Genomic DNA, 115,343 nt, shown 5'->3' with positions numbered 1-115,343 from the left:
TGGCCGGGTCGCGGTAGACGCGGAAGGACAGCGTGCCGTCCTCCAGCGCCGGGCCCTTCGGGGCGAAGTCGAGGACCACCGCCTCGGCCTCGGCCTGCATGCCGGACTTGAGCTTGATGGGGAAAACCTTGGCGAGCATGGACGGGCTCCTTCAGAGACGGTGGTTGCCGGTGCTCCGCCAGGATGCTGCGGACGCGGTCCGGGCTCCGGCCGGATCCGGACGCCGCCGGGTGTCCGGATGTGGCCGGAAGCCGTCGCGGGACCCGGATAGAGAGGGGGAGGTGGACACTCTTCCTGTCGGTCTGGGCGTCGCCCAGCCTGACCTGTTCGCCGACGACCAGCCGGCCGTCGACGCGCGATTCGCCACGGCGCACCGCATCGCCCTCGACGAGACATCGTGGGTCGAGCACGTCCCCGGCTGGACGCGGCCGGCGCTCGGGTGAGTGTGAACTTCTCGGGCCGGTTTCAGGCGACGCGGGAGCAGACGCGTAGCTGAGCCGCCGCCGGCCTTCAGGCGGCCGCGGAAGGTTGCTCGGCGTCGCGCGGCTGCCCGGGCAGGGTCCGCGCGTGCGCGATCAGGTGCTGAGCCGCCAGCGCGCGCCATGGGCGCCAGGCGTCGGCGGCTTTCCGGATGTCGGTCAGCGCCGGGTCGAGCTTGTTCAGGGCCCTGCGAACCAGCGGATCCCCGTCCGGGAACGCATCCCTTTCTCCGAGCCGCATCGCCAGATGCCGCGCCGCCGTGCGATCGAAGCCCGGCACCGCCTCCACCGCCGCTGCCAGGTCCTCCAGCGCCATGCTGCCGTCGAGCCGGATCTGTCCCGACGCCACCGCCTGCGCGAAGGGACCTTCCACCTCGAGGCCGGCCTCGGCCAGCACCTCGGGGGACGGGAACGCATGGCTGAGGCCGTGCGGCAGCCCCGGCACCTCGACGCCGTGCTCCTTCACCAACCGCGCCAGCTGTTCGGTGGTCTCCTCGCGTCCGCAGCGGACGCGGATCGCCGCCCGCACCCCGACCTCGAACGGTGCCCACGCGCCGGCCACGCGCAATCCCGGCCGGGCCCGCAGCAGCGGTGACAGCAGCAGATCCGAGCCGAGGTGGGGGAGGGCCTCCGGGTCGGCGTCGAGCCCGAGCGCGTGGCGGATCCGCTCGACGACGTGGATCAGCCCTTCCCAATACGGCAGGTGCGCCACGAGCAGCAGGTGGTCGTCCCCGCCGGGCCGCACTTCCAGCACGCCGGGGTCGCCGTCCAGCATGATGACGCGTCGATAGCAGCGCTCTGCGATGTCGACGGACTCCACGCCCGGGACGCGCCGCGCGTCGAGCGACGCCAGCATCGCGTCCCAGTCGTAGGGCGGTGTGAAACCCAGCCGGATGGCCAGGCCGCCGTCGGTGACCAGGCGATCCGCACGCCGCCGGCGTCCGCGCAGGCCGTTCGGCGTGTCGCGGAACGTCTCCCGCATCGCCCGGTTGAACTGCCGCAGACTGCCGAAGCCGGAGGCGAACGCGACGTCGGCCACCGCCAGGTCGGTGTCGTCGAGCAACCGCCGCGCGAAGTGTGTCCGCCGAGACCGCGCCAGCTGGTCGGGCGTCAGCCCGAGGTGCTCCAGGAACATGCGGCGCAGATGGCGGCCCGACCACCCCAGGCGCGCCGCCAACGCCGCCTCGGTCCCCCCGTCGTCGAGCGCGCCGTCGATGATCAGCCGCACGGCCCGGCAGACCAGCTCCGGCGCGTCCCACGGCACCGAACCCACCATCCGATACGGACGGCAGCGCAGACACGCCCGGAACCCCGCCGCCTCCGCCGAAGCGGCCAGATCGAAGGTGCGGACGTTGTCGGCCAGCGGCCGCGCGCCGCACCCGGGACGGCAGTACACGCCGGTGGTGACCACAGCCGAGTAGACGGTCATAACCCACGTATAGCTCACGCCACCGACGGTGGCCGGCCGGATTCGGACACGAGCGCGGCACGCCGCGGTCCGGGGCTCCCACCGTACGGACCGCGGCGTGCCGCGCCGAAGCCGGCCGCGTGTCACGCAGCCCGCGGTGCGAAGTAGTGCTCCTGCTCCAGATCCGCGACCAGCCCCGCGTGCTCCGGCTCCCACCCCAGCAGCTTCCGCGTCGCCTCGGACGACGTCGGGTTGTCCAGCTGCACCAGTCCGGCGAGGAATCCGAAGTGCCCGGCCGCCTCCTCGGCGCCGATCGACGCCGTCGGCACCCCGAGCCGGCGCCCGATCGTCTCCGCGATGACGCGGAACGGCACACCCTCGTCCTCGACCGCGTGCAGCCGCGTGCCGCCGGGCGCCGACTCCAGCGCCAGCCGGTACAGCCGCGCCGCGTCCCGGGTGTGCACCGCCGGCCAGCGGTTGGCGCCGTCGCCGACGTAGGCGGCGACCCCCTTCTGGCGGGCGATACCGATCATGACCGGGCCGAAGCCGTGGTGGTCCAGGTCGCTGTGCACGAGCGGCGCCAGCCGGATCACCGCCGTACGCACCCCGTCGGCGGCCATCGCCACCAACGCGTTCTCGGTGTCGGCGCGCGACCCGCCCGGCAGCGTGTCGTGCTCGAAGCCGAGCACGCCGTTCGCGCGCAGGGCCAGCAACAGGGTGCCGGCGGTGCCGATCAGCGGCTTGCCGGTCCCGGCCAGCCGCTCGCCGATGGCGCGCACGGTCCGCAGGTCGGCCGCGGCCGCCGCGGCCATGTCGGTGAACGAGTGGTCGTAGGCGAGGTGGATGACGCCGTCGGAGGCGGCGACCGCGTCCAGGAACGAGTCGGGGTCGGCGGCGTCGCCGCGGTGCACCTCGGCACCCCGCGCGGTCACCGCCGCGGCCGCCGCGTCGCTGCGTGCCAGGCCCACCACCTGGTGGCCGGCCGCGAGCAGCTCGGGGATGACGGCGGAACCGATGTGACCGGACGCGCCGGTGACGAAAACGCGCATGGCAGGGCCTCCTCAGCCGATGATGTCAGTCGCTGACATCATGGAGGCTAGCACTGATGTCAGTCACTGTCATAACCTAAGATGGGAGCCATGAGCCGCTGGCCGTCGAATCCCCGGGGACGCCTCGAACAAGCCGCGATGGACCTGTTCGTGGAGCGGGGGTACGACCAGACCACCGTCGCCGACATCGCCATGCGCGCCGGCCTCACCGAGCGCACGTTCTTCCGTCACTTCGCCGACAAGCGCGAAGTGCTCTTCTACGGCGGGCCGGTGCTCCAGGACCGCATGGTCGGCGCGGTGGAAGCCGCTCCGCCGGAAGCGGCGCCGCTCACCGCCGTCGCGGCGGGGGTGACCGCCGTGGCGCCGATGTTCGCCGGCCGCCACGCCGCGGCCCGGCTCCGTCAGAGCATCATCGACTCCCACCCCGAACTTCAGGAGCGCGAGGTCGCCAAGCTGGCCCACCTCGCCGAGGCCCTGGCCGACGCCCTGCGCGCCCGCGGCGTGCCGGATCCGGCCGCACGTCTGGCCGCGGACTCCGGCATCGCGGTCTTCCGGGCGGCGTTCGCGCAGTGGGTGACCAGCCCGGCCGGCGATATGCGGCCGAGGATCGACGAGTGCTTCGACGAGTTCGTGAAGATCGCGGAAGCGGTCCGCTGAGCCGCCTGAGGGCCTGAGCCGCTAGAAGGTCTCGGGCGACGGCCTCACCGACGCCACGGGCCCAGTGCCGCGTTCGTCGCCTGCCGGATCAGGGCACGTCGGGCGGCGGCGTCGCCGGCGTCCGCACCCTCGTCCATCAGGGCTGTGACAGCGCCGGACACGGCACCGGTGAAGGCGCCGGCGAGAGCCGCGGCCGTGACGCGGTCCAGCTGGTCGGGGAACGCGGCGCTCAGAGCCCGCGCGATCTCCTGTTGCGCGTCCATCTGGATCTGCAGTGCCTTGCCGCGTAACGGAGATCGCAGGCGACCGGCTGAGCTCCGCAGGTAGCCGCCGCGCTGAGTGTGGTCGCCGGGCGCACCATCCCGCACCACCGCGTGCCCCTCCAGGCGCTGTGGGAGCACGCGCCGGAGGCGGCGAAGGTCTTCACCTGGGTCGACGCGCACTACTACGAAGGCGGCGTCACCCCGGGGCTGCTGGACTTCGAGGCCTGGCTCGCGCGCGACGGCCGGGCACGGTTGGTGGAGCAGCTCTGGCCCACCCGCCCCTCGGCGCTCTACGCGGTCTACTCGGTCTACGAGGCCTACGCGGTCTACTCGGTGTGGTCGCCGAGCGGTCCCAGTACCGCCTCGCCGATGTCCCCGAGCACCCTGATCTGCTCCGGCGTCATCCGATCGATGAACAGCCGCCGCACCGAGGCCACATGCCGCGGTGCGGCCTCCTCCAGGGCGAGGCGCCCGGCGGGCGTCAGCACGATGTCCGAGCCGCGCGCGTCGCCGTCGACGTCCTCGCGCCGGACCAGACCGCGGTCCTGCATACGCGTGATGTGGTGGGACAGCCGGCTGCGCGACCACAGCATGCGGTCGGCGAGCTCGCCGAGCCGGCGGCGCCCGGACTCGGACAGGTTGGACAGCACGTCGTAGTCCGGCTCGGACAGGCCGCTGTCCTGGGCCAGCTCGCGGTTCACCGCCGCGCTCAGCACCAGCCGCAGCCGCCGGTAGGCGAGCCAGGCCCGCATCTCCTCGGCGGTCAGCCAGCGCGGGTCGGGGACGGGATCGGCAGGGGCGTCCGCGGTCATGCCGCCAGCATAGCGCTTTTGTTGACGTATCACCGATCGCGGCGTACGGTCTTTGTTGACACGTCACCGACCTCCGGTGGCGGCGGCGCTCCCCGAGGAGGAACGGCGATGCACCCCTTCGTCCGCCGCATAGCGCAGCTCTACGTGGGACTTGTGCTGTTCGGCTTCAGCACCGCCCTGATGGTCCGCTCCCGGCTCGGCCTCGCCGGGTGGGACGTGCTGCACCAGGGCCTCGCGGACCGCACCGGCCTGTCGATCGGCCACGTGGTGATCGCGGTCGGCGCGCTGGTGCTGCTGGCCTGGATCCCGCTCCGGCAGCGGCCCGGCTGGGGGACCGTCAGCAACGTCGTCGTCGTCGGCTTCGCCGCCGACGCCGCGCTCGCGGCGCTGCCGAGCCCGGGCGCCGTGGTGCCCCGCTCGGCGCTGCTGGCCGCCGGCATCCTGCTCAACGGGATCGCCACCGGCCTCTATGTCGGCGCGGGACTCGGCCCCGGCCCCCGCGACGGCCTGATGACCGGGTTCGCCGCGCGCACCGGCGGCTCCCTGCGCCGCGTCAGGATCGTCATCGAGGCCGCCGTCCTGCTGGCCGGCTGGCTGCTCGGCGGCTCGGTCGGCGTCGGCACCGTCGCCTACGCCGTCGCGATCGGCCCGCTCGCCCAAGCCTTCATCACGCGGTTCGCCGTGCGGGTCCCCGCTGAGGCGGCCCGTTCCGGACAAGCTGCCGAGAGTCCCGAGAGGACCGACCCATGCCCCGCCTTCTGATCATCACCAGCACGACGCGTCCCGGCCGCGCCGGTACCGACATCGCCGCCTGGGCCCGGGACCTGGCGCACGCCCACGGCGCCTTCGACGTCGAAGTCGCCGACCTGGCCGAGATCGACCTGCCCTTCCTGGACGAGCCCGAGCACGCGGGCTCCGGTGTCTACGCCCACGATCACACCCGCGCCTGGAGCGCGATCGTCGACCGCGCGGACGCCTTCCTGATCCTCACCGCCGAATACAACCGCGGCATCACCGCACCGCTGAAGAACGCCATGGACTACCTCTACCGCGAGTGGAACGACAAGCCGGTCGGCTTCCTCGCCTACGGCATGTCCTCCTCGGGGCTGCGCGCAGCGGAGATGGCCTCGCAGATCGCGGTGGCCCTCGCCATGGTCCCGGTCGGCGTCGTCCCCCTGTCGCTGCGCCAGCTCCGGGACACCGGACTCGCGCCGCACCACGAAGACAGCCTGCGTGAACTGCTCGACGGCTTGGCGCGCTACAGCGGCGTGCTGGCCGCGTTGCGGGCCGACTCACAGCCGTTGGAGCAGGTGGCGTAGTGGGCCGCCGTCAGGACTGAGACTCGGCGGTGCCGTACCCGGGACCGGACTGATTCCACCCGGGCGCCACCGCCAGCGGGACCTCGGAGCCCTCCGGCGGATTCCCGTAGTGGTTCCAGATCTGGTTCAGCTCATGCTGGTAGTACAACGACTGCAGGCCGGCGACGAACATCAGGATCAGCCCGATCCATCCGTTGCAACTGCCCGGCAGCCCCGCGGCGCGCTGCATCTCGGCGATGCGGACTCCGGTGCGGTAGACCGAGACGAACGGCGGGATGATGATGATCCATCCGACCAGCACGGCGAGCAGCGAGACGCCGGGCCGGACGTCGATCCGCCGGTCGAAGTCCCGCGCCTCCCGGTTGATCTTGTAGTACCAGACGAACCAGTAGATCCCGAGGGTGATCAGCGGCCACACGAACCAGACCAGGAAGATGTTGCGGTGTTTGCCGACGCGACCGTTCACCAGGGCTCCAGATGCAGATGAGGGTTGGTGCGCTGCACTCGTGCCCGCCGGACCCGCCGCCGAAGCCGGCACTGGTCCGCACGGGTCACCGGAGCGGACCGGCGCTATCCGCGCGACTCGTAGCGCTTGTCCCGGATCTGGATCTGGGCCGGCTTGCCCTCGGCGGTGCTCCGGCGGTCGACGTCGAACAGTCCGGTCGCGGCCACCAGGTTGCTGAGCTTGGCGTAGCCGTAGGTCCGCGAGTCGAAGTCCGGCTGCTGGTTCGTCAGGATGTGGCCCACGCCGGACAGCACGGCCCAGCCGTCCTCGTCGCTGGCCGCCTCCACTGCGTTGCGCAGCAGGCTGACGAGCTTCGCGTCGCCCCGCAGCCGCGCCTCCGCGGTGGTGGCGGTCGGCTTCGCCGCGGTGGTCGGGACGGCCTCGTCGGCGGCCACGAGGTTCTCGATGTAGATGAACTTGTCGCACGCCACGACGAACGGCTTCGGCGTCTTGCGCTCCCCGAAGCCGTACACGATCAGTCCCGACTCGCGGATCCGCGCGGCCAGGCGCGTGAAGTCGCTGTCGGAGGACACGATGCAGAACCCGTCGAACCTGCCCGAGTACAGCAGATCCATGGCGTCGATGACCATCGCGGCGTCGGTCGCGTTCTTGCCGGAGGTGTAGGCGAACTGCTGGATCGGCTGGATGCTCAGCGCGAGCAGGTGCTCCTTCCAGCCCTTGAGGCCGGTCCCGGTCCAGTCCCCGTAGGCGCGCTTGACGTGCGCCGTGCCGTACTTGGCGACCTCGGCGAGCAACGTCTCCACCTTGCTCGGCTGGGCGTTGTCGGCATCGATCAGCACCGCCAGCTTGAGCGGGTTCTCCGCGACCACGAGCCGCTCCCTTCGACGTGGTCCACGGTAGCGGCTGCTGGGGAGCCTGCCCGCTCCCGGTGCGGGAGGGCCGCGTGTGTCGTCTCAGCGGCGCGCACAGCATCCGGTTACTACGCCGATCAGGTGATGCGACCGCTCAGCGGCCGGCCGTCACCTTTCCCCGCGGTGCCCGTCCACCAGGGCCGGGGCGTGCTCGTGCCACGCGTGCAGGCCGGCGATCGACGCGTGCCTGGCCTGTTCCAGCCGGGCCGCCGCGAGGGCGGTGGGGGAGATGTCGTGCTGCTTGGTCCACGTCCTCAGGCTGCGGGCCACGGCCACAGCCGTCAGCGCCATGCCGACGGCGGCGACCATCATGCCGGCGCCGGCCAGGGCGGCGCCGGCCCGGAGCATGCGGGTGGTGGAGGGCGATTCTTCTGCGAACGTGTCCATCTTTCCACCATGCGTCCGCGTGCCCCGATCGGCATGTCCACGCGCCCGCTACTGTCGCGGCTCCCACCGGAAGAAGGCCCGTGCGGCCAGGACGCCGACGACCGTCCACCCCAGGGTCGCCGGCAGCAGGAGTGGCAGCGTCGAGAGGCCGCCGCCGTCCCAGGCCGTTTCGACCAGCTCGGCCAGGGCGCCGCCGGGGAGGGTGCGTTTGACCGCGATCAGATGGTCCGTGCCGGTCGCCTGAAACCAGACGGCCGCCGCCGTGGCGACGAGGAAGATCGGCGCCGTCGTGTACTGCGCGTGTTCCGGTGACGCGGAGAGGCCCGCGGTCGCGAGCGCCAGGCCGGCGAACATGGCTTGCGCGATGACGATCGCGGCGACCAGGAGCAGGGGGTTCGAAGGGACGTCGGCATACGCCAGGACGCCGAGCACGATGGCGAGCTGAACGAGGTTCACGCCGACCGGCGGGGCGACGAGCCCCGCGATGATCGCGCGGTCGGAGACCGCCCCACCGCGCATCCGCTTGAGGTAAAGGGTCTGGCGGCGGGAGGCCAGGGTCGTCGTCACCGTCACATAGGTGCCCATCGCGACCATCAGGATGATCTGGACGCCGGCCACGGCGCCGCCGCGTTCATGGGCGCCCCTGCTGAAACAGAGGAAGACACCGAAGGACATGGGGAACAGGAGCGCGGCGCCCGCGACGGTGCGGTTGCGGACGAGCATCCTGAGTTCGGCGGCGGCGATGGCGTTCATGCCGTGGTCCTCTCGGCCCCGAGCGAGGCGAAGACGTCGTCGAGCCCGGAGGGGCTGACGCTGAACCGGATCAGCTCGTGGCCGTTCGCGGCGGCCCAGGTCATCAGCGTGGCCACGTCCCGCTGTGGGGTGCGTGTCCGGATCACCACGAGGCCGTTCTCCGTGCCGGTCACCGCGACCGGGATGGCGTCCACGGCGCCCGGCGGCACGAAGCGCACCGTCGTGACGCCGTCGGCGGTCAGATCGGCGACCGTGCCCTCGCGGCGCAGCGTCCCTTCGTGCATCAGGCCGATGCGGTCGGCGCCCTTCTCGGCTTCCTCGAGATAGTGGGTGGTCAGCAGGAACGTGGTCCCGGCGGCCTTGAGTTCGGCGACGATCGCCCACAGGGCGGCACGGGACGTCGGGTCGAGCCCGGTGGTCGGCTCGTCGAGGAAGATCAGCTCCGGCGTCCCCCAGATCGCCATCGCGAAGTCGACGCGCCGCTTCTCTCCGCCGGACAGCTGCGCGACGCGGGTTCCGCTCTTCGGGGCCAGGCCGACCCGCTCCAGCACGCTGTCGACGTCATCCCGGCGCCCCGAGATCGCGCCGGCCAACGCGACACTCTCCCGGACGCTGAGCTCGGCGGCCAGCCCGGAGTCCTGCAGCATGATCCCCACACGGGGGCGGATGCGGCGCCGGTCCGCCGGATCTCCGCTCAGCACCCGTACCCGGCCGGACGTCGGAACCCGATGCCCCTCCAGCACCTCCAGCGTGGTCGTCTTCCCGGCGCCGTTGGTGCCCAGCAAGGCGTACGTCTCGCCGCGGCGGACGGTGAGCCCCACATCGCGGACGGCTGCGTGCCCGCCTTCGGTGGAACGGCGCTTCCGCCGATAAGTGAAGCCCACGTTCCAGGCCTCGATGACCGCGTCTTCCGTTGTTTCCCTCATGAACCCACGATCCCGAGCGGCCGCGGAACCGCCATAGTGCCGCGTTCCCACGACCTCGCGTGACATTTGTCAGCCCGAGACGTGACCGCTCGGCCGGTCCGCGCGGTGCCCGGCCCGCCTAGGCTGGCGCCATGACGCCGGACATCCCGCAGGACTGGTCGGCCACCGACCTCACCGTGCCCGCCCTGGCCCGGATGCGTCGCTACACCACCTGGACCCTCGTCGGCGTCGTGGCCGCCTACGTGTGCCTGATCGGCGCCTCGCAGCCGAAGCCGTCGGCGTTCCCGGCCACGGCGTCGCTGATCGCCGGAGCCCTGGTCTGCTGGCAGTGCGCGCACTGGGAAGAGGGCGCGCGGCCCGCCGTCGCCGGTTCGGCGCTCGTCGCCTCCTACGCGGTGGCGTGGGCGATCGCGATCACCCATCGCAATCCGATGGAGGGCATCGCGTTCTGTCTGTCCGCGGCACTGGTGACGAGCGTGCCGCCGTTGGCCCGGTGGCGATGGAGCGTTCTCGCGATGGCGCTGGCGGTCCTGCCGGTGGCCGTCCTCGGCGACGCGAAGGCGGTGGTGGGTGTGGCGGCCATGATGGCCGCCGCCATCGGCCTGTTCCGCGGCAACCGCTTCGGGTTCGGGCTCTATCTGGAGATCGACCAAGCCCGGCGGGCCACGGCGGACCTCGCCGTCATGCGGGAGCGGTACCGGTTCGCGACCGACCTCCACGACATTCAAGGCCAAGCGCTGCACGTCAGCCGCTTGAAACTGCAACTCGCCGACAAACTGCTCGACAAGGACCCCGCCCTTGCCCGGGCCCACGTGCGTGAGGCCGAGCAACTCATCACCGAGACGATCGCCGAGACCAGACGCCTGGCCTACGGGGAACGCGGCGTCACCCTCGCCGGAGAGCTGGCGAACTCGGAGTCGCTGGTGCGGGCCGCCGGCATCGAGCTGGACGTCAAGGGGCGGGCCCCGGTCGGGCACCCGCTCGACGACTTGTTCGCGCTCGTGGTGCGTGAGGCCACCACCAACCTGCTCCGGCACGCGCACGCCGAACACGTCCTCGTCGAGTGGGGACCCGATTCCGTGCGGATCGTGAACGACGGGGTGCGGGACGGCATGCAGGGGCTCAGCGGGCTGGCGCGGCTCGGGGAACGCTTCGCGGCCCGCGGTGGGATCCTCAAGACATCGTGCGCCGACGGGACCTTCGTGACGTCGGCCGGTGTCGCGCCGTGATCCGCGTCCTGATCGCCGACGACGAGACCCTGCTCCGGAGCGCGATCGCCAGCCTGCTGGACATGGGGGAGTCGCTCGAAGTCGTGGCCCAGGCCCGCGATGGGGCCGAAGCCGTGGAGCTCGCCGCCGGCCACGACCCGGACGTCGTGCTGCTGGACCTCGAGATGCCGCGGCTCGACGGCATCGAGGCCGCCCGGCGCATCCTCGCGCGGCGGCCCGAGCAGGCCGTCGTCCTGCTCACCCGGCACGGCCGCCCGGGTGTCCTGCGGGCGGCGCTGGCCGCCGGGGTCCGCGGCTTTCTGCCCAAGTCCGTCGATCCCGGCGAACTGGAGCGCGTCATCGTCCACGTGCACGGCGGCCGCCGCTGGATCGACGCCGACATCTCCGCCGCGGCGATGATGGACGACTGCCCGCTCACCGACCGGGAGCTCGACGTGCTCCGCCTCACGACGGACGGCTTCAGCGTCCGGGAGATCAGCGACCACCTGTACCTCGCCTCGGGCACCGTCCGCAACTATCTGTCCTCGGCGATGCAGAAGACCGGCGGGAGGTCACGCCACCTCGCCGCGCGCATCGCGAACGAGCGCGGCTGGCTGTAGGACTGAATCGGTTTTCTGAGACGCTTTGCGTGGCCGCGCCGACCGGACTTAAGGTCGACAGGTATCTCGAAAAGGGCATCCACTCCGCCGGGGGCAAGGGGCCAGGAGTACCTGTGAGAGACCTTTGTGAACACTGTGATCATCGAGCCCGCGGACGCGGATCTCATCCGTCTCGGGCCCGGTGATGTGCTGAGCTTCGGGCGGGGCGCGCCCGGGGCTCCGGTCGGCCTGGAACTCGCCGGAGCCGGCGTCTCGCGGCGAGCCGGAGAAGTCGTCGCCGTGGACGACCACTGGCGCATCTCCAACTACAGCGGGACGACCACCTACGTCGTCGAGAACCTCGAAGGCGCGGGCGAGCACGTCAAAGTGGCGCCCGGACGGATCGGCGCGCCGATCCCGTTCGAGATCTCGCGGGTCGTGCTGCCGGTCGCCGACGGCTTCGTCGGATTCACCGTCTACGCGCCTCAGCATTCGTACGTGGAACCGGCCGGCGACGGGGAGTCGGGGGACCGGACGGTGGTGCCGTTCGCCCTCGACCCGGGGGCGAAGTACTTCCTGGTGCTGCTCGCCTTGTGCGAGCCGAGGCTGCGGGACGCCTCGGCGGTCGCGATCCCGAACGCCGGCGAGGTCGTGGCCCGGCTGCGACCGCTGCCGTCGTGCGCGGACCTGACCCGATCCGCGGTGAACTACCACATCGACTATCTGGCCACCGCCAAGCTCCGGCTCCGGCAGCGGGAGGGCACGGACGACGCGGCCCGGATGGACTGGAAGCGCGAGGCGCTCGTCTCCCTGGCGCTGCGCTACGACCTGGTGCGGGACGAGCACCTGCGGATGCTGCCCTCGCGAAGGGCGGCGGAATGAGCACCGGTGGGGCCCGCCCGGTGGACGTGCCCCCGGGCTACGTCGTCGGCCGGTGGCGCGTGACCGGCTATCTCGGTTCCGGCAGTTGGGGCAGTGTCTATTCCGGCGAGCCTGTCGCGGAAACGGAGCTGCCGGACGGCGAACCGGGACAGGTCGCCCTCAAGTTCCTGCCGCCGTCGGTCGGCACGCCCGGTCGTCGCGCACTGCTGGCGGGGGTCGTCGAGCGTGAACGGCGGTTCAGCGCGAGCGCCGACCACCCCGCGCTCATCCGGACCATCGCCGTGGAGACCGCGGTCGGCGGCGCCGCCGACGGGGCGACCGTACTGGTGATGGAGCGGGCCGTCGGCAACGTCAGACAGCTCCTGGACGGCCGCCCGGTTCCCGGTGCCGAGCGCATGCTGGCAGAGGTCTGTTCAGCGCTCGCCCACATGCACGGAGCGGGCTGGATCCACGGCGACGTGAAGCCGGGCAACGTCCTGCTGCTGGCCGACGGCGGCGCGCGCCTGGCCGACTTCGGCGTCACGACCGAGCTCGACGGCACCCACGGCTACGTGCCGCGTCTGGGGTCCTCCGACCATCTGCCGCCGGAATGGTGGTCCGAGCAGGTCGGCGTGGAGGGCGTCATGCTGCGCCCCACGGCTGACGTCTGGGCCTTCGGCGTTCTGGCTCACCAGATGCTCACCGGCGGACGGCATCCCTTCGCGGGCGCGACGCCACACGCCCGCGCCATGAACGCGCAGAGCTACGGGCACAGCGGCGAGGGCTTGCTCATCGACGAGGGCATCGCAGAGCCCTGGCGAGACGTGATCAGGGACTGTCTGGCCCCGGACCACGCGAGCCGGGCGGCGTTCCCCGCACGGGTCGTCGCCGACCGCATCGACGGGTTGCTGGCGGATCCCGGGGGTCTTCCGCGCGTTCGTCGGTGCGTCCGGCCGGTGCCGGCAGCCTTGGTCGCGGTGGTCACGGTGGTCACGGTGGCTGCGATCGCGGCCACGTCGTTCGCGCTGTGGCCGGGCTCATCGGATGAAACGCCCGCCTCACCGTCATCGGCGAGGGCCGGCTCCGGGACCGCGCGCGGTGAGCTCCGTCCTGGCGCGGCGGTGCCCGCGCAGTACCGCGATGCGATCCGGACGGCGGCGCACGCATGCCCGGCGCCCGAAGTCACTCCGGCACTGATCGCCGGCGTCCTGAAGGAGGAGAGCGGGTTCGATCCGGACTTCGCCGATCCCGCCACCGAGTCCTACGGCATCGCCGGCTGGACTCCGCAGGTGTTCCACGCTGTGGCGCCGCCGAGCGCCGACTACATGAACCCCACGGACGCCATCATGGCCGCTGGCGACTACCTGTGCGGGTTGGACGAGGAGTTCGCCAAGGAGCACCTGCCGGGGGATCTCGCGGCGCTCACCGTGGCGGGCTACGACACCAGCACGGCCGCTGTGGCGGCCGCGCGCGGCGTTCCGGCGAAGGCGGCGGCGTTCACCGACTCAGTTCTCGAGGATGCCTCGGAGTACGGCGTCTGAGGGGACGGTCCTCGTCCGCCGACGAGGACCGTCCCCACCCCCTCATCGCGTCAGCTGGAGTGCGGCGGTGCCGTGCATTCGTTGATGCCGTCCAGCCAGGCCGGGCCCTTGATGTAGATGTTGCTGACCCAGCCGTTGTAGTCCGGCAGGTACGACCAGCCGTCGTTGGTGTAGCCCTGGTCGGTCACCGGGGATCCGTGCCACTGGCACTTGATCGTGACCACCGTCGGCGCCGCGATGGTGGTCACCACGGCGGCGGCGGTCGTCGTGTCCGCCCGGACGTTGACGTTCGTCGCCCAGATCTGCCGCTGGTTCCCGTCGTTGTTCTGGCCGCCGGTCTGGCCGCCGTCGCACGCCGGCACGTCGGTCAGCCAGGGCTCGCCCTTGACGTAGATGTTGCTGATCCAGCCGTTGTAGTCGGGCAGGTGCGACCAGCCGTCGTTGGTGTAGCCCTCGGCGGTCACCGACTGGCCGTGCACCTGGCAGTCGATGCGGACGGCGGTCGGCCCGGCCAGCCGGCCGGCCTGGTCCGACGTCGACGACGGCGCGGTGTGCAGGTTCACATCGGTGCCCCACGTCATGTGGTTGCCGCCGCCGCCCGCCACGCCGCCGTCACAGGTCGGCACGCCGGCCAGCCAGGCGTCGCCCTTCATGTAGATGTTGGAGACGTAGCCGCCGTAGTCCGGGATGTAGGACCAGGCGTCGTTGGTGACGCCCTCGGCGGTCACCGACTCGGCGTGCTCCTGGCACTGGACGGTGACCGCGGTCGGTGTGGAGATCGTGGCCACGACCGGTGCGGACACCGAGGCCAGCGAGTGCACCCGGACGTCCGTGCCCCACGTCGACTGCGATCCTCCCGATGGTTGAGTGCCGTCGCAGGCCGGGATGTTCGGAAGCCAGCCGGGTCCCTTCACGTAGATGTTGGAGACCCAGCTCCCGCCGAGGTCCGGCAGGTGGGACCAGACGTCGTTGGTGTAGCCCTCGGCCGTCACCGACTCGGCGTGCTCCTGGCAGTCGATCCGGATCCCGGTCGGACCCGGCAGCGTTGTGTAGACCGGAGCGGACACCGAAGGCGAGGTGTGCGTCCTGACCCCGGTGCCCCACGTGGAGTTCGGCCCGCCGCCGCCTCCGGCGCCGCTGACCCGGATCGCACCGGCGTAGTCGGCGTGGTCGGACAGGTTGGAGACCCGGATGTACTCGCCGGACTGCCGGGCCTCGGCGATGACGCCCTGCCCGAGATACAGGGCCGTGTGGTGGACGTAGGTCGCGCTGCCGAAGAAGAGGACGTCACCGGGACGCAGTGCGCCGATGCCCTGCGCCGGCGTGATCCGCACGTTCCACGGCGCCTTGAAGTTCCCGTCCGCGGTCGTGTCGCCGATGATGTCGTAACCGGCGGCGACGTAGTAGACGTACCGGATGAAGCCGGAGCAGTCGAAGCCGAGGTGCTGCGGGTCGTTGGCGCTGCGCACCGGGTCCGACTTGTCCACCGAGCCGTAGGTGGCCCGCGGCGGGGAGACGCTGTGGCCGCCGCCCCAGGTGTACCAGGTGGGCCTGGCGATGACGCCGCAGGCGGCCTGGATCGCGGCGGCGCCGAGCGGGTCGGTCTCGCCCTTCTGGTCGCAGGTCAGCGCGCCGACACCGCCGGTGCCGGTCTGCGAGACGTGGTGCTGCACCGCCGTGTTCACCGCGGCCGAGGTGATCTCGGACGCCGGGGCGTTCTCGTCGTTGGCCGTGCCGTACTGCGTGTGCTGCGGCAGGCTGTCGCCGAACTGCTTGAGCCAGTCCGAGCCGACGGCGCCGGGGCGGTTGCACACGTGGTCGTCGGTGCGGCAGACGTCGAAGTAGCGGCCGCCGCCGATGAACCCGGCGAAGACGCCCGGCACCGGACGGCGCTCGAACAGCCCGCCGTCCGCGACGGACGCCGAAGCCGGACGCAGGTTCGCGTCCAGGGTGCGCATCTGGCCGTCCTGGGCCATCCCCGCCTGGCCGTTGTCCCGCGACGGATCGGCGATGTCCACGATCGCGCCGACCTCGGACTCGACGGACTGCAGCCCGGGTTCGGAGAGCGCGTTCTTGACGGCTTCCGCGCCCTGCGAGTAACCGACGAGGATGACGGTCGTGGTGCCGCCGCAGTTGTCGGAGTACCAGCGGACCTCCCGGACGATCTCGTCCCGGCCCCGGTTCATGGAGTCCATGTAACCGGTGAAGGTCGGCGGCCAGAGGTCCGGCGCCGCCGGATAGTCCACGTTGCGGATGTCGACGGTCGCGTCCGGCAGGACGTTGCTGTCGCCGTCCAGGTTCGCACCGCCGTAGCCGTGCTGGGACAGCGCCTTCTTGAGACCCCAGATGTAGTTGTTGTTGACGCCGACGTCGCCCCAGCGGTGCTGGCTGTCCGAGGATTCGTTGGTGCCGTAAGCCGACAGAATCACGAACGGGTGGCACGACATCGCCGGCTGCGGCGCCGGCGTGTGCGCCTGAGCGGCTGCCGGCGTCAGCCCGGCCGCCAGCAGTCCTCCGACCGCCAGCCACCGGGTCAGCCCTCTGATCCGATTCACGTCCTATGTCCTCCTTGAGCGTTACCCGGCTGGAACGCTACGGCGGAGGGTCGGGACATCGGTACCTGAGAGGTCTCAGGGTCCTCCTTTCAGCCTAACCGCCGGATCGACGACCGCCCTGGTCACGACGCCAGCGCGTCGGCGGCGTGCCGTAGCGGTTCTTGAACGCGCGGCTGAAGGCCGCCTCCGACGCGTAGCCGACGCTCTCCGCGATCTGCGCGACCGGAAGAAGACCGTCGCGCAGCAGGCGGGTGGCCGCGTCGAGGCGGACGTGCGCGAGGTAGGTGGCCGGCGGCTTCCCGACACGCTCGACGAACCGCGCGGCGAAGGCCGATCGGGACAGGCGGGACTCCCGGGCCAGTTCCTCGACCGTCCAGTCGCGGCCCGGATCCCGGTGGATGGCGCTCAAGGCCAGGCCGATCTGCGGGTCGAACCCGCCGGCCAGCCAGTTCGGTTCGGCGTCCGCGCCGGCCGCCCAGGCGCGCATGATCTGGATGAAGATCAGGTCGAGGATGCGGGCCACCATCACCGCGGAGCCCTGGGAAGGCGACCGCATCTCCAGCACGGCCATCCTGCGGGCGATCTCGAGCCCTTCCAGGGCCGAGCCGCCGCCGCTGCGCAGGATGATCACGGCCGGGAGGCCCCCGAGCAGATGACTCGCCCGCGGGTCGCCGATCGTGAACGTCCCGCAGAGCCAGCGTGCCGGTTCGGTCCCGCCCACGTCGCGGACGCAGTGCGGATCGCCGCGGGGGAGCAGGACGAAATCGCCGCGGCCGACGCGCTCGATGTGGGGGTCGCCGTCGATCCGCAGCGCGATGTCACCCGCTTCGACGATGTGCAGGCAGCCCACGTCCTTGAAGTCGACCGCGGCCCCCGGTGGCGGTGCGTACGCGACGATCCGGTCCCCGTTCAGCCGGACGCTCCGCAGCAACTCCGAAAGCAGGTCGTGCGACTCGCCCTCGGGCGGCGGCCGGAGCGATTCATCCGGCACCGCTGGACGATCGGCAAGATTCTCCGGCGGAGCGGTCATGGTCGCTGCCCATCCCTCTGCATACGATCGACGAACAGTGAGCCAGGCCAGGTCACAGGCGGATTTCCGCCGCTGCGGTCCAGCTGCTCGAAACCATCCGGGTCCTGATCCGCTCACGTGTGCCCACCGAGACTAACCAACCAGGAGGTCGTCCATGGCCGAGCAAGGCAACCCCACCAAGATCAGCTTCGTCTACTCCAACCCGGCCGACCCGGAGGCGTTCGAAGCGGCCTACCCCGAGCAGCTCGACCTCGCGCGCAAGCTGCCCGGCCTGATCCGCCTCCAGTCCTCGAAGGTCTGGCCCAAGGAGGACGGCTCCCCGACTCCGGCATACCGCCTGCTGGACCTGTACTTCGCCGACTACGCGGCGGCCAGCGCCGCCGCGGCGGAGGCGGGTCCGCTCGTCGGCGCCACGAAGCAGCACGCCACCGGCGGCGTGGTGATCGCGTTCGCGGAGATCCTCGAGGACGCCTAGCCGGACACGGCAAGGCTGCCGCCGTCGTTCCCAGGCCGAGGAGACATCGGCCTGGGAAGCCGACCCGACCTGAGCAAGTAGCCTGGCTCACTGGAGTCACGGCCCTACGGTGGATCACCGTGATCGTCGCCCGGTCCCGCCTGGGCCATCGACCGGCGGGCGACAGTCGCACCGCTGGTCAGGGCACGGCGCCACGGGACGACGCCCTCGATCTCGATCTCCAGCGAGAAGCTGAGGAAGGTACGGATCAGCACGATGATTCCGAGCACGCCCACCCCTTCGAGGGTGGGCGTGACGGCCACCGTCCTGAGAAGGTCCGCGGCGACCAGGATTTCCAAGCTCAGCAGCAGCGCACCGCCGAAGAAGCCCCGCAGGAGGCGATACGCCCGGCCGCCGTCCGAGGTGCGCCGCCACGTCACGGCGGCGAGTACCAGGCCCGCCACGAGCCCCACGGCGAGGACGGCCGCTCCGGCGAGCTCGAAGCCCTGGGCGAGGTGTTCCATGAACTCGGTGAAGGTCATGGCACGTCCGGCGCCAGGTCATCGTGCATGCGTCCATCGTCGGCGGGCGGTGTGCCGCCTGCAACCGGGACTCCGACCGGCGGGGTGCCCGCTGTCGCCGCCTCAGCGCTCTCCTTGAAGGGCCTCGCTCACGGCGCCGCGACTCCACGCCGCGGCCTCACGGCGCCACGGCCTCACGGCGATGGCAGCGGCACGGCCTGCGGGACCTCGATCTCGCGGCGTTGCGGCGGGGTCACGGTGCGGACGGGGTCCGGGAGGGGCTGTTCGGCCCAGATGATCTTGCCGTGCGACGTGTAGCGGGTGCCCCAGCGCTCGGTGAGCTGGGCGACCAGGAACAGCCCGCGGCCGCCCTCGTCGGTGCTCGCAGCGTACGTCAGGTGCGGCGAGGTGTTGCTGCCGTCGGAGACCTCCATGATCAGGCTGCGGTCGCGCAGCAGCCGGACCCGCACCGGCTCCGAGCCGTAGCGGATCGCGTTGGTGGCCAGCTCGCTCAGGACGAGCTCGGTGGCGAAGGACAGCTCGCCCAGGCCCCACTCGTCCAGCGTCGCCGCGCTCCACGCCCGGACGTCGGCGACGGCGGCCGGGTCGGCGGGCACGTCGCGCTCGGCCACCCGGTCGGGGCCGAGCACCCTGGTCCGGGCGATCAGCAGCGCCACGTCGTCCTGCGGGCGCTCCGGCAGCAGCGCGTCCAGCACGGCCCGGCAGTTCTCCTCCGGCTCCCGGTCGCCCTGCGCCAGCGCCGCGCGCAGCAGCTCCATGCCGACGTCGAAGTCCCGGGTGCGCTCCTCGATCAGGCCGTCGGTGTAGAGCACGATCTGGGTGCCCTCGGCCAGTTCGAACTCGGCCGTCTCGTAGGGCATCCCGCTCGCGCCGAGCGGCGGTCCGGTCGGCAGGTCCGGGAAGGAGACCTTGCCTCCGGGCTCGACCAGCGCGGGCGGAGGGTGGCCGGCGGTCGCGACGGTGCACAGCCGGGTGGTCGGGTCATAGATCGCGTACAGGCAGGTGGCGCCCGTGACGCCGAACCCGGTCCCGCTCTCGGCCTCCTCCTGGTCGATCCGGTTGACCAGCTCGTCGAGGTAGCCGAGCAGCTCGTCGGGCGGCACGTCGAGGGCGGAGAAGTTGTGGACGGCGGTGCGCAGCCGGCCCATGGTGGCCGCGGCGTGCAGCCCGTGGCCAACCACGTCGCCCACGACCAGGGCGACCCGGCTGCCGGGCAGCGGGATCACGTCGAACCAGTCGCCGCTCACGCCGGACTGCGCGGGCAGGTAGCGGTGCGCGACCTCCAGGGCGTTCTGGTCGGGCAGGGCGCGCGGCAGCAGGCTGCGCTGCAGGGTCACGGCCATGGCGTGTTCGCGGGTGTACCGGCGGGCGTTGTCGATGCTCACGGCGGCCCGCGCGACCAGCTCCTCGGCCAGCGAGCGGTCGTCGTCGTCGAACGGCGCGGGCTTGCGCGACCGCCAGAAGTTGACGACGCCCAGGATGATGCCGCGGGCGTCGAGCGGGGTGGTGATCAGGCTGTGGAAGCCGTGGTCCATGATCCGCCGGGTCCGCTCCGGATCCTGCGCCTGCCAGCCGTACGCGGTCTCCAGGTCGGGCACGACCTGCGAACGGCCGCTGTCGAAGCCGCGGGCCATCGGCGAGGACGGGATGAAGGCGGTCAGCTTGCCGACCGGGTAGAACGGGTGCTCCTCGCGGATGCCGTGGACGGCGGTGCGCCGCAGGTTGACGGCGCCGCCGGTGGGCTCGTCGCCCTGCAGCACCGGGTCGGCCAGGTCGACGGTGACGAAGTCCGCGAAGCCCGGCACCGCGATCCGGGCCAGCTCCTGGGCGGTGCGCTCGACGTCGAGCGTGGTCCCGATGCCGACGCCGGCCTCGTACAGCAGGGCCAGGCGCTGGCCGGCCACCTCGGCCTTGCCGGAGAGGGCGAGCAGCTCCGTGGAGTCCCGGATGGTCGCGACCGTGCCCATGTCGGGGCCGTGCGGGTCGGTCGGCCGCTGGTTGACCGCGACGAGCCGGCTGCCGACGTGCAGCAGCTCGTCGGTGACCGCCTGCCCCGACAGCAGCAGGCCGGTGGTCTCGGGGGTGAGCCCCTCGATGTCGCCCAGGTACCGGCCCTCGGCCTGCGCGGGCAGGCCCAGCAGGTTGCGCGCCTCGTCGTTGGCCAGCAGCAGCCGCCCGTCCTCCCCGACGATGACCACGCCCTCGCGGACCGCGTGCAGGACGGCGTTGTGGTGCTCGTACATCCGGGCCAGCTCACCCGGGTCCATGCCCCGGGTCTGGCGCTTCACCCGGCGGGCGATCAGCGCGGTGCCCACGGTGGCGACCGTGACGGCGGCGGCACCCGTGCCGAGGATCAGCGGCAGCTGCCGGTTGCCGGCGGCGGTGACGTTCTTGACCTTCAGCCCGGCCGACACCAGGGCGGGGATCGACCCGTCCGGCGCGGTCACCGGGACGGTCGCCTGGACCTCGTGCCCCAGCGGGCCGTGCACGCTCTCGGTGTAGACCTGCCCGTGCAGCGACGGGCCGATGGTGCCGACGAACCGCTGCCCGATCTTGCTCGGGATCGGATGCGTGTAGCGGATCCCCTGGTCGTTCATGACGACGATGAAGTCGACACCGGCCACCTGGCGGGTCGCCTCGGTGATCGGCTGCAGGATCGCTGAGGGATCGGGCGACTTGAGCGCGGCGAGCAGTCCGGGGGAATGCGCGAAGGACTGGGCGACGGCGATCGACCTGTTCTTCGCCTCGGAGTCGCTGCTCCGCCTGGACTCCACGACCTGCGCCAGGATCGCCCCGAACACGAGCAGCACCACGACCACGAGTTCCAGAGCGAATACCTGAGTAGCCACGCTCCGTCGGTTTCTCACGACGAGTGGCTTTCTGGATGCGGTCCGCGCCCGGTCGACATGCTCGACCATGTTGTTATTTCTATCACTATGCCTGGATTATTCCATCAGTTCGCCCTCGTTGTCTCGCCCCTCGGAACAACAGCCCAGGTCGACGAGTCACCGGTGGAGCAGCACAGGCGCCGCGCCGATGCCCTGCTCAGCGGGGCCGCCGAGCAGTTTTCCCGGAGGCGTGGGGCGCGGTCGCAGGAGCCCCGGCGGTTCAAGGATCCGGCCGAGCTCTCGTCCGGGCCGCCGAGGAAGCGAGCCGGGGTCGTGTGGCTCCCGACGTCCAAGCCGCCGTCCGCGACGGCGCACAGCATGGCGGCGTCGCCATAGCCGCTGCCGGACGAGCAGGTGGCGCATTCCGACGGGCTGGCGGGCAGGAGGATCCGCCCGACCCGGTCGAGGCATTTCGTCGCACATTCGCGCCATCGCGGAGAAGTCGCGGCGATAGCGTGTCCGGGCAAGCTGGCGCCGTGGTCATCGACATTGCGTTGTTGGGAACCGTCAAGATCGCTGTGAGAAGTGGCGAGGGAGCCACGGACGTGGCTCTTTCCTACTTGGAGCGAAGCCTGCTAGCGGCCTTGGCCTGTGCGCCGGGAACCGTCGTCTCCACGGAGCGCCTGGCCGACATGCTCTGGGACGGTCCGCCGCCGTCGGGCGCGCGGACCCGGGTGCATGGGCTTGTCTCCTCGGTGCGCAAGCGGGTCGCAGCCGCGGGTGGTGACGCGCTTGTGCTCGCCACCGATCCTTCGGGCTATGTCCTGTGCGTCGAGCCGGAGCGCGTCGACGCGGAGTGTTTCCGGGCCCTGATGCTGCAAGCCTCGGATGCCGTCGAGCGGGGCGAACGCGACTCCGCCACAGAGTGCTGGCAGCGGGCACTGGGTCTGTGGCGGGGGCCGGCCTTCGACGGCTTGCGGCCGCATGCGTTCCAGATCGAGGCGCTGGCCCTGGAAGAGATGCGGATGACCGCGTGGGAGAACTGCTTCGACGCCGATCTGCGGTCGGGACGCTATGAGCGGGTGATCCCCGAGCTGACGAGACAGCGGGCGCGGCATCCGGGGCGCGAGCGGCTGGTCGCGCAGCTGATGATCGCGCTGCACGCGACCGATCGCCATGCCGAGGCGTTGGGGACCTACCGGGCCTTGCGACAGCACCTACGCGACGAGTACGGGATGAGTCCGGGCGTGCGGGTCAGCAAGATCCACGAGCTTCTGCTCCGCGGGCCGTCCGAGATGGGGGAACTGCTGGCGACTCTTCCGGGCTGCCACGCTCTCACCGGATGATCCGCGTTCGGAGGCTCCGCAGCGGCTTCACAGCGCGATCACAGCGAGTTCGCATCGGCGCCGAGAATACTCATTGAGTACGGATCTTGAGTCCGGCTCGGATCCCCGAGCATTCCCTTTCCTAATGGAGGTGAACACCATGACACGTGCTGTGAAGAAGATCGGCGACCGCATGCTGGCCGGCGTGGCCACGAAGGCCACGGCCAAGGGCGGCTGCTCGCCCTCTTGCCAGACCTACTACAGCTGCGACGACTCGGGAAACCTGTACTCGCAGCAGTGTTGCTACAGCGGCAACTGCAGCTACTACTGCAGCAGCTGGAACTACGCCGGCACCTGCTGGTAACCCACGCAGGGGCTGAGGGACGGACCCGCTTCGGTCGGGCTGCGCAGCTCCCTTGCTAGCACCACCCTCTGAGATCTCCGCCCCCGGCGGCACATGCCGGGGGCGGAGACCGCTCTGACAACCAAGGACATGCCATGGTGTACCTCATTGTCGCGTGTCGCTGCGTCCTGGCGGGAGTCTTCCTGCTGTCCGCAGGCGAGAAACTACGGGCGCCGAGTGCCTTCGCCTCAGCCATCGCGGGCTTCCAGCTCATGCCAGACCGCTTCACTCGGTTCGCCGCCTACGGTGTCCTGGCTGTCGAGCTCACGACGGCCGCGCTACTCGCCTTCCCCGCCACCGTCCTGCCCGGGTTCCTTCTCGCCGCCGGACTGCTGGTCGTCCTGACCGCGGCGGTCACGCAGGCGGTGTACCGGGGATTGAACGTGCCGTGCCCCTGCTTCGGGGTGTCAGCCGCTCCGGTCGGGATCCGGCACATCGTCCGTGACGTGTTGCTGGTCGCCGTAGCCGGGTTCGGTGTCCTCGGGACGCTCGCGGCGTCCGACGCCGTACGCGCGCACGCGGAAGCCGGCGGCGTCATCGTCGCGTTCTGCGCGGGCGCCGTCGTGGTGCTCCTGGTTCGGTTCACGGACGAGCTGGCAAGCGCGTTCTCGCTCTGATTCGCTATAAGGAAACGCCCATGCCTTTCGTCATCTCCGCTCTGGTCCTCATCGGCGCGTTGGCGGTGCTCAACCTCATCCTCACCATGGCGGTGATCCGGCGCCTTCACGAGTCCTCCCACTCCCCGGAATCCGAGCAAGCGCTGCCGGGTCCGGCATCCCTTCAGCCGCGCCCGCCGCTGCTCGTCGGCGACGCGATCCCGGAGTTCTCCGCCTCAGCCACCGACGGCTCCGCCGTGAGCCGGACAGACCTGGCCGGCGAGCGCGTTTTGTACGCGTTCTTCTCAGTGGCCTGCAAGCCTTGTTGGCAGCGGATGTCCGAGTACATCGCCTTCGTGCGGGAGAGCGGTCTCGGACCGGAACAGGTGGTGTCGGTGGTGATCGGCGACGGCGGCGCGGTCGCCGCGTCGCTCGTGGCGATGGCGGAAGTGAGCCGGGTCGTCGTCGAGCCGCCCGCCGGCCCGGTGTCGTCGGCGTTCGCCTTCCGGTTCTCACCCACTTACGTCCTCGCGGGTCCCGACGGCACGGTCGAGGCATCCGGGCTGGCCCTCACCGACGTGTCGCGGACAGTGGCCGCGTGAGTCCCGACGGCCCGTTCGGCGGGGCCCGGCCCCATCGGCCACCAGGAGCCTCGTCGGCCCCGGCCCCGTCGGCACCTGCCCCGCCGACACCCACCCGCCCGGCCGTCGGACCGGATGGCGGCGAGCGTGTCGGCTTCCGGGCCCTGGTGCGCCGCGGCGCCACCGCGCTGGCCTTGGCCTGGCGGGCCCGACCGCTGACGGCGACCGGCTATCTGGCGGTGACGGTGCTGGCCGGCATGCTGCCGACGGCCGCGGCGTGGCTGACCAAGCTGCTGCTCGACGCCTTGGTCTCGCCGGCCCGCCGGCATTCCGGCACTCCGGTCGCTCTGGCCGTCGCACTCGGCGCGGCCGGGCTCGCCACCGCAGCGCTGCCCCAGGTGTCGCGGTATGTCCAAGCCCAACTGCAGCGTGCCGTCTCCACCCTGGTCCAGGACCGTATGTTCGGCGCGGTGAACGGCTTCGCCGGCCTGGCCCGCATGGAGGACCCGGCGTTCCTGGACCGCCTGCGCCTGGCGCAGCAGGCGGGCGCGTCGGCTCCGGGCCAGACGCTGGCGGCGACGTTCCAGGTGGTCCAGGGCTCGATCACGGTCGCCGGCCTGATCGGGACCCTGTTCCTGCTGAACCCTCTCCTGGCCGCGGCCGTGCTGACCGCCGCGGTGCCCTCCCTGTTCGCCCAGCTGGCGAACAGCAAGCGCAGGGCTGCGATGCTGTGGCGCAGCAGCTCGGCCGGTCGGCGCAAGATGTTCTACCAGATGCTCATGACGGATCAGCACGCCGCGCAGGAGGTGCGGCTGTTCGGTCTCGGCGCGTTCCTGCGCGGTCGGATGCTCGACGAACTGGACGTGGTGAACCGGGCCGAACGGGAGGTCGATCGCAGGCTCCTGATCACCCAGGGGCCGCTTGCTGTGGCCGGTGCCGCGCTGAGCGCCGCCGGGCTCATCTGGGCCGTGCACTCCGCGGCCGCCGGTCACATCACCCTGGGGGACGTGTCGGTGTTCATCGCCGCCGTCGCCGGGGTCCAGTCCGCGCTCGGCGCCACCGTCAGCGGCAGCGCCGACGCCTACCAGGCGGCCCTGGTGTTCGGACACTACCTCGCGGTCGTGCAGGCGCCGCCGGACCTGCCGCAGCCCGAGCACCCCGTGGTCCTGGCGCCCCTGACCGACCGGATATCGCTGCGCGACGTGTGGTTCCGGTACTCCCCGGATGATCCATGGGTGCTCCGAGGGGTCGACCTGGACATCCCGCGAGGCGCCTGCGTCGCGGTCGTCGGGGTCAACGGCGCAGGCAAGACGACGCTGGTGAAGCTGCTGTGCCGGTTCTACGACCCGACCCGCGGCGCCATCGCCTGGGACGGCACCGACATCCGCGACGTGGCGGTCGCCGACCTGCGCGACCGGATGGCGGCCGTGTTCCAGGACTACATGGAATACGACCTCACCGCCGCCGAGAACATCGCTCTGGGCGATCTGGCCCATCTCGGCGATCGGGGCCGTGTTCAGGCCGCCGCCGACCGCGCGGAGATCCATGACAAGCTCGCCAGCCTGCCGCGGGGATACGACACACTGCTGTCCCGGGTCTTCTTCGCCGGCAGCGATCCCGACGACCCGGCCACCGGTGTCCGTCTCTCGGGCGGACAGTGGCAGCGGGTCGCGCTGGCCCGTGCCCTCATGCGCCGGGAGCGTGACCTGCTCATCCTGGACGAGCCCAGTTCCGGCCTGGACGCCGAGGCCGAACAGGCGGTGCACGAGCGCCTGCGCGAGCACCGCCGCGGCACCACCAGCATCCTGATTTCGCACCGGCTCAGCGCCATACGGCAGGCGGACCTCATCATCGTGCTGGCCCAGGGCCGCGTCGTCGAGCGCGGCACCCATGACGAGCTGATGGCCGCGGGAGGCGACTACGCCCGCTTGTTCATGGTGCAGGCGGCCGGCTACCAAGAGGCGATGGCATGAACGTGACTCTGGTCGCGGTGGGTGTCTTGGTTCTCGCCTTCGTCGCGACGGCCGCGGTGGTGCTGGTGCGGACGCGCCGCGGATTCGTGACGATCACCGTCGAAGGGATGAGCATGAGCCCCGCGCTCTTGGACGGCGATCGGGTCCTGGTCTCCCGCCGTGCGCGGACGGCGGCGCGCAACGGCGACGTGGTGGTCGTGGAACGGCCCGGCGACGACGGCTGGTTCATCAAGCGGGTCGTCGCCACCGGCGGTGAAACGATCCCGGACGCGGTGCGCGCCAGGCGGGGTCTGCCCGACGGAGCCGTGGTCGCGTCCGGCGAAGTGATGGTGCTGGGCGACCACCCCGCCAGCGAGGACTCCAAGCAGTGGGGTGCCCTGCCCGTGGACCGCGTCGTGGGGGTGGTGGTGCGCAAGCTCTGACTCCGCGCGCCCACCTGCGCCTTCGCGACGTCACGGCCCGAACTCGCCGAGATCACTTAGACATATGAGATCTGATACCGTCCGGGTCCGTGTACATCGGCGTGCTCGGGCCGCTGGTCGTCCGCTCGGAGGGCTCCCACCAGATCACGGTGCCCGCGGCATTGCAGCGCGGCGTACTGGCGATTCTGCTGTCGCGCGCCAACAAGGTCGTCTCACGGGACGAACTGGTCGAGACCTTGTGGGACGGCCAGGATCCCGACAGCGCGCGCACCACGCTGGCCACGTATGTGTCACGCCTGCGCCGTGTCCTGGGGCCCGATCTCGGAGAGCGGATCCGTACCCAGCCGCCGGGATACCTTGTCGACATCGCCGTCGACGAGTACGACTGCACTCAGGCCGCGGATCTCGAGACGCGGGCCCGTCTGGCTGCGGAGAACGGCGACTGGCCGGCCGTCGGTGAGCTGGCCGGCGCCGGGCTCGGGCTGTGGCGGGGGATTCCCTACCAGGACGTGCCGGTTCCACGGCTGCACCGCGAGGATGCCACCGTTCTGGACGCCCTACGGGTCCGGCTGACCGAGCTGACGGTCGAAGCGGACCTGCGGTTGGGGCGGACGGAAGCGGCTATCAGCGTCTTGACACGGCTCACCGAGGAGGAGCCGCTGCGGGAGCGCTTCTACGAACGCCTGATGACAGTGCTGAGCGAGCAGGGCAGGCGTGCCGAGGCGCTCTCCGTGTACCACAGAGCGCGCGTGGCGCTGCGGGACAGCCTGGGCCTCGATCCGGGCCCGGATCTCGTACGCGTGCACCACTCCGTGCTGGCGGCCTCGGCGGCCGGGCGGCCGGAACCGAAACCGGCACCGGCACCGGCACCATCACCCGCACCGTCCCGGATTCGCGTACCGGCTTTGGAACCACGCCAGCTACCGCCCGCGGCGCGGCACTTCACCGGCCGCGCCGACGAGCTCGCGACGATGGACGCCGCCGCGGAGGACGGCCAGGTGCTGGTCGTCTCCGGGATGGCCGGAATGGGGAAGACGGCGCTAGCCGTGCAGTGGGCCCACCGGGTCGCGGCCCGCTACCCGGACGGCCAGCTGTTCGTCGATCTGCGGGGATTCGACCCGCACAGCCGGCCGTTGACCGCGCACGACGCCTGTGCGCTCCTGCTGGAGTCGCTGGGGGTCGCCTCCGCGGCGGTCCCGGCGGACCCCGGTGCGCGGACGGCGCTGTACCGGACGGTCGTGGCGGACCGGCGGCTGCTGGTGGTGCTGGACAACGCCTGGGAAGCGGCCCAGGTCAGACCGCTCATCCCCGGGACCGCGGCGAGCCAGGTCGTGGTGACGAGCCGGAACCGGCTGGCCGGCCTGGTCGCCGCGGACGGCGCGCGCCCGGTCGTGCTCGGGAAGCTGGGGAGATCCCTGTCCCTGGAACTGTTGGCTCGTCGGGCCGGGATCCCGGAAGCGGCCGACGAGGCCGCCGCCGCCGCGCTCGCCGAGGCGTGCGACGGCCTGCCGCTGGCACTCACCATCGCCGCGGCCCGGCTGCAGCTCGACCCGGGCCTGCGCTGGTCGTCGCTGAGCGAGCGGCTGCGCGACCGCCGCGCCGTGCTCACCGCGCTCGACGCGGACGACGCCAGTCTGCGTGCCGTGTTCGACGTCTCCTACCAGCGCTTGAGTGACCGTGCGGCGTCCTTGTTCCGCCTACTCGACGTCCATCCCGGCCCCGACCTGTCGCGGTCCGCGGCCGCCGCCCTCGCCGACGACGACGTCGAGACCGTTCTCGACGAGCTCGTGGGCGCCAGCCTGCTGTCCCGCCATGCCGAGCGGTTCCAGTTCCACGCCCTGATCCGCGCCTACGCCGGAGAAGCGGCCTGCGAGGACCCGCCGGAGGCCCGGGATGCCGCCCGCCGCCGGGTCTACGACCACTATCTCCGCTCGGGCATCGCCGCCGACCGGGTCCTGCAGCCGACCCGCGAGCCGCTGGGCCTGCCCGAGGCCGTGCCCGGCAGTCGTCCGGAGTCCATAGACGGCGAACCGGAGGCCTGGAGCTGGTTCGATGCCGAGCGCCACGTCCTGCCCGCCGTGATCGCCCTGGCGGCGCGAGCCGGCGACGACGAGTACGCACATCTGCTGCCCTGGATGCTCACCACCTACCTGTTCCGCCGGGGCGACTGGACGACATTGGCCGAACTGCAGGTCGCCGCCGCCGAGGCCGCCGACCGCACCGGCGACCCGGCCGCGCGGGCCAGAACCCACAACGACGCCGGTGCCTACCTGCTGCAGATCCGCGACCTCGACGCGGCCCTGAAACACCTCGAACTGTCCGCGGCTCTGTACCGGGACCTGGGCGACCTGAGGGGCGCCTGGCTGTCCGAAGCCAACATGGGACAGCTGCACCACATCCTGGAGCGGCACACCGACGCCGCCGCGCACGCTCGCCGAGCCCTCGACCTGGCGCACGCCCGAGGCTGGGAACCCGACATCGCCCTCACGACCTCCATGGTCGCCTGGAGCCTCACGCACTGCGACGAGCACGAAGAGGCCCTGGCCCTGGCCGCCGAGGCGATCGGCCTGCACCGCCGCCTCGGCGACCGGAACGGCCAAGCCCATGCCCACGACACCGTGGGCCTGGCCTCCTTCCACCTCGGCCGCCATGCCGAGGCCCTCGACGCCTACGACCGTGCCCTGGGGCTGTTCCGCGGCCTCGGCGACGTGCGCCACCAGGCCAGGGTGCTGACCCGGATCGCCCAGACACACCAGGCGGCGGGCCGTCCGGACGCGGCCCGCGAAGCGTGGACCGAGGCCATGGTCATGTTCGACGATGTCGGCGCGCCGGACGGGGAGGCCATCCGGGACATGCTGGATCTGCCCCGGGCCGACCTTTGATCCGATCCGGCTGCTCGTGGCGTCACGCGGCGGCGAAGATGCGATTCAGATAGTCGAGCACAGCACCATCCTCGGGCAGCGGGACCCGGGTTCCGACATACCCATCAGGCCGAATGAGAACAGCCTCCATCCCCGTCGCCCCATACGCGGCCCGGAACTGCCCGGCACTGTCCCGCACGACCGGAGGCATCACTCCGTCACCGACCGGTTCGACCCCGTCGGGAACGATGGCGTACGCGTCCAGCTGTCCGTCTGTCCGCTCCTCCGCGAGTGCGGCTAGCTGCGGGAAGATACTCGCCGCTGAGGCTGCGGCCCCATCCGCGTAGAGCAGCAGCGTGTGGCCTGTTCCCCGCAGCAGATCGAACAGCCGCAACGGATAAGTGGCGATCGCGCTGTGCAGCTCCCGACAGTCCGGTGCCCGGCTACCCGGCTGAGCTGATAGCCCGCCGGCATCGGATGGCGGAGTATCCCAGGGCCCGACGATCGGGCTGTCCGGGTACCCGACCAAGAGCTGCGCCTCCCGCTTGACGATCGTCGCCGGATCGTCCGGGTCGGCTTCGATCCCGGACCTCGCATGCCGCACCGTCCGCCCGACGACTTCCTCGGCCACCGGCAGCCGTTCGGCCTCGTAACTGTCGAGGAGGCCTTCGGCGGCATGGCCCTCGACCGCCAGCGCCAGCTTCCACGCCAGGTTGTAGGCGTCCTGGATGCCGGTGTTCATTCCCTGGCCGCCGGTGGGCGGATGGATGTGCGCCGCGTCGCCGGCGATGAACACTCGGCCTCTGCCGTAGTGGTCGACCAAGCGGTGGCTGATCCGGAACACCGACGACCACCGTAGATGGTCAGCCGTGACCGGCTCCGGCGAGAGCCGGTCGAGCACGTCCTGCAGATCGGCCAGCTCCGGCGCCCGGCCCTGCTGCATGCCGTGCCGGATGCCGTCCGCGGGCTCGTTCCCGGCCGCGGCGTCGGCGCCGTCAGGGGTCGCCGGTACTTGCATCGAGATGCGATACCGCTTGTGCCCCGGAAGCGGAACGCACACCAGCAGGTCGTCCGTCTCCCCGTCGGTCTGGTGCATCGACCGGATCGCGTACCCCCGCGGCAGTGTCCAGTCCAGCTCCACATCTCCGATCATGTAGGACTCGGGGAACGCGTCACCCTCGAAAGTCAGGCCGAGCCCCTTGCGCACTGTGCTGTGCGCTCCGTCGCAGCCGACCAGATACCGCGTCCTGATCTGCTCGTCGGCTGCTCCGCTGCCGTGCGCCACGACTGCCTCGACGTGCTCGGCGTCCTGCTCGAACGCCACGAGCCGTGCATCCCGCTCGATGGGGACGCCCAGCCCGGTCAGCCGCTGGGTCAGGATCCGCTCGACCTCGTACTGGGGCAGCGCCGCGAAACCGTAGGGCACGTCGGCAGGCAGGGTGAGCGTCACGTTCGAAACCATGCGGCCGTTCACGTATACCTGTTGCCCGAGCATGGGTTCGGCCGCGTCCAGAGCTTCGCGCACGATCCCCATCGCGTCCCAGACCTCGAGCGTCCGGGGCTGGACGCCGACAGCTTTGGCGTACGTCATCGGTTCGGCCAACTGGTCGATGACACGGCACCGCACGCCGCGCCGCGCGAGTTCTATCGCCGCGGTCAGCCCGACCGGACCCGCCCCGACCACCACCACGTCGACGTCCACCACGGAACCCACCTCCTGCCGGGTCTTTCCACGGCAGCACAGGCCCGGGGTCCCGGCCACCCACGGGCCGGGGACCGGAAGGCCGCGCCGGGACGGCGTTACTGCATTCGGTGCAGCGACACAGCACTCCGCGGCTCCTCCCACCTTTCGTCCTCCCAGCGACAGGCGCTAATCTCGCCGACGTCTCCGAAGGCTGATCGGCAAGAAGGCGAGGCATGGATTTGAACGTTCAAAGTTTGGTGGACGACCCCTCCTTCCCCCCACTGATCGACGTCGGTGCGGTGCCGTGGAGTCGGCGTGGGTCGTTCGTCGCCTTGTCCACCCTGACGCAGCGGCCGGATGTCCCGGCTGGCGGCGTCGAGCCGGGTTTGTACGTGTGGGACGTGTCCGGCAGCCGCCGGGGGCGGTGGAGCGGGGTGTTCCGCTTCGACGCGCTGTCCGGCGGCGCGATCGGCGTCGATGCGGTGACCCCCGCGCTGATGCGGCTGTCCGTCGGGGACGGAACGGTGGAGGCGGTGTTCGACGGACCGCAGACGCTGCGGGTCCGGGGGAGCGGCACCTGTCTACGCCTGACCGAGGTCGGTGACCGGCGCTCGATAGTGGTGCCGCAGGCACCGGGCGCATGGCGATTGCAGATGAGCGAGGACGCACACTACGTCGTCGCATGCCTGCGCGGGACGATGGCCGTGACCGGCCCGAAGGTCCGTGGTGACCGCGGCAGCGGGATCGGGCCGAACACGGTCACCGTCATGCCGGACGGTCAGGGCCGTTTCGAGTTCGCGCTGACACAGTACGAGTCCGCGTACCGGGCGCCCGCGGCCCGTAGGGACTTCGACGAGTGCGTCGCCGAGGTCACCGCCGAGTTCAACGCCTGGGCGGCAGAGTTCCCCGCCGTTTCCCCGGATCTGCGGCGAGCCGCGGGTCTGGCCGCCTACGTGCAATGGTCGTGTCTCGTGGATCCCCGTGGCATCCTCGCCCGCCCGGCGATGCTGATGTCGAAGAACTGGATGAACGCGGTGTGGAGCTGGGACCACTGCTTCAACGCACTGGGTCTGGCCCGTTCCCATCCGGAGCTGGCATGGGATCAGTTCATGCTGCCCTTCGACCACCAGCATCCCAGCGGCGCGCTGCCGGACGTCGTCCACGACAACGGCCGGATCTGGGGGTTCGTCAAGCCGCCGATCCACGGCTGGACCCTCGCGGCCCTGATGAAGCTCGACGTCGTCACCGACACGCAGCTGGCCGAGGCATATCCGAAACTGGCGGCCTGGACACGGTTCTGGCTCGACTTCCGCGACGACGACGGTGACGGGCTGTGCGAGTACCTGGACGGCTGTGACAGCGGCCAGGACAACACCACCGCCTTCGACGCGATCGGCTTCCCCGCCGCGGCACCGGACCTGGCCGCGTTCCTGATCGTGCAGATGGACACTCTCGCCGAGGTCGCCACGCGCCTCGGTGACACCGTCACCGCCGCCTCCTGGCAGCGTCAAGCCGACACCATGCTCGCCGCTCTTCTGGACCGGCTGTGGGACGGCGACCGTTTCCGCATCCTCCACGCCGGCGCCGCCGCCGCGACCCCACCCGGCCTGGACCAGTTCGCGTACCTGCCGCTGATCCTCGGCCCACGCCTGCCTCCGCCTGTCCGCCGACGCCTCGTGACCGGACTCCGCGCCAGCGGCCTGCTCACCGGTTTCGGCCTGGCCAGCGAGAGTCCGACCAGCCCTCATTACGAGCCCGACGGCTACTGGCGCGGCCCGATCTGGGCACCCACCACCCTCCTCGTCGCCGTCGGCCTGGCCGCTTGCGAAGAGCACGAGCTGGCCCAAGCGTTGTCCGCGGCCTTCCTGCGCACCTGTCGCGACTCCGGGTTCGCCGAGAACTACGAGGCCACCACCGGCAAAGCCCTCCGCGATCCCGGCTACAGCTGGTCCGCCAGCGTCTTCTGGACCCTGTCACCGCAAGCGAGCGGCCGGGGCTGACCCGGGGCCACCACGATGGCCGGCATCACAGCAGGCCGAGCTCACGAGCCCTGACGGCGGCCTGAGCACGATTGCGTGCGCCGAGTTTGTGCATGGCCTGCTGCAGGTAGTCCTTGACGGTGTTGCGGGAGATGACCAGGGCGTAGGCGATTTCCGGATTGGTCTCGCCTGCCGCCGCACGCCGCAGCACTTCCTGTTCGCGGCGAGTGAGCAGCGGTGGTGCGGTACAGCGAAACGTCCGCAGCGTACCCGTGGCCGCATCCGCCTGGTCGGCGATCCGGCCGAGGTGGGAGCGTATGCGAGTGCCGACCCCCGGATCCTCTGCCAGGCTGTGGGCGCCCAGCGATATCGAGGCCAGATTCGCCCCGAGGGTCTCCAGCAAGCCGGCGATCCGCAGCTCCATCCGCTCGACGATCTCCAGCGCCACCGCCGCGGCCCGCGCCGCGGCGGTCGCCTCGGCGACCGCGATGTCCCCGAACGCACCGTCGTCCCGAGAACCGGCGGCCAGCACCCCGAAGGTTCTGCCGCCCGCCGTGATCGGCACGGCGAGCAGCCTGCGCACGCCTTCCCCGGTCATCTCGCGGTCGAAATCGTGGGTGATCGAAGTAGCGGTGAAGTAGTCGTCGACCCAGTCGGCCTGCGTACTACTGAACACCTTCCCTGTCAGACCCCGTCCGGCCGGTACGGAGAGATCGCGCATGAGACCGGTCCGCACACCGCTCGTCTGGCGCACGACCAGCCGATCCGGACCGGACGGCTGCGCGGTCCACGCGATCGAGAAACAAGGCGTGCCCGCCAGCAGTTCGGTGCATCGCTGGAGGGCGGCAGCGCGATCAGGCTGCCCGATGACGTCGAGGTACCCGTCCGGAGACCCGCTCATGGCCGGAGCCTATGCGGCCGGCCAGAGCTTGAGGAGCTCGCGGCGCATGATTTTTCCCGACGAGGTCTTCGGCAGGTCGTCGACGAACAACACGATGCGCGGGAGCTTGTAGGGCGCGAGGTGTCCTCGGCAGTACTCGATGATCTCCTGGCCGGTGACGGTGTGCCCGGGCCTCAGGACGACACAGGCGCGTGCCAGTTCGCCCTTGACCGCGTCCGGGACCCCGCCGACGGCGACCATGGCGACCGCCGGATGCGCGGCCACCACCCGCTCGATCTCCGCGGGGTACACGTTGTAGCCGCCGGTGATGATCAGGTCCTTGCGACGGTCCACGACGAAGTAGTGCCCGTCGTCCGTGGCGTAGGCGACGTCGCCGGTCCGCATCCAGCCGTCCCCGTCGATCGCCTCCCTGGTGGCCTGCTCATTGCCGAAGTACCCGAGCATGACCAGCGGACCACGGATCATCAGCTCGCCGGCCTCGCCCGGTGCGAGCCGCCGGTCCGGCTCATCAGGATCGGACACCCGTATCTCGGTTCCGGGGAAGGCGATGCCGATGGACCCATGCACGTTCGGGGCGAACAGCGAGTGTGTCGTGCCGAAACCGGCCAACTCCGTCATGCCCCACACCTCCAGCAGGGGAGCCCCGCTGCGCTGCTCCCATTCGTCGATCTTGGCGACCGGCATGGTCTGCCCGCCGACCGTGCAGCGCGTGATCGAGGAGAGGTCGCGGGAGGCGATGCCCTCGTGGGCCAGCATCATGGAGAACATCGCGGGGACGCCCTCGAAGATGGTCGCCCGATGCTGCTCGATGAGCTCCAGGGCGCGCGCGGCGTCGAAACGGTCCATGACGACGGCGGTGCCGCCGGCGAGCCAGGTGGCGTGGACGGCGCAGTTGCCGTAGACGTGCGGCATGGGAAGGGCGGTGACGAGCACGTCTTCCTTGACGCGGACGTGCATCGTGGCCGTGTAGGCATGGTTGAGGTGGATCGCGCGGTGGGACTGCATGGCGCCCTTGGGATGACCGGTGGTGCCGGAGGTATAGGCGATCACACAGAGTTCCGTGACGGCGGCCGGAACGAATACCGGCGCCTCGGCATCGTGGTCCAGCAGGTCCTGAAAGCTGAGAGCGCCGTCCACCACATTCGCTTCACCGAAGACGATGGGCGTCGCCACGTCGCGTACGGCCTCGACCTTGTCCGCGGTCGTGAAGACGAACCGCGCCCCGCAGTCGTTCAGGACGTATCCGACTTCTTCAGCCGTCAGCATGCCGTTGATCGGGTTCACCACGCAGCCGGCACGGAGGGCCCCGTGATAGGCGACCAGCCACTCCCAACGGTTGGGCGAGAAGATCGAGACGACTGTTCCAGGCTGCGCACCGCGCTCAGCGAGCGCTCCGGCGACCCTCGCTGAGAGGTTCTCCAACTCGCGGTAGGTGAATCGGGCGTCGTCGGTGACCAGTGCGACGCGATCGCCGAATCGGCGCGCCGTCGACGGCAGGATGTCCGCGGGCCTGCTCATGATCGTCATCCTCCTCAGGTGGGACCTGAGTCAAGCACCGCGCGTGACCGGGGCAACACCCCCAGATGGAGGGGTGGAACCGGTCATCACGGCTCCGCCGCGCAGACAGCCTCCGAGCTCGGATACGCGAACCTGCCCGCTTTCTCACGCGCCTTCTCGCAGCGCGTAGGGCGTCCCCCGCGCGCCTGGCTTGCAGCCCGAGAACCAGGAGCCCTCGGGCTGCAGCGTCTTCGAAGCAGATTCAGGTCCTCCGGTCGCCGGCCGTCCTCCTCTGACCGGCCACCGGTGATCGCTACGCCGTAGTCCTGTCACCCTTCTTCGGACAGGTCCAGCGCGGTATCCGGGATCCAGGATCCGTGGATGCCGCCCGTCACCCGCCGCGGCAGGACGACTGCGGCGACTTGCTTCAGATCGGAGGCATCGAGGACGAGCAGCCTGGACGCGTCCTGCTTCAGATCCGAGACGACCGACAGCAGGTAGCCGTCGTCCTCGTTGAGCGCGCCGGCAGCCGGGACGAACACGGCCTCGCTGGGCAGTCGTGCGTCGCCGGCTTGGTGGATACGGCGCGCGCCGGTCGTGCGGTCGTACTTGACGATTCCGTAGCCGCCGAAACCGTTCTGGTCTGGGAAGGACACGGCGTAGCCGTAGCGGTTCTCCGCGCCGAGGAAGGCTTCGTTCAAGGTGGGGAACTCCACCGCCAGGTCGTCGACGATGCGCTCGTCGACGGTGCCGGCCGCGAGGTCGACGGTCCAGCGACGGGTGAAGGAGCGGGTGTTGGGCTCCGTGCCGCGCTCGGGGGCGCCGATCCACCAGTTCCACGACAGGGTGAAGCCTTCGCGGTCGACCGTCGGCCCCTCCAGAATGACGCGGCCTTGGGCGTCCTGGAAGGCGTTGCTGGTGTGCAGCATGTTGCCGGGCTCGATGGGGAACCAGCGGATGGCCGTGGCACCGTCCCGGCCGCGCGGCATGATGCCGATACGTGCGGGCTGCACATCACTCCATGAGTAGGGGATGCCGGAGTGCTCGGACGGGTCGAAGGTGACGTTGCCCTCGATGAAGACCACATAGTCTCGGGTGATGGCGAAGTCGTGCTTCAGCGAGGCGGTGGCGCCGGGTATGTCGATGCTGTATTCGATCTCTCCCTCGGGGCTCGCGACGTGGTAAGTCAGGAAGGGCGGGAAGGGAGAGGATCCGAAGAAGTGCAGTTCACCGGTGGCCGGATCGGTCTTCGGATGCGCGGTCATGGCGGTGCGCAGCTTGCCGTTGAAGTCATACGCGCCGACGGTGTCCAGGTCCGGGGTGAGCTCGAACGGGAAGTTGGACTCGCACAGCGCCAGCAGCTTGCCGCCATGCTCGATGACGTGGGTGCCGGCCGTGCTGGCGGTGAGGTCCGGGCCGTGCTCGGTGATGTACGGCGCGCCCTCTAGCGCGGGCGTGCGGACCCAGCGGTTGCGGTACCACTCGGCGCGGCCGTCGCGCAGCCGTATGCCGTGGACCATGCCGGAACCTTTGAACCAGTGGGTCGGAGTGATGCCAGCCTTCGGGTTGTGGCTGTTGCGGATCAGCCGCCCGGTCAGCTCCGGCGGCAGGAGGCCCTCAACGGTCAGGCCGGTGGCGCTGATCTCGTCAACGGCAGGGGTGTAGTGGCCGATCAGGTACGGCTTGCTGGACATGATGGGAGCCCCTTTTCTGGTATCGGTGGTGGTTGTCATCAGCCCTCTGTCTTGCTTTCACGCCCGGTGAGAAGGGCTGCCAGGACGGCGGTGGCGGCGATGGTCGCGGCTGAGATGGCGAAAGCGGTGCGGTAGCCGGAGGTGAGGGCTTCGGCGCGGGTGTGGTGGGTCGTCGCTCGGGCCGTCGCCGAGCCGGCCAGGGTGGTCAGCACGGCCAGGCCGACGGCGCCGCCGACCTGCCGGGTGGTGTTGACGAGCCCGCCGGCCAGCCCCGCGTCCGGACCTGGCACGCCCTCCACAGAGAACCCGGTGAGCTGCACGAACGCGGTGCTCAGGCCCAGGCCGATCAGGATGCTGGGACCCAGGACGTCCGCGGGGAAACTGCCGTGGGCACTGAGGAAGGCAAGCCACAGCATTCCGCAGGACAAGACCAGCAGCGCCGCGACCGCTGTCGCCCTCGCGCCGATCCGGACGGCCAGGCGCGGCGCCACCGCTGAGCCGAGCATGACGCACCCCGCCAGTGGGAGCTGTCCGAGGCCGGCGGCCAGCGGGCTCTCGCCGAGGACCTGCTGCTGGTAGAGCGGCAGGAAGAAGAACAACGCGATCCACACGGAGCCCAGCAGGGCCATGAGCACGTTGCCGGCGGCGACCTGGCCGGTGCCGAACAGGCGCGGCGGCATCAGCGGGTCCGGGTGGCGGCGTTCGATGAGAACGAAGATGACGAGTAGGACGGAGGCAGCCGCGAAGGCGAGTGTGACCTGCCGGTCTTCCCATCCGGTGTGGCGCGCCGTGGTCAGAGCCCAGACCAGCGCGGTCAGGGCCAGCGTGACGCTGACCGCGCCGCCAAGGTCGAAGCGTCCTGTCCCGGATCTGTCGGCGGTCAGCCCGAGCGTGCGAGCTGACAGGGCGGCCAGGACCAGCGCCGTCCCGATCGCGACGGTGTGGAAGATCCACCGCCAGCCCAGCGTCTGGGTCAGCACCCCGCCCAACAGGACCCCGGCGGCGCCGCCGGCCCCGGACACGGCTCCCCAAACGCCCAGCGCGCGCCCGCGGCCGGGACCCGGCGGGAACAGGTCCATGACCAGGGCCAGCGCCGCCGGGGCGATGGCCGCGGCGCCCAGTCCCTGCACCGTGCGCGCGGCGATCAGCACGGTGGACGACGTCGCGACGCCGGCCGCGAGGGCCGCCGCACCGAACACGGCCAGCCCGATCCGCAGGACTCGACGGCGTCCCAGCAGGTCGGACGCCCGCCCGCCGGCCAGCAGTAATGCGCCGAACGCCAGTCCGTAGGAGTTGACGACCCACGTGGTCCCGGTGTCGGAGAGCCCGATGCCGGCCCGGATCTGGGGGAGGGCCACGTTCACGATCGACGTCGCCAGCATCACCATGAACTGCGCCGCGGCCAGGACGGCGAGCGCGGGACCCGGTCGCGCTGCCGGACCCGCCTTTTCGGCGGGTGCCGGGTCCCAGGTCTCGCCGAGCAGATCACCGCCCGCGAGGCGTAGGGAGTTCAGGTCCACGTCGGGCTCCTCAGCGCTGTCGCTCAGCACTTCTCAGGACAGCTCACGGACGCCGAGCTGCTGCACGAACAGCAGGCTGTCGGCGTTGGCCCAGTACTCGGCGAGCATTCCGTCCCGGACGAGCAGGGTGTCGGTGCCGGTGAAACGGACGCGGTTGCCGACGGCGTCCTCCGGCGCGCCCGGGAAGCCGCCGGCATACGTGCCCTCTGCCGCCCAGCGGACCACGAGGTAGTCATCGGTCGCGATGGGACCGACGGTGATCTCGAAGGTCAGGTCGCGCAGGATGGAGTGGATACCGGTGACCCAGCCGTTCAGCCCCTCGCGTCCGTGCACGGTGTCGTCGCCGGAGCCGGTGATGGGGGCGGCGTGCGCCAGGAAGTCCGGCGCGATGATTCTGTCGGTCTGGGACAGGTCGTTGTTCCACAGGTCCTTCCACGGCTCGGCGAGCTCGGCGTTGTCGGATGCGGACATCGTGGTTCTCCTTCGTGAAAAGTGGTCTTCCAGCCGCCAGTATGAGTGGTTGACCACTCACACTGAGGCCCGATGAAAGCGCGAGCCGGCCGGCCCGCCGAAAGTCCTAGGTGCATCGGCCCTCTCGGGCCTGTTCAGTAGTGCCTGACGCCCGCCGCCAGGGTCCGCGACCACGGCGCGTCCACCTCGTCGGCTCCGATGGAGGCGATGAGATGACACAACATCCCCATGGCGAAGAACTGCTGGATCTCGTCCTCGGAACCGCCCGAGGCGCCGCGCACGTACTCCACGACTCGGGCGTAGCCCTTCTGGACCGCCTCGCGGACGGCGGGCTCCGAAACGGCCGCCGCCTGGGCATGCAGCTGGATCAACATGAGATCGTTGTCGACGATCAGCCGGGCATAGGCGTCCCCCATGGACCTGAGCACCGCCTCCGGCGAGCTGCCCGTCGCCTCGGCCGCGCCGCGCTCGAGACTGCCGCGCACCTGGACGAAGCAATGCTCGACCACGGCCACGAACAGAGACTCCTTACTGGGGAAGAGCCGGTAGACGTAGGCCTGCGAGATGCCCGCCGCTTTCGCCACCTCGGTCGTGGTGGTGCCCCAGTACCCTCGCGCGGCGAACGCGCCGATGGCGGTGCGCAGCACCGTTTCGCGACGTTCCTCGGCGGTGGAGAGGTGGCGAGTGCGTTCCGTGCTCATGTGAGTAATAAACCACTCACACTTTCGCGTGTCAACTCACCGCTGAGGCGGGGGACACACCCTCCCGAAGTGCGTGCGACCGCGCTGGATCGCCGGCCTCGCCAGACGACGCGGCGCAGTGTCGGCCACGGCGTCTACGCTCGCCGCGTGGCAGCGACGGATACGAAGACTGAAAAGCTGGCCAAGCTGATGGCGTCGGCGACTGGTGACCCGGTGCGGGCGATGGCGTTGGCAACGCGGTACTCACGCTCGATGGCGGCCTCGGACGCGGCGGGGTTCTTCGAGCTGGCGTGCCGGAGGCTGGTGGCCGCGGGGCGACGGGACGTCGCGAAACACTGCTTCACGCTTGCCCGCAAAGCTGATGCGCAGAGGTCCAGCATCGCAGACTCCCATGCGCTGTTCGTTGAGTTTGCTGCCGCTGACGTTGTCGCGCCGATGCTGTATCGCGACTATGCGAAGCGGCTGGCGGCTGAGGTGTCGGCCGCCGAGGCGCACGAGAAGTTTCGCGAGGTCATATGTGCCGCGCTCGATGGCGGGCACGTGCCGTACGCCAACCTCTTCGTGGATCTGCGTACGTTGGCGAAGGCGGCGGGACTGAAACGGGCTGCCGAAGAGGACTTCGTTGCCGGGTATCTGTTGCGGTCGGGGACGTTGGCCGGGGCTCCGTATCGGGTGTGGACCGCTGCGGAGAAGGCTTTGGCGCGCGTGACCAAGCGGGATCGTGAGCTGCTCGACCTTTTGATCGCCAGTGAGCCGGATCCGGCGTTGGAGTTGGCTGAGGAGAAGCGGAGGTCGTGGCTGGCGGTCCTCGGCAACGCGAGGGCCGGGGAGGTGCTGCCCGCCGAGTGGTTTCTCGACCGGCTCGGGGCGGCGCCGATCGGTCTGGCGTACAGACTGGCGGATCAGGCCGGACGAGCCTTGTTCAGCACATCCGATCTCGGGGATCCGGCGCTGTTCTGTTCGGCGACGAAGGAGAGCGTACGTACTGCCGCCACGTTTGATGAGTCCGTGGCGCTCTGGGTCGCTCTGGCGGGCACCGGCGGACTGTCAGACCTCGATGAATCCTTGACCACCATGCGTCCCTTGGTCGAGGAAGATGAGGAGGCGGACGGAGACGGAGCTCGGTACTTGAAGCCTGGCTTGTTCAACGATTTCCGCATGACCGACCCCGCAGACGCCCTCGTGACCGCCCTACGCACCGGGCTGCCGGCCGAGCTCGAAGTGCCAGGTTTCCCCGAGTACACGCCGCACGGATGGCAGAACAGCCCCCGGATACAGATCGTCCAGGATGGTCCCCGCCTCGCCTACCGGTACGACCGCGAGCATGTGCACGTCTTCACACCAGAGGGCAAGGCGTGGCACTTCGACGTGGGATTCCGTTCGGGACCGGACGGCATGTTGTTCTGGCACGACGGTATCGATCCGCTGATGTCGCTGCGGCATCCGGACGGCTGGCGGACCTTCGTCTACCAGGGCCTTGCGTCAGACGGCACCCTCCTGGCCAGCCTCGACGAGCGGCGCTCCATCGGCCCGAGCGCCCCGTCCGAGGCCGACGTGCTGTTCCCCGACGCCGAGCAGCCCGCCAGGGTCGACTGTGCCGACGGCAGGCTGCGTGTACACAGCGCAGAGGGCGGGATCGCCTCCAGCTTCGGCTTCGGGGCGACGCAGGAGCCGTCCTGGGGCGAGCCCGTGTTGCCGCCGCCGGGATGGTTCCGGTATCAGCGCCCTGTCGACCCGGTCGGGTCCGCCGCGCTGCGGCGTGTCGACCGCGCGACGGCTGCCCGCCTGATCGAGGCCGGCCTCCAGGGCTCCGATGCCGTGGTTCGGCGCATGGGCGACCTGATCCCCGAGATCATCGACGAGCGACTCAAGAACGGTGTCGCCGACGCGGCGGCCATCGCCGCGCAATGCCTGCAGGCGCGGCTGACGATCAGCGGCCTGACCGGCGCGCCGAAGCCGACCGGCGTGCCGTCGGTCCTGGTACCGGCGGCCGGCCTTCCGGTCACTCGCGACTTCGGAACGCTCGCCACCTGGCGGATTCTGGCAGACCTCCTCAAAGAAGCGGCCGACCAGGCGAGCAAGGACGACCCCTACAGGCTCGATGTGGTCAAGCTGCCGAACTCCTACCGTCAAATCGGGTTCCGCTTCGGCGCTCTCGGCGGCCGGGCACTTCTCCAAGCCTGGGACCGGGACGACGCCGGACGCCAGCGCGCACTGGACGAACTCCACGCCGCCGTCAGCTCGCCCCTGGCAGACGGCACCGGCCAATGGCGAATGCGGATCCTCACCTCCGAAGACCCCTGGCAGTCCGAATCAGAGCCGGCTGGCCAGCTCCTGCGCACCCCGACCGGCGCTGCGATCGTCCTGCTCCGCACCTCCATCTGCGAGCTGTTCATGATCGAGTACTCGCCCGGCGGCCGCTTCACCCCCGTCGACTTCCCCGGCTGGCGGCTCCACGGCGACCCCGTCCCCCAAGGGTGGGCGACACCGGACCGCGTCACCGAGTTCGCCAAGCTCCTCAAAGCCAACGGCCCCCTCCCGATCCGCCCGACCCTGGCCTGGGATCTCGCCGCGAAGACCGGCATCTCCCCGCAGGACGCCGCACGAGTATGCTTCGCGGACGCCGACGTCGCCACCGCGATCGACGACCCACATCGCTACCCGCCAGAGGTCGTCGCCGCCTACGCGGCCGCCGTCGCCGACAAGTGGCGCATGTCGAACCTGCCAACCGGCGCCAAGGAGTACCTCCGGGAACGGCTGATGCCCGAAGACCCGGAGGAGCTGTGGTCGCGCGGGCCGGACGTGTCCGGCGCGGCCGAATGGTGGCACGACTGCGCCTTCCGCGGGAACCAGTGGTGACCGCCCATGAACGCTGCAAGTGGTCGGGCGGCTCCGGAAGCGCGACCGCGTCGGGAGCGGAACCACCCTCGGGCCAGGCGTCGAACCAGTCGTCGGGTCAGCCCGCGGCCGGATGTGGCCGCGGGCCGACGGATCAGTGTTGCGGTGCTGACGGGTCTGAATGAGCCGCAGCCGCTGTCCTATTACGGAGCTGGCTGCTGCTGGGTGACGCAGTGGATGCCGCCGCCCTGGTTGCCTATCGCGTCGATGTTGAGCTGGATGACGGCCCGGCCCGGATACAGCCGGGTCAGCACCGCCTTGGCGTTGGCGTCGGCCGTGCTGTCGCCGAACTGTGCAGAGATCACGGCGTTGTTGCAGACGTAGTAGTTGGCGTAGGAGTCCACGAAATTCACGCTGGTCGCCCGGATCAGGTTGTAGTCCGGGGACTGGAGTGCGGTGACTTGGAACCTTGCGCCCTGGGCGTCGGTCGAGGCGGACAGCGTGTCGTACTGCTGCTGCTCGTCGTTCGACCACTGGTCCGTGGGGTCCGCCGGGTTCGGGGTCTGGACCAGGGCCGTGCCCGCCGGGGACAGGAAGCGGGAGGTGGCGTCGACGTGGTCGTCGGTGATGTCCTGGCCGGTGATGCCGGGGAACCAGATGACTTTCGAGGCGCCGTACGCCGCGCACATCGCGGCCTCGATCTGGGCCTGCGTCAGGTTCGGGTTCCGATTGGGGTTGATGATGCTGCTCTTGGTGGCCATCAGGGTGCCGGCGCCGTCGGTCTCGATCGCGCCGCCTTCACCGACCAGCCCGGCAGCGGTGAACGGCAGGTTCAGGTAGGCAGCCACCCGCTGGGCGACCAGCGCATCGTTGGCATGGGTCTGCTTGTCGCCCCAGCCGTTGAAGTTCAAGCCGACCGTGTCCAGGCCGCCGGACCCGTTGCTCCGGAAGACCGGGCCGGTGTCGCGCATCCAGCAGTCGTCGACCGGTATCGAGCCGATCACGGTCACCCCGGAGCCGCACATCGACTGGGCCGTGGCGACGCTGGCGGAGTTGGCGAGCATGAAGACCGGCTCGTACTTCGCGATCGTCTTCGCGACCAGCGCGATGGCCGACTGCATGCCAGACAGTTTGCTGCCGTAGATGGTCGTGCTGTCAGGCCAGGCCATCCAGGTACGGGTGTGCGTCGCGGTGTCGACCGGGACCACGAAGGAACCGCCGCCCGTCGGGGTCGGGGTCGGGGTCGGCGTCGGAGTCGGCGTGCCGCCACACGTGGGCGACGTCGTGGCCGTCGGCGTCCCCGTGGCGGCGCTGGCCGAGCCCTTGCCGTTGCCGGCCCAGGCCACGCCGACCGCCGTCAGCCCGGCCGCAGCCAGGACTCCGCGCCGGCTCGCCTGCTTGCCGACTGCCTGCCCGAAGGAGTGGCGTCCGGGCCTCCGCCCTTCTGTCTGCGCGGTGTCCGCCCCCAGCGGGCCATCCTCGGCCCAGTCGTGGGAGATGTCGCGATGGTTCATCGTGCCTCCTTGTGAGGAAACGCGGGCCGACGGCCCGCTATGGCCGATCCGGGACCGGGCCGACCGGATGTCGGGTCACGCGTGACATCGAGTCCGAACGGAGCGCACCGTCGGGTAGGTCGTCCGGCCCCCCGAAGCGCCGGCGACCCGAGCGCGGCCACTACGACTGCGCGTCCGCGGATTGCTCCACCGCGGCCAGGGCCTTTCGGGCTGTGACGATCGCCTTGGGGTCCCACCCGGGCCCCGGGACGGATTCGAGCAACAGGCGCGTGTAGGGATGTTCCGGTTCGGCGAGCACTGATGCGGTGAGGCCGCGTTCCACGATCGCGCCGCGCCGCATCACCGCGACCTCGTCGGTGACGCACCGCACCACACCGAGATCGTGGGTGATGAACACGTACGCGATGCCGAGTTCGGCACGCAGATCGGCGAGCAGGTTGAGGATCTGCGCCTGGACGGAGACATCGAGTGCGGCCACCGCCTCGTCCAGGACGAGCACCCGCGGGCTGACTGCGAGCGCCCGGGCGATCGCGACTCGCTGGCGTTGTCCGCCGGAAAGCTGCCGGGGCAGGGCTTGGGCCTCCCGCGCGCCGAGCCCGACCTGGCTGAGCAGATCCGTCACGCGCGCGGCCTGGTCGGTGCCGGGGTGGTGGAGGCGAAGCGTCTCGGTCAGTGCCGCGCCTACGGTGATGCGGGGGTCCAGGGACAGGTACGGGTCCTGGAACACCATCTGCACCTGCTGCGCGCGTCTGAGCCGCTCGGCGCGTCCCCTCCCGGCGTTGATCCGGTCGTGGCCGTCCACCCGCACGTGTCCGGCGTCGGGGTTCTCGAGGCCTACGATGATGCGGGCGGTGGTGGTCTTTCCGGATCCCGACTCGCCCACGATCCCGAGCGATCCGCCCGCCGGAACGGTGAACGAGACGTCGTCCACCGCGGGGTGTGTCCCGAACGTCTTGCGCAGACCGCTGACCTCCAGCACGGGTTCAGCCATGGGCGGCACCTCCTTGCGGTATCAGGGACTCGCTGTTCCAGCAGGCGACTTCCGCCTCGGCGCGACCCGGGACGGCCGTGCTCTGCGGCCGTTCGGTGGCGCACCGCTCATCGGCGTGGCCGCAGCGGGTGGCGAAGGGGCATCCGCTGATCGCGGTGTGCAGGCCGGGAACCCGGCCGGGGATCACCGTCAGGCGGGGTTCGGGGGCGTCCAGGCGGGGCGAGGCCGCCAGCAGCGCCGCGGTGTACGGGTGTTTCGGCGCGGCGAACACCTCCTCGGCCGGCCCGGTCTCGACGATCCGCCCGGCGTACATCACCGCGACACGGTCGGCGATGACCGCGGCGAGGTCCAGGTCGTGGGTGACGAACAGCATCGCGGTGCCGAAGCGCTGCTGCAGCTCGCCCAGCAGCGCGATGATCTCGGCCTGGGTCGTGACGTCCAGTGCGGTGGTGGGCTCGTCGGCCAGCAGCAGCACCGGATCGGCCATCAGCGCCGCGGCGATCATCACGCGTTGCAGCATGCCGCCGGACAGTTCGTGTGGGTACTGGCGCAGCACCGTGCTCTTCAGCCCGACGGCGTCCAACAGCGTCAGTGCCCGCTCCCGGGCCCGTGTCTTGTCCCAGGCGCCGGTGAGCCGCAGTCCTTCGGTGAGGAAGTCCCCGATGCGCCGGACCGGGTTGATCGCGGCCCGCGGGTCCTGGAAGATCATCGCGGTGGTGGTAGCGCGCACTCGGCGCAGGCTTCTGGCGCCCAATGTCAGCATGTCGCGACCGTCGACGAGCACCGTGCCGGTGGCCTCGGCCCGCGGCGGCACCATGCCGAGGGCCGCGCGCGAGGTGAGGGTCTTGCCGCAGCCGGACTCGCCGACCAGCGCGACGGTCTCGCCGGAGGCGACGGTGAGGTCGACCCCGTCGAGGACCGGTCTCTCCGTTCCCGGCAGGACGACGCGCAGGTCCGCGATCTGCAAGGTGTTCATTCGGTTCAGGCTTCTCTCTTGGCGACGCGGTCGGCCCAGTGCTCACCGACGACGTTGAAGGCGACGACGGTGAGCACGATCGCCAGGCATGGGACGATCGCCGACAACGGCTGCCCCTGCAACAGCGCGGACTGGCCTTCGTTGACCATCGCCCCCCAGTCCGGAGTCAGCGGCGGGACGCCGAGGCCCAGGTAGGAGAGGGCTGCGAGGTCGATGAGGGCGTAGCCGAAATTGACGGTGGACTGGGCCAGCACCACCGGCCCGATGTTGGGGATCAGGTGTCGGAGACAGATGGCCCGGTTCGAGAACCCCTGCACCCGGTAGGCGGCGAGGTACGGCCGCTGTTTCTCGGACAGCGTCAGGCTGCGGGCCAGCCGGCTCACGTACGGTGTGTACGCCAGGGACAGCGCGATCACCGGTGCCACCAGCCCCTGGCCGTAGAGCGCTACGAACAGGATCGCCAGCAGCAGACCGGGGAAGGCGAGCAGCAGCTCGCTGCCGCGGGACAGCACCGAGTCCAGCCAGCCGCCGCGCCAGCCGGCCGCGACGCCGACGGCCACGCCGAGCAGTGTGGAGAACAACACCACGAACGCCGGACCGAGAAGCGCGGTGCGCGCGCCGATGATCAGCCGCGACAGCGTGTCCCGGCCCGAGCCGTCGGCACCGAGCAGATGCCCGGCCGAGGGTCCGGTCAGCGCGGCCGACAGGTCGGAGGAGTTGGGGTCGGCCGGCGCGATCCAGGAGGCGAGAAGCGCTACCAGGACGACCAGGACCGCGAAGCCGGCGCAGATCAGATACAGCCACGGTCGTGTGGTACGCGCTGTGCGCGGTCCGGAACGCCGGACGAGGGCCAGGGTGCTCATGCGGTGTTCCTCGCGCCGAGCCGGACCCTGGGGTCCAGCAGCGGATAGGTCAGGTCGACGACCAGGTTGACGGCGACGAAGACGGTCACGACCAGCAGGCTGATCGCCTGGACCACCGGGAAGTCCTTGACGGCCACCGAGGAGTCCAGGAACGCCCCGATGCCCCCGAGCCCGAACGCCGATTCCACCAGCACCGTCGAGACGACCAGCCCGGTGATCGTCAGGCCGCTCATGGTGGCGATGCCGGCGGCGGCGTTGCGGAACACGTGGCGGCGCATGACGGCGCCGTCGGCGATGCCGCGGCTGCGGGCCACGGCGACGTGGTCCTTGGCCAGTTCGGCCAGCATCGCGGCGCGGGTGACCCGGGACAGCGTCCCCACCCAGTACAGCGACAGCGCGAGGGCAGGCAGCGTCAGGTGGTAGACCATTTCGAAGAAGCCGGTGCCGGCGCCGATCGACGGGAACCAGCCCAGCCGCACCGAGAACACCCAGATCAGGCCGATGGCCGCGACGAACGACGGCGTCCCGACCGCCACCGAGGTGACCACCAGCACGCCCCGGTCGACGAAGCCGCCGGGCCTGCGGACCGCCAGCCATCCCGAGCCGATCCCCAGGACCGCCACCAGGAGCGCGGCCATCGCGATGAGCAGCAGCGTCTGCCCGAGCCGTGCACCGATCAGGTCCAGGACCGGGCTGCGGTACTGGATGGAGGTGCCGAAGTCGCCGTGCACCATCTGCGTGAGCCAGCGCCGGTACTGGAGCAGGAACGGCTGGTTCAGGTGGTAGTGGGCGCGGATCGCGGCGAGCGCTTCGGGGGTGGCCGAACGCCCGCCGAGCAGGAACGTCTCGGGCTTGCCGGGGGCGAGGTAGAGGGCGGAGAAGACCAGGAACGAGGCGGTGAGCAAGGTGGCGGCGAGCTCGAAGGCCCGGCGCACCCCGAACCGCCAGATCTCGCTCATCCGGCCGAGCCGACGTCCGCGGCCCACGGGTAGTACAGGTAGGAGATGGAGGTCGGCGCGCCGGTGATCCGCTTGTTCAGGAACATCGAGTTCGGCCACTCGGCCACCGGGATCCACAGCAGCTGGTCGGATTCCATCTTCTGCAGCTTCGCGCTGATCCCGGCCCGCTTCACGGAGTCGTACTCGGCCGCGGCCTGCTCGGCCAGCTTGTCGTAGTCCGGGTTCGACCAGCCGGCGTAGTTCTCGAAATCGCCGGTGCGGAACTGGTGGTACATCCCCATCGGATCGGTCGTGGACAGGTAGTAGGTCTCGGGGAAGGCGTCCAGGCCCTCGCGCGCCTTCGGGTCGGAGAACAGCCCGGTGAACGCGTCCGGTGCGATGGTCTTGAGCTGGACGTTCAGCCCGATCTGGGAGCCGGCCGACTGGAAGGCGGTGGCCAGCAGGGACACATCCGGGCCGATCGGGGAGGTGGCGATGGTGACCGTCTTGCCGGTCGCGCCGGCCTGCTGGACCAGCGCCTTGGCCTGGGTGACGTCCTGGGTGGTGGGCGGCAGGTCGGAGGCGGCGGGGAGGGCGCCGGCGGGCCAGGAGTCGGCCGGGGCCGGCGACGAGGTCACCGTGCCGACGCCCTGCAGGCCGGTCTTGACGAAGCCGGAGCGGTCCATGGCCAGCAGGAGGGCCTTGCGCACCCGCACGTCGCCCAGGGTCCCCTTGAGGTTGCAGACGTTGAGGCTGATGGTGGTCAGCGACTTGCCGAAGTACAGCGTGCCGGTGCCCGAGGACTTCAGCCGGTTGTAGCTGTCGGGGGTGATCAGGTAGCCGCCGTCCACCGCGCCGGTGAGCAGTGCGTTGGTGCGGGCCGTCGGGTCGGTGATGAAGGAGAAGACCACCTTGCCCGCCTTGGCCGGGGTGCCCCAGTAGCCGTCGAACCGGTCCAGCTCGATGGAGGTGCCCTTGGTCCAGGTGCCCAGGGTGAACGGACCGGTGCAGCCCAGGTTCCTCCCGGTGCCGTAGCCCTGCCCGGCCGACTGGACCGTCGAGGCGTGAACGACGACGCCGGACGCGTTGGCCATCTCCTCGCCGAACTGCGAGTCCGGCTTCTTCAGCTTGACCGTGACCTGAAGTGGTCCGGTCTTCGTGACCGAGTCGACGTTGTCGAACGTGGAGATCCAGTACGACCCGGCGTTCGGGTCCATCTGCCGCTTCAGCGAGAACACCACGTCGTCGGCTGTCATGGTGCCGCCGTCGTGGAACTTCACGCCCTGGCGCAGGGTGTAGACGTAGGTGTTCGGATCCGGCTGCTCGACCTTCGACGCCAGCCCCGGCGACTCGGTCAGGTCCGGATTCCAGCGCATGAGCGACTCGCAGACGTTCGACAGGATCATGTTCTGCGGATAGTCGAAGGCTTGGATGTAGTCCAGCGTCTGTGGCTCGGCGTAGATCGACCAGGTGAAGGAGTCGATGTTCCCCTTCGGCTTCGGCGTGGCAGGTGAGAGCTGGAAGGCGGCTGCGCCGGACTTGGTTCCGTCTTTCCCGGACGACGAGCTGCCGTGGGTGCCGCTGCAGGCCGCCGCGGCCAAGGCGAGGGCTGAGGCTGTGGCTATCGTGGCGGCGGACCGCCGTGTGCTTCTCATGGGAGGTGACTCCTTCGCTGCTGATCCCCGGGAATGGCCGGGACGGGAGTCGCGGTGGCGACGACCATATCCATTACTTTGTGAGGTCAGGCCGGGTGAGAGATCCGTACTGTTCCGGTCGGCGGGTGTAGAGCAGCCCGAACTCGAGCCAGTCGCGGCGCTGGTCCAGATCGAGGTCGGCCACGAGCACGGCCGGCCGGTCACGCGGGGCGCGCAGCATCACGCGGCCGTACGGATCGGAGATGAACGAGGAGCCGTAGAACGTGATCCGGCCCTCGGTGCCGACCCGGTTGGGAACGACCTGGAACAACGCGTTGGCCAGGCCGTTGGCGGTGATCGCGTGCTCCCACAGCGGACGGCTGTCGAAAGACGGGAGATCCGGCTCGGAGCCGATCGCCGTCGGGTGGACCAGGACCTGGGCGCCGGCGAGCGCGTAGGCCCGGGCCAGCTCGGGGAACCACTCGTCCCAGCAGGTCGGGAAGCCGTAGTGCACGTTGTCGATCTTCACCACCGGGAACCCGCTGTCGCCGGGGCGGAAACACAGGTTCTCGTGGTACCCCGGGAACTGCGGGATGCGGATCTTGCGGGTCCGGGCGACCACCGCTCCCGTGGGATCCACACAGATCGCGGTGTTGTAACCGAGTCCATCCCCGGCCCGCTCGTGCAGCGAGGCGTGCACCGCGACGCCGTGGGCCTGCGCCAACTCCGCGGCCAGCCGCGTGGTGGGGCCGTCCTCGACGTCCTCGGCGAAGCGGTGCCCGTCGACCGCCATCGCCGGATCGGCGGCGAAGTAGGGACTGCGGGTGAGTTCTGGCAAGCAGACCATCGCCGCTCCCTGCTCCGCGGCGATACGCACGCCGCGGCGCAGGGCTTCGTCGTGTGCGGTGGCGTCCGGGTTCCAGCGCATCTGCACCAGCCCGATCCGGAGCAACGGACGCACCGACTCCTCGGTGCGCAGCGGCGAGCCCAGCGGCGAACCGAACGAGGTGAGCAGCGCGTACTCGGCACTCACGACAGGACCTTCGCGGCCTTGACCGCCGGGATCTGCTGGGTGATGCAGTGGATCCCGCCGCCGCCGTGGGCGAGCGTGCGCGTCGTCACTCCGACGACCTCGCGGTCCGGCATGGCCGCGGCCAGCGCCGCGAGCGCGCCCTCGTCGGCCGGCAGACCGGCCACCGGGACCACGACGCCGCCGTTCGGCAGGTAGAAGTTGAGGTAGCCGACCTCGACCTCGTGGCCGTCGACCTCGACCCGGTTGGACTGAGTGATCGGGACGATCTCGAGCCTGCGGCCCCGGGCGTCCACGGCGCTCTCCAGCACGGCCAGGTTCGCCCTGCACCGCTCATAGTCCGGGTGGGCGGGGTCGTCGGGCAGCTGCACGATCACCTTGGCCGGGCCGACGAAGGCGCAGCAGCCGTCGACATGGCCGTCGGTCTCGTAGTCCTCCGCGCCGCCGAACGGCAGCCAGATGACCGTGGTGACCCCGAGGCGGGCCTTGAGCTCGGCCTCGATCTGCTGCTTCGTCCAGTCCGGGTTCCGGTTGGGGTGCAGCAGGCACTGCTCGGTGGTGATCAGCGTGCCCTCACCGTCGACGGTGATCGCACCGCCCTCCAGGATCATCGGGGACACGACGCGCTCGACGTTCAGATGGTCCAGCAGAAGGGCGCTGACCCGGTCGTCGGCGTCCCACGGGCTGTGTTTGCCGCCCCAGGCGTTGAACCGGAAGTCCACGCCGACGCGGCCGCCGGTGTCGTCCGTGAGGAAGATCGGACCGGAGTCCCGCAGCCAGGAGTCGTCGATCGGCATTTCGACCACCTCGACGGTCTCGCCGCAGCGAATCCGCGCCTCGGCGCCCGCGCCGGGCGGAGCCACCATCAGCACCGGCTCGAACCGGGCGATCGCCTTGGCCACCTCGGCGTATTCGCCCTTGGCGTCCTCCAGCACGGCGCCCCACAGGTCCGGCCGGGTCGGCCAGGCCATCAGCGTGCCCTCGTGCTCGGCCCATTCGGCCGGCATCCGCATGGTCATCGTTCGATTCCTTGTCCTCTGTGCGCGATCAGTGCGTGATCAGTGCGCGATCTCAGACGCCGGCGCGTGATCTCGGTGCGTGATCCGGCCGTCCCGGGCCTTCGCCGTGTCTTCCGGCGCGCGTCCACCGGTGCGGTGTGCTAAGAATGCTCTTAACTGAAAATTCAGTCAATAGCTGGGACCGGACTCGGCGGTAGTAAGGTGGGACGGCGTGGCCAGTAAACGGGAGCTGATTCTCCAGGCGGCGGTCGGGATGATCGCCCAGAGTGGTGTCAGAGGGTTGCGTGTGGAGGAGATCGCCGCCAAGGCCGGCGCCTCCACGGGCCTGATCTACTACCACTTCAAAGATCGCGCCGGGCTGCTGCGCGCCACGCTGGACTACATCAACGACCGAGCCGAGCGTTACACGGCGCAGGCGCTGGACGCGGCGGCGGCGTCCGCCGACGGCCCACGGGCGGTCCTGGAGCAGGTGCTGCTGCTGGAACTGCAGGACACCGACGAGGTTCGCGAGAACAGCACCGCCTGGGGTGAACTGCGGGCCAGCGCCATCTTCGAGACCGAGCTCCGCGAGCGCCTCGAGGGCGCCACGCAGGGGTGGGTCGCCGAGACCGCCGAGCGGGTCGCGGCCGCGCAGCGCTCCGGACAGGCCCGGGCCGACGTCGACCCCCACGACGTCGGCGAACGGCTCACGGCGCTGGTCGAGGGGCTGTCTGAACGCTGGCTGTCCGGAACACTCAGCCTTGAGCGTGCCCGCGATCTGCTGCGCGGCGCCATCGTCGCCGAACTGGGGCCCTCACCCCGGCCGTGATGCCGGGCCGGGCGAGAGCGAGCTCGGGGCGACGGCAGCCATCGCGTCGCCCCGGGCCGGGTGTTCGTGAATCGCGGACGCGACTCAGACGGCGGGTTGCTGCTGGGTGACGCAGTGGATCCCGCCACCGCCGGCCCCGACTCCGGCACCCTGACCGGCGTCGACTTCAACTTCAACGGCTGGGGCGACAAGCAGCAGCACGCCGACGACGCCGGCGTGGCACGCGCCGTCCTGGAGCGGTATCGGACTCCGCGCGTCGTCGCGCCGCTCGTGGCCGAGGGCGGAGCCCTGGAGACCGACGGGCAGGGCACTTTGCTGGTCACCGAGAGTTCGCTGGTCAACGACAACCGGAACCCGGGCAAGACCCGCGATCAGGTCGAGGCCGACCTCAAGGCGACTCTCGGCGTCACCAAGGTCATCTGGCTGGCCGGCGTCAAGGGCCAGGACATCACCGACGCGCACGTCGACTGCCTGGTCCGTTACGTCGCACCCGGCGTCGTACTGCTCGACAAGACGTTCCCCGGCGGGCCCCCGGACGTCTGGTCCCGCTCCTCCGACCAGGCCCGCGGCGTGCTGGCCCAGGCCACCGACGCTCGCGGGCGCAAGCTCCAGGTCGTCGACCTGCCGCAGCCCGACCCGGACCAGATCACCGGCAAGGGCGACGCGTTCGTGTCCTCCTACGCCAACTTCTTCGTCGCCAACGGCGCCGTGGTCATGCCGAAGTTCGGCGACGCCGCCGCCGACGACGAGGCCCGGCAGATCCTCGGCGAGCACTTCCCCGGCCGAAAGGTCGTGCCGGTCCAGATCGACGCGATCGCCGCCGGCGGCGGCGGCATCCACTGTTCGACACACGACATGCCCGGAACCCCTGCGTAGCCTGCCTTCCGCAACACCGCACCCGGCAACCCGCCGATCGGTTCGATCCCGGACGACCTGGCCGCGGCCGCATTCACCGCGGTCGCGGCCGGTTTACGCGCGTTACCCCCCGATCAGCAAGGGAACGGGGGGAGGGCGGCTCAGAGGAAATAGAGGCGGTTGAGCGACACGCGGGCTGCGGGTTCGGACCTCACAGGTACATCGTTGAGCGTGACCAGGCCGCTGCGCGGATCGACTGCCACGCTGCCCAGCCGGGTGTTGCGGACCAGGTCGGCCGGCCCGATACCGCGGGTGCCGCGCACTGCCACCCGGCGGCGCTTGCTGGTGAGCCGGTCGTACGCCCTGCCGGGATCGGCGGCCTCGGCCGCGGCGGTCGCGACGAAGGCCACGGACAGGTCGGCCGGCGCCGCGCCGTGCGCGCCGAACAAGGGCCCGTAGACCAGCGGCTCGCAGTTGTCGGTGGCGGCGTTGGGATCGCCGGTGACCCCGTAGGCGGGGAACCCGGCCTTCAGCACCATCTGCGGCTTGGCCCCGAAGGAGGCCGGGTGCCACAGCACGATGTCGGCCAGTTTGCCGACCTCCAGGGAGCCGACCTCGTGCGCCAGGCCGTGGGCGATGGCCGGGTTGATGGTGAGCTTGGCGACGTAGCGCAGGACCCTGGTGTTGTCGTCGGTCGGCCCGTCTCCGGTCAGCGGCCCGCGCTCGCCCTTCATCTTTCCGGCCATCGCAAAGGTCCTGCGCACCGTCTCCCCGGCCCGGCCCATGCCCTGCGCGTCGGAAGAGGTGATGCCGATGACGCCCAGGTCGTGCAGGACGTCCTCGGCCCCCATCGTGCCGGCCCGGATCCGGTCCCGAGCCAGCGCGGCGTCGCCGGGCAGGTCTGTCTTCAGGGCGTGGACCGACACGATCATGCCGTAGTGCTCCGCCACGGCGTCGCGGCCGAACGGCAGGGTCGGGTTGGTGGAGGAGCCGATCACGTTGGGCACGCCGGCCAGGCTGAGCACGTCGGGCACGTGACCGCCGCCGCAACCCTCGATGTGGAACGCGTGTATCGTCCGGCCGTCGAGCACTGACAAGGTGTCCTGGACCGACAGGCACTCGTTCAGGCCGTCCGTGTGCAGGGCCACTTGGACGTCGTGTTCTTCGGCGACGCGCAATGCGGTGTCCAGCGCCCGGGTGTGGGCGCCCATGTCCTCGTGCACCTTGAAGCCGCTGGCGCCGCCTTCGACAAGGGCCTTGGCCAGCGGCGCCGGGTCGGAGGACGAGCCGCGGGCCAGGAAACCGACGTTCACCGGCCAGGCGTCGAAGGCGTTGAACGCGCGCCGCAGCATCCACGGCGAGTTGACGCCGACACCCCACATCGGGCCGATCTCCTGGCCGATGATCGTGGTGACCCCGGAGGCCAGAGAGGCTTCCATGATGCGCGGCGAGAGCAGGTGGACGTGGGTGTCGACGGCCCCGGCCGTGGCGATGAGCCCTTCCCCCGGGATGATGATCGTCCCGGTGCCGACCACCACGTCGACGTCATCCACCGTGTCCGGGTTGCCGGCCCGCCCGACGGCGCAGATCCGGCCCTCACGGATGCCGATGGAGGTCTTGCGGATGCCGAGCACCGCGTCGATGACCACGACGTTGCTGACCACCACGTCGCAGGTGTCACGGACAGCGGCGGCCTTCAGATGCATCCCGTCGCGGGCGGTCTTGCCGAAGCCGGCCAGGAACTCTTCCCCCGGCTCCTGGGAGTCGGCCTCGACGCGGACCATCAGACCACTGTCTCCCAGGCGGATCCGGTCTCCTGTGCTCGCACCGTGGACGGCGGTGTATTCCCAGTCTTCGTGGTCGCTCATGCCTGATCCCCCTCCTGTTCTCCGGATTCCGTGGTCGGCCCCGCGCCGAGATAGCCCCAGGCCGCGGCTCGCCGTAGAGCCTCCTGTCTGGCACCGGGAGCATCCAACGGGCCGTCGACGAGCCCCGCGAAGCCGATCGCGACGCGCGCGCCGCCGATCGGCAGCAGGCCGACCTCGACCGGCGTGCCCGGTTCGAAGCGCACTGACGAGCCCGCCGGCACCGCCAGGCGCATGCCGTAGGCGGCGGCACGATCGAAGGACAGCCGCGGGTTGACCTCGAAGAAATGGAAATGGCTGGTGACGCTGATCGGCACGTCGGCCGTGTTCGCCACCGTCAGGTGTGCGGAGGCGCGCCGCCCGGGGCGCGGCTCACCGGCGGCGACCACCGCCCCGGGCGCGTCAAGACCGAGTGATCCGCCGCCGAACGGCTCGCCGACCACCACCAGGCGAGTGCCGTCGTCGAAGACCGCCTCCACGCGGATCTCAGTGACCACGTCGGCGACTCCGGGCAGGACGTCACCCGGCCCGAGGACGGTCCGGCCCAGGTCGATCGCTTCCTCGACACGGAGTCCGTCTCGGGCCGCCTCACACACGGCATCGGCGATCAGCGCCGTCGCCTCGGGAACGTTGAGCAGCAGTCCGCGGGCCCGGCGGGCCCGGGCCAATTCGGCGGCGGTGAACAGGAGGAGCCGGTCGCGTTCAGTGGGTGTCAGCGCCATGTCGCATCGCCGCCGGTGGGAATCGAGAAGAGGCAGGGCAAAGCCGTTACAGGCATGGATGGCTCCGGAGGTCGGCGGTTCCCGGCACCCGCCGGGGCCAGGCGTGAGCTCATTCTTTTGCTAACTGAATTTTCAGTCAAGCCCGCGGGGAAGTCGAGGGTGAGAGCGGCACCGGTGACCGCGGAACCGCCCGAGGCTGATCGGCACATGCCCTGACGAGGGTGCTAATCTTGTAGGACCAAGTTCTAGCTTGGTCCTACAAGAACGAGATTCGTCAGCTCAGGAGGTCGCACGCCATGGCGACAGCAGCCCTTTACCAGACGGTGGCGGCGAAGCTGCGTGACGCCATCGCCGACGGCAGCTACCCGCCGGGCTCACGTCTGCCCTCCGAACACGCGATCGCCGAGCGCTACGGTGCCTCCCGGAACACTGTTCGGCGGGCCTTCGCCGCACTGCGCGAAGACGGCCTGATCGCCTCCCACCAGGGCGCCCGGCGCACCGTCATCGCCGAGCCCCGGCTGCAGAGTTTCAGCGAGCTGCGATCGTTCTCGCGGTGGGCCCGGCTCGTCGGCGAGGAGCCCTCCGGCCGGGTGATCCGGCTCGAACGCCGGCCGGCCACCGAGGAGGAGGCCGAGCGCCTCGACCTGGGGCCCGGCGAGCCGGTCGTCCACCTGGTACGGGTCCGCCTGTTGTCCGGCCGGCCGGTGATGATCGAGCGGACCGCGTACGCCGACCGTGCCGGCTCCCTGCTCGGGTTCGTCGATCTCGAGCGAGAGTCGGTGTCCGAGCGCCTGGAGGAGCACGGCATCTTCTTCGCGCACGCCGAGCACGTCATCGAGGCGGTCAACGCCGGACCCGAGGACGCCGAGTTGCTCGACCTGGCGCAGGGAGCCGCCCTGCTGCGCGAGCGCCGGCGCACCACCGATCCGGACGGCCGGCCGCTGGAGTGGTCCGAAGACCTTTACCGCGGTGACGCCGTCGCCTTCACCGTCCGCAACTCGCTGGCCGCTGCCCCGCTGGTCCGCCACCACCTCACGGAAGAACGCCCATGAACGCCTCGTCCTCAGTACTCGAACTAGCCGCCGACCGGCGATATCCGGCTGTCTGGCTGCGTGACAACTGCTCCTGCGCCGACTGTGTGGATCCGGGTAGCGGCCAGAAGCTGTACGGCATCACGGACCTGCCGCCAGACATCCGGATCTGCCGGGTCGAACAGACCGATGACGCCGTAACCGTCGAGTTCGCACCAGGGGGTCACCGCAGCCGTTTCACCCGCGACTGGCTGGCTGCGCACCGGCTCGACGGCCCGGTTCCGGCCGACGACCGGACCGAGGACGCGAAGCAGCTGTGGCAGGCCGCGGATCTGGCCGGCTCGATGCCGACCACGGCGTGGCCGGCGTTCCAGGACGATCCGGAGCAACTGGCAGCGGGCCTGGAGGCGTTGCGGCACCTGGGATTCGTCCTTGTGCGGGGCGTCCCGACGACCGACCGAGCGGTGCTGAGCGTCGCCGAATCCTTCGGTCATGTGCGGCGGACCAACTACGGTGAGTTGTTCGAGGTCCGGGTCGAGGACCAGCCGACCAACCTGGCCTTCAGCAGCCTGCCCATCACCCCGCACACCGACAACCCGTACCGGGATCCGGTGCCCACGATCCAACTGCTGCACTGTCTGGAGAACGCCGCCGAAGGCGGGGACTCCGGGCTGGTGGACGGGTTCGCAGCGGCCGCACGGTTGCGCACCGAAGACTCTTCCGCCTTCGAGACACTCACCCACACCCCGGTGACCTTCCGTTACGCGGACGCGGCCACAGACCTGACCGCGACCCGGCCGCTGATCGGCGTCGACCCGATCGGCCGGATCCGGGAGATCCGCTTCAACAACCGCTCGATGCAGCCGATAGTCCTGCCGGCCGAGCGGATCAATGACTTCTACGCCGCCTACAGGCGATTCGCCGGACTCCTCTACAGCACCGAGGCGCAGCTCTCCTTCAGACTCGAGCCCGGCGACTGCCTGGTGTTCGACAACACCAGGGTCCTGCACGCGCGCACCGGGTTCCGCGCGAACGGCCGGCGGCATCTTCAAGGCTGCTACGCCGACCTTGACGGCGCGTACAGCAAGCTCAAGGCCCTGCGTCGCCGAACCCGGGAGACGAACGGAGCGGTCCAGTGAAACCCGTCGACACGATAGCCAGGCTGTTCGCCGAGCAAGGCGCCCGCGACTACCTCGGCGAACCGGTGACCCAGGCCGCGCACATGCTCCAGGCCGCGGCACTGGCCGAAGCCGAGGGCGCACCGGATCCTCTGATCGCCGCGGCTCTCCTGCACGATGTCGGACACTTCACCGGCCCCGTCAGCGGTAAGGAGCTGATGACCGGCACGGACAACCGGCACAGCCACGCCGGCGCGGACTGGCTCGGCACCTGGTTCCCGCAGTCGGTCACCGAGCCGGTGCGGCTGCACGTCGCCGCGAAACGCTACTTGTGCGCCGTCGAGCCCGACTACTTCGGCAAGCTGTCCGAGGCGTCCATCTACACCTTGAAGCTGCAAGGCGGCCCGATGACCACCCAGGAGGCCGAACAGTTCGCCACCGGTCCATACGCGGCCCAGGCAGTGGCCCTCCGCCGCTGGGACGAGGCGGCCAAAGTCCCCGACGCCGACGTCCCAGGCTTCGATCACTACCGGCCGCTTCTGGACAAGCTGCTGGCACGCCCGGCCACGTGCGCGCTCGGGATGTGAATCCCGATGGTTGTCGAGGCGGTCGCGATCGGATCCGGTCAGAAAGACCGTGGCGCCCTCGCGGGCGAACTTCCGGGCGACGGTTGAGGCCTCGGGTCAGCTCGCGGTGGCGACCTGAGCCGAGGCGGGGAGTATGCGACAGGTGCCTTGGTCACGCACTGGTCTCGCAACGGTCCGCCTCAGCTCGCGGTGGCGTGCTGGGCTGGCGGAGCCGCGGTCCGGCGCTGGGGGGAGGTCGTGCTGGACCGCGGCGGTCTGTGTTCGGGGGTACGGTCCTGTGCCGGGCTTGGGCCGCAGCGCCGCATCTCTCCGTGGTTGATCTACAGGGCCGAGATTTCCTTCACGAGGTCGTCCAGGCCGAGGGAGCCGAGCGAGAGCGCGGCCATGTGCCAGGACTTGGCGTCGAAGGCGTCGCCGTGGGCGGCCCGGGCTGCGGCCCGGCCGGTCAGCCAGGCACGTTCGCCGAGCTTGTAGCCGATGGCCTGGCCCGGCATGCCGAGGTAGCGGGTGAGTTCGCTGTCGATGTGCTCGCCGGGCAGTCCGCTGTGCCTGCAGAAGAAGTCCAGAGCCAGCTCGGGCGTCCACCGCTCGCCCGGGTGGAAGGGCGAGTGGGCCGGGATCTTCAGGCCCAGGTGCATGCCGATGTCGATGATGACTCGGATGGCGCGCAGCATCTGCGCGTCCAGGTGGCCGAGCCGCCGCTCCGGGTCGGTGTAGAAGCCGAGCTCATCCATGAGCCGTTCCGCATACAGGGCCCAGCCCTCCGCGTTCGCACTGACCATGCCTGCCGTCGCCTGGTATCGCGACAGGTTCCGCGCGACGTGCACCCACTGGGCGAGTTGCAGGTGGTGTCCCGGGACGCCCTCGTGATACCAGGTGGTGACCAAGTTGTATGTGGGGAACCGAGTCTGTCCCCGGGTGGGCAACCATGTGCGGCCGGGCCGCGTGAAATCCTCGGAGGGCGGCGTGTAGAAGGCGGCTGCGGCACTGCCGGGCGGGGCGATCCGGGACTCCACGTGCTTGATCCCGTCGGCGAGCTCGAAGTGCGTGCCGTCCAGCGCTTCGATGGCCTCGTCCATCAGGGCTTGTAGCCACTCGCGAACCTCTTCGACGCCTTCGACGGCATGTCCGTGCTCGTCCAAGTGCTCCAGAACCTGCCAGGGCGCCTTGCCCGGCAGTATCTTGGCGGCTTCAGCGACCATCTCGGCGTGCAGCCGGTGGTACTCGGACCAGCCGTAGGCGTACGCCTCGTCCAGGTCGGTGTCGCTTCCGTTCCAGAAACGCGCCCAGCGGGCGTACCGCGCGCGGCCGACGACGTCCGGGGCGTCCTTGACGGCCGGGGCATATGTGTCACGCAGCCAGTCGCGCAGGCCTGCGTAGGCGGCAGTGGCCTCGGTGGCCGCCGAGGCCAGGTCGGCCCGCATGTCCTGGGGGCCTTCCGCAGTGAGCTGTGCGAACCAACTCTCGGAAACGCCGTCACCCACCCACTCGGTCAGTTGCTGGACGACGGTGCCCACCTGGCGCGGTCCGGCAGGCAGATTGCGTGCCAAGCCTTCGGTCAGCGAGGCACAGTAGCCGTCGAGTGCCGCGGGCACGGCGCGCAGTCGGGCCGCCATGTCCGCGTAGTCCTCGTCGGTGTCCTTGGGCATGAGCATGAAGGCCTCGCGGATGCTGTGCGCCGGCGAGTTGATGTTGCTCACCGCCCGCAGATGCTCGTCCGCCTCGTACACGGCCAGGTAAGCGACCAACCGTTCCCGAAGCAGTCGTGCGCAGCGCCGCTCGGTGTCGGCGTCGGCTCCAGGCTGGGCCTCGGCCTCGGCCAGCCGGGCCAAGGCGGCGCGGGCGAGTTCGGCTTGGGCGGCTGCGCCGGCTGGCGAGTAATCGGGCAGGAAGCGGGCGCTGGCAGGAGTGCCGAGGTAGGTGCCCAGAGTCGGGTCGAGCTCGATGAGGTCGTCCAGGTATGCGTCGGCCACCTGCCGGGGCAGCGCGTCGCTGGGGAGGTCGGGCATGTGGTTCATCGTGATACCGGTGGATCCTCTGTGTCGTAGATGGTTCTTTGTGCAAGCGGCTCACGTGCAACGCATCGTGTCCGCGGAGGAAGTGGTCATACCAGGGGAGTGAAGAAGAAGGTGTCGCGTCGGGAAAAGGTCCCGCCACCGCTGTCGATGAAGAAGTCGGCGAACCGCAGATTGACTTCTCTGCCGTCCTTGAGCGTTCCCGAAAAGCTGCCGTGGACCGCAGCGTGGTCACCCTGCGACACGATGCAGGACAGGGTGTGCCGCCCTTCTTTGATGATTCGTTCCCCCGAGTAGAAGGCGGCCATTTCGGCGCGGCCCGTGAGGGGCCCGTAGCCGGGGCGGCTGTATACGGCGTCGTGGGAGAAGAGGGACAGAAGGCTCTCGATGTCGCCATCATCCACGTATCCGTAGTAGCGGTTCACCCGGGCGATCATGTCTTCGGACGTCATGGATGTCTCCGGGCGGTCCCAGCGCTCATCGGCGGCGCCGCAGGGGCTTCGAGGTCGGCGGAAGCCGTAGCGGGCAACGAGCGACGACCGAGCGTCACCAGGCCGATGGCGATCCAGGCGACGTTGAGAATGGCCGAGGGCCAGGCGCGGTGGTGACCGGAGTTGATCGTCAGCGCCAGAGCGCCGAGCAGGTTCATCACTTGGAACCCGTGACCTCCGGCGGCGATCCGTTCGGCCGAGGCCAGAGCGTAGGCGGCGAGCAGCAGACCCGCGCCGGCCCAGCCGACGGCCGTGACGACCCCGTCCATCGCCTTACCGCTCCTCGCCCACAAGGGCATAAGCCCGGATCGGGAAGGTTTCCATGCCCTTGACGGCCGGCGGTGCGGCGTGGAACCGGAAGCCATACGGGGGCAGTTGGTTCAGCCCGCACAGGTGCTCGACGATCGGGATGCCGGCGGCCAGCAGTGCGGTGTGCGCCGGGCGAGTGCCGCCGTCGGTGTCGTCGATGTTCAGCGAGTCGATCCCGACCAGCGCGGGCTGCTGCTCGACCAGCCATGCGGCGGCATCCGCACTCAGAAATGGATGACCGGAGCCGTAGCGTTCGGTGCCCCAGTTCACATCCCAGCCCGTGTGGATCAGGACAGCCTTGCCCGTCACGTCGTAGGGCAGGAACACGCTCCGCTCGATCGCCCGTTCCGCGCTGCCGAGGACCCGGATCACCACGCCGTCCAGGTCGGTCAGGCGGGACAGCGGCAGTGCCGCGAGGTCGGGGCCGTCGCCGAAACGGTGGAAGGGGCTGTCGATGTACGTGCCGGTGTTGGCGACCATCGAGATGCGGCCGATGGAGAACTCCGTTCCCGGCGCGTAGTGGTCGCGGGACGCCTCCCTGGAGAGGTGGTCGCTGATCACCGGCGCGGGCAGCCCCGGATAGGTGACCATCCCGTGGTGGATCTCATGACTGAGGTCGACGGTCCGGCGCGCCGTCTGATGCTCGGCGCCTGCGGTGCCACGGGACCCCTTGTGCGGCTCGCGCAGCATCAGCTTGTTGCTGATGACCACCTCGCCGACCATCAGCAGCCCGAGATGGCGCACGAACAGCTCACCCAGATCGCTGTCGCTGATGTCCGGACCGGGCACGTCCAGCCGGAATTCCTGGGTCTGCAAGGCTCCGCCGTTGGCGAAGGTCACGGCGGCGTCGAACTGCACCCGCCACTGCTCGCTGTCGTCGTTCATGACTCGATCGTCTATTAAGCTCCGCTTGATAACAAGCGAGAGTTTCTGAAGCGCTGCTACAGTAGAACTTCATGGAGCTCGATCCCCGGCGCCTTCGGGTCCTGCGCGCCGTCGCGCTGCGCGGCGGCATGGCCGACGCGGCGCAACTGCTGCATCTGACCCCCTCCGCGGTCTCCCAGCAGCTTGCGCAACTCGAGCGCGAGGTCGGCCAGCCGCTGATCGACCGCTCCCGCCGCAAGGCCGCACTCACCCCCGCGGGGCAGGTCCTGGCCGCACGCGCCGAACGCATCGAGCACGAACTCGCCGAGGCCCGTCGTGAGCTGACCGAACTGAGCGGCAGGCTGACCGGCCCGGTGACCATTGCGGCGTTCTCCTCGGCGGTCTGCCATCTGCTGGTCCCGGCACTGCTCGAACTGGCGAAGACCCACCCTGACCTCGAGCCCCGAGTAGTGGAGCTGGAAGGGCCGCACGCACTCTCGGAACTGCGCACCGGCGCACTGGACCTGGTGGTCTCGGAGTACGACATCGACGGCCAAGTCCCCACGGCGTCGCTGTACGGCCTGGCCAGCGACCCGGTCGCCGATGACGAGTACTGCATCGTCACGCCGACGGGCTGGTCGCCCCAGCCACGCTCCATCAGGGACCTGACGGCCCGCCCGTGGGTCGCCGGCCCACCGGAGACGGCGTGCGGCCGGGCGTTGGACAGGATCGCCGCCGAGTACGGCTTCACCGCGCGACGCGCCCACACGTGCCTGGAGTTCCCCACCGTCCTGGCGCTGGTGGCAGCCGGGCTCGGCGCGGCGATCGTTCCAATGCTGGCACTCGCGGGTGCCCCACCCGATGCGGTTGCTCTGCCCTCGGTGCCGGTCGCGGGCCACCGTCGCATCACCGGGGTGCGGCGCGAGCTGCCATCAGGCCCCGAACCACTGACGAACGCCGTAGTCACCGCCCTTCAGGGAGTAGCGGTCGGGCTCGGCCTCATGCCGGTCACCACGCCGCACAACCGGCCGGCCGCAAGCGGCAAGAGCCGACGGACTCGGCGGGTCGGCGACCGCGAATAGTTCGCGGACGGACCAGGAACGGCGATGAAAGACCAGGCCCCGTCCTCGGTGACGTTCGACGGGCTGGGGTCCTTGAGGTACGAACGACAATGGGCCCGCGGCCTCCCGAAGAAGTCCGCGGGCCCACCGCGATCCGAGTTCTGAAGCCGCTAGACCAAGATCATCCGGCCCAGGCAGCCCAGTCTCGATGGATGGCGGGCGTCGCGTCTCGGCCGATCAGGGCGAGCCGGTCGAAGCCAAGTGCGGCCATCACCTGGATCTGATCATTCGCTGCGACCCGGGCTCACCCTTCGGCAAGGTCGACCGGGACATGGATACGGACTCGGAGCGGGTAGTCCTGCGACGGGCTCGAATAGCGCTCGATGACATTGCCGGCGGGCCGGAAGCCGCTGTGCCCGACTGTGGTCAGGACATGGTGGTAACTGGAGGATAGGTCGTCGTGGCCGCCGGCATGGGCGATTTCGAACGCTGGGCCGGAGGGAAGAGCGATGCCGGCAAGCCCGTCGGCGGGCACAGTGCTGCCGTTGCAGGCGAACACATGACCTTCCACGCGCTCCTCGAGATCGAGGGGTAGCAGGGCTCCCCATCCCACCTGGGGCGGGAGCTGCTGTCGTCTGCGGAGCTCCGTCCTCAGCGCGGCGATGCTGCGCACGACGGTGGCGGTCAGCGCTGTGAAATCGGCGCTGAAACTTAGCGCCGGAACCTGCATCGGCGGCAGCTCGACCTGGTGCGGGACCCCGGGTTCGAGCGACGCCAGTTGGGAGAGACCGTCGAGATACGCCAAGGACCGCGTGCGTTCCGCTATTTCCTCGTTGAGACGGCGGCGCTCGTCGGCGAGTGCCGAGGCGGCCGCGAGCCCGCCGCGCAGGATGCGGGCGATGACTTCGGGTGAGGTGCCGGCTGCCCGAAGACGGGCGATGGTGACCGCGGTGGGCAGTTGGCCGGCGCGGTAGCGACGGTAGCCCGTGACGGGGTCGACGCTCGCAGGGGGGAGAAGCCGAACTCTGTCGTAGTACCTCAGGGTCGAGACCGGCAATCGGCAACGGCGCGCGAACTCGGCGATCAGCAGCCATTCGCCGTCGTCCACCGCTATCGCGCTTCCGCATGCGGCAGTTCGACGTGGACTGAGGGTCTGCGGCGAACGATCCGGCCCACAGACTCGGCCGGGAAGCCGGCCGCGAACAGCGTCTCGGTACGATCGAAATACTCACGATAGGTGTGGCAGCGACCGTCCCGGGTCTCGAACACCGATACCCCGTCGTAGCGGAGAGTCCGGCCTGCTCCGCGCGCAGCCCGGTCACTGAAAGTGAATTCGAAGCTCCATTCGCCGACGGTGCGTGACTCGCTGACAGTCGCAGTGCGAATCGTCCACTGCGAGCGTGCGCCCTCGGCATACATGCGCCCGAACAAAATCCGCAGGTCGGCATGCCCGCTATAAGTGCCGTAGAACAGATCGTGGTAGGCGATGTCGGGAGCGAACACCTCGATGACTTGCTCGACGTCGCGTACGTTGAAGGCGGCCGCGAAACGATGCGCGATCGTCAATTGATCCATGACCATGCAGCGCATCATGAGCCTTCGAGCCGGGTGAGAGTCAAGCTGCTCTTCCTCACCGAATCGCCGGCCGGAGGATCAGGACCAGCCGCTGATGCCGCACCACTCGGGACTGTCTTGGGCACCCGCAGGACAGGTACCCGAATTGGCTCGAGCTTCGGCGACGGGCCCACTTTGGGCCCACATCAGGAGACCATGAGGGGTCCTCGGGCATCGCAACAGGTTGGTGGTGTCTGCCGTATAGATCGTCGGGCGGGGAGGTCTTCGCGGGTTCTGGTCCGTCGCGACCTCGGCCGGCCGCCCCAGCCACCCCGAGGGTGAATTGTCCCGCGCTCCTTGTGGGTTTTGAGTTTGCTCTTTGTGCTCTCGTCCAGTCGCGTGCGGCGACGTCTTCCCCTGCGGAGACGCCGCCGCACATCCGTGCTGTCAGTCCAGCATGAGCGAGGATGCCTGGTCGTTGAAGGGAGCGGGTACGTCGGTGCAGTGGCCGGATGCCACGGTGAAGGTGACACCTTGGAAGCCGGGCTGCGAGTAGAGCGTGATGGGCGTTCCAGTGTGGTTGCAGACTGAGCTGACCGTCTTGTCGAAGTTGTAGTCCGAGAGCCAGCCGATGGACTCGTCGGCGAGCAGGACCGGGCCGTTCGTCTGGTTGAGCCCGTAGTTCTGGTAGAGGCAAACGAACCCGTCACGGCACAGAGCGGCGCCCTGCCCAGCGGGGAGGACGTTCACAGTCTGGGGAGCGGCGGAGGCCGACTGGATGGGGAGGGCGGCCAGGCTGGCGAGCACGGCAGCGCCCAGGACGGGCAGGCGAAGCTTCATGGAATTCTCCTCGGTTGGCGGGGGAGGTTCCCCGGCTTCTCGCATCATGGGAGAGCGGTACGCGCTGGGCATGGAGGCACAAGGCATCTACACGAACAATCACTGGAATGGCTCACTTTGCGCCCGGGGGCAGCAAGCGATCGCTGTGGCGCCGTGGCCGGCGCCGGATGAGAGCTATGGCGCTCCGGCTGGGCGATGGCCCCAATTGAGCGTCCGCGGCGGCTGAACCCGCACGCGCCACGAGCCTGCTGCGCGCCCTGCTCGTGCTGACCAACCTGGAAACGAGCCGGTGACAGATGCTTGCCGCACCCGCGTGACGGTGATCGACGAGTCCGTCAGCCGAAAGTCCGGCACAGCCGAGAGCTGGAGAAGGACGGCGGCCAGCGCGCTGGCAGTGCCCCGACCGTTGTCGGCTCCCGGCGCGGCCTCAGCGGTTCGGCGAACCGCCGTACGCTTCGTCAGTAGATCCTCCGGCCTTGCGCGTCGGGGATGCCGGACTTGCGGAAGAAGTACGCGTTCATTTGATCACGCCACTCCTCGGCGCTGCGCACCTGCTCGTCCAGGCGTTCGGCCACTCGCGCGTACAGATCGCCATCGACGAGGTCGGCCTGCTCGATCTCCTGCCATGAAGACCGCATGGCGTGGACCCGCTCGGCCCCGGAGAAATGAGTGTCGTAAATGTGCTGGATGACCGTCACCCCGCTGTGCAGGACGTGGATGTAGGGGACGTGATGGAAGAACAGCAGCAGTTCGTCGGGGCATGTGGCCGGCGACTCAAACGTGTCCGACCAGGGCCTCGGATACTGCGCCGCGTAGCCGGTCCCGGTGGCCAGGCTCCGGTCGACGCCGATGCCGTCCCGGTCCGCGAAGTGGTACGTGCCCCAAGCGCTGTATTCGTAGCCGTCGATGTCAGGGCCGTAATGATGATTGGCGGGGCTGACCATGAACCCGACGCCGAGCGGCGCGGTGTAATCCTCATAGGTGCGCCACGAGTCGTCCATGATCGCGTGTAGAGTGCGCCGAAGCTGTTCGGGCACGCCGTCCGCACCACGTGCGAAGGTGAGGCCGATCCACTCGTCGAGGATCGCCGCCGGCTCCAGCGACGGATTCCAAGCCAGTCGGCCGAACGCATAGAGATTGGCCTGTGCCAGCGGATGCCCGGTCCAGAAGCGGTCGTCGCCGACGTTGGACACGCCGACCATGCCGCCTCCGCCGGCTACCACCTCGGCGATGGCCGCCCCGGCCGCACGCCAAGGCCGGAACCCGAGCACTTCCCGCCACAACGGGGCCAGATAGCAGACGTGCCGCTGCTGTCCGGTGTACTCCTGCGTGATCTGCACCTCCACGGCCAGCCGCGTGTTCGGCATCGCCGCGAGCACCGGCGAGACCGGCTCGCGCGGTTGGAAGTCGATGGGGCCGTACTTGACCTGCACGATCACGCTGTCGCGGAACTGCCCGTCCAGCGGCGCGAAGTGGTCGTGGGCCGCGCGCGCCCGGTCCGTGGAGCGGTCACGCCAATCCTGCCGGTGGTTGTAGACGAACGCCCGCCAGTGCACCACGCCGTCGTGCGGGGCCAGCGCGTCGGCGAGCATGTTCGCGCCGTCGGCGTGGCTGCGGCCGTAGGCGAACGGGCCCGGCTGGCCCTCGGAATCCGCCTTCACGACGTAGCCCCCGAAATCCGGGATGTGCTCATAGACCCGCGCCGACGCCCCGGCCCACCACTGACGTACCGCCGGATCCAGCGGATCGGCGCTCCTCAGGCCGCCGACGGAAACCGGGGCGGCGAAGTCGACGGACAGGTGCACCCGGATTCCATACGGACGCAGCTCGTCGGCCAGCGCCGCGACATCGTCCAGCCGGTCGGTCAGCAGCCGCGCTTCGGTGGCGTGCACGTTGACGTTGTTGACCGAGACCGCGTTGACGCCGCTCGCCGCCAGCAACCGGCCGTACGCGCGGACGCGCTCCAGGTCCTTCGTCAGCGCGCCGTCGGACCAGAATATGGAGCCGCCGGAATAGCCGCGCTCGACCTGTCCCATCACCTCGTGCACCGCGACGTTGTCCCAGTGGTCGAGCATCCGGCGCCGCATCGCGGGACGGTGCGTCTGTACGGGAAAGTCCGCACCGAACGCCTCCTCGCCGAGCCGCACAACATGGAAGAACCCGTACAGAATCCCAGCCGGTCCGCCCGCCACCAGGACCGTGACCCCGTCCTGCCGGGCCAGCGTGAAACCCTCCGGGCCGAGGTCCGTGGCCGGTGACCCGGGCCGGGTATCGGATGTGAGAACGAGCTCGGCGTCATCGTCGGCCTCGGAGCTGCCGCCGAAACGCGCGCAGGCGTCACGAAGCTCCTGCCGAACGGTCTCGACGAGCAATCCGCGGCCGTGAACCGCCGACCGACGCGACCCGATCGCCCTGAACGCCGCGGCCGGCAGCCACGCCGCATGCGCACCCGTCATCAGTCCTCCTCGCGTAGCAGCATGACGCCCCGCGCCGCGATCTCGACCGGATCGCCGACCACGACGCGCAGCCCCGTCAGCAGATCGATACCGCTGCGATCAGCGGTCACCTCGACGGCCTCGGCTCGATGGTTGAGCAGGAAGAGCACCCTGGACCCGTCCGGCGTGACCCGCACCGCCGTCTCAAGGTCCCGAACAGCGGGATAGCGCAGTTCGATGTCGTGCCGAGCCAGCACTCGGCGCATCACCCACGAAACGCCTGCCTGCTCAAGCCCGGCCCCGATGTACCAGGCGTGCCCCGCGCCGAAGGTGTTGCGTGTGACCGCGGGCGTACCGGCGTAGAAATCAGCGCCGTAGGTGCCGATCGTCTCGGCGGTATCCGGGATGACGATCTCGAAGAAGAGCTGGGAGGCCACCTCGATCTCGTCATCCCCGTCACGCAGCTGCACCGGATTGACCACCTCCGGCCCCCGCGCATCCCACTCGTCCACCCGCACCCCGGCCAGCCGCCCCAAAGGCCCGGGCACGTCCATCAGGAAAGCGTTGTCGTCCTCGTCGACTCGCCCTGACAAGAACGTCGTCACCACCGACCCGCCGCGTGCCGTCACAGCCTCCAACCGCGCCGCCACATCACCCTTCAGCATGTGCAGCAACGGCGCCACGACCACGTCGTAGCCCTCGAGATCCTTCGTCACCGGCACCACGTCGACGTCGACCCCGACGTCCCACAAGGCGCGGTAGTACGCCGACACGACCTGCTGATACCGCACCAGCCGCGACAGCCCGTCGGTCATCTCGACCGCCCACCAGCTGTCCCAGTCGAACAGCAACGCGACCCGCGCCGGCGTGCGCGCCCCGAGCACCGCGCCACCCAGCCGCTCCAGCTCCGCCCCGACCTCGGCGACCTCGCGGAACACCCGGGTGTCCGCGCGCCCGCCGTGTCCGATCACCGCGCCGTGGTACTTCTCGCAGGCCCCGCGCGAGGCGCGCATCTGGAAGAACAGCAACGCGTCCGCGCCGTGCGCGACCGCCTGCCAGCTCCACAGCCGCATCAACCCGGGCCGCTTGAGCGGATTGACGTCCCGCGAGGCCGTCGTGCTCGGCGTCTGCTCCATCACCCAGAACGGCTGTCCGTCCTTCAGGCCGCGCATCAGATCGTGGGTCAGGGCCATGCGGACCTGCGAGGTGTCGTCCGGCGGGTAGTTGTCCCAGGACGCGAAGTCCAGGTGCGGGGCCCAGCGGTGGTAGTCGATCGGCTGGTACATGCCCATGAAGTTGGTGGTGACCGGCACGTCCGGGCTCGACTCCCGGATCGCGGCCTTCTCGGCGGTGAAGTTCGCCAGCATCGCCTCGGACATGAAGCGGCGGTAATCCAGCGTGATGCCCTGGAACGCGGTGTGGTCCGGCCCGCGCCAGTGCTCGGTCAGCGCCGACGGCGGCTCGATCTGGTCCCAGTCGGTGAAGGTGTGTGCCCAGAACGTCGTGTACCAGGCGGTGTTCAGCGCCTCCAGCGAGCCGTACCGCTCCCGCAGCCACTGACGGAACCCGGCCGCGCACAGCTCGCAGTAGCAGGCGCCGCCGTACTCGTTGCCGACGTGCCAAGCGATGACCGCCGGCTGGCCGGCATAGCGCCGCGCGACCCGGCGGGCCAGCTCGGCGGAGAGCCGGCGGAAGACCGGAGAGCTGGGACAGGAGTTGTGCCGCTGACCGAAGCGGTGCCGCCGGCCCTCGAAGTCGACACGCGTCACCTCCGGATGGGCCCGGGCCAGCCACGCCGGATGCGCACCGGTGGCGGTCGCCATGCAGATCTGCCGTCCCTCGGCGACGGCCCGCTCCACGATGCGGTCCAGCAGGGTGAAATCGTAGACGTCGGGCGCGGGCTGAATCAGGGCCCAGTCGAAGACTCCGAGCGTGACCGTGTCGACGGCGGCGGCGTCGAACAGGCGGTAGTCCTGGTCCCACACCTCCTGCGGCCACTGCTCCGGGTTGTAGTCGCCGCCGAAGGGGATCTTCGCGGTCGCGGGCTGGGTCATGCGGTGAAGTCCTTCTCGACCTGTTCGGCCAACGGTGAGCAGACGTGTAGCAAGGCGGCGGCGAACAGCACCGCGAACAGCGCGAGCACCGCTTCGGAGAAGATGCCGACGACCGCCGTGGCGGCGATCAGGACGCCGAGGTTCCCCAGCGTCACGCCGCGCGTGCGGCCGAGGAAGTAGGCCGCCAGGCGTGCGACGTCGACGGCACGGAAGGCGAACAGCGAGGTGATGATCAGAGCATTGATCATCCACAGCGTCGCCGCCACCGCGATGACCACCAGTGCGGTCCGCCACCAGGCCGGTATCGCGGCGGCCTGGGCGTGGGACAGGTTCTCGGCGATCAGCGCCATCCCGGCGAGGTAGGGGACCCAGACTTTCAGCACGCCGACGGCGTTCATCTTGTAGCCGCGCCGGAACGCCGCGGCCGGACGGAGATCGGTGAGGTCCCGCGGGCGGTGCCGCAGCGCGTAGAGGGCGGCGGACAGCGCCGGACCGACCGGGAGCGCGCAGGCGACGGCCAGCGGGGCGTTGCTCGCGTCCCGTTCCAGGACGACCAGGGCGATCAGCGTGGGCAGAGTGGTGGCCAGCAACAGCAGGTCCAGCACCAGGAAGCCGTAGACCGGTGCGGTGACCCGGGCCAGCGGGCCCTCGCCGAACTGCCGCGCGGCTGCGCGGTCGCCGACGTGCGCGGACGTGGCCGCGGCTTCGCGTTTCATCGTGCATCCTCCGTTTCGCCGATGTCCGTCGTCAGCCCGAGCAACCGCCGCTCGTCCCACCACGGCGGCGTCTCGTCCCGCACCGCGCTGACCTCGACCAGAGTCACCTCATGCCGGTCCAGCACCAGGTCGAGTTCCACGCGGCCGTCCGCGACGCCCAAGGCCTCATGACGTCGCGAGGGTTCGGCCGTCTCCCGCAGAACACTGAGTTGCCGCTCGGTCGGGGACGCGGGCCGGCCCATCTCGCCCCACGCCGCCCACACGTTGCCCGCTTCCTCGCTGACCGAGGAACGCAAAGCGAACGCCGATCGCGCCGACGTCCCGATCGGTACCGACAGCCGCACCCGGTGTCCGGCCGCCGCCGGCTCGAGCCCGGTCACGTCCACCGGACCCCAGGCCAGCACGGTCACCGCGCCGTCCGCGCGGCGGCAGACCAGGTGGTCGTCGCCGCGCGCCAGCACCTCCTCGCCCATGCGCGCCATGAACGCGTACAGATGGAATGTGGGCTTCTTGACCTGCCGGTGCGTGAGCAGCCCGAACCCGCCGTGGAACAGCGAGGTCGGAACGCCGGCCTCCTCGAACATGTCGCTGAACGTCCAGTAGGAGAAGGAATCCACGAGGTCGCCGCCCGCGGCCAGCACCGGCGCGAGGTACGCGGCGTGGAACGCGGTGTCGTGCACGGGGTTGTCGGGCCGGTAGGACGAGTTGAACTCCGTGATGTGCACCGGCAACTCGGCCAGCGCCGTGCCGCGCAGGTGCGTGCGCGGCGCGGCGAACTGTTCCAGCAGGTGCGAGGCCGGCACCAGGGTCTGATGCACACCGAACGGGACATGCTGGGCCGGACCGGAGGTGTAGGCGTGGCGGCTGACGAAGTCCACCGGCACCGAACGCTCGGTGACGAACTCCGCGAACGGCGCCAGCCACTCGTCCGCGCCGGGGGAGATGGCCGGGCCGCCCACCTGCAGGGCGGCGTCGACCTCCTTCACGGCGTGGGCCGTCACCTCGTACAGCCGGTGGTACGCGTCCCGGTCGGCGCCGAGCCAGAAGTCCTTCAGATTGGGCTCGTTCCAGACCTCGATGGGCCACTGCCGCACCGTCTGGAGCCCGTAGCGCTCGATCAGGTGTGCCAGTGTGGCCCGTACCAGGTCCGCCCACGCGGTCCAGGACCGCGGGGGAGTGACGTTGCCCTTCCACCAGAACACCGTCTGATCGCCCGAGGCCAGCGCCTCCGGCATGAACCCGAGTTCCAGGAAGGGCTGGATTCCCAGCTCCAGGTAGGCGTCGACGACCTGGTCGAGGTATCCGAACGCGTACCGGACATGATCAGAGCCCTGATATCGGTAGGGCTGGTACACCCCGACGCCGTCGCAGAACAGGCCGTGGCCCCGGATGTGCCGGAACCCGATCTCCCGCTGGATCAGTGCGAGGGAGTCCTGGTAGTCCCGGCGTAGCGCCAGCTCGAAGCGGCCGGTACCGACGCACTGCCGCCAGGCCTGGCTCAGCGGGCCCGCGGCCCGCTCCGGGACGATGATGGGATCCGGCACCGTTCTACTCCTTGTCAGGGTCTGGATCTGTGCGCGCTCGGTGGCCGGCCGGCCGGGCTCAGCCGTGGTTCTTCTTGAAGTCCTGGTAAGCCTGGTTCACGAGCTTGATGTACTGGTCGCTGTTCTTGCTCTTGAGCTCGGAGACGTACGCCGACCACTCCGACAGCGGGCGCTTGCCGAGGATGAACTTCAGGGTCTGCTGATCGACGTAGTCCCTCAGCGAGGTCTGCCACAGCGTCGCCTGCTCGCGGTCGTCCGAGCTCAGCGGGGCCGGCGGGGGCAGCGGCAGGGTCTTGCGCGCGTCCATCACCTTCTGGAACTCCAGTTCCTCCGGCGGGAACTGGGAGTGGAGCAGGTTGGTGCTGCCGCCGTAGGCGAACACGCCGTTGGAGAACCCGTAGTCGACCTGGAGGTTCTTGGTGCCGGTGGGGTTGATCCCGGCCCAGGTGACGTCGGGGGCCAGCTTGAAGCTGCCGTCGTCCACGCTGCCGGTGTAGGTCGTGCCCTGTATGCCCCACTTGGCGAACATCTCACCCGCGTCGGAGTACCAGAGCCAGTCGATGAACTGCATCAGCGCGACGAAGTCCTTGCCCTCCTTGGCCTTGCTGGAGATCATCATGCCGTTCTCGGTGCGGATGCCGGTCTTGGCCGCGCCGATCGGGCCCGTCGGCACCGGGATCTTGACGACCGTGGCTCCGGAGATCTTGGCGATGTCCTTGCGGTAGTGATTGACCAGCTCCTGGGCGTTGGCGCTGATCACGAAGGACTGGCCGTCGGCGAACTTCTGCCGGGCGGCGTCGTCGCTCTGGGTGAAGCTCTCCGGGTCCAGCAGCTTCTCACTCACCAGGGTATTGAGATACTGGAGCACGGCCTTGTACTTGTCCGTCGCGCCGGTGTACTCGAACTTGCCGGCGTCGGCGTTCCAGTTCGCGTGCTGGTAGCTCCAGCCGGCCCAGACACCGTGGGCCTCGCCGACGATCGCCAGCAGGTTGTTGGCACCGGGCTGCGGCGGGGTGCTCCAGCGGTCGGAGAACGGGTACTGGTTCGGGTAGGCCTGCTTCATCGCCCGCAGCACGGTGGTCAGGTCGTCCCAGGTCTGCGGGACCTGCAGGTTCAGCTGCTTCAGGATGTCGGTGCGGATGGCCAGCGAGTAGTCCTTCCACACGTCCTGGTGCAGACCCGGCAGCAGGTAGAACTTGCCGTCGGCCTCGCGCAGCTGGTCCAGGTCGCCGGCCAGGTTCCACTTGGCGACCTTGTCCTGGAAGTTCGGCATCAGGTCCAGGTAGTCGCTGACCGGCAGGATCGCGCCGCCGGAGATGAACGCCTCCTCGTCCGGGTGGTACGTCTTCGGGATCAGCGTCGGGGCGTTGCCCGCGCTGACCATGACGCTGCGCTTCTGGTTGTAGTCGCTGGCCGGGATCACCGTCGGTTGCAGGGTGACGTTGGTTCGCTTGGTCAGCTCCGACCAGAACGCCCAGTCGGCCTTGTAGGGGTAGTTGGCGTTGCTCAGCAGCATGACCGAGAACGACAGCGGGACCGTCGCCTTGAACTGGTCACCGACGCCGAACTTGTCCATCGCACCGGTGCGGTTCGCCGCCAGCTTGCTGCTCGGCTTGGAGCCGCCGTCGCTGCCGCCGCCACACGCGGTGAGCGTCAGGCCGGCCATGCCGGCGGTGGTCGCGCCCAGGAAACCGCGCCGGGATATCTGGTTCACGGGAGAACTCCTTGTGGTCGGTGGTGCCGGATCAGTGGTGCGCTGAAATGTGCCTTTTCCTGTCGGGAAGGTGGCGAGGTGGCTAGCCCTTGACCGCACCGAGCATCACGCCCTTGACGAAGTACCGCTGGACGAAGGGGTAGACGGTCAGGATCGGGAGCACCGTGAGCACGATGGTCACGGCCTGGATGTTCGAGGCGATCTGGAGGGCGGCGTCGCTGGCGGCCGACTGGTCGGTGCCGCCGGACGCGCCGGCGATCAGGTTGCGGAGGTAGACGGTGACCGGGAACAGGCTCGAGCGGTCCATGTACAGGAACGCCGAGAACCACGAGTTCCAGAAGGACACCGCGTAGAAGAGGACCATCGTGGCCAGCACCGCCTTGGACAGCGGCAGCACGATGCGGCCCAGGATCCCGTAGGTGTTCAGGCCGTCGACCGCGGCCGCCTCCTCCAGTTCGGCCGGCAGGTTCTCGAAGAACGACTTCATGATCAGGAGGTTGAACACGCTGATCGCGTTCGGCAGCACGATCGCCCACACGCTGTTGCGCAGGCCCAGGTCGGTGACCAGCACATAGTTCGGGATCAGGCCGCCGTTGAAGAACATGGTGAACAGCGCGATCGCGATCAGGACCTTGCGGCCCTTGAGGTGCTTCTTGGACAGCACGTAGGCGTAGCAGGTGGTCAGCACCATCGAGATGGCGGTGGCGAGGACCGTGTACAGGACCGTGTTGCGGTAGTTCTGCCAGAACTCCGAGTCCGACATCACCTTCTTGTAGGTGGTGAGATTGAAGCCGTGGGGGACCAGGTTCACGTGTCCGGCGGTGATGGCGCCCTCGGAGCTGAAGGACTGCGCGACGATGTTCACGAACGGATACAGCGTCACCACGACCACGCCGGCGAGAATCAGGGCGTTGAAGACCTGGAAGATCCGGTAGCCGCGGCTGGTCTCCGGGCTCGGCGCGCGGTCGGCGCCGCGCGGCTTCCGGCGTGCCCGGCGCACGCTGTTCAGCGTCACCACAGCCCGCTCCCCACCGCGCGCCGGGAGATCCGGTTGGCCGCGACCACCAGGATCAGGCCGATCACCGACTCGAACAGGCCGATCGCCGCACCGTAACTGAAGCTGCCCGACACCACGCCGACCCGGTACAGGTACGTCGGGATGACGTCGGCCGTGGGGTACGTCAGCGGGTTGTACAGCAGCAGGATCTTCTCGAACCCGACCGCCATGAAGGTGCCGATGTTCAAGATGAGCAGCGTCACCATCGTCGGCCGGATGCCCGGCAGGGTGACGTGCCAGGTCTGCCGCCAGCGGTTGGCGCCGTCGATCCGGGCCTGTTCGTAGAGCTGGTGGTCGATGGTGGTCAGGGCCGCCAGGTAGAGGATCGTGCCCCAGCCCAGGCCCTGCCAGACTTCGGAGGACACGTAGATGGTCCGGAACCACTCGGGCTGCTGCAGGAACGGGATCGGCGTGTGGCCGACCGCGCGCAGCCCCTGGTTCACCGCGCCGTTCACCGACAGCAGCTGCGTGATCAGGCCGGCGACGACCACGATCGACAGGAAGTGCGGCAGGTAGGACACCGACTGCACGAACCGCTTGAGTTTGGCCGAGCGGACCTCGTTCAGCAGCAGCGCCAGAACGATCGGCAGCGGGAAGGTGAACAGGAGCGTCACGGCGCCGAGGATCAGGGTGTTGGTGAAGACGTGCCAGAACTCCGGATCGCCCATGAACATGCGGAAGTAGCGCAGGCCGACCCACTTCTCGCCGAACAGGCTGCCGCCGGGGACGTAGCGCCGGAAGGCGATGACGTTGCCGATCATCGGCAGGTAGCGGAAGACGACGAAGAACGCCACCGGCAGGACCGCCAGCGAATACAGCTGCCAGTCGCGGCGCAGCGCTCGGCGCCAGGTCCTGCGCTCGGCCTTCGGCGGCCGGGCTTGTCGCCTGCTCGGCGCGCCGGGGCTGCCGGGCCTGCCCGCGCTTCCCGCTCCGCCCGCCCTGCCCGGTGGCGGATCGGCGGGTGGATCCGCGGTGTGGGCGATGCTCATGCTCGGCTCCCCGGTTGTGATGGCGTGGCGGGCTGCGACCGCTCCACGCGGATGTGTGAGGTCAGGCGGCGGTCCGGGCCGAGTGCGCGCTCGGCGCCGGTCAGCCGCAGCCGCACGGTCGCCGCCGGGTCGCCGCTGGAGCGGCCGAAGCGCAGCTCCACGTCGCCGGGTTCGACGATCCGGGTGCCGCGCCGGCCGGTGAACGAGGTGAGGTCGGCGGGGACCTCGAAGGTCACCGTCGCGGTCTGGCCGGGCGCCAGATCCACCCGGACGAAGCCGATCAGCTGGACGACGGGGCGGGTGGTTTGGGCCACGGGGTCGTGCAGATAGAGCTGGACCACCTCGGTTCCGTCGCGCTGTCCGGTGTTGGTGACGTCGATGCGGACCGTGGCCTCGCCGTCGACCGGCCACTCGGTGCCGTCGGCCGTGGCCTCGCCCCAGGCGAAGGTCGTGTAGCTCAGGCCGTGGCCGAACGGGAACGCCGGGGTCGGATCGACCGAGGACACCTGTGATCGGCGGCCCAGCGGCGGCGCCAGGTAGGTGGTGGGCAGGCCGCCGGCGTCGCGGGGGACGCTGACCGGGAGCCGGCCGGAGGGGTTCACCGCTCCGGTCAGGATCTCGGCGATGGCCTGGCCGCCGCACTGGCCGGCGAAGAAGGCGTAGATCACGCCCGCCGCGCCGGCCGCCTCCTCGCCCAGGGCGTAGGGCCGGCCGGCCAGCACCACCAGGACCACCGGGGTTCCGGTGGCCAGCACGGCGCGCACCAGGTCGGCCTGCACGCCCGGCAGATTCAGGTCGGCCGCGTCGCAGCCTTCGCCGGAGGTGCCGCGACCGAACAGGCCGGCTCGGTCGCCGACGGCCAGGACGCAGACGTCGGCGGCTTCGGCCGCGGCGGCCGCGGCGGCGATACCGGAGGTGTCGGGGTCGGATATCGCGCAGCCGGGTTCGTAGACCAGGTCCGGGATCGTCGTGCTGAGGGCCTCGCGCAGGGACGGTATCTCCAGGCCCAGGCCGTGGCCGGTGTTAGCGCTAACATGCGCGGGAAACGAATAGCAGCCCAGCATCGCCATCGGGTCGTCCGCGACCGGGCCGACCAGCGCCACGCGTCTGCCGGGAGCCAGCGGAAGGATCGCGTCGTCGTTACGCAGGACGGTGACCGACTGACGGGCCAGACGCAGGGCGACCGCGCGGTCCTCGTCGTCGTTCAAATCCACCTCGCCGTTCTCGAGCGCGTCCGGCATCGGCTGCCAGTCCGGGTCGAGCAGGCCCAGTTCCGCTTTCTGGACCAGCACCCTGTGCAGGGCTCGGTCGATCAGCGCTTCGTCGACGGCTCCGGCGCGCACCGCCTCTGTCAGCGGTGTGCCGAAGACGTCCACGGTCGGCAGTTCCACGTCGATCCCGGCGCGCAGGGCCAGATCCGCGGCCTCGACGGAATCGGCCGCGACCGCGTGCAGCGACTGGAGGAAGCGCACAGCGAAGTAGTCGGAGACGACCGTGCCGTCGAAGCCCCACTTCTCCCGGAGCAGCCCGGTCAGCAGTTCCTCGTCGGCGGCGGCCGGGACTCCGTCGATCTCGGAGTAGGAGTTCATCACCGAGCGCGCGCCGCCGAGCCGCAGGGCTGCTTCGAAGGGCGGCAGGACGACGTCCGCCAGCTCCCGCCGGCCCATCGGCACCGGCCCGAGGTTGCGTCCGCCCCGGGAAGCCGAATACCCGGCGAAGTGCTTGAGCGTCGCGACGATCCCGGCCTTCTCCAGACCCCTGACATACGCCGCGCCGATCTGGCCCACCAGATGGGGATCCTCGCCGATCGTCTCCTCGGTGCGGCCCCAGCGGTAGTCGCGGGTCACGTCCAGCACCGGGGCCAGACCCTGGTGCACGCCCACCGCGCGCATCGAACGGCCGATCCGGCCGGCCATCTGCTCCACCAGCTCCGGATCGAACGACGCGCCCCAGGCCAGTGGCGCCGGATACGCGGTCGCGCCCCACGTCGCGAAGCCCGTCAGGCACTCCTCGTGCACCTGCGCCGGGATGCCGAATCGGCTGGCGGCGGCGATCCGGGCCTGGGACGCGGCCAGGGACCGGGCGCCGGCCAGCGGATCGATCGGTGCGGTTCCGAACGGCCGGGTCAGCTGCCCCAGTCCGTGCCGGATCACGTCCTCCCAATCGACGTGGGCCATGTCCTCCTGGTGCGGGGCGACACCGGCGCCGGAGGCGTCGGCGCCGACCCACACCCCGGCCAGTTGCGCGACCTTCTCCTCCAGCGTCATCAGCGGGATGAGCGCGTCGGCGCGTCGCCGGGGTGGGAGATCGGGGTTGCGCCATGACGGGACGGCGCCCGGGGCGCCGTCCGTGGCGGACACCTGACTGGTCATGCCGTCCTCTCGCCTCGCTCAACACAGGTTCGATTATTCGAAAGTTTCGACAATGTTTCGGGATGTGTTGCGGTAGGCTAGAGGCGGCCGTCACGCGTGTCAAGGGATTGCATCGAGGTCCTGATCTGCTGCTATTCTGGCCGAAACTTTCGTTAAGGACTGATGAGGTTTCGATGGCAGCTCTGGGACCGGGGAGCGGTTCCGACGCGGCAGCGCCGACCACCACCATCGCGGCGATCGCCGACGAGGTGGGGGTGTCGGTGGCGACGGTGTCCAAGGTGCTCAACGGCCGCGCCGACGTCGCGCCGGATACCCGGACGAAGGTCGAGGAGAGCCTGGAGCGGCACCAGTACCGACGCCGCGGCCGCAAGAAGCCGTCCGGGGCCGGGCAGATCGACGTGGTCTTCCACGAGTTCGACTCGGGGTGGTCGATGGAGATCATCCGCGGAGTGGAGGCGGTGACCGAGCCGGCGGGTGTGGGCCTGCTGCTGTCGCAGCTCGGCGGCAAGCACCATCCGCCGGCGCACTGGCTCGAGGCGGTGCTGGCGCGGCGGCCGCTCGGCGTGCTGTTCGTGCTCTGCAGCCCGACGCAGGCCCAGCAGGAGCAGCTGCGGCGGCAGGACATCCCGTTCGCGGTCGTCGACACCGACAGCGCCACGACCGCCTCCGTCCCCACGGTCGGCTCCAACAACTGGAACGGCGGGCTGCTCGCGACCCGGCACCTGCTGGAGCTCGGGCACCGGAGGATCGCGATCATTTCAGGGCCCGAAGACGTGCTGTGCAGCAGGGCCCGGCTGGCCGGCTTCCGCGCTGCGCACGAGGAGGCGGGGATCGAGGTCGATCCGGAGCTGATCCGCTACGGCACGTTCTATGTCGACGCCGGCTTCGAGCACGGGATGTCGTTGCTGGACCGCCCTGACCGGCCGACCGCGGTGTTCGCCGGCTCCGACATGCAGGCCATGGGGGTACTGCGGGCGGCTCGGCAGCTGGGGATCGACGTGCCGAGCGGGCTGTCGGTGATCGGTTACGACAACCTCGAGGTCGCCGCCTGGACCGACCCGCCGTTGACCACCGTCGACCAGCCGCTGCGGGACATGGCGGGGACCGCGACGCACATGGTGCTGGACTTGGCGCGCGGCGAGAAGCCGCGGACCAGCCGGATCGATCTGGTCACGGAGTTGGTGGTGCGGGAGAGCACCGCGCCTGCGATGAACACGAACCACTGACGCCAAACCGGGGGAGCCTCATGGCCCTGTTCGATCTTCCACTCGACCAGCTCGAAACCTATCTTCCGGATGTTCCCGAACCCTCCGACTTCGACGCGTACTGGAAGGCGTCCCTGGCCACGGCCGAGGGGTGCCCGCCACTCCTCGACGTCCAGCCCGAAACCACAGACCTCGAAATCGTCCGAACCTGGGACGTCACCTTCCCCGGCTTCGGCGGCGACCCGATCCGGGCCTGGTACTCCCGGCCCGCGGGAAACGACGCCCCGCTGCCCGCCGTCGTGGAGTTCGTCGGATACGGCCGGGGCCGCGGCCTGCCCCATGAGCGATTGACCTGGGTGGCGGCCGGCTACGCGCACTTGCTGATGGACGCACGGGGGCAGGGCGATCTGTACGGCACCGGCGGTGCCACACCCGACCCGCGGGCGACCGCGCTCGGCGGACCCGGAGTGATGACGCGCGGCGTGCTGGACCCCGCGGACTACTACTACCGGAGACTGATCACCGACGCCGTACGGGCGGTCGGGGCGGTCAGGGCGCTGCCGGGAGTGGACCCGACCCGGGTCGCGGTCGTCGGCAACAGCCAGGGAGGCGGGTTGGCGCTCGCAGCCGCCGGGCTGGTTCCCGACCTGGCCGCGGTGATGGTCTCGGCGCCGTTCCTGTGCCACCTCCAGCGCGCGATCGACATCACCGACAGCGCGCCCTACGGGGAGATCGTGAACTACCTGTCGGTGCACCGCGACGCCGAGGAGGCGGTCCGGCGCACGCTTTCCTACGTGGACGGCGTCAGCTTCGCACGCCGGGCTGTTGCACCCGCCCACTTCGGAGCCGGTCTGCGCGACACCGTCAGCCCGCCGAGCACCGTGTTCGCGGCCTACAACCACTACGGCGCCGAGGACCGCACCATGCATGTCTACTCGTTCAACCACCATGAGGGCGGCGACGCGGTCCACACCGGGCGGCAGCTGCGGTGGCTGCGTTCCCACCTCGCGGTGAGCGCCTGATACCGGGCCGATCATCACGAGTGCGGGCCCTGCTTTGCGGCACGGGTTCCGGCAGCCCCAGGCCTGACCGCGGATGTCCCGCCGCCAGCGTCAGCGCGACGTCGTGGTTCGGCGCTGTGGCCGGTGCCCCAAGGGAAGTCATGCACCCAGTAGCCCGGCTCCGGAGGGAGCCGGGCTTTCCGCGCTCGCGGCTGCGGGCTGGTCAGTCGAACTGTACGTTCATCGACAGGTTGATGAAGGAAGGAGTCGGATTCGGCCCGCTGAAGCATGCGACCGCGCCGAACGGGCTCAGCGAGGAGAACGACGTCGCCGTGCCGAAGATGGCGCTCATCTGGGCCGCCGTCGTCGTCTGCCCCTGGGGCAGGGCGATCACAGCGCTGGGGTTGCCGCACTCGGCGGTCGTATGTCCGGATTTCACGAAAAGCAGGGTCGGGGCGGGGAACCCGGACCCGGGGTAGGTGATGGAGAGTACCTTCCCGGGCTGGGTTATACCGGTCGGGGGGAACTTGCCCGTGAAGGGAATGAACCCGTTGACGGTCTGCTGCTGCGTCAAAGTGAGCGTTTCCGTGCCGGTTGTGCCGGCTGCGACCGGGAACAGCCCTGCCACTGCGGGTGACGTGCCGGTCGCGGCGGTCTGGCCGGTGTCCCGGACGGCGTCGCCGGGGTTGACGGTCAGCAGGTGGTGGTCGCCGGAGCGGGGCACCGCGATCTCCCAGGAGTCGGCGTTGTTCGCCCCGATGGCGGCGTTGCTGCCGGGCGCCACGTTCACCGGACCGGCCACACGATGGCCGTTTCCATTGAGGTCTGCCCACAGCGTGCCGTCGGAGGCCACGAAGGCCATCTCGAAGCCGCCGTCCGCCAGGCCGGCGATTGCCGGGCTGGTCCCCGGAGTCAGGACCGAGGGTGTGCGGTCGGTGACCCCGTCGCTGTTCACCGTCCAGAGGTGGTTGTCCGTGCCCTGGTAGGCCAGCTTCCACCTGCCGTTGATGCCGGGCGCCACCGACGGGTTGGTCCCCGGCTCGGCCCGCAGGCCGTTGCCGGCGATGTGCGTGCCCTTTCCGGGCTCGCGGACCCGCACGAGACCATCGCTGCCGACCCAGGTCTCGACGAAGATGAAGCCGCCCGTGGCCGGTCCCACGTTCAGGGCGGCCACGGACGGACTGGTGCCGGAGAGGATGTCCCCCTCCGAAGAACTGCAGACCTGGTCTTGGATGGGGACCTTGATGGACGTCTCCGTGCCGCCCTCAGAGATCAGGAAGTCCTGAATTCCCTGCTTGTCGACCGCGAGGGAGGGACTCGTTCCCGGCGTGACGATGTAGGGGTCGGGACTGCACGCGCTCTGCACCACCTGGTGGCCGCCGGCAACGGAGTTGCCGAACCACAGTGTGCGGTCCCATGCGTTGAAGGCCTCGTCGAAAGTGCCATCGGGCAGCGCAGCGATCGACGGGCTGGTCTGCGCGGCCATGAACGAGCTCGTCAGGGTGGCTGTGCCGCCGGGATCGATATGCGCCAACTGGCCCGACGGGGCCTGGAAGGAGACCTCGAAGCCCGGGGAGGTCGCCGCCGCCTGCGCGGTCGACATCCCAGTCGGGCCCACGACCATCGCGAGGGCCGCCGCGCCCGCGGAGAGGCTGGTGAACAGCCGGGTGACTCTCATGTTCCTCATATTCGCTCCAGTGCGAAGGAATCCCCTGTGCAGGGAGTCGGTCGCCTTTAGATACAGCAGAGGGTTACATCAGACGTCCGTTCCGGACGGGTACGTCTTCATCGCCCGTACCCGCCACATCCCCACGACCCTTCCCGCGTTGAAACAGTCAGCATCTATGGCCGACCAACCAGGACCGACAAGATCAAGGCGTTGGAACACCGCTCATTGTGTCGCGGCAGTACTGGCAGCGGCACTTCATGCCGGAGTAGGCCGAGATCGTCCCGTGCCGGTACGCTCCGCTGACCGTCTACTGGCGGTCACTCTTATAGGCGGATGATGACGAGAGCGATGTCGTCGGGGGCGCCATCAGCGACGTCGAGGCGGTCCAGAAGTGTGTCGGCCAGCTGGTCAGGGGCGAGGGTCAGGTCCTGAGCCAGGGCTGTGGTCAGGCGGTCCAGGCCGGCGTCGATGTCCTCGTCGCGGCGCTCGATGAGGCCGTCGGTGTACAGCACGAGCGTGTCTCCCGGGGCGTAAGCGAGGCCGGCCTGGGGCCGGGGAACGTGGTGCTCACGTGCGCCCAGTGGCGGATCTGTGGCCTTGTCCAGCAGTTCGCAGGTCCCGTCGCAGTGGAGCAGGATCGGCGGTAGGTGTCCGGCGCTGCTGTAGATGATCAACTTGCTGCGGGTGTCGATGAGCACCTTGACCGCGGTTGCGGCTACCGCACCCTCCACGCTGCGGGCATACAGGCCGAGGACCTCCAGGGCCTGGGCGGGGCTGGGAAGGGCGCGGATGGCGGCGCTCAGCGCGCTGCGGAGCATGCCCATGACGGCCGCGGCGTGAAGGCCGTGGCCGACGACGTCTCCGACGGCCACGGCGTAGCGGTCCGGTGGGAGGTCGACGACGTCGTACCAGTCGCCGCACACGTTCAGTGACGCGGTCGCCGGCAGGTAGCGCACCGCGATGTTGCCGTGCCGGTCCAGATCGGGGACGGACAGCATGGCTTCCTGCAGGGTGACGGCGACCTGCTGCTCACGGGCATGGGCCTGACGCAGCTCCAGATTCAGCCGGTCCAGCTCACGGGCCCGCCCGTATAGCTCGGCCGCCAACCCCTGCGACTGCTCGGTCGACTCCGCGACGAGCTGACGTTCCCGGGGTGAGTGGACGAAGGCCGTGACGTCCTCTACCTGTTGGATGATCCACTGCACTTTGCCGTCAGCTCCGGGAAGCGGCGTGTGGATCACGGACCACCATCGCTCCTCGAACCGGCCCGGCTGGTGGGGGTGCGGAAGGTCGTACCGCCGCAGCACCACGGTTTCCGGCTGCCCGGTGTCCAGAAGCCGTTGAAGGGACGCTTTCAGGTTCTGTTCTGTGTCGTCGTGGGTGCCGGGATTCTCCGGCAGGGCGTCAAAGAAGTGCTTCCCGATCAACTCGTCCTCGGTCAGCCCGGTGCTCCTCAAACATGCCCGGTTGACGTAGCAGATCACCAGGTCCGTGTCCAGCACCAGGTACGGGCTTGGTGTGGCGTCGAAGAACGCCGTGAAGTTGATATCCGTTATCATCACGCGCTCCCGTTGCTTACGAGCGCGACTGCCTGCCCTGTCAGTCTATGAGCGATCCACTGCGCGTGCCCGCCCGCGTTCACTCGTTGGCATCGTGCGCCTGGCCGAGGCTCGAAGCCGCTGCCGAAGCTGTGCGCGGCCGAAACGACGCACGCGCCCATGGTGGCGTCTTGCTGGCATTGTGGGCATTGCGATGCGATTCGGCATCGTCCGGCCGGCGGTACCCATGAATCTCACTTGGCCACCTTCGTCCTCGCCAGGCGATATGGAGCCGGGCGGGGTGACGATGGAGGGGAACCGATCCGCCGCATCTGTTCCGGGAAGGATCGGCTGGCATGACGTCTCCCTCCGATTCCTCAGTAAACGGCGAGAGGTGCGGTGATGGCTGGTGCTCGGACACGTGCAGCGGGCCCAGGACATGGGAGCCCAGGTCTGGACCACCAGCGCGGAACAAGAGGCTGCGTCGCTCGCGAGGAGCGCCGTCCAGGAGGGGGCCCAGGTGTTTGGGGGTGGCGGGTGGCGACGGCACCGTGTCGGCGGTCGCCGCGGTTGCCGCCGACACAGGCCGGCCGCTGGTCGTGGTCCCGGCGGGCACCCGCAACCACTTCGCCCGGGACCTCGGCCTCGACCTCCGCGATCCGGGGCGGGCGTTGGACGCCCTTGTCGACGGGGAGCCCACCCAGGTCGATCTGGGGGTGCTCAGCCCGCGTGTCTTCATCAACAACGTCTCTTTCGGCATGTACGCCGACGCGCTCCTCGAGCCCGGGTACCGGGAGGACAAACCGCGCGCATTTGCCACGGTGGTGCCCGACTACCTCAAAGGTAAGCAGTGGGTCGAGGCCCGCGTGACCACCCCCTGGGGGACCGTCGAGTTCCCACAGGTGGTGCTGATCTCCAACAACCCCTACCACCTGGCCACACCGCACTGGCTGGGGCGTCGCTTCTCACTCTCTACGGGACAGCTGGGCGCCATAGTCCTCAAGCGCCCCGCGCAGACGCCTTCGGATCTTCTGCGTCACCTGCGCGGCGAGCTGCAACAGCACCAGGACGGTGTCGGCGGCCCGCCGAGTGAAGGGGTTGTCGTCTGGTCGGCTCCCAGCATCAGGCTGCACGGTGACATGCAGCACCTGGACGCAGGCATCGATGGCGAGGCGGTGCGGCTTCCTCTCCCCGTCCTGTGCGGCATCAGGCCGGGTGCCCTGCGGGTGCTGCTGCCGAAGGACCGGCCAGGAATCCCGCTGGAGCACACGGTGCGCTGCTGAGGGACCGGCCATTCGAACTCATCGCCAGTCCCATGCACCTGATCCGGCTTGGCGGCGGGTGCCCCATCTCCTGGACAAGATACGAACTCGACACTCGCATCCTTCCAGGCTAAGGCAACTTTCGCATCTCAGGGACCGAACTTACGGCTTATTTGCTGAGTATCGGAGGCTGGAGAAGTACGGTGGCCGGCGCGCTGGCAAGTTGCTCGGCTTGCGAGCACCTCGGCAAATCTGGCTGCCCAAGCCAGATGCGTTCGCTGGAAAGCAGGCGGCCTACCAACGTCGAGCCGGATCCGGAACGTGCGCTATGCGGGCTGCTCCGAGCCGCGGCGGTCCGTGTCGTGGGCAAGTGCGTTGCCGACGTGGTTGGCGAGCATCACCGCGACCTGCCGTGCTTCGAGTGATGGTGCGCTGCCGGCGAGCGGGGTGAGCAGGAATCGGCCGCGGGTCCGGCCGGCGGAGCGCGCCAGCAACTCGACGTCTTCGTCGGGGAACCCGTGCTCGTCGATGTTCCAGCGGACCTGGCCCCACACCAGGGCGCCGTCGTCGGTGAGGCGGGGCGGACGACCGATGAGCCGGCCTTGTTCGAAGCGTGCGGCGCGCAGGCCGAGTAGTGCCACCAGCTGAGCCTGCACCTGCTCGACGACTTCGCGGGTGTCGCGGCCGTCGGCCACCATTGCGGACGTCGACCGCATGGCATGCAGGTAGGCGGTGTCGCGGACGACGACGCGCCGGGCCCGTCGGCCTCGGGCGGCCAGCTCGCTGACGGCGGCGCCGACGGCCAGCAGCAGCACGGTGGTCTCGATGTCGGTGTGGCGGGTGATGGTGAACCGCTCATAGGGCACGGTCCAGAAGAAGTCGAACCACACCGCCGCCGAGATCGCTGCCAGGATGCCGGCTGTGCGGTTGCCGTCGGCGGCCACGGCGACGACGGTGACAACCAGCAGCAACGCCATGTCGGTGTTCGGCACGGAGCTGCGCCACGGCAACAGCGCCGCCGCGACAGCCAACGGCAACAGCAGCGCAGCCGCCGTCGCCAGGCGGTCCCGGTGGACACGGCTGAACGTTCTCATACCAACAGGTCTACCCGCGTTCGGGGCGGGCGTCCGTTTGCATCTCGTGTGCGTTTCCGGCGTCGCCGGGTTCGGCCGGCAGCGCTATGACCATCGTCAGCCCGCCGCCGGGCGTCTCCTCGGGGGTGAGTGTCCCGCCCATGGCTTCGACCAGCCCGCGGGAGAGAGCCAGTCCCAATCCGACGCCGGTGGTGTTGTCGTGGTCGCCGAGCCGCTGGAAGGGGGTGAAGATCCGTTCGAAGTCCCGGGGTTGGACGCCGACTCCGCGGTCGATCACCCGCAGTTCGACCCGTCCGGCCAGCGCGCTGGCGGTCAGCACCACCGGCCGCTCGGTGCCGGCGTGTTTCAGGGCGTTGGCGACGAGGTTGGCCACCGCACGCTCCAACAGCGCCGGATCGGCGACGACGTCGGGCGCCGTGTGCAGGTCGGTGATCTGGACGCGAGTCCGGTCGGCGGCCAGGCTGTCCAGCGCGGCGGCCGCGACATCGTCGACTCTGACCGGCTCCAAGTGCAGGTTGAGGGCGCCTGCTTGCAGGCGGCTCATGTCCAGGAGGTTCTCCACCAGCCGGTTGAGCCGGTCCAGGGACTCGCGGGCGGTGGTGAGCAGTTCGGTGCGGTCCTCCGGGGACCAGTCGACGCTGGTGTCCTCCAGTGAGGTGACGGCGAGTCGGGCCGCGGCAAGCGGGGTGCGCAGGTCATGGGAGACAGCGGCCAGCAGCGCGGTGCGCATCTTGTCGGCTTCGGCCAGGGGTTCGGCCTCGGCGGCTTTGCGGGCGAGGCGGGAGCGGTCCAGGGCGACCGCGGCCTGGGCGGCGAAGGCGATGAGCACCCGCTGGTCGTCGGCGGTCAGGGTACGGCCCTTGAGGACGAGCATGGCGTCCGGCCCGGCCGTGGCCGTCACGTCGGCCTCGCCGGGCATCCGGCATGGCATGGTGCCGGAGGTCGAGGTGGCCGCGACCAGGCGCCATGCGGACGGGTCGTCCTGCTCGTCGGGGCGTATCGGCGCGGCCGGGTCCACGCGCTCCAGCAGCGCGACCGACTCCATGCCGAAGGTCTCCCGGAACCGGTTGAGCAGCGCGCTGATGGCCTCGTCGCCGCGCAGCACCGAGACGGCCAGCTCCGACAGCGTCTCGGCCTGCGCCGAAGCGGTAGCCGCTCGTTTGCTCTGCCGCGCAACGAGGTCGACCACCGAGGCCACGGTCAGGCCGACCGCCACGAACACCGCCAGAGCGACGATGTTGTTGCTGTCGGTGATCGTGAATCGGTAGAAGGGCGGGATGAAGTAGTAGTTCAGCAGAAGCGAGGCGGTGACCGCGGTGAACAGTGCGGAGAGCAGTCCCCCGAGACGGGCTACCAGGACCACGCCGATGAGCATGACCAGGACGTCGCTCACCAGGTTGGCCCGGGTACGCATGTTCGCCAGCAGCAGGGTCAGGGCGAAAGGAAGCAATGCTCCGGCGACCGGGCCCAGCCAGCGCGGGCCGAACTCCGGTGTGCGGATCAGGCGTGGCAGCCAGGCCCAGCGGCTCTGTTCGGCCGCGGACTTCTCGTGGGTGACCATGTGCACGTCGATGTCGCCGGAGTCCTGGACCACGGTCTCGCCGATGCCATAGCCGGACAGGAACCGTTCCAGCCGTCCGCGCCGGGACACGCCCAGCACCAGCTGGGTGGCGTTCTCGGCGCGTGCGAACTGCAGCAGTGCTTCCGGGATGTCGTCGCCGACGACTGAGTGGAAGCTGCCGCCCAGGGATTCGACCAGGGCCCGCTGTTCGGCGAGCAGTGCTGGTGAGGCGCCGGTCAGGCCATCGGAGCGGGCGACGTGCACGGCCAGCAGGTCCGAGCCTTTGGCGCCGACACGCTGGGCGATGCGGGCCGCCCGGCGGATGAGCGTGGCGCCCTCCGGCCCGCCGGTGAGGGCGACGACGACCCGTTCGCGGGTCTCCCAGACTTTGTCGATGCCGTGCTGGTCGCGGTAGTGCTGTAGCGCCTCGTCGACCCGGTTGGCCACCCATAGCAGCGCCAGCTCGCGTAGCGCGCCGAGGTTGCCGGGCCGGAAGTAGTTGGACAACGCGGCGTCGATCTTCTCCGCCTTGTAGATGTTGCCGTGGGCCATGCGCCGCCGCAGCGCTTCGGGGGCCTGGTCCACCAGTTCGATCTGGTCGGCGGCGCGCACCACCTCGTCCGGGACGGTCTCCCGCTGCGGCACCCCGGTGATTTTGGCGACGGCGTCGTTGAGCGATTCCAGGTGCTGCACGTTCACGGTGGTGATCACGTCGATGCCGGCGGCGAGCAGCTCTTCGACGTCCTGCCAGCGCTTGGCGTTGCGCGAGCCGGGGATGTTGGTGTGGGCGAGTTCGTCGACGATCGCGACCTTGGGATGCCGGGCCAGCACCGCGTCGACGTCCATCTCGGTGAACGACGCACCCCGGTACTCGATGGTCTGGCGCGGGACGGTCTCCAGACCGTCCAGCATCGCCGCGGTGTGCTCCCGGTCGTGGGTCTCCACGAACCCGACCACCACGTCGGCGCCGCGCTCGGCGCGGCGCTGGGCCTCGTCGAGCATGTGGTACGTCTTCCCCACGCCCGGAGCCGCGCCCAGGTAGACCCGCAGTTTACCCCTGGTAGTCATCGCATCTTCTCCACGGCGCTGATCCTTCCACGGCTGGACCCGCCTGCCCTCTCATCAGCCGTTTGGGCGCCGTGCGCATTCCATCGGGCAGCGTTTGCATCCTGCTTGCAGCACGTTGGGGGGGAACCTCTCCGGGTTTGACTGGCCCGGACAGCATCCCTGCTACCTAGGAGCCTCTGATGGCCGACGTCGTGTTCGTCGTGATCACGATCGCCGTGTTCGCGCTGCTCGCCCTCATCGTCAAGGGGGTCGAACGCCTTGAGCGCTGAGAACATCGTCGGTCTGGTCGTGTCGGTCCTGCTGGTCGGCTACCTGATAGCGGCCCTGATCCTCCCGGAGAAGTTCTGATGTCGGACACCGCAGCCGGCTGGCTTCAAGTCGCCGCGCTGGTGCTGCTCCTGGCGGTCTCCTACCGGCCGCTGGGCGACTACATGGCGCACATCCTCACCAGCCGCAAGCACTGGCGTGGTGAGAAGGTCCTGTACAAGGCCATGGGTGTGGACCCGGAGGCGGACCAGACCTGGGGCGTGTACCTGCGGTCGGTGCTGGCGATCTCCGCGGTCGGGGTGCTGCTGCTGTATCTGCTGCTGCGGATCCAGCATCACCTGATGATGGCGCTGGGCATGCCGAAGATGCAGGCGGACCTGGCCTACAACACGGCCGCCTCGTTCGTGACCAACACGAACTGGCAGAACTACTACGGCGAGAACACCCTCGGCTATGTCGCACAGATGACCGGTCTGGCGGTGCAGAACTTCGTGTCGGCCTCGGTCGGCATCGCGGTGGTCGCGACCCTGATCCGCGGTTTCACCCGGTCCAAGACCGACCGGCTCGGGAACTTCTGGGTGGACCTCACCCGGATCGTCATCCGGCTGATGCTGCCGTTCTCGATCATCTTTGCGATCGTCCTGATGGCCGGGGGCGTGGTGCAGTCCCTGGGCGACCACATGACCGTGATCCACACGATCAACGGCGACCAGCACCTGTATACGGGTGCCACGGCGTCGCAAGAGGTCATCAAGGAGTTCGGGACCAACGGCGGCGGCATCTTCGACGCCAACTCCGCGCATCCGTTCGAGAATCCCAACGGGTTCACCAACCTGGTTGAGATCTACCTGCTGCTGGTGATCGGGTTCGCGTTGCCGCGGACGTTCGGGAAGATGGTCGGCTCGCACAAGCAGGGCTACGCCATCGTCGCCGTGATGGCGATCATCTGGATGGGTTCGCTGGCGTTCGCGACCTTCTTCGAGACGCACCACCACGGCGTGAACCTGGCTGATGGGCACGCGGCGTTGGAGGGCAAGGAGGCCAGGTTCGGGATCCCGGCCTCGGCGTTGTTCATGACGTCCACGACATTGACGTCCACCGGCGCAGTGAACTCGATGCACGACTCGTACACGCCGTTCGGCGGCGGTGCGGCGATGTTCAACATGATGTTGGGTGAGATCGCGCCCGGCGGTACCGGATCAGGGCTCTACGGCATGCTGATCCTGGCGATCGTGACGGTGTTCATCGCCGGTCTGATGGTCGGCCGGACGCCGGAGTACCTGGGTAAGAAGATCCGTCCGGCGGAGATGAAGTACGCGGCGCTGTACATCCTCACCACCCCTGCGGTGGTGCTGATCTTCACTGGCATCGCGATGGCGTTGCCCGGTGAGACGGCGCGGATGACCAACTCCGGGCCGCACGGCTTCTCCGAAGTGCTCTATGCGTTCACCTCCATGGGTAACAACAACGGCTCGGCGTTCGCGGGGCTCGGTGGCAACACCCACTGGTGGAACACCGCCGGCGCGCTGGCGATGATGTTCGGCCGTTTCCTGCCCATGATCTGGGTGCTGGCGCTGGCCGGGTCGCTGGCCAAGCAGCAGCCGGTGCCGGAATCCTCGGGCACGCTCAAGACCGCCTCGCCGCTGTTCGTCGGCATGCTTCTGGGAACCGTGCTGCTCGTGGTCGGCCTCACCTACTTCCCGGCTCTGTCGCTCGGGCCGCTCGCTGAAGGACTGCACTGATGACCACCGACACTGTGACGCAAGCCCCCACACCGCGGGCTCCGCAGTCGAAGTCCGGGACCGAACCGAGCCGCATCGGCGGCGGGTTCCTGGACCCGAAGATGCTCTGGAAGTCGCTTCCGGACGCGACCAAGAAGCTCGACCCCCGGGTGATGTTGAAGAACCCGGTGATGTTCGTGGTCGAGATCGGCTCGGTCCTGACCACCTGGCAGGCGATCGCGCACCCGTCGGTGTTCGCCTGGACGATCACCGTCTGGCTGTGGCTCACGGTCATCTTCGCCAACCTCGCCGAGGCCGTGGCCGAGGGTCGGGGCAAGGCTCAAGCAGCCACGCTGCGCAAGGCCAAGACCACTACGACGGCTCGCAAGCTCGCCTCCTGGTCCCCAGGCCAGGCCGGGGCCGAGTCCGAGGTGGCAGGCACGGATCTCCAGCTCGGCGACTTCGTGGTCGTCGAAGCGGGCCAGGTCATCCCCGGCGACGGTGACGTCGTCGAGGGCGTCGCGTCCGTGGACGAGTCGGCGATCACCGGCGAGTCGGCACCGGTGATCCGGGAGTCCGGCGGCGACCGGAGCGCGGTCACCGGCGGAACCAAGGTGCTGTCGGACCGGATCGTCGTGAAGATCACCTCCAGGCCGGGGGAGACGTTCATCGACCGGATGATCAACCTGGTCGAGGGTGCGAACCGGCAGAAGACGCCGAACGAGCTGGCGCTGAACGTGCTGCTCGCGTCGCTGACCATCGTGTTCCTGCTCGCGGTCGTCACCCTGCAGCCGATGGCCACCTGGGCCGGTGCCGCGCAGACCTTGATCGTCATGGTGGCGCTGCTGGTGGCGCTGATCCCCACCACGATCGGGGCGCTGCTGTCCGCGATCGGCATCGCGGGCATGGACCGTCTGGTGCAGCGCAACGTGCTGGCGATGTCCGGCCGCGCGGTCGAGGCCGCCGGTGACATCAACACCCTGCTGCTGGACAAGACGGGCACCATCACCTTGGGCAACCGGCAGGCGTCCGAGTTCGTGCCGGTCAAGGGTGTCGACCAGCACGCCCTGGCTGACGCGGCCCAGCTGTCCAGCCTCGCCGACGAGACCCCCGAAGGCCGCTCCATCGTGGTGCTGGCCAAGACCGCCTACGGTCTGCGCGAGCGGCACTCCGGCGAGCTGTCCGGTGCGGAGTTCGTGCCGTTCACCGCGCAGACCCGGATGTCCGGGGTGAACTTGTCCGACGGTCACGAGGTCCGCAAGGGCGCCGGCTCGGCGGTCATGAAGTGGGTCCGCGACAACGGCGGCCACCCCACCGACGAGGTCGGTTCCCTGGTGGACGGCATTTCCGCGGCCGGTGGCACTCCGCTGGTGGTGGCGGAGAAGACCCCGGACGGCGTGGCCCGCACGCTGGGCGTCATCCACCTCAAGGACGTGGTCAAGGAGGGCATCCGCGAACGCTTCGCCGAGCTGCGCTCCATGGGCATCAAGACGGTCATGATCACGGGTGACAACCCGTTGACCGCCAAGGCGATCGCCGAGGAGGCCGGGGTCGACGACTTCCTGGCCGAGGCCACGCCCGAGGACAAGATGGCCCTGATCAAGAAGGAGCAGGAGGGCGGCAAGCTGGTCGCGATGACCGGCGACGGCACCAACGACGCGCCGGCCCTGGCCCAGGCCGACGTCGGCGTGGCGATGAACACCGGCACCTCGGCCGCCAAGGAGGCCGGGAACATGGTGGACCTGGACTCCAACCCGACCAAGCTGATCGAGATCGTGGAGATCGGCAAGCAGCTGCTCATCACCCGCGGCGCGCTGACGACGTTCTCCATCGCCAACGACGTCGCCAAGTACTTCGCGATCATCCCGGCGATGTTCACCGTGGTCTATCCGGGCCTGCACGTGCTGAACATCATGGGCCTGCACTCCCCGAAGACGGCGATCACCAGCGCCATCATCTTCAACGCGCTGATCATCATCGGGCTGATCCCGCTGGCCCTGCGCGGTGTCCGCTACAAGCCCTCATCGGCCTCGGCACTGCTGCGGCGGAACCTCGTGATCTACGGAGCCGGCGGTCTGGCGCTGCCGTTCGTCGGCATCAAACTCATCGACCTGATCGTCCAGTTCATCCCCGGATTGAAGTAGGAAGGAGCCGACCCATGAAACTCGGAGCAGCAATCCGGCGGCACACCGCCGCCATCCGGGCCATGCTCGTGTTCACCGTGATCCTCGGCATCGCCTACCCGCTGCTGATGACCGGGATCGCCCAGCTGGCGTTCAAGGACAAGGCCAACGGCTCCCTCATCAAGGACGCCTCAGGCAAGGTCGTCGGATCCAGCCTGCTGTGCCAGCAGTACGTCGACAAGAACGGCGACGCGCTGGCCCAGTACTTCCAGGCCCGGCCGTCGGCGGCCTCGGACTCGTCGAACTCCAGCGACCCGGGCTGCAACTACGCCTTCTCCGGCGGTTCCAACCGCGGCACCACCGACCCTCAGCTGAAGCAGACGATCCAGGGCCGGATCGACGACTACGCCAAGGCCTACGGTGTCGACCCGGCCAAGGTCCCCGAGGACGCCGTCACCGCCTCCGGCTCCGGCATGGACCCCGGCATCTCGGTGGCCAACGCCAACGACCAGGCCGCCTCGGTGGCCAAGGCCCGCGGCGTGGACGTCTCGGTGGTACAGAAGGCCATCAAGGACCACACTGATGGCCGCAGTCTGGGCTTCTTGGGAGAGGAGTACGTCAACGTCGTGACTCTCAACCGGGACCTGGACAAGCAGCACCCGGTGACGGCGCAGAGCTGAGAGTCCCGGCGAGCAAGCACCGCGAGCGGGGGTCGGCGAGATTCGCCGACCCCCGCCGCGATTTCACGCAACACCGTTGGACTATGCATAAAGCCTGGTCCTGCGATACGTGCTGGCGCCTCGGGAGTGGGTCGTCTTCGTGAGATCGGCGTAGCGACGGCGTTTGTCGATCATTAAGATCGATGGTGGTGCGCCGGGAAGACTGGTCGGCTCGGGGATTCCGATACCGGCCAGAGGCGTCGGACCCCGACACTCGAGGCTGAGGTGTCCCGGTGCTGCACGCGGTGGGGATCGTGCTGTTCTTGGTGGTGCTGGGCACCGCCGTGGCCACGTTCGCCCGCCGCTGGGGGATCCCGGCGCCGTCGTTGCTGGTGCTGGCCGGGATCGCCGTGGCTTTCGTGCCGGAGGCCCCGACGGTTCACGTGGCCCCGGACGTGATCGCGCTGGTGGTGCTTCCGCCGCTGTTGTACGCCTCGGCCGAGGAGATCTCCGCACGGGACCTGCGGCGGGTCTGGGTGCCGGTCGCGGTGCTCGCTCTGGGGCTGGTGCTGGCCACGGCGGCCGTGATCGCCTCATCGGCGCTGGCGTTGACGGCGTTGTCGGCCTCGATGGCGTTCGTGCTGGGCGCCGTGCTGGCGTCCACCGACCCGGTGGCGGTCACCGCACTGGGACGCCGGTTGCCGCTGCCGGGCCGGATCCAGGTGCTCGTGCAGTCCGAGAGCCTGTTCAACGACGCGACGTCCCTGGTGCTGTTCAAGGTGGCGGTCGCCGGCGCGCTCGCCGCCGGATCGGTGAACGTCCTCGGATCGGTGGGGAAGTTCTTGTGCTGCGCCGGGACGTCCTGAGCGTCCAGTCCGCCGAGTTGCGCCGGCTGTTCGCCGAGGAACAGATCGGCGACGGCGCACGGCGGCGTTTGCAGGCCGAGCTCGATCGCCGTGAAGCAGGGCTCGAGGCCTGAGACGCGCGATCCACGCGCCCCTCCAGCAGGGCGCGGGCGGCTGATCACGATCCGATGAGAACACCGTCGCGGAGGCCGGCGGCCCTCACCAACGGCGATCAATCAGCCGCCGCGCCGACTGCTCACACTTGTAGCCCGTTTGATGGATGGTCGCGAGCGGATCGCATGCCTCCCATTTGAACGATGTGGGGCTCCTTGCCCGGGTTTTCCGTCGGTGCTTGGCTTGTCTTGTGATCACCGGAGGCGTGGAGCAGCGCCCTGCCAGCGGCGGGGCCGCAGGGATCTGCCCTGCCTTCCCAGTCGGTGATCCGGGCCGTCGTCATGACGACCGGCCGCCTCATCGCGTCGGGCTCTGACCGCCGCCGGCCGCTGCGCTTCGCCCTGCGTCCGTCGCTCCCGACGCTTGCCATGCCGGTGAGATCCGCTCAGGTACCTCCTTCCTGGCGGGCTCACCGTCTCGCTGATCGCCCGCGCCGCGTTGACTGGTGGGTTTGCGCGGCGCGGGCTCGGCATCTTCCCCAACGAAACCGGAAAGTTCTCATCACGATGTCCAAGAACTCTGCTTCTTCCCGCACCGCCCTGGTCACCGGCGCTGACGGCGGCCTCGGCCTGGAGATCGCACGGCAGCTCGCGACCCAGCACGCGCATGTCATCTTGCATGCCCGCACCGCTGTGCTCGGCGAGCAGGCCGTGCGCACCCTCGTGGCCGGCGGTGCGCAGGCCGGACGGCTGTCGGTGGTCGTCGCCGACTTCGCCGACCTCGGCCAGGTCGGCGCCATGGCCAGGCGGGTCGCCGCCGACAACCGGAAGGTGGACCTGCTGGTCAACAACGCTGCGGTGTTCGGGGCGCAAACCCGCACCCTGACCGGTGACGAGCACGAGGTCACCTTCCAGGTGAACTACCTGGCGCCGTACCTGCTGACCCGGCTGCTTTGGCCGACGCTGACTGCGGTGCCCGGTAGCCGGGTGGTGAACGTGTCCTCGGCACTGCACCGCGGCGGCCGGCTGCACTGGGGCGACGTCGACTCGGCCAAGCGCTACTCTGCCGTGGCCGCCTATGCGCAGTCCAAGCTCGCGCTGAACCTGTTCACGAAGGCCGTCGCGGTACGCGGCGGCGCCGACCTGATCGCGGCCAGCGTGCATCCCGGCATCCTGGCCACCGGCATGGTCCGCAACTACTCCCGCGAACTCGGGCGGCCGGTATCCGAGGGCGCCACGGCGGTTCTCCACTTGGCCGGCGCGAGCGTCGAGGACGGCGGCTACTACGAGGGCATGGCGGCCTCCACCCCCAACCTGCTGATGAACGACCCGAGCTCGGTGGACCGGCTGTGGAAGCTCAGCGCACGCCTGGTGGGCCTGGCGGCCTGAGCACGACGTCCACCCCAAGGACAGCGGGCCCGGACAACCATGTCCGGGCCCGGATTCATGCGCTCAAGCGAACACGAACGCGACGACTGCTCCGGCGATGGCGGCCAGCCCCAGCGCGATGAAGACGAACGCGCCGCGGCCGTGCTCGCCGTGGACCACGATCTGGACGGGGTCGTCAGGGTCGTAGTGAACCAGGATCTTGCGGCCTTCGACGAGCGGCCGGCGCGCGGTGGGCGCGACCGGTGAGAAGACCTCCACCGGGCGGCCTTCATCCGTGTCGAACCTCAGTAGCGGCCGGTAGGCGGACGGTTCGTACTCCGGGTGGGTCGGAGCCGCCGCGATCGAGGCCCACGCGGTGTGTTCGCCGGCCAGCAGCCGACGCCGGCGTCGTCGTTCCATGACTCCGGCGAGCAGGCTCACCACCCCGCCGAGCAGGATCACCGCGCCGAGCACCGTCACGGCTCTCACGCTACGGCAGCGCCGTCAGGCCACTCGTGAGCGCCACGTTTGAATCCCATCCCGCTCCGCATGCATCACGCGAGCAAGGCATACCGGCAGTTGGGGCCGCGTTTTACTCCTGGCATGACTGATCTCGCGGCCCCGCCGACGGGGGCCGAGCCGCAACGCTTCGGCCCACGGCGTGTGCGCCGTAACTGGTCGACGCCGACGGCTCTGATAGGGAGCGCCGCGCTCGTTGTCGCCGCATCGACGGTGTTCGCCATAGTGGCGATCGCGACGTCCGGTCAGGTGCGTTCCGGCTTCGACGCCATCGGCCACTCCGAGGCACCGCAGGTCGTGGCGACCAACGATCTCGTGTATTCGCTCAACGACATGGATGCGAACCTGGCGAACGTCCTGATGGTCGGGGACAAGCAGCTCGGTCCGGGTATCGACCGGGCCTCGTTCGCGAAGCTGTTCGAGCAGGACCGTGCCGCCGCCGACCACGATCTGCAGCTGGCTGCCATCCATGCCGGACCGGACGGCGCTGCGGCGCAGCAGGTGGGGCAGGCGCTGGACGCTCTCGGCTCGTATGAGGCGCTGGCTGCACAGGTGATGTATTCGGACGCCGGCCATGCTGACCGCCCGGCTGGGCAGGTGCCCGCGGACGAATCAGCGCTGTTCGCAAAAGCCACGGATCTGATGCAGCAGACGGTGCTGCCGGCGGCTAAGACGGTGGCCGCCAGCAACGGGGCCGCGTTGGAGTCTTCGTACGAAGACAGGCACGACACAGCCGAGGCTGCTGTGTGGTGGATCGCCGGTTCCGGCGTGCTGGTGGTGGCTGCGCTCGGCGGAGTCCAGTTGCTGCTGTTTCGCCGCGCCAACCGGCTGCTGAACCCGGGCCTGGCCGCGGCCACGGTGCTCACGCTCGCGCTGACTGTCTGGGGCATGTCGGCGATGAGCAGCTCCGCCGAACACCTGCGCGGTGCGAAGAAGGATGCCTTCGACTCGGTCGCCGCACTCACCGCGGCCAAGGCACTGAGTACCGACGCCAACGCCGATGAGAGCCGGATCATCGTCGACCCGTCGCGCGCCGCGAAGTACCAGGACTCGTACCTCGCCAAGAGCGAGCAGCTGATGGACCTGGGCTCCGGCGTCACGCTCCAGACCTACGACTCAGCAGCACAGTCCGCCCTGGACACGTATTTCGGGGATCCGGTTCGGCATCCGGTCACTTTCGGCGGCTACTTCGGCGCCGAGCTGCGCAACATCACCTTCCCCGGCGAGCGTGCGGCGGCTGAGCAAGTCCTGCGTGCCTACCAGGTCTACGAAGTCGACGACCGCGAGCTGCGGCAGAAGCTGGCCACCGACCTGCCCGAGGCGATCCGCTTCGACACCAGCCCGGCGGCTTCGGATTCCGACGGCGCGTTCGTCGCCTACTCCGGCGCGCTCCAGAACGTCATCGACATCAACTCCAGGGCGTTCGGTACGAGCATCGACGCCGGGCTGTCGGGACTGCGGCCCTGGCCGTGGGTTCCGCTGGGCGGTGCGGTCACAGTCGTGGTGCTGCTCGTCATCGGAATGCGGCCGAGGCTGGCCGAATACCGCTGACCGGCTGAAACCCTCGCGGGATGCAAGCGGGTTGAGTCCGATTCACCCGGCCCGGCTTTGCGATCCTGGCAGCAGACGGAAGATCGGCGGCCGCAGCGCCGCCTGACGGGAAGGCGAGCTCCGGTGGTGACTGCTCCGGATACCGAGTCCGGTTTGTCGGCGACGGCCGCCGACGCCGGACCCGACAGCGCAGAGGCTCGCAAGGAGCGGGACCGGCTGACGGTGCCAGCCGGTCTGGCTGCACTATCGCTGGACGCGCTGGCCTCGGTGGCCTACGGTCCCGAGGCGATCGTCGTGGTGCTGGCGGCTGCGGGCGCGCACGGACTGGGCTTCACCCTGCCGGTGACGATCGCGATCGCCGCGCTGTTGGGTGTGCTCACCGTCTCCTACCGCCAGGTGATCGCCGCGTTTCCCAACGGCGGCGGCGCCTACGCGGTGGCGGGCGCGTATTTGGGCGAGCGGGTCGCCCTGGTGGCAGCCGCCTCGCTGATCATCGACTACATTCTGAACGTCGCTGTGTCGGTCTCGGCCGGGGTCGCGGCGCTCACGTCGGCCTACCCGGCGCTGTACGGGGACCGGGTGTGGCTCTGCCTGGCGGTGCTGGCCCTGATCACGGCGGTGAACCTGCGCGGAGTCGCCGAATCGGCCCGGGTGTTCATGGTCCCGACTGTGCTGTTCATCATCGCCATCGGTGTGGTGATCGTCGCCGGATTGCTCCGCACGCACCCGGCGACCGCGCCCTCCGACGTCGCGCTGGCCGGTCAGGTGGAGTCGGTGGGGCTCCTGCTTCTGCTCAAGGCGTTCGCCTCCGGCTGTTCTGCGCTGACCGGCGTCGAGGCGATCGCCAACGCGGTGCCGACGTTCCGTGCGCCGCGGGTGAAGCGGGCCCAGCGCACCGAGGTCGCGCTCGGGGCGCTGCTGGCCGTGATGCTGCTCGGACTGGCCGCGTTGATCGAAAAGTTCCACGTTGCCCCGGATCCCTCGGGCAAGACGGTGCTGTCCCAGCTCACCGACGCCGCGCTCGGTCACAACCTGGGGTTCTTCGCTGTCCAGTTCCTCACCATGATCCTGCTGGCGCTGGCCGCGAACACCTCCTTCGGCGGCATGCCGGTCCTGGGGAGTCTGCTGGCCCACGACAACTACGTCCCGCACCTGTTCGCGCTGCGTGCCGACCGGCAGGTGCACCGCTACGGCGTGCTCGTCCTGGCAGGCGCATCGGCGCTACTCCTGGTCGGCGCGCAGGGCGACACCCAGACGCTGGTACCGGTGTTCGCGATCGGCGTGTTCATCGGCTTCACCCTCTCCCAGGTCGGCCTGGTGCGGCACTGGCTGCACGAACGAGGCCCGGGCTGGGTCGGCCGAGCCCTGCTCAACGGCTTCGGCGCCGTGCTGACCACCGCCGCGCTGGCCATCGAGCTGATCTCCAAGTTCAGCGAGGGCGCCTGGCTGGTGTGCCTGGCGGTACCCGCCCTGGTGCTGTTGTTCGAGCGAGTGCGGGTCGGGTACGAACACGTCGGCGAAGTCCTCGGACTCGGGCACCTTCCCGAACCTGCACAGGAGCAGCAGGCGCTGGTGGTCGTACCTGTCGGAGCCGTGTCCCGCCTGACCCGCGAGGCGATCGGCGCGGCACTCTCCCTGGGCGACGGCGTCATCGCGGTCACTGTCGTGCACACCGATGAAGAGGATGAGGCCGCCGCCCGGGCACTCCAGGAGCGGTGGCGAGCCTGGCAGCCTGACGTGCCGCTGGAGGTGCTGCATTCCGAGCGGCGCTCCCTGACGAAACCGATCGTGGACTACCTGAACCGGTTGGAGAAGCGGGCTCCTGCCGGCCCGGGCGGCTTTGAGCGGATCATGGTCTTGATCCCGGAGGTGCAGCCGCGGCAGGCCTGGCATCGGCTCCTGCACAACCAGCGCGGCGCGGTGCTGGACCGGGCGATCCGGCGGCACACCACCGCGATCGTGTGTCGGCTGCGGTTCCGCCTGGACCAGTGGTGACGAACATCTCGCGGGTGGGACGTTTGCATCGCCGCGCACCACGTTTGCATCGCGCGAGCAGCGCCGTCGCGGCAGGTGGCAGCGGGTTCACTAGAAGGTAAAGCCCCGCTACCGGAAGGCAACGGCGCCAGTGACGCACATCCTTGTCGTGGACGATGAGCCGCAGATCCTGCGAGCCCTGCGCATCAACCTGAAGGCCCGTGCCTACGAGGTCGAGACGGCCGAGCGGGGCGTGGACGCCCTTGCGGCTGCGGCCCGGCGCCAGCCCGACCTGGTGCTGCTGGACCTGGGGCTTCCGGACATGGACGGCCTGGACGTCGTGCTGGGCCTGCGCGGCTGGACGGACCTGCCGATCGTGGTGCTCTCCGGGCGCTCGGAACAGTCCGAGAAAGTGCGGGTTCTCGACGCCGGTGCAGACGACTACGTGACGAAGCCGTTTGCGATGGAGGAGTTGCTGGCTCGGCTGAGGGCGGTGCTGCGCCGTCGTGAGTTCAGGGCCGAGGCCGGAGTACCGGTCAGCGCCCATTACGACATCGGGCCGAGCACCGTGGACCTGTCGCGGCACACCGTAACCCGCGACGGTGGAAACGTGCGGCTCACCCGTACCGAGTGGGCCGTCCTGGAGCTGCTGCTGCGCCACCCGAACCAGCTGGTCACCATCACCCGCATGCTGACCGAAGTCTGGGGCCAGAGTACGTCCGTGGACAGCGGCCACCTGCGGTTTCACATGGCCAGGCTGCGACGCAAGCTGGAGGCGGACCCACAGCACCCGGTCCACCTGATCACCGAGTACGGCACCGGCTACCGCTTCGTTCCCACAGCGTCGAGGGGACCGGATCCACGCCTCGCGTGAGCGGCGGCTTTGCATCGACCGTGGCGGTGTTTGCGTTCTGTCGCCGTCCCCGTCGCACGACACCACGCGGGGTACGACGGATCTGGAAACCCGCACAACGCGGACCTGGGAGTCCATGATGCACCCGGATTCGAGGCTCGAACCGGTGGCCACATTGTCAACGGCCTTCATCGGGGGCATCGTCGCCACCGCTGGGCTGGCCGCAATCGGCGGCACCCGTCACGTCGACGTCGATCTGGCGGCCTACGTCGGGCTCGCCGCCGTGCTCGGTCTGGGTGCCCGCTGGTGGGCCGCGCCGACGGCCGCGTTCATCCTGTGGCTGTTCTACGACGGCTTCCTCGTCGGTCGGCACGGCGATCTTGTCTGGCACGGCGCGATGGACGGCTGGCGGCTCGGCTTCATCGGCGCCGGGGCGCTCGGCGGGCTGCTGATGGGCCGGGTGACCAGGTTCGCTGTGGCCGTGCGGCATCGATGACTCCCGCACCAGATCATCCCATCCGAAGACGAGAGGCGACTCCCTGATGACCATCATGATCCACTATGACTATGTCAGCTGGGAGAAGCTGTTCCCGGGCTATGGCGTCGACCTCAGCGCCCTGAGTTTCGAACCCCCTGACGACTGCCGGGCCGGAGCTGAGGCGGCGCTGAAGCACCTGCGGATGGGCCGTAACCCGAAACCGCACAAAGTCGCCGAGATGCGCGGCTGCCTCACCGAGGCCCTGGCCGAAGCCGTAGACCTGCAATGCGGCTACGCCGCCGTGCTCTTCCCCAAGCCCAAACGCAGCGCCGATCACCTGTGGATGGAGTTCACCGCCTACGACAACACCGCTGCCAGCCTGACCCCCATAGACATCCTGAGGCACGACATCCTGGAGCCGGCACCCGGCGAGGCCGTCGTTCATGGGCCCAGCCGGATAGATCTGGCCTGTGGACCGGCGCTGCGGATGCTGCAGACGGCCGAGCGCGCATCCGATGGCACAACCACACGGACCTTCCCCCGACTGACGTTCTGCGGGACCGGTTCTCTCGGCAGCACCCTGTTCGTGATCCGGAGCCGTGCCAGCTCCGAGGATCTCACCGATCTCCTGGACGAGTTGGTGACTGCGTGGGCTCAAGGACTGGAACTCCCTGGCTGAAAGTCAGCACCCGAAATCAAAACGCAAACCGCGCGCCCCGCCCGCTGCCCGCTCACCCGTCGCAAACGATCACCCCGGTAGCGTAAAAGCCCTGCGAAAGCCTAGGGGAGAGGAACGGGGATGGGCGGCGGCACGCCTGATCTGAAGGTCGACTACGACCTGCTGAGCGAGTTCCAGCGCAACCTCACATTCGTTCACGACGAATTCGCCGGACTCGGCAGGGAAGTCCACGGCCTGGACTCGGCCTCCGGGTGGGGCCACCGCGAGATCAGCTCGGCGATGGACGACTTCGAACGCAACTGGAGCTATCACCGCGGCAAGCTCGAAAGCGCCATCGAAACCCTGCTGACCATGGTCCAGCAGACGCAGGGCACGTTCCAGGACGCCGACCAGCAGCTGGCCAAGGCCCTGCACGGCGATGCCGACGGCACCGGAACCGCCCCGAAAGGCGGCAAGTGATGGTGCGCCCGGCCGACTGGACCGATCTGACCGGCGACCAGGCCGACCCCGTGCCGGGCCGCCCGGCGGACATCCGTGACCAGGCCACGCGCATGAGCCGGGTCGCCGACTCGATCCGTGACCAGGTGACCGCCCTGCACAAGATCGCCGGCGCCGACCGGTCCCGGTTGAAGGGCCAGTACGCCGGCAAGATCACCGAGACCGCGGCGTCGCTGGCCGACCACCTGGGCAAGGCCGAACATCGTTACCGCACCGCCTCCGGTGAGCTGTCGGGGTGGGCGGACGCGTTGGAGGCGGCTCAGAAGGAGTCGTTCGACGAACACACTGCCGCTGAGACGGCAGTGGGACAGCAAAAGGCCGACACCCCAGTCCATCCGGGACCCGGCCAGCCGGTCCCGCCGACCGACCCGGCCAAGGACAAGGCCCTGCACGACGCGAACGCCGCGTTGGCCAAGGCCCGCAGCGACTGGAGCGGTACCAAGAGCCGTTTCGACGCCGTGGCCCATCAGCACGCCACTGCCATCCGGGCCGTTCGCACCGGCGACGGCCTGCACGACAGCCGCTGGGACAAGTTCAAGGAGACGATCTCCGACTGGTCCCGCGTCATCACCGACGTGTGCAACGGCCTGGGCTGGCTGGCCACGCTGTGCGCGGTGGTGGCGCTGTTCATCCCGGGCCTGAACGTGCTCGCCTGGATCGCGCTGGGAGTGACCGCGCTGAGCCTGATCGGCCACACGGCGCTGGCCGCCTCCGGCAACGGATCCTGGTTCGACGTCGGCCTCGACGTGTTCGCGCTGGCCACCTTCGGCGCCGGCCGGCTGGCCGGCCGCGGAGTCGAGGCCGCGCGCGACGGGCTGGAGGCCACGATGCACGGGCCGGCTGCGCTGCGGGCCGGCACCCGCGCCGCCGACGGCGTGCTGGAGGGCAACAAGGCCGAGCTCACCGCAGCCAAGGCGGTACTCGACGATCCGAACGCGCTTCCCGGCGCCAAGGCCTTGGCTCAGGTCAAAGTGACGCGGATCGAGCGTCTGGCCGCGGATGCCGAGGACGCCGAGATGGCGCGGATCAAGGATCTGGCCGACCACGGTTACGACTTCGACAAGATCGAGTTCAAGTGGCCCACGCTCAAGGCGATCGCTCACGGTGACCACGCCGCGGCCGCCCAGCGGGAATGGGCCGAGAACGTGGCCAAGGAGATGAAGGCCGTGGACCCGCACGTCATGGCTGACGTCGCCAAGCTGGAATCGAAGCTGACGCAGGCGCAGCGCGCGTTCCAGGCCGGTGCCGGCGCGGACAGCATCGACAAGGTGCTCGGCTCGGTCGTGTCGTGGCACGGCGGGATCTCGCCGTGGCCGGGCTGGCAGGGCTACTACAACGGCACCCGCAACCCCTTCTACACGCACAACCTGGGAACCTCATGGTGACGACACAAACCGAACCCCTGGTGACACCGAACTCATACGCGCTCGTCCTGCCGCCAGGATGGATCCGGGTGTCGCTGGGCGGAACCGTCGACGCCGCCGTCAAGGACATCGCCGACCGCATGTTCGCCCGCCTGCCCCGCGACGCCTACCTCGAACGGCGGCGCGAGATGGAGGACCTGCTGCGTGAAATGGTCCGGCAGGCCCGCGCCACCAACGGCATCGACCTGTACCTGCCGGTCGAGGAGATGCACGGCGTGACGGTATCCGCGTCCTTCGTCGTCGGTGGTGCCGCGCTGCCGGACGAACTCGACGACATCGACACCCTCGGTCTGCTCGGCGCGATGGCGGCCGACGGGGGCCTCGTCGAGGTCGACGGATCCGCCGGCGTGCGGACCGAAAGGATCCAGCCACCCGCCGCCGATCAGCCTGGCGCCACCGCCAGCCGCCGCGTCGACTATGTCTTCCCGATCCCCGGCGATACCCGCCGCTGGCTCACCGTCGCCTTCTCGACCCCCGGCGGTGGCGATCCGTCCGACCAGGTCGCCGACGTCCTGGTGCAGTTGTTCGACGCCATGATGTGCACCTTCGAATGGAGGACCCGATGAGCGACGCGTTCGACCGGGTACGGTTCGTCATCGATTTCCCCCACGCCGACATGGACACCTGGGTGGTGCTCCAGAAGAAGTTCCCTGACCTGGGCTGGGACGCCCCGGAACCCTGGGCGCGGATGTACGCCCAGGGTATTTGGGCTGCATTCAACGGCACCCACCGCGAAGCCCCGGAACCCGACCCGGAGTGGGTCGAGCACACCACCCGCATCATCCTGTCCGCCCGCGAACAGTTCACCGGCGACAACTTCCTGCACTCGATGCTGATGTTCCACGCACCTGACCGCCTGCCGGTCCCCGTCGGACTCGCGGTGTACGCGGCCGAGGTGCCGTGGAAGCAGGCCATACCGGTGTTCGCTGGCGAACACGACCCGGAGAACGTCAGCAAGCCCGTCATCGAGGACTTCCAGTACGCAGCCGGGGCGGTGGGTATACGCGCCATCCGCTACAGCCAGCTCGATCCGGAGAAGCAGACGGTGATGGCGCGGGTCGTGTACTACTTCCGGCGGGCCGGCATCGACACTCAGGTGATGGCCACGCTCATCGACCCCTCGGCGCTGAAGGACGCGCTGCCGAAGCTCGACGCGTTCGTCGCCAAGCTGGCGGTGTACACGCGATGAGCGAGCAGCCGGCGCCCTTTCCGCTCATGGCCCGCGTCCGGGAGATCCAGGAGAGCATCCGCACGATGGACGCCGCTGAAGGCTGGGGCTCGGATGCCATCCGCGATGCCCTACTGGGCCTGCTGGCAAGCGAGGGCCTGCCGATGGAGGAGCCGCTGGGGCGCCCGGAACCACTACTCGGTGATACCGTATAGTGGTACTCGGTGCTACGCAGTACCGGGCGACCGAGGAGGAGCTGCGTGGAGGATCTGACGGAGATGCTGAAGGGCACGCTGGAGGGCTGCGTCCTGGAGATCATCAGGGCCGAGGAGACCTATGGCTATGCCATCACACGCCGCCTGCACGAGCTCGGCTTCACGGACGTCATCGAGGGCACGGTCTACACCATCCTGCTGCGGCTGGAGAAGAACGGGCTCGTCGCGGTGACCAAACGGCCGTCCGAGGTGGGCCCGCCGCGCAAGTTTTACGCGCTCAACGACGCAGGGCGAAAGGAGCTCGCGACGTTCTGGGCGAAGTGGGAGTACGTCTCAACACGCATCGACAAGCTCAAGGAGGGCGGGAGATGACTTTCTGGGAAAAGATCACCGGCAGCGATCTCACCAAGGAATACAAGGCTTTCGAAGCCCGGGCGCAGGCGCTGCCTGCGGAGTATCACGCGGCCTGGGAGCAGATCAAGGGCAGCCTGTTCCCCTACGGGGACTTCACCGGCCGCAATGCCATGCCTCTCCTGGACGCCGCCCTGGGGCTGCTGGAAGAAGCAGCGGCGGACGGGCAGAGCATCGACGAGGTACTCGGCGACGACATCCCCGGCTTCACCGCAGCGCTGGCCGGCGGCCAGGGCGCCCGCACCTACCGCGACAAGTGGCGCGAGCAGCTGAACGGCAACGTCGCCCGCAAACTGGCTCGGCTGGGAGGCTGACATGGGCATTCACGACATCATCGAAGGCAAGAAGGAGTGGCGGGCACACGTCGCCCGAGTCAAGGCCCTCCCGCCGGACTACCAGATCGTCTACAACGAGATGCAGAAGTACCTGTTCAAGGTCGGCCCGGTCGACCTGACCGAGGGCAACCTGCTCGCCGGGATCGTCGACTTCTTCGAGGAGGGCGTCGCGGACGGCAAGGGAGTCCTGGAACTCACCGGCACCGACGTCGCCGCCTTCGCCGACGGCCTGATCAAGGACTCGCGCACCTACGCAGAGGTCTACCAAGAGGAAATCAACGGGAAGTCCGGCGCTGCCGGGAAGTGACGCCATTGGGCGTTGCCGCAAGATACGGCGACGGCCTACGAGGTAGGCGTCCTGCTCTCATCCGGTGACCCCAAGAGTCTCAACTGGTGCTTGGAGCAGCCGTGATACCGCCTTCACTAGCGGTGTATGCGGGCCGCCGTCGTTTCGGTAGCGGTGTTTGGGCGGTGTCAGTGCCCCCGAATCCCGGACCGATTCAGCGTGCCCGTCTCCGCGCTTGATGGAGGCGGGCATCGTTCGAGCAATGTGTGTGTACGCTATGTCCCCACCGTGATTGGGAGCAGACGAGTACCTTCCTGACATGGCGGTCTCCATGGACAACCCAGCAGGACGGCTCCACGCGCTGTTGACCGATCTCGGAAGGCAGACCGCGCAGCCCACGCTGGTTGACGCATGGCTCATCACGTTCGGTATCGATCAGAACGACACCGCTGAGCTGTACCGGCTTGTCGCACTGGCCACACAGCTCCCGGACCAGCTGCGGAATGAACTCCGTGACACCCTTTCCAGATCCCGACGAGAGAGCGGTCTACCTGCACTGGGAGCCCGGCGTCGGGGGCTTTGTCGCATCGCAACGTCATCTGAACATGTCGATACAACAGGCGATAGGCCACTGCGACAAAGCGACCATGCAGTCACTCGAAGTCTGCGACAAGGTGCTCCACAGAACGCGACAGCAGTACCAAGGACGTCATCCAGCGCCGTCCAAGGATGGGCGGGAACCACAGCTGGTTGCTCGGTGATTCGTGAAGCCCTAACGCGCTTCCGGGTATCCCCGACGGCGCCCATTCAGCGTCATGACTCCGGCCACGATCGCAGTTGCGCAGATGAGTCCCGTAGTCATCCACAGTGCCGCGTCGTGCTTCGGGGGCACGTTCGCCGCCGTCGCTGGTGAGTGGTGGTCGGCGGTCATCGATGCTGGGGGAGGGCCGGTGGGTGGGGAGGTGGGTTCCGCGGTGGTGACAGTCAACTGGGCCTGCCCTCTGCCGAGTGCGGGGAAGCCGCATTCGACCGTCACCGACCATTGGCCGGCCGGTAGTGCCTGTTCTGTGCTCAGAACCGAGCTGTCGCCTGCCGTGGTGACCAACCGCCATGGGCCGACGGAGCGTCCGTCGGTAGCGGTTGCGCTGAGCGTGCCGGCGATCGGCTCGTGTACCGGGTCGCCGTCGTTCTCCCAGGTGGCGACTATCTGGGGGCGACCGTGAAGCCCGCTGGAGATGTCGAACTTGATGCTGTCGCCGTGGGCGGCGGTCGGATCCGCTGAGCCGAAGGTCAAGACGGCCGTGAGCAGGATGAGCACGACCCATGTGATGCGGGATGTGTGCATTGCTGGCACCTCGTTAGCAGTGACAGGGTGCCCGGTAGGACTCGGGCTGGGGGGAACCAAGAGTCCTACCGGGCGGTCAGTCCAGCCGGATCAGGAAGACGGCTGGACGGTCCAGTTCTGGCTACTGCCGCCGGAAGGCTGCTGAAGCTCCAGCAGCCGGCCGCCGTAGTACCAGCGAGTGCTGATTCCGAGGACGAGCGTGCTGCCGTTCGGACTCAGCGTGTAGCCGCCGCTGTTAGCGGTGAGCTTCCACCGCTGCGCCGCCGCGGTGTTGTCGCAGTGCTGCTGCACCACGTACTGACCCGGTCGCGTCTGGCCTCCAGCCTGCAGGCACTTACCGGAACGCACGGACACGATCTGTACGGTGCCGTTGCCGGCGTCATGGAAGTGCCACTGCTGGTTCGTGGCACCCGTGCGCTGGTAGCTGATCAGCACGTTGCCGTCGCGGGTGGAGCCGCCCCACAAGTCCGCCGACAGGCCCGTCAGGCTGTTGAGCAGCAGATAGGGCTTGTCCGGGGTGACTGCTCCGGTGACCGGGAGGGTGCGGAAGGCCGTGGCTCGGCCGGGCCGGGATGTGTTGCTGTCCTGCATGTGGACCGCGACCGTGACCGAGTAAGCCGTGTCAGGAGTCATGCGGACGACCCGGACGACGGTCGACTGGACTGTGCCGAGCAGCCGTCCGTTCAGGCGGATGTCATAGCCGGTGGCATATGGGGTGGCCTGCCAGCTCAGCGTGACCGAGTCCTGGGCGATCTGGCCGACATTCACAGTCGGGCCGGTCGGCGGTGGCGCCGGGCTGGTCGGTCCCGGGGTGGTCGGTCCGGTGCCGGTCGGTCCGGCCGTCGTCGTAGCCGTCACAGACGTGCTCGGTCCCGGAGTTTTCGTGCTGGTCGGGTTCGGTCCGGGGCTGCTGGTGCTGGTCGAGCTCGGGCCGGTCGCCGTGGTGCTGGTCGGGTCGGGTGTGGTCGTGGTACCGGTCGGCGCGGTCGGTGTCGTCGGTTTCGGCGTGGTCGGGTTCGGGCCGCCGGTGGTGTTCGTCGTGCCGGTCGTGCTGGTCGGGGTCGGCGACGGGTTCGGGCTGGGGTTGTCGCCGGCGATCAGGAACTGGTTGTTCGCCACGTTCCAGTGCGTGGCCAGGTAGCTACCGGGCTGCGGCGCGGTGTTGTAGTAGTCGTCGTGGTTGCAGTCCAACCGGTCGTCGTGTGCCTGATCGGAGCACAGGATCTGCATCTTCGGGTAGTCCGGTGAGTCGGAGTAGCACATGATGTCCCACTCGTCGACACAGTGGCCGGCCTTGCTGCTGTGCGGGGCGCTGTCGTTCACGGCGCCGAGGTTGTGGCCGAGCTCGTGGGCTGCCACCGAGCCGGTCCAGCAGCCGTTGTCCGAACGGCCGTAGGAGGGGCCGAAGTTGCTCCAGTTGTCCTGGCCGGCCCGCTCGTCACCGGCGAAGGTGCCGATGCCGCAGTACACCTGTGCGTCGGCGAAGACCATGTACTTGCGGTCCCTGCGGTTGTAGCCCTGGGCGGCCAGAGCCCTGTTGGACGCGCTGAAGTCGGTCATGGCCGCCGCGGGCACTTCGACATCCAGCACTGCGACGGTGCAGTCAGGAGCGGTGGCGTACCGGATGTGGCGCACCCCGCCGGTTTCGGCGGCACTGGCGTTGTAGATCGCGTCGGTGTCCGCCGCCCACTTCTTGAAGGAGGGCAGGTATTGCGCGAAACGATCCTGGTCCGGGCCGTGCATGTAGATCACCTGGACCCGGTTGCCGGTGACTCCGTCCCCGTCGCAGACCACGGCGTTGCCGCCGGCCGGAGCGGCGGCCGCACCGGTGGTGTCGGCCGGTGCCGAGTCGGCTCGGGCCCCGGCCGTCAGGTTTCCGGTCTGCGCGTCGAGCACCGGCGGCGCGTCACTGAGCAGATCCGAAGGGGCAGGCGCCGTGCCGTCACCCGTGGTCGGGGTGTCGGGAGTCGCGGTCGTCGGGGTGATGACCGGCTGTGTGCCGCGGTGGACGTCCAGCCCGGACGGTGGGGCGTCCGGGCCGTGGGAGCACTGAACGGTGTTGCTCACCTGGTACATGCCGACACAGGGCGTGCCCTGCGCGGCCGGCGTCAGCCCGGCATAGACCATGCCCCGTGCTTTGTCGTCCTTGGGGGGCGCCTTCAGCGGTTTCGGCGGCACCACGTGGTCCGGCTTCACAGCCTGGGTGGGTGGAGCCGAACTCGTCACAGCGGCCGGATCGCCGATCGATGAGCTCTGCTGCGAGGCTACGGGATGGTCGGGGTCCGACATCGTACTGACGCCGACCACCCCGGCTGTCACGGCCGCGGTCGCGGCCAAGGCTATGCCCAACAGGGCACGGGGACTATGGCGTCGGTTCTGTCTGCGATCACGTGGCATCTGAAGTTCCTGTCTGTTACGCGGTAGCCGAATTCGGCAGCAGCTATCGCCGCAAGGCATGGCCACGCGGGACACGGCTACCGATGGAGAAGGCCCGGCGAGCGCCGACCATGGAGAGCAGGCTTTGTCGCGATCCGCCCGAATCAAAAGCGGAGGGAGGCGTCGAACCCGATGGCGCCTGGAGCGGGATCACCGCTTCGGCAATGACCCAAAGCTGAGTCTGTCGCCCGATATTTGCGGAGAGACATGATTCAGAAGGTTTGGTGTCGTTACGCGGAAGATTCTGGCGGTACCTGGTGTCCTGTGTCAATCAAAGGTGAGCACCTCCATGACAAACTCTGCTCTTGCCTGCTCTGACCTGCGCAGAATCGATCATGACTGGGTCGCCGACCTCCTGGCGTGGAGACGGGCGACGAAGATGGATCTCTCGTCGTCTTAGGAGAGCGTGGCCGACGTCGGGAGTCACACATTTTTGCGCTGGAGTTTGCCTAATCCTCGCCTGGCCCGCTCTACCTGCAAGTTCGTAGCGTCGGGCGGGGCGCGGATGAGGTGTCGTGGATGCGCGGCGGCAGGTGCCGCCGGCGTTCGAGATCGTGCGCATCTCCAACGGGCCCGACATCGAAGCGCTCGACCGCAAGCATGTGCTTCTCTGTGCGAAAGATGAAAGAAAATGATCGTTTTGATCTTTGATCGATCACTTGACGACAGGCTGACTGCACGCTTCACTGTCCGATATGCGCACACTCCGTGGACTACTGCTCCAGGGCCCCCACGGCTTCCCGCGGTAAACGCCCTCGCGCCGTGGGGCCGCTCGCGCCACCTTCGCTCGCTGAGCCGCCGCCTCACCACGTCGCCTAATACATCGGATGTGTCTTCGTCTCGCAGTCTCAATGCCCTCATACGCACTTCTCGGATGCACGATCCTCGCCGCCGTCGTACCGACGCGCATGGATTGCTATAAGTCCTGCTCACAGCCGTTGAATGAGACTCCTGTGGCCACGCTGATCAGCTGACGCCACCTTGACGGCATGGTGGGCCAGCGCTAGCCTCCGGCACTAAAAGATCCGATGATTTGTCGACCAAGCGGCAAGGTTTCTCAGCCGTCAGCGTCAGCTCTGTGAAGGTTGCTCCTCGCTGGCTTCGGTGTCGGTAGGCCGCTCACAGGGCTTAGCCAGCTCTCGCATGCAGCTGGTCTTCGTGCTGCTGCGAGTACCGCAATGCCCCGCGCCAGTCGTCCGACGGGGCGGGAAGCGCCCGCAGAGAGAGGGAACGATGTCGCTCGTAAGAATCAGACGTTTGGCGGTTCTAGCCGCCTGCGTCACCGCTTTGGCTGTGCCGATGACCGGCATGGCCGCGACACAGGCGTCGGCGGTAACGGTCACCACCACGCTCAACCTGTACGTCAGTCCGACCGGCGGAGTGGGTTCGTGCACGAGCAGCACGGCACCGTGCTCCATTCCGGCGGCGGCCGCGGCGGCTCGAGCGGTCGACAAGTCGGCCAACCGCGTGGTCGTCAACGTGGCCGACGGCACGTATCGGATGCCAGATCAGCTGGCGTTGACGGCGGCGGACTCCGGGGCGGCGGGTAACCCGGTCGTTTGGCGCGCGGCCAACGGAGCGCACCCGTTGTGGGAGGGCACGTCCCAAGTCACCGGCTGGCAGGCGACGGGAACCAAGAACATCTATCAGGCCACCGTCCCCCGGGGGCTGACGCCCCGGCTGATCACCGTGAACGGCGTACGCGCTGTTGAGGCCCGTGGTTTTCAGTGCACGAGCTGCGCCATAACCGCCTCCGGGATCAGTGGGTTGCCAGCGCAGGTGGCGTCGTTGACGGGTTCGTCGATGCAGGTCGCGATCCGCGCTCGGTGGCGGAACTTTCACTGCGGGATCGCATCAGTGTCCGGAACCACCGCCACAATGCAGGAGCCATGCTGGGGCAACGCCTTCCAGAACACCGAAACGGGTTGGCAAAACGCCGCACCCAGTGCGAACGACGGCAACGGCGTGGACTACATCGAGAACTCCTATGACCTGCTGGGTACGCCAGGTCAGTACTTCATGGACTCCGCCAAGGGCCTGTTGTACTACGTGCCCCGCGGCAATGAGGATCTCACCACCGCCGATGTGGAGCTGCCCACGCTGGAGCATCTGCTGACGTTGACTGGCACACTCGACGCGCCAGTCCACGACATCGCCTTCAGTGGTATCACCTTCGCCGGAACAACATGGAACGAGCCGTACGGCCCTGGTGGGTATGTCGGCGGCCAGTCCGGATACCACATCGTCGGCACACAGACCTCGACGATAGCCGGCAGCACTGAGAGCAGCGCGTATGAGCGGACCATCTCGGCGGTCACCGTTTCCGCCGGCAAGGACATCGTCTTCAGCGGGAACACGTTTCAGAACCTGGGGGCCGCCGCGGTGTCGTTGGAAGGCGGCACCACGCAAAGCTCCCTGAACGGCAACCTGTTCCAAGACCTGGCCGCCGGCGGAGTGCAGGTGGGTGACAACATCCACGCTCCCACCGACCCCCGGGCGAAAGCCAGCAACAACTACGTCGTCAACAACACCGTCACCCGGGACGGGCGGGAGTTCGCCGACGCGGTGGGGATCACCGGCTATTACAACAACGGTCTGGTGATCCGGCACAACACCGTCACCGATGTGACCTACTCCGGTATCTCGGTGGGCTGGGGCTGGGGTTTCGTCGGCAGCGCGCCGACGCAGAGCAACATCCACGTCGACCAGAACAAGATCTCGAAGTTCATGCAGTCGATCTACGACGGCGGCGCCATCTACACCCAGGCCAGTTCGCCGGGGTCCACCATCTTCGCGAACTACATCGACTTCTCGCAGACCCACAACTCACCCGGCATCTACGAGGACGAGGCCAGTGCGTTCTACACCGCCACCAACAACGTGGTCCGCGGCATAGATCACGTGCACGAGAACAAGAACGTCTCGTCTACCGAGCAGTGGATCGCCAACTGGGCCACCTATGAGAACCACGACCTGACGATCCAGTACAACTGGACCGACGACAACATCAACAACTACTACTCACTGAGCCCGAACAGCATCTACACACCTAACAGCATCAACGTCACCGCCTGGCCGGCCGCAGCCCTGGCGGTGCAGGCCCAAGCCGGTGCGGATCCACGGATCACCGGAGCCTCGCTGCTGTTCGCCGACAGCCAGGAGACCACCGGGGAGAACGGCGCCGCCGTCAATGCCGTCGACGGTAACCCGGCCACGTTCTGGCACACCGAGTGGTACAACGCCGCCCCGGGTTTTCCTCACGAGATCCAGCTCGATCTCGGCGCCGAGTACGCTGTCGACGGATTCCGCTATCTGCCACGGCAGGATGGCGGTGTGAACGGCAGGGTCGGCAGCTACGAGGTTTACGTGTCGGACTCTGCAACCAGCTGGGGCACCCCGGTGTCCACCGGCACCTTCGCGGACACCGCTGATGAGAAGACCCTGTCCTTCCCGTCGGCACGGGGCCGATACCTGCGGTTGCGGGTACTGACCGAAGCGGGCAATCGCGGGCCGTGGACAAGCGCCGCCGAGATCTCGGCCACCGGTCTGCCGATCGCCGGCTCCGGAAACGACTTCTGGATTTCCACCCCGCCAGGCAACACCAGCGTGAATCCCGGCAACGCCATCACCACCACACTGACCGCAGTCCAGACGGCCGGCACGGCCCAGCCGGTGACACTGTCGGCGACCGGACTACCCGCAGAAGCCACGGCATCGTTCAGCCCCTCTCCAGTCACCCCGGGATCGTCTACCAACCTGACCATCAAGACCACGCCCACCACGGCATCCGGCACCTACCCGATCACCGTCACCGCGACGCAGGGATCGGTCAGCCACGCTGTCACCTATAACCTGACGGTGGTCGGCACCGGCACTGGCACGATCGTCGGCGTGGGAAGCAAGCGCTGTGTCACCGTTCCGGCGGCTCCTCAGATGCAGCTTTCCGATTGCGTGGGCGGCCAGGCCCAGACCTGGACGCTTGCGAGCGACGGCACCATTCGTGCCATGGGGCAGTGCTTGACCAGCCAGAACGGTAGCTCTGCGTCCGTGACGCCGGTCCAGCTCGCCGCTTGCGGCGGCTCAGCCCAGCAATGGACTTACGAGCCTTCCACCCTGGCCTTCACACTGCTCGGCCAATGCCTGGACGCATACGGCGGCGGCACAGGCAACGGAACTCCGCTCATCCTCTATCCCTGCACGCAGAACTCGAACCAGCAATGGAGACCCTCGGTCTAGCACAGTGGTGAATGGGGGCTGCACCACAGCGTGCAGCCCCCATTTTCTTGCGCTCACGCGGCGATTCGATCCCGGCCGGGACCGTTGGCAGGCCGTCGCCCGGAGTATCCGCGGCCTGCGGTGGTCAGTCGCCGGTAATCGTCCAGATTCCCGACAAGATTCTTCACTGTGCGCGAGCTTGCCGGGCGGTCACGGCACGGACCGTCGGCGACAGACTCAAGCCTGCTTGCCGAGGTCGTGGCCATGTTCGCCACGCCTGATGCTCGATTCTGCGCGATTAGATCATCCGTCGGCATGCTAACGCCCATTTTTCAGCGGGTCCGGACCCGACTACTCAGGAAAACTCAAGCCCGATGACAGGACTTCGCTACAGCTTCAGGCTGGCGAACGGTCATGGCGTTTCGCGGCCACCCCCAACAGCATGGCGATTTGATCGATAACAGATACATTGCCCTGCTTTATTTGATAAAGCTCAATAGTTCCACGGAGGTTCCCGGCAAAACCGCCTCTAGTGACTCCCTACCAGGGCGATCGGATGCTCGGTACAAGGGAAGCGGCTCCGGGCAGCCGACCACAGGGTGGGTCGAGCTGTTGACAGGGGGATGCGCCGGTATGAATAATCGCCGTCACACGCAGATGATTGAAGATGCGTGAATGGCGTTCAAGTCAGTCAAACTCCTCCAGGGATCCTGTGAGTAGAGAGCGCGGCGCCCCACCCTCACGTCGCTACCGGCCTCACGCCTCGCGAACCATCACCGCTCGAGATTCTTCTCGAGAAACGTCCTATGAAGGCAGGTATTGAGATGAAGCGCTCCATAGTCCTCGCCGCCGTCGGCCTCTCCCTGGCGCTGGCCGCCTCGGCGTGCTCCTCCAGTAAGTCCTCGGGCGGTCCGTCGTCGAACGGCAGCTCTGGCGGCAACTTCGGTGACTCCTCCAAGCCGGTGACCATCTCGCTGCTCGCGCCGTCCTACGGCAGCAGCG

The 115,343-nt window shown here is 69.2% G+C and carries 100 protein-coding genes and 2 pseudogenes (1 of these 102 running past the window's edge); 49 read left to right on the top strand and 53 right to left on the bottom strand.

Annotated features, from left to right (window positions below; all coding sequences use genetic code 11):
- Positions 1-139, bottom strand: the 5' end (the start) of a protein-coding gene (locus ABD466_RS07870; RefSeq protein WP_344656286.1) for a putative quinol monooxygenase. It extends 158 nt beyond the left edge of the window; only the first 139 of its 297 coding nucleotides appear in the window; the start codon lies at positions 137-139; its stop codon lies beyond the left edge, outside the window.
- 142 nt (positions 140-281) lie between these two features.
- On the opposite strand from ABD466_RS07870, the gene ABD466_RS07865 reads away from it, so the two are divergent.
- Positions 282-443 carry a hypothetical protein gene (locus ABD466_RS07865; RefSeq protein WP_344656285.1) on the top strand — a complete coding sequence of 54 codons (162 nt, stop codon included), beginning with the start codon at positions 282-284 and terminating at the stop codon, positions 441-443.
- Between the two features lie 67 nt (positions 444-510).
- Here the strand turns inward: ABD466_RS07865 and ABD466_RS07860 are convergent, their stop codons facing one another.
- Both ABD466_RS07860 and ABD466_RS07855 read right to left on the bottom strand, forming a co-directional pair.
- Complete coding sequence (locus ABD466_RS07860) at positions 511-1,908, bottom strand: DNA-3-methyladenine glycosylase 2 (RefSeq protein WP_344656284.1); 1,398 nt, start codon at positions 1,906-1,908, stop codon at positions 511-513.
- Positions 1,909-2,030: 122 nt separating this feature from the next.
- Entirely contained in the window at positions 2,031-2,936 is a 906-nt protein-coding gene (locus ABD466_RS07855) for an SDR family oxidoreductase (RefSeq protein ID WP_344656283.1), read from the bottom strand.
- Positions 2,937-3,026: 90 nt separating this feature from the next.
- Between ABD466_RS07855 and ABD466_RS07850 the strand changes: the two genes are divergently transcribed.
- The gene (locus tag ABD466_RS07850; protein ID WP_344656282.1) at positions 3,027-3,593 is read left to right on the top strand and encodes a TetR/AcrR family transcriptional regulator; all 567 of its coding nucleotides are present in this window, start codon (positions 3,027-3,029) and stop codon (positions 3,591-3,593) included.
- Positions 3,594-3,637: 44 nt separating this feature from the next.
- On the opposite strand, the gene ABD466_RS07845 is transcribed toward ABD466_RS07850, so the two are convergent.
- Together ABD466_RS07845 and ABD466_RS07840 are read right to left on the bottom strand one after the other, a co-directional pair.
- A complete protein-coding gene (locus tag ABD466_RS07845; RefSeq protein ID WP_344656281.1) occupies positions 3,638-3,994 on the bottom strand; it encodes a hypothetical protein in 357 nt (118 codons plus the stop codon).
- Positions 3,995-4,182: 188 nt separating this feature from the next.
- A complete protein-coding gene (locus ABD466_RS07840; RefSeq protein ID WP_344656280.1) occupies positions 4,183-4,668 on the bottom strand; it encodes a MarR family winged helix-turn-helix transcriptional regulator in 486 nt (161 codons plus the stop codon).
- Between the two features lie 108 nt (positions 4,669-4,776).
- On the opposite strand from ABD466_RS07840, the gene yczE reads away from it, so the two are divergent.
- A complete protein-coding gene (gene yczE, locus ABD466_RS07835; protein ID WP_344656279.1) occupies positions 4,777-5,430 on the top strand; it encodes a membrane protein YczE in 654 nt (217 codons plus the stop codon).
- The gene (locus ABD466_RS07830) at positions 5,415-5,987 is read left to right on the top strand and encodes an NADPH-dependent FMN reductase (protein ID WP_344656278.1); all 573 of its coding nucleotides are present in this window, start codon (positions 5,415-5,417) and stop codon (positions 5,985-5,987) included. The genes yczE and ABD466_RS07830 overlap by 16 nt, the downstream gene beginning before the upstream one ends.
- A gap of 10 nt (positions 5,988-5,997) precedes the next feature.
- On the opposite strand, the gene ABD466_RS07825 is transcribed toward ABD466_RS07830, so the two are convergent.
- The 5 genes from ABD466_RS07825 to ABD466_RS07805 all read right to left on the bottom strand — a co-directional run bounded on the left by ABD466_RS07825 (position 5,998) and on the right by ABD466_RS07805 (position 9,430).
- Positions 5,998-6,453 (bottom strand): DUF4234 domain-containing protein, encoded by a 456-nt coding sequence (locus ABD466_RS07825; RefSeq protein WP_344656277.1) that lies wholly within the window; start codon positions 6,451-6,453, stop codon positions 5,998-6,000.
- Positions 6,454-6,557: 104 nt separating this feature from the next.
- Positions 6,558-7,322 (bottom strand): NYN domain-containing protein, encoded by a 765-nt coding sequence (locus ABD466_RS07820; RefSeq protein WP_344656276.1) that lies wholly within the window; start codon positions 7,320-7,322, stop codon positions 6,558-6,560.
- A 150-nt stretch (positions 7,323-7,472) separates the two neighbouring features.
- Complete coding sequence (locus ABD466_RS07815; protein WP_344656275.1) at positions 7,473-7,751, bottom strand: hypothetical protein; 279 nt, start codon at positions 7,749-7,751, stop codon at positions 7,473-7,475.
- 48 nt (positions 7,752-7,799) lie between these two features.
- A complete protein-coding gene (locus ABD466_RS07810) occupies positions 7,800-8,504 on the bottom strand; it encodes an ABC transporter permease (RefSeq protein ID WP_344656274.1) in 705 nt (234 codons plus the stop codon).
- Complete coding sequence (locus ABD466_RS07805) at positions 8,501-9,430, bottom strand: ABC transporter ATP-binding protein (RefSeq protein WP_344656273.1); 930 nt, start codon at positions 9,428-9,430, stop codon at positions 8,501-8,503. The genes ABD466_RS07810 and ABD466_RS07805 overlap by 4 nt, the downstream gene beginning before the upstream one ends.
- 131 nt (positions 9,431-9,561) lie before the next feature.
- Between ABD466_RS07805 and ABD466_RS07800 the strand changes: the two genes are divergently transcribed.
- From ABD466_RS07800 to ABD466_RS07785, 4 genes are all read left to right on the top strand, one after another.
- A complete protein-coding gene (locus ABD466_RS07800) occupies positions 9,562-10,659 on the top strand; it encodes a sensor histidine kinase (RefSeq protein WP_344656272.1) in 1,098 nt (365 codons plus the stop codon).
- Complete coding sequence (locus ABD466_RS07795) at positions 10,656-11,258, top strand: response regulator transcription factor (RefSeq protein WP_344656271.1); 603 nt, start codon at positions 10,656-10,658, stop codon at positions 11,256-11,258. Before ABD466_RS07800 ends, ABD466_RS07795 begins: the two co-directional genes overlap by 4 nt.
- Before the next feature lie 126 nt (positions 11,259-11,384).
- Positions 11,385-12,119, top strand: coding sequence for a serine/threonine protein kinase (locus tag ABD466_RS07790; protein ID WP_344656270.1), 735 nt, complete (start codon positions 11,385-11,387; stop codon positions 12,117-12,119).
- Positions 12,116-13,639 carry a protein kinase domain-containing protein gene (locus ABD466_RS07785; RefSeq protein WP_344656269.1) on the top strand — a complete coding sequence of 508 codons (1,524 nt, stop codon included), beginning with the start codon at positions 12,116-12,118 and terminating at the stop codon, positions 13,637-13,639. The genes ABD466_RS07790 and ABD466_RS07785 overlap by 4 nt, the downstream gene beginning before the upstream one ends.
- A 50-nt stretch (positions 13,640-13,689) precedes the next feature.
- Here the strand turns inward: ABD466_RS07785 and ABD466_RS07780 are convergent, their stop codons facing one another.
- Positions 13,690-16,194, bottom strand: coding sequence for an NlpC/P60 family protein (locus tag ABD466_RS07780; RefSeq protein ID WP_344656268.1), 2,505 nt, complete (start codon positions 16,192-16,194; stop codon positions 13,690-13,692).
- Between the two features lie 94 nt (positions 16,195-16,288).
- The gene (locus ABD466_RS07775; protein WP_344656267.1) at positions 16,289-17,185 is read right to left on the bottom strand and encodes an AraC family transcriptional regulator; all 897 of its coding nucleotides are present in this window, start codon (positions 17,183-17,185) and stop codon (positions 16,289-16,291) included.
- Positions 17,186-17,378: 193 nt separating this feature from the next.
- On the opposite strand from ABD466_RS07775, the gene ABD466_RS07770 reads away from it, so the two are divergent.
- Complete coding sequence (locus ABD466_RS07770) at positions 17,379-17,699, top strand: EthD family reductase (protein ID WP_344656266.1); 321 nt, start codon at positions 17,379-17,381, stop codon at positions 17,697-17,699.
- Between the two features lie 104 nt (positions 17,700-17,803).
- Here the strand turns inward: ABD466_RS07770 and ABD466_RS07765 are convergent, their stop codons facing one another.
- Positions 17,804-18,220 (bottom strand): DUF1622 domain-containing protein, encoded by a 417-nt coding sequence (locus tag ABD466_RS07765; protein ID WP_344656265.1) that lies wholly within the window; start codon positions 18,218-18,220, stop codon positions 17,804-17,806.
- 173 nt (positions 18,221-18,393) lie between these two features.
- The gene (locus ABD466_RS07760; protein ID WP_344656264.1) at positions 18,394-21,138 is read right to left on the bottom strand and encodes a SpoIIE family protein phosphatase; all 2,745 of its coding nucleotides are present in this window, start codon (positions 21,136-21,138) and stop codon (positions 18,394-18,396) included.
- 245 nt (positions 21,139-21,383) lie between these two features.
- Between ABD466_RS07760 and ABD466_RS07755 the strand changes: the two genes are divergently transcribed.
- From ABD466_RS07755 to ABD466_RS07725, 7 genes are all read left to right on the top strand, one after another.
- On the top strand, positions 21,384-22,394 hold the full coding sequence (locus tag ABD466_RS07755; RefSeq protein WP_344656263.1) for an AfsR/SARP family transcriptional regulator: 1,011 nt from the start codon (positions 21,384-21,386) through the stop codon (positions 22,392-22,394).
- Between the two features lie 139 nt (positions 22,395-22,533).
- Complete coding sequence (locus tag ABD466_RS07750) at positions 22,534-22,737, top strand: hypothetical protein (protein ID WP_344656262.1); 204 nt, start codon at positions 22,534-22,536, stop codon at positions 22,735-22,737.
- Positions 22,738-22,871: 134 nt separating this feature from the next.
- Positions 22,872-23,393, top strand: a complete 522-nt coding sequence (locus ABD466_RS07745) for a MauE/DoxX family redox-associated membrane protein (RefSeq protein WP_344656261.1) — start codon at positions 22,872-22,874, stop codon at positions 23,391-23,393.
- A 20-nt stretch (positions 23,394-23,413) separates the two neighbouring features.
- Positions 23,414-23,974, top strand: a complete 561-nt coding sequence (locus ABD466_RS07740; protein ID WP_344656260.1) for a TlpA family protein disulfide reductase — start codon at positions 23,414-23,416, stop codon at positions 23,972-23,974.
- A complete protein-coding gene (locus ABD466_RS07735; protein ID WP_344656259.1) occupies positions 23,971-25,926 on the top strand; it encodes an ABC transporter ATP-binding protein in 1,956 nt (651 codons plus the stop codon). The genes ABD466_RS07740 and ABD466_RS07735 overlap by 4 nt, the downstream gene beginning before the upstream one ends.
- Positions 25,923-26,348 (top strand): signal peptidase I, encoded by a 426-nt coding sequence (gene lepB / locus ABD466_RS07730; protein ID WP_344656258.1) that lies wholly within the window; start codon positions 25,923-25,925, stop codon positions 26,346-26,348. The genes ABD466_RS07735 and lepB overlap by 4 nt, the downstream gene beginning before the upstream one ends.
- An 89-nt stretch (positions 26,349-26,437) precedes the next feature.
- Positions 26,438-29,230, top strand: coding sequence for an AfsR/SARP family transcriptional regulator (locus tag ABD466_RS07725; RefSeq protein WP_344656257.1), 2,793 nt, complete (start codon positions 26,438-26,440; stop codon positions 29,228-29,230).
- A gap of 22 nt (positions 29,231-29,252) precedes the next feature.
- Here ABD466_RS07725 and ABD466_RS07720 read toward each other — a convergent pair whose 3' ends face one another.
- Positions 29,253-30,914 (bottom strand): FAD-dependent monooxygenase, encoded by a 1,662-nt coding sequence (locus ABD466_RS07720; protein ID WP_344656256.1) that lies wholly within the window; start codon positions 30,912-30,914, stop codon positions 29,253-29,255.
- Between the two features lie 212 nt (positions 30,915-31,126).
- Here ABD466_RS07720 and ABD466_RS07715 point away from each other — a divergent pair, with 212 nt between their 5' ends.
- Positions 31,127-32,893 carry an amylo-alpha-1,6-glucosidase gene (locus ABD466_RS07715; RefSeq protein WP_344656255.1) on the top strand — a complete coding sequence of 589 codons (1,767 nt, stop codon included), beginning with the start codon at positions 31,127-31,129 and terminating at the stop codon, positions 32,891-32,893.
- 25 nt (positions 32,894-32,918) lie between these two features.
- On the opposite strand, the gene ABD466_RS07710 is transcribed toward ABD466_RS07715, so the two are convergent.
- The 6 genes from ABD466_RS07710 to ABD466_RS07685 all read right to left on the bottom strand — a co-directional run bounded on the left by ABD466_RS07710 (position 32,919) and on the right by ABD466_RS07685 (position 39,656).
- Positions 32,919-33,773 carry a helix-turn-helix transcriptional regulator gene (locus ABD466_RS07710; RefSeq protein ID WP_344656254.1) on the bottom strand — a complete coding sequence of 285 codons (855 nt, stop codon included), beginning with the start codon at positions 33,771-33,773 and terminating at the stop codon, positions 32,919-32,921.
- A gap of 9 nt (positions 33,774-33,782) precedes the next feature.
- On the bottom strand, positions 33,783-35,291 hold the full coding sequence (locus tag ABD466_RS07705) for a class I adenylate-forming enzyme family protein (protein WP_344656253.1): 1,509 nt from the start codon (positions 35,289-35,291) through the stop codon (positions 33,783-33,785).
- Between the two features lie 308 nt (positions 35,292-35,599).
- Entirely contained in the window at positions 35,600-36,964 is a 1,365-nt protein-coding gene (locus ABD466_RS07700) for a carotenoid oxygenase family protein (protein WP_344656252.1), read from the bottom strand.
- 38 nt (positions 36,965-37,002) lie between these two features.
- On the bottom strand, positions 37,003-38,484 hold the full coding sequence (locus tag ABD466_RS07695) for an MFS transporter (protein WP_344656251.1): 1,482 nt from the start codon (positions 38,482-38,484) through the stop codon (positions 37,003-37,005).
- Positions 38,485-38,517: 33 nt separating this feature from the next.
- A complete protein-coding gene (locus ABD466_RS07690; protein WP_344656250.1) occupies positions 38,518-38,955 on the bottom strand; it encodes an ester cyclase in 438 nt (145 codons plus the stop codon).
- Between the two features lie 134 nt (positions 38,956-39,089).
- Positions 39,090-39,656, bottom strand: a complete 567-nt coding sequence (locus ABD466_RS07685) for a TetR/AcrR family transcriptional regulator (RefSeq protein WP_344656249.1) — start codon at positions 39,654-39,656, stop codon at positions 39,090-39,092.
- 147 nt (positions 39,657-39,803) lie between these two features.
- On the opposite strand from ABD466_RS07685, the gene ABD466_RS07680 reads away from it, so the two are divergent.
- Entirely contained in the window at positions 39,804-42,515 is a 2,712-nt protein-coding gene (locus ABD466_RS07680; protein WP_344656248.1) for a hypothetical protein, read from the top strand.
- Positions 42,516-42,697: 182 nt separating this feature from the next.
- On the opposite strand, the gene ABD466_RS07675 is transcribed toward ABD466_RS07680, so the two are convergent.
- From ABD466_RS07675 to ABD466_RS07640, 8 genes are all read right to left on the bottom strand, one after another.
- Entirely contained in the window at positions 42,698-44,008 is a 1,311-nt protein-coding gene (locus tag ABD466_RS07675; RefSeq protein WP_344656247.1) for an agmatine deiminase family protein, read from the bottom strand.
- Between the two features lie 160 nt (positions 44,009-44,168).
- A complete protein-coding gene (locus ABD466_RS07670; protein WP_344656246.1) occupies positions 44,169-44,999 on the bottom strand; it encodes an ATP-binding cassette domain-containing protein in 831 nt (276 codons plus the stop codon).
- A complete protein-coding gene (locus tag ABD466_RS07665) occupies positions 44,992-45,975 on the bottom strand; it encodes an ABC transporter ATP-binding protein (RefSeq protein WP_344656245.1) in 984 nt (327 codons plus the stop codon). The genes ABD466_RS07670 and ABD466_RS07665 overlap by 8 nt, the downstream gene beginning before the upstream one ends.
- Positions 45,976-45,980: 5 nt before the next feature.
- On the bottom strand, positions 45,981-46,838 hold the full coding sequence (locus ABD466_RS07660; RefSeq protein WP_344656244.1) for an ABC transporter permease: 858 nt from the start codon (positions 46,836-46,838) through the stop codon (positions 45,981-45,983).
- Positions 46,835-47,797, bottom strand: a complete 963-nt coding sequence (locus tag ABD466_RS07655) for an ABC transporter permease (protein ID WP_344656243.1) — start codon at positions 47,795-47,797, stop codon at positions 46,835-46,837. Before ABD466_RS07655 ends, ABD466_RS07660 begins: the two co-directional genes overlap by 4 nt.
- The gene (locus tag ABD466_RS07650; protein ID WP_344656242.1) at positions 47,794-49,431 is read right to left on the bottom strand and encodes an ABC transporter substrate-binding protein; all 1,638 of its coding nucleotides are present in this window, start codon (positions 49,429-49,431) and stop codon (positions 47,794-47,796) included. Before ABD466_RS07650 ends, ABD466_RS07655 begins: the two co-directional genes overlap by 4 nt.
- 73 nt (positions 49,432-49,504) lie before the next feature.
- On the bottom strand, positions 49,505-50,443 hold the full coding sequence (locus ABD466_RS07645) for a nitrilase-related carbon-nitrogen hydrolase (protein WP_344656241.1): 939 nt from the start codon (positions 50,441-50,443) through the stop codon (positions 49,505-49,507).
- Positions 50,440-51,459 (bottom strand): agmatine deiminase family protein, encoded by a 1,020-nt coding sequence (locus ABD466_RS07640; protein WP_344656240.1) that lies wholly within the window; start codon positions 51,457-51,459, stop codon positions 50,440-50,442. Before ABD466_RS07640 ends, ABD466_RS07645 begins: the two co-directional genes overlap by 4 nt.
- 211 nt (positions 51,460-51,670) lie before the next feature.
- Here ABD466_RS07640 and ABD466_RS07635 point away from each other — a divergent pair, with 211 nt between their 5' ends.
- Both ABD466_RS07635 and ABD466_RS07630 read left to right on the top strand, forming a co-directional pair.
- Positions 51,671-52,267, top strand: a complete 597-nt coding sequence (locus ABD466_RS07635; RefSeq protein WP_344656239.1) for a TetR/AcrR family transcriptional regulator — start codon at positions 51,671-51,673, stop codon at positions 52,265-52,267.
- Between the two features lie 144 nt (positions 52,268-52,411).
- Positions 52,412-53,143: pseudogene (locus tag ABD466_RS07630) on the top strand (agmatine deiminase family protein); the annotation flags it as partial.
- A gap of 140 nt (positions 53,144-53,283) precedes the next feature.
- On the opposite strand, the gene ABD466_RS07625 reads toward ABD466_RS07630, so the two are convergent.
- Positions 53,284-54,990 (bottom strand): urease subunit alpha, encoded by a 1,707-nt coding sequence (locus tag ABD466_RS07625; RefSeq protein WP_344656238.1) that lies wholly within the window; start codon positions 54,988-54,990, stop codon positions 53,284-53,286.
- The gene (gene ureA / locus ABD466_RS07620; protein WP_344656237.1) at positions 54,987-55,709 is read right to left on the bottom strand and encodes an urease subunit gamma; all 723 of its coding nucleotides are present in this window, start codon (positions 55,707-55,709) and stop codon (positions 54,987-54,989) included. Before ureA ends, ABD466_RS07625 begins: the two co-directional genes overlap by 4 nt.
- A gap of 296 nt (positions 55,710-56,005) precedes the next feature.
- On the opposite strand from ureA, the gene ABD466_RS07615 reads away from it, so the two are divergent.
- The 3 genes from ABD466_RS07615 to ABD466_RS07605 are packed head-to-tail and all read left to right on the top strand — an operon-like array spanning position 56,006 to position 58,445.
- A complete protein-coding gene (locus tag ABD466_RS07615) occupies positions 56,006-56,761 on the top strand; it encodes a GntR family transcriptional regulator (protein WP_344656236.1) in 756 nt (251 codons plus the stop codon).
- Positions 56,758-57,879: a 2-trimethylaminoethylphosphonate dioxygenase gene (tmpA, locus tag ABD466_RS07610; protein ID WP_344656235.1), complete on the top strand. Its 1,122-nt coding sequence runs from the start codon at positions 56,758-56,760 to the stop codon at positions 57,877-57,879. Before ABD466_RS07615 ends, tmpA begins: the two co-directional genes overlap by 4 nt.
- Positions 57,876-58,445: a phosphonate degradation HD-domain oxygenase gene (locus ABD466_RS07605; protein WP_344656234.1), complete on the top strand. Its 570-nt coding sequence runs from the start codon at positions 57,876-57,878 to the stop codon at positions 58,443-58,445. The genes tmpA and ABD466_RS07605 overlap by 4 nt, the downstream gene beginning before the upstream one ends.
- A 320-nt stretch (positions 58,446-58,765) precedes the next feature.
- Here the strand turns inward: ABD466_RS07605 and ABD466_RS07600 are convergent, their stop codons facing one another.
- From ABD466_RS07600 to ABD466_RS07585, 4 genes are all read right to left on the bottom strand, one after another.
- Positions 58,766-60,454, bottom strand: coding sequence for a DUF885 domain-containing protein (locus tag ABD466_RS07600; protein ID WP_344656233.1), 1,689 nt, complete (start codon positions 60,452-60,454; stop codon positions 58,766-58,768).
- Between the two features lie 95 nt (positions 60,455-60,549).
- A complete protein-coding gene (locus ABD466_RS07595; protein WP_344656232.1) occupies positions 60,550-60,912 on the bottom strand; it encodes a nuclear transport factor 2 family protein in 363 nt (120 codons plus the stop codon).
- Positions 60,909-61,220 carry a CBU_0592 family membrane protein gene (locus tag ABD466_RS07590; protein WP_344656231.1) on the bottom strand — a complete coding sequence of 104 codons (312 nt, stop codon included), beginning with the start codon at positions 61,218-61,220 and terminating at the stop codon, positions 60,909-60,911. The genes ABD466_RS07595 and ABD466_RS07590 overlap by 4 nt, the downstream gene beginning before the upstream one ends.
- A gap of 4 nt (positions 61,221-61,224) precedes the next feature.
- Positions 61,225-62,145 (bottom strand): cyclase family protein, encoded by a 921-nt coding sequence (locus tag ABD466_RS07585; RefSeq protein ID WP_344656230.1) that lies wholly within the window; start codon positions 62,143-62,145, stop codon positions 61,225-61,227.
- Between the two features lie 71 nt (positions 62,146-62,216).
- On the opposite strand from ABD466_RS07585, the gene ABD466_RS07580 reads away from it, so the two are divergent.
- On the top strand, positions 62,217-63,206 hold the full coding sequence (locus ABD466_RS07580; protein ID WP_344656229.1) for a LysR family transcriptional regulator: 990 nt from the start codon (positions 62,217-62,219) through the stop codon (positions 63,204-63,206).
- 283 nt (positions 63,207-63,489) lie between these two features.
- On the opposite strand, the gene ABD466_RS07575 is transcribed toward ABD466_RS07580, so the two are convergent.
- The 11 genes from ABD466_RS07575 to ABD466_RS07525 all read right to left on the bottom strand — a co-directional run bounded on the left by ABD466_RS07575 (position 63,490) and on the right by ABD466_RS07525 (position 78,460).
- Positions 63,490-64,293 carry a MerR family transcriptional regulator gene (locus ABD466_RS07575; protein WP_344656228.1) on the bottom strand — a complete coding sequence of 268 codons (804 nt, stop codon included), beginning with the start codon at positions 64,291-64,293 and terminating at the stop codon, positions 63,490-63,492.
- A gap of 2 nt (positions 64,294-64,295) precedes the next feature.
- Entirely contained in the window at positions 64,296-64,766 is a 471-nt protein-coding gene (locus tag ABD466_RS07570; RefSeq protein ID WP_344656227.1) for a nuclear transport factor 2 family protein, read from the bottom strand.
- 420 nt (positions 64,767-65,186) lie between these two features.
- Positions 65,187-65,579, bottom strand: coding sequence for a peptidase inhibitor family I36 protein (locus ABD466_RS07565; RefSeq protein ID WP_344656226.1), 393 nt, complete (start codon positions 65,577-65,579; stop codon positions 65,187-65,189).
- A 458-nt stretch (positions 65,580-66,037) separates the two neighbouring features.
- Positions 66,038-68,035 (bottom strand): alpha-glucuronidase, encoded by a 1,998-nt coding sequence (locus tag ABD466_RS07560; RefSeq protein WP_344656225.1) that lies wholly within the window; start codon positions 68,033-68,035, stop codon positions 66,038-66,040.
- Positions 68,035-70,068 carry a beta-galactosidase gene (locus ABD466_RS07555; RefSeq protein ID WP_344656224.1) on the bottom strand — a complete coding sequence of 678 codons (2,034 nt, stop codon included), beginning with the start codon at positions 70,066-70,068 and terminating at the stop codon, positions 68,035-68,037. The genes ABD466_RS07560 and ABD466_RS07555 overlap by 1 nt, the downstream gene beginning before the upstream one ends.
- Entirely contained in the window at positions 70,065-70,784 is a 720-nt protein-coding gene (locus tag ABD466_RS07550; RefSeq protein WP_344656223.1) for a YesL family protein, read from the bottom strand. The genes ABD466_RS07555 and ABD466_RS07550 overlap by 4 nt, the downstream gene beginning before the upstream one ends.
- Entirely contained in the window at positions 70,781-72,328 is a 1,548-nt protein-coding gene (locus ABD466_RS07545; protein ID WP_344656222.1) for a GH39 family glycosyl hydrolase, read from the bottom strand. The genes ABD466_RS07550 and ABD466_RS07545 overlap by 4 nt, the downstream gene beginning before the upstream one ends.
- Positions 72,329-72,386: 58 nt before the next feature.
- Positions 72,387-74,042 (bottom strand): ABC transporter substrate-binding protein, encoded by a 1,656-nt coding sequence (locus tag ABD466_RS07540; RefSeq protein WP_344656221.1) that lies wholly within the window; start codon positions 74,040-74,042, stop codon positions 72,387-72,389.
- Positions 74,043-74,124: 82 nt separating this feature from the next.
- Entirely contained in the window at positions 74,125-75,042 is a 918-nt protein-coding gene (locus ABD466_RS07535; protein ID WP_344656384.1) for a carbohydrate ABC transporter permease, read from the bottom strand.
- 11 nt (positions 75,043-75,053) lie between these two features.
- Positions 75,054-76,088 (bottom strand): ABC transporter permease, encoded by a 1,035-nt coding sequence (locus tag ABD466_RS07530; protein ID WP_344656220.1) that lies wholly within the window; start codon positions 76,086-76,088, stop codon positions 75,054-75,056.
- Positions 76,085-78,460 carry a beta-xylosidase/alpha-l-arabinosidase gene (locus ABD466_RS07525; RefSeq protein ID WP_344656219.1) on the bottom strand — a complete coding sequence of 792 codons (2,376 nt, stop codon included), beginning with the start codon at positions 78,458-78,460 and terminating at the stop codon, positions 76,085-76,087. Before ABD466_RS07525 ends, ABD466_RS07530 begins: the two co-directional genes overlap by 4 nt.
- A gap of 173 nt (positions 78,461-78,633) precedes the next feature.
- Here ABD466_RS07525 and ABD466_RS07520 point away from each other — a divergent pair, with 173 nt between their 5' ends.
- Positions 78,634-79,686: a LacI family DNA-binding transcriptional regulator gene (locus tag ABD466_RS07520; protein ID WP_344656218.1), complete on the top strand. Its 1,053-nt coding sequence runs from the start codon at positions 78,634-78,636 to the stop codon at positions 79,684-79,686.
- Between the two features lie 20 nt (positions 79,687-79,706).
- A complete protein-coding gene (locus tag ABD466_RS07515) occupies positions 79,707-80,687 on the top strand; it encodes an acetylxylan esterase (protein WP_344656217.1) in 981 nt (326 codons plus the stop codon).
- A 202-nt stretch (positions 80,688-80,889) separates the two neighbouring features.
- Here the strand turns inward: ABD466_RS07515 and ABD466_RS07510 are convergent, their stop codons facing one another.
- Positions 80,890-82,353, bottom strand: coding sequence for a hypothetical protein (locus ABD466_RS07510; protein WP_344656216.1), 1,464 nt, complete (start codon positions 82,351-82,353; stop codon positions 80,890-80,892).
- A gap of 305 nt (positions 82,354-82,658) precedes the next feature.
- Complete coding sequence (locus tag ABD466_RS07505; RefSeq protein WP_344656215.1) at positions 82,659-83,894, bottom strand: SpoIIE family protein phosphatase; 1,236 nt, start codon at positions 83,892-83,894, stop codon at positions 82,659-82,661.
- A 509-nt stretch (positions 83,895-84,403) separates the two neighbouring features.
- Here ABD466_RS07505 and ABD466_RS07500 point away from each other — a divergent pair.
- Positions 84,404-85,156, top strand: coding sequence for a diacylglycerol/lipid kinase family protein (locus ABD466_RS07500; protein ID WP_344656214.1), 753 nt, complete (start codon positions 84,404-84,406; stop codon positions 85,154-85,156).
- Between the two features lie 305 nt (positions 85,157-85,461).
- Here the strand turns inward: ABD466_RS07500 and ABD466_RS07495 are convergent, their stop codons facing one another.
- Both ABD466_RS07495 and ABD466_RS07490 read right to left on the bottom strand, forming a co-directional pair.
- Positions 85,462-86,229: a DUF4118 domain-containing protein gene (locus tag ABD466_RS07495; RefSeq protein ID WP_344656213.1), complete on the bottom strand. Its 768-nt coding sequence runs from the start codon at positions 86,227-86,229 to the stop codon at positions 85,462-85,464.
- Between the two features lie 10 nt (positions 86,230-86,239).
- Entirely contained in the window at positions 86,240-88,858 is a 2,619-nt protein-coding gene (locus ABD466_RS07490) for an ATP-binding protein (RefSeq protein ID WP_344656212.1), read from the bottom strand.
- Between the two features lie 179 nt (positions 88,859-89,037).
- Here ABD466_RS07490 and ABD466_RS07485 point away from each other — a divergent pair, with 179 nt between their 5' ends.
- From ABD466_RS07485 to ABD466_RS07450, 8 genes and pseudogenes are all read left to right on the top strand, one after another.
- On the top strand, positions 89,038-89,127 hold the full coding sequence (locus ABD466_RS07485; protein ID WP_344656211.1) for a potassium-transporting ATPase: 90 nt from the start codon (positions 89,038-89,040) through the stop codon (positions 89,125-89,127).
- Entirely contained in the window at positions 89,117-89,206 is a 90-nt protein-coding gene (gene kdpF, locus ABD466_RS07480; RefSeq protein WP_344656210.1) for a K(+)-transporting ATPase subunit F, read from the top strand. Before ABD466_RS07485 ends, kdpF begins: the two co-directional genes overlap by 11 nt.
- Positions 89,206-90,867: a potassium-transporting ATPase subunit KdpA gene (kdpA, locus tag ABD466_RS07475; protein WP_344656209.1), complete on the top strand. Its 1,662-nt coding sequence runs from the start codon at positions 89,206-89,208 to the stop codon at positions 90,865-90,867. Before kdpF ends, kdpA begins: the two co-directional genes overlap by 1 nt.
- On the top strand, positions 90,867-92,990 hold the full coding sequence (kdpB, locus tag ABD466_RS07470; protein WP_344656208.1) for a potassium-transporting ATPase subunit KdpB: 2,124 nt from the start codon (positions 90,867-90,869) through the stop codon (positions 92,988-92,990). The genes kdpA and kdpB overlap by 1 nt, the downstream gene beginning before the upstream one ends.
- A 14-nt stretch (positions 92,991-93,004) precedes the next feature.
- On the top strand, positions 93,005-93,649 hold the full coding sequence (gene kdpC, locus ABD466_RS07465; RefSeq protein ID WP_344656207.1) for a potassium-transporting ATPase subunit KdpC: 645 nt from the start codon (positions 93,005-93,007) through the stop codon (positions 93,647-93,649).
- 275 nt (positions 93,650-93,924) lie between these two features.
- Positions 93,925-94,485 (top strand): annotated as a pseudogene (locus ABD466_RS07460) (cation:proton antiporter domain-containing protein); the annotation flags it as partial.
- Positions 94,473-94,607 carry a hypothetical protein gene (locus ABD466_RS07455; protein ID WP_344656206.1) on the top strand — a complete coding sequence of 45 codons (135 nt, stop codon included), beginning with the start codon at positions 94,473-94,475 and terminating at the stop codon, positions 94,605-94,607. The pseudogene ABD466_RS07460 and the gene ABD466_RS07455, both read left to right, overlap by 13 nt.
- Positions 94,608-95,153: 546 nt before the next feature.
- The gene (locus ABD466_RS07450) at positions 95,154-95,975 is read left to right on the top strand and encodes an SDR family NAD(P)-dependent oxidoreductase (protein ID WP_344656205.1); all 822 of its coding nucleotides are present in this window, start codon (positions 95,154-95,156) and stop codon (positions 95,973-95,975) included.
- A 63-nt stretch (positions 95,976-96,038) separates the two neighbouring features.
- Here ABD466_RS07450 and ABD466_RS07445 read toward each other — a convergent pair whose 3' ends face one another.
- Positions 96,039-96,434, bottom strand: coding sequence for a DUF3592 domain-containing protein (locus ABD466_RS07445; protein ID WP_344656204.1), 396 nt, complete (start codon positions 96,432-96,434; stop codon positions 96,039-96,041).
- Positions 96,435-96,557: 123 nt separating this feature from the next.
- Here ABD466_RS07445 and ABD466_RS07440 point away from each other — a divergent pair, with 123 nt between their 5' ends.
- From ABD466_RS07440 to ABD466_RS07380, 13 genes are all read left to right on the top strand, one after another.
- Positions 96,558-98,024: a hypothetical protein gene (locus ABD466_RS07440; protein WP_344656203.1), complete on the top strand. Its 1,467-nt coding sequence runs from the start codon at positions 96,558-96,560 to the stop codon at positions 98,022-98,024.
- A 123-nt stretch (positions 98,025-98,147) separates the two neighbouring features.
- A complete protein-coding gene (locus tag ABD466_RS07435; protein WP_425558575.1) occupies positions 98,148-100,019 on the top strand; it encodes an APC family permease in 1,872 nt (623 codons plus the stop codon).
- A 130-nt stretch (positions 100,020-100,149) separates the two neighbouring features.
- Positions 100,150-100,872: a response regulator gene (locus ABD466_RS07430; RefSeq protein WP_344656201.1), complete on the top strand. Its 723-nt coding sequence runs from the start codon at positions 100,150-100,152 to the stop codon at positions 100,870-100,872.
- 115 nt (positions 100,873-100,987) lie between these two features.
- Entirely contained in the window at positions 100,988-101,347 is a 360-nt protein-coding gene (locus ABD466_RS07425; RefSeq protein WP_344656200.1) for a hypothetical protein, read from the top strand.
- 46 nt (positions 101,348-101,393) lie between these two features.
- The gene (locus ABD466_RS07420; RefSeq protein ID WP_344656199.1) at positions 101,394-102,008 is read left to right on the top strand and encodes a hypothetical protein; all 615 of its coding nucleotides are present in this window, start codon (positions 101,394-101,396) and stop codon (positions 102,006-102,008) included.
- Between the two features lie 120 nt (positions 102,009-102,128).
- Positions 102,129-102,467 (top strand): hypothetical protein, encoded by a 339-nt coding sequence (locus tag ABD466_RS07415; RefSeq protein WP_344656198.1) that lies wholly within the window; start codon positions 102,129-102,131, stop codon positions 102,465-102,467.
- Positions 102,467-103,891: a hypothetical protein gene (locus tag ABD466_RS07410; protein ID WP_344656197.1), complete on the top strand. Its 1,425-nt coding sequence runs from the start codon at positions 102,467-102,469 to the stop codon at positions 103,889-103,891. Before ABD466_RS07415 ends, ABD466_RS07410 begins: the two co-directional genes overlap by 1 nt.
- Positions 103,885-104,496: a hypothetical protein gene (locus ABD466_RS07405; RefSeq protein ID WP_344656196.1), complete on the top strand. Its 612-nt coding sequence runs from the start codon at positions 103,885-103,887 to the stop codon at positions 104,494-104,496. Before ABD466_RS07410 ends, ABD466_RS07405 begins: the two co-directional genes overlap by 7 nt.
- Positions 104,493-105,119 carry a hypothetical protein gene (locus tag ABD466_RS07400; RefSeq protein ID WP_344656195.1) on the top strand — a complete coding sequence of 209 codons (627 nt, stop codon included), beginning with the start codon at positions 104,493-104,495 and terminating at the stop codon, positions 105,117-105,119. Before ABD466_RS07405 ends, ABD466_RS07400 begins: the two co-directional genes overlap by 4 nt.
- The gene (locus ABD466_RS07395) at positions 105,116-105,313 is read left to right on the top strand and encodes a hypothetical protein (RefSeq protein WP_344656194.1); all 198 of its coding nucleotides are present in this window, start codon (positions 105,116-105,118) and stop codon (positions 105,311-105,313) included. The genes ABD466_RS07400 and ABD466_RS07395 overlap by 4 nt, the downstream gene beginning before the upstream one ends.
- Before the next feature lie 45 nt (positions 105,314-105,358).
- Positions 105,359-105,685, top strand: a complete 327-nt coding sequence (locus ABD466_RS07390) for a PadR family transcriptional regulator (protein WP_344656193.1) — start codon at positions 105,359-105,361, stop codon at positions 105,683-105,685.
- A complete protein-coding gene (locus tag ABD466_RS07385) occupies positions 105,682-106,038 on the top strand; it encodes a DUF1048 domain-containing protein (protein ID WP_344656192.1) in 357 nt (118 codons plus the stop codon). Before ABD466_RS07390 ends, ABD466_RS07385 begins: the two co-directional genes overlap by 4 nt.
- A gap of 1 nt (position 106,039) precedes the next feature.
- Positions 106,040-106,366, top strand: a complete 327-nt coding sequence (locus ABD466_RS07380) for a DUF1048 domain-containing protein (protein WP_344656191.1) — start codon at positions 106,040-106,042, stop codon at positions 106,364-106,366.
- Positions 106,367-107,117: 751 nt separating this feature from the next.
- Here ABD466_RS07380 and ABD466_RS07375 read toward each other — a convergent pair.
- Both ABD466_RS07375 and ABD466_RS07370 read right to left on the bottom strand, forming a co-directional pair.
- Positions 107,118-107,690 carry a hypothetical protein gene (locus ABD466_RS07375; RefSeq protein ID WP_344656190.1) on the bottom strand — a complete coding sequence of 191 codons (573 nt, stop codon included), beginning with the start codon at positions 107,688-107,690 and terminating at the stop codon, positions 107,118-107,120.
- A 90-nt stretch (positions 107,691-107,780) separates the two neighbouring features.
- Positions 107,781-110,039: an RICIN domain-containing protein gene (locus ABD466_RS07370; RefSeq protein ID WP_344656189.1), complete on the bottom strand. Its 2,259-nt coding sequence runs from the start codon at positions 110,037-110,039 to the stop codon at positions 107,781-107,783.
- A gap of 1,386 nt (positions 110,040-111,425) precedes the next feature.
- On the opposite strand from ABD466_RS07370, the gene ABD466_RS07365 reads away from it, so the two are divergent.
- A complete protein-coding gene (locus ABD466_RS07365) occupies positions 111,426-114,362 on the top strand; it encodes a discoidin domain-containing protein (protein WP_344656188.1) in 2,937 nt (978 codons plus the stop codon).
- The last annotated feature ends 981 nt before the right edge of the window (positions 114,363-115,343 follow it).

It is taken from the genome of Catenulispora subtropica (assembly GCF_039531675.1).
In the GTDB taxonomy this organism is placed as follows: domain Bacteria; phylum Actinomycetota; class Actinomycetes; order Streptomycetales; family Catenulisporaceae; genus Catenulispora; species Catenulispora subtropica.
Note: the sequence above shows the minus strand (reverse complement) of the source record. Positions and strands in the feature narration are given on the sequence as shown.

What these genes read in the sequence shown, in the direction of transcription:
- ABD466_RS07670 (WP_344656246.1), bottom strand. Translation starts at nt 44,999, where the DNA reads ATGGCTGAACCCGTGCTGGAGGTCAGCGGTCTGCGCAAGACGTTCGGG.
- ABD466_RS07850 (WP_344656282.1), top strand. Translation starts at nt 3,027, where the DNA reads ATGAGCCGCTGGCCGTCGAATCCCCGGGGACGCCTCGAACAAGCCGCG.
- ABD466_RS07495 (WP_344656213.1), bottom strand. Translation starts at nt 86,229, where the DNA reads ATGAGAACGTTCAGCCGTGTCCACCGGGACCGCCTGGCGACGGCGGCT.
- ABD466_RS07420 (WP_344656199.1), top strand. Translation starts at nt 101,394, where the DNA reads ATGACCATCATGATCCACTATGACTATGTCAGCTGGGAGAAGCTGTTC.
- ABD466_RS07530 (WP_344656220.1), bottom strand. Translation starts at nt 76,088, where the DNA reads ATGAGCATCGCCCACACCGCGGATCCACCCGCCGATCCGCCACCGGGC.
- ABD466_RS07615 (WP_344656236.1), top strand. Translation starts at nt 56,006, where the DNA reads ATGGCGACAGCAGCCCTTTACCAGACGGTGGCGGCGAAGCTGCGTGAC.
- ABD466_RS07570 (WP_344656227.1), bottom strand. Translation starts at nt 64,766, where the DNA reads ATGGTCATGGATCAATTGACGATCGCGCATCGTTTCGCGGCCGCCTTC.
- ABD466_RS07440 (WP_344656203.1), top strand. Translation starts at nt 96,558, where the DNA reads ATGACTGATCTCGCGGCCCCGCCGACGGGGGCCGAGCCGCAACGCTTC.
- ABD466_RS07450 (WP_344656205.1), top strand. Translation starts at nt 95,154, where the DNA reads ATGTCCAAGAACTCTGCTTCTTCCCGCACCGCCCTGGTCACCGGCGCT.
- yczE (WP_344656279.1), top strand. Translation starts at nt 4,777, where the DNA reads ATGCACCCCTTCGTCCGCCGCATAGCGCAGCTCTACGTGGGACTTGTG.
- ABD466_RS07655 (WP_344656243.1), bottom strand. Translation starts at nt 47,797, where the DNA reads ATGAGCGAGATCTGGCGGTTCGGGGTGCGCCGGGCCTTCGAGCTCGCC.
- ABD466_RS07510 (WP_344656216.1), bottom strand. Translation starts at nt 82,353, where the DNA reads ATGAGGAACATGAGAGTCACCCGGCTGTTCACCAGCCTCTCCGCGGGC.
- ABD466_RS07520 (WP_344656218.1), top strand. Translation starts at nt 78,634, where the DNA reads ATGGCAGCTCTGGGACCGGGGAGCGGTTCCGACGCGGCAGCGCCGACC.
- ABD466_RS07650 (WP_344656242.1), bottom strand. Translation starts at nt 49,431, where the DNA reads ATGAGAAGCACACGGCGGTCCGCCGCCACGATAGCCACAGCCTCAGCC.
- ABD466_RS07365 (WP_344656188.1), top strand. Translation starts at nt 111,426, where the DNA reads ATGACCGGCATGGCCGCGACACAGGCGTCGGCGGTAACGGTCACCACC.
- ABD466_RS07640 (WP_344656240.1), bottom strand. Translation starts at nt 51,459, where the DNA reads ATGACCATGCGGATGCCGGCCGAATGGGCCGAGCACGAGGGCACGCTG.
- ABD466_RS07410 (WP_344656197.1), top strand. Translation starts at nt 102,467, where the DNA reads ATGGTGCGCCCGGCCGACTGGACCGATCTGACCGGCGACCAGGCCGAC.
- ABD466_RS07505 (WP_344656215.1), bottom strand. Translation starts at nt 83,894, where the DNA reads ATGATAACGGATATCAACTTCACGGCGTTCTTCGACGCCACACCAAGC.
- ABD466_RS07560 (WP_344656225.1), bottom strand. Translation starts at nt 68,035, where the DNA reads ATGACGGGTGCGCATGCGGCGTGGCTGCCGGCCGCGGCGTTCAGGGCG.
- ABD466_RS07770 (WP_344656266.1), top strand. Translation starts at nt 17,379, where the DNA reads ATGGCCGAGCAAGGCAACCCCACCAAGATCAGCTTCGTCTACTCCAAC.
- ABD466_RS07785 (WP_344656269.1), top strand. Translation starts at nt 12,116, where the DNA reads ATGAGCACCGGTGGGGCCCGCCCGGTGGACGTGCCCCCGGGCTACGTC.
- tmpA (WP_344656235.1), top strand. Translation starts at nt 56,758, where the DNA reads ATGAACGCCTCGTCCTCAGTACTCGAACTAGCCGCCGACCGGCGATAT.
- ABD466_RS07625 (WP_344656238.1), bottom strand. Translation starts at nt 54,990, where the DNA reads ATGAGCGACCACGAAGACTGGGAATACACCGCCGTCCACGGTGCGAGC.
- ABD466_RS07555 (WP_344656224.1), bottom strand. Translation starts at nt 70,068, where the DNA reads ATGACCCAGCCCGCGACCGCGAAGATCCCCTTCGGCGGCGACTACAAC.
- ABD466_RS07385 (WP_344656192.1), top strand. Translation starts at nt 105,682, where the DNA reads ATGACTTTCTGGGAAAAGATCACCGGCAGCGATCTCACCAAGGAATAC.
- ABD466_RS07750 (WP_344656262.1), top strand. Translation starts at nt 22,534, where the DNA reads ATGACACGTGCTGTGAAGAAGATCGGCGACCGCATGCTGGCCGGCGTG.
- ABD466_RS07745 (WP_344656261.1), top strand. Translation starts at nt 22,872, where the DNA reads ATGGTGTACCTCATTGTCGCGTGTCGCTGCGTCCTGGCGGGAGTCTTC.
- ABD466_RS07395 (WP_344656194.1), top strand. Translation starts at nt 105,116, where the DNA reads ATGAGCGAGCAGCCGGCGCCCTTTCCGCTCATGGCCCGCGTCCGGGAG.
- ABD466_RS07715 (WP_344656255.1), top strand. Translation starts at nt 31,127, where the DNA reads ATGGATTTGAACGTTCAAAGTTTGGTGGACGACCCCTCCTTCCCCCCA.
- ABD466_RS07830 (WP_344656278.1), top strand. Translation starts at nt 5,415, where the DNA reads ATGCCCCGCCTTCTGATCATCACCAGCACGACGCGTCCCGGCCGCGCC.
- ABD466_RS07705 (WP_344656253.1), bottom strand. Translation starts at nt 35,291, where the DNA reads ATGAGCAGGCCCGCGGACATCCTGCCGTCGACGGCGCGCCGATTCGGC.
- ABD466_RS07425 (WP_344656200.1), top strand. Translation starts at nt 100,988, where the DNA reads ATGATGCACCCGGATTCGAGGCTCGAACCGGTGGCCACATTGTCAACG.
- ABD466_RS07380 (WP_344656191.1), top strand. Translation starts at nt 106,040, where the DNA reads ATGGGCATTCACGACATCATCGAAGGCAAGAAGGAGTGGCGGGCACAC.
- ABD466_RS07525 (WP_344656219.1), bottom strand. Translation starts at nt 78,460, where the DNA reads ATGACCAGTCAGGTGTCCGCCACGGACGGCGCCCCGGGCGCCGTCCCG.
- ABD466_RS07565 (WP_344656226.1), bottom strand. Translation starts at nt 65,579, where the DNA reads ATGAAGCTTCGCCTGCCCGTCCTGGGCGCTGCCGTGCTCGCCAGCCTG.
- ABD466_RS07685 (WP_344656249.1), bottom strand. Translation starts at nt 39,656, where the DNA reads ATGAGCACGGAACGCACTCGCCACCTCTCCACCGCCGAGGAACGTCGC.
- ABD466_RS07840 (WP_344656280.1), bottom strand. Translation starts at nt 4,668, where the DNA reads ATGACCGCGGACGCCCCTGCCGATCCCGTCCCCGACCCGCGCTGGCTG.
- ABD466_RS07585 (WP_344656230.1), bottom strand. Translation starts at nt 62,145, where the DNA reads ATGAACGACGACAGCGAGCAGTGGCGGGTGCAGTTCGACGCCGCCGTG.
- ABD466_RS07485 (WP_344656211.1), top strand. Translation starts at nt 89,038, where the DNA reads ATGGCCGACGTCGTGTTCGTCGTGATCACGATCGCCGTGTTCGCGCTG.
- ABD466_RS07660 (WP_344656244.1), bottom strand. Translation starts at nt 46,838, where the DNA reads ATGAGCACCCTGGCCCTCGTCCGGCGTTCCGGACCGCGCACAGCGCGT.
- ABD466_RS07550 (WP_344656223.1), bottom strand. Translation starts at nt 70,784, where the DNA reads ATGAAACGCGAAGCCGCGGCCACGTCCGCGCACGTCGGCGACCGCGCA.
- ABD466_RS07800 (WP_344656272.1), top strand. Translation starts at nt 9,562, where the DNA reads ATGACGCCGGACATCCCGCAGGACTGGTCGGCCACCGACCTCACCGTG.
- ABD466_RS07515 (WP_344656217.1), top strand. Translation starts at nt 79,707, where the DNA reads ATGGCCCTGTTCGATCTTCCACTCGACCAGCTCGAAACCTATCTTCCG.
- ABD466_RS07760 (WP_344656264.1), bottom strand. Translation starts at nt 21,138, where the DNA reads ATGGTCGAGCATGTCGACCGGGCGCGGACCGCATCCAGAAAGCCACTC.
- ABD466_RS07415 (WP_344656198.1), top strand. Translation starts at nt 102,129, where the DNA reads ATGGGCGGCGGCACGCCTGATCTGAAGGTCGACTACGACCTGCTGAGC.
- ABD466_RS07860 (WP_344656284.1), bottom strand. Translation starts at nt 1,908, where the DNA reads ATGACCGTCTACTCGGCTGTGGTCACCACCGGCGTGTACTGCCGTCCC.
- ABD466_RS07675 (WP_344656247.1), bottom strand. Translation starts at nt 44,008, where the DNA reads ATGAACCATCGCGACATCTCCCACGACTGGGCCGAGGATGGCCCGCTG.
- lepB (WP_344656258.1), top strand. Translation starts at nt 25,923, where the DNA reads ATGAACGTGACTCTGGTCGCGGTGGGTGTCTTGGTTCTCGCCTTCGTC.
- ABD466_RS07595 (WP_344656232.1), bottom strand. Translation starts at nt 60,912, where the DNA reads ATGACGTCCGAAGACATGATCGCCCGGGTGAACCGCTACTACGGATAC.
- ABD466_RS07855 (WP_344656283.1), bottom strand. Translation starts at nt 2,936, where the DNA reads ATGCGCGTTTTCGTCACCGGCGCGTCCGGTCACATCGGTTCCGCCGTC.
- ABD466_RS07590 (WP_344656231.1), bottom strand. Translation starts at nt 61,220, where the DNA reads ATGGACGGGGTCGTCACGGCCGTCGGCTGGGCCGGCGCGGGTCTGCTG.
- ABD466_RS07375 (WP_344656190.1), bottom strand. Translation starts at nt 107,690, where the DNA reads ATGCACACATCCCGCATCACATGGGTCGTGCTCATCCTGCTCACGGCC.
- kdpC (WP_344656207.1), top strand. Translation starts at nt 93,005, where the DNA reads ATGAAACTCGGAGCAGCAATCCGGCGGCACACCGCCGCCATCCGGGCC.
- ABD466_RS07490 (WP_344656212.1), bottom strand. Translation starts at nt 88,858, where the DNA reads ATGACTACCAGGGGTAAACTGCGGGTCTACCTGGGCGCGGCTCCGGGC.
- ABD466_RS07690 (WP_344656250.1), bottom strand. Translation starts at nt 38,955, where the DNA reads ATGTCCGCATCCGACAACGCCGAGCTCGCCGAGCCGTGGAAGGACCTG.
- ABD466_RS07400 (WP_344656195.1), top strand. Translation starts at nt 104,493, where the DNA reads ATGAGCGACGCGTTCGACCGGGTACGGTTCGTCATCGATTTCCCCCAC.
- ABD466_RS07700 (WP_344656252.1), bottom strand. Translation starts at nt 36,964, where the DNA reads ATGTCCAGCAAGCCGTACCTGATCGGCCACTACACCCCTGCCGTTGAC.
- ABD466_RS07665 (WP_344656245.1), bottom strand. Translation starts at nt 45,975, where the DNA reads ATGAACACCTTGCAGATCGCGGACCTGCGCGTCGTCCTGCCGGGAACG.
- ABD466_RS07765 (WP_344656265.1), bottom strand. Translation starts at nt 18,220, where the DNA reads ATGACCTTCACCGAGTTCATGGAACACCTCGCCCAGGGCTTCGAGCTC.
- ABD466_RS07740 (WP_344656260.1), top strand. Translation starts at nt 23,414, where the DNA reads ATGCCTTTCGTCATCTCCGCTCTGGTCCTCATCGGCGCGTTGGCGGTG.
- ABD466_RS07600 (WP_344656233.1), bottom strand. Translation starts at nt 60,454, where the DNA reads ATGCCCGACCTCCCCAGCGACGCGCTGCCCCGGCAGGTGGCCGACGCA.
- ABD466_RS07580 (WP_344656229.1), top strand. Translation starts at nt 62,217, where the DNA reads ATGGAGCTCGATCCCCGGCGCCTTCGGGTCCTGCGCGCCGTCGCGCTG.
- ABD466_RS07710 (WP_344656254.1), bottom strand. Translation starts at nt 33,773, where the DNA reads ATGAGCGGGTCTCCGGACGGGTACCTCGACGTCATCGGGCAGCCTGAT.
- ABD466_RS07810 (WP_344656274.1), bottom strand. Translation starts at nt 8,504, where the DNA reads ATGAACGCCATCGCCGCCGCCGAACTCAGGATGCTCGTCCGCAACCGC.
- ABD466_RS07405 (WP_344656196.1), top strand. Translation starts at nt 103,885, where the DNA reads ATGGTGACGACACAAACCGAACCCCTGGTGACACCGAACTCATACGCG.
- kdpB (WP_344656208.1), top strand. Translation starts at nt 90,867, where the DNA reads ATGACCACCGACACTGTGACGCAAGCCCCCACACCGCGGGCTCCGCAG.
- ABD466_RS07815 (WP_344656275.1), bottom strand. Translation starts at nt 7,751, where the DNA reads ATGGACACGTTCGCAGAAGAATCGCCCTCCACCACCCGCATGCTCCGG.
- kdpA (WP_344656209.1), top strand. Translation starts at nt 89,206, where the DNA reads ATGTCGGACACCGCAGCCGGCTGGCTTCAAGTCGCCGCGCTGGTGCTG.
- ABD466_RS07805 (WP_344656273.1), bottom strand. Translation starts at nt 9,430, where the DNA reads ATGAGGGAAACAACGGAAGACGCGGTCATCGAGGCCTGGAACGTGGGC.
- ureA (WP_344656237.1), bottom strand. Translation starts at nt 55,709, where the DNA reads ATGGCGCTGACACCCACTGAACGCGACCGGCTCCTCCTGTTCACCGCC.